The 112281-nt window shown below is 70.1% G+C and carries 108 protein-coding genes, 5 tRNA genes, 1 other RNA gene and 2 pseudogenes (2 of these 116 cut by a window edge); 57 read left to right on the plus strand and 59 right to left on the minus strand.

The annotated features are described in order from the left end of the window. The 4 genes from AB5G72_RS01585 to AB5G72_RS01600 all read right to left on the minus strand — a co-directional run. A protein-coding gene (locus AB5G72_RS01585) for a galactan 5-O-arabinofuranosyltransferase (RefSeq protein WP_440220786.1) crosses the window boundary here: on the minus strand, window positions 1–490 show its start. The gene continues 1457 nt to the left of window position 1, outside the view; 490 of the gene's 1947 nt are visible here — the first part of the coding sequence; the start codon lies at window positions 488–490; its stop codon lies off the left edge, out of view. Between the two features lie 2 nt (window positions 491–492). Beyond that, window positions 493–1254, minus strand: coding sequence for a decaprenylphospho-beta-D-erythro-pentofuranosid-2-ulose 2-reductase (locus AB5G72_RS01590; RefSeq protein ID WP_440220787.1), 762 nt, complete (start codon window positions 1252–1254; stop codon window positions 493–495). A gap of 464 nt (window positions 1255–1718) precedes the next feature. Further along, window positions 1719–3182: an FAD-binding oxidoreductase gene (locus tag AB5G72_RS01595; protein WP_154829372.1), complete on the minus strand. Its 1464-nt coding sequence runs from the start codon at window positions 3180–3182 to the stop codon at window positions 1719–1721. Between the two features lie 96 nt (window positions 3183–3278). Further along, window positions 3279–4673, minus strand: coding sequence for a lipase family protein (locus AB5G72_RS01600; protein ID WP_440220788.1), 1395 nt, complete (start codon window positions 4671–4673; stop codon window positions 3279–3281). Between the two features lie 103 nt (window positions 4674–4776). Here AB5G72_RS01600 and AB5G72_RS01605 point away from each other — a divergent pair, with 103 nt between their 5' ends. After that, window positions 4777–5547 (plus strand): ABC transporter permease, encoded by a 771-nt coding sequence (locus tag AB5G72_RS01605; RefSeq protein WP_440220789.1) that lies wholly within the window; start codon window positions 4777–4779, stop codon window positions 5545–5547. A gap of 90 nt (window positions 5548–5637) precedes the next feature. On the opposite strand, the gene AB5G72_RS01610 is transcribed toward AB5G72_RS01605, so the two are convergent. After that, window positions 5638–5820 (minus strand): hypothetical protein, encoded by a 183-nt coding sequence (locus tag AB5G72_RS01610; protein ID WP_067714780.1) that lies wholly within the window; start codon window positions 5818–5820, stop codon window positions 5638–5640. Between the two features lie 322 nt (window positions 5821–6142). Here AB5G72_RS01610 and AB5G72_RS01615 point away from each other — a divergent pair, with 322 nt between their 5' ends. From AB5G72_RS01615 to AB5G72_RS01630, 4 genes are read left to right on the plus strand one after another with little or no spacing between them, the layout of a single operon-like run. Continuing rightward, on the plus strand, window positions 6143–6667 hold the full coding sequence (locus AB5G72_RS01615) for a GtrA family protein (protein WP_313312580.1): 525 nt from the start codon (window positions 6143–6145) through the stop codon (window positions 6665–6667). 5 nt (window positions 6668–6672) lie between these two features. Then, window positions 6673–8733, plus strand: coding sequence for a DUF6541 family protein (locus AB5G72_RS01620; protein ID WP_440220790.1), 2061 nt, complete (start codon window positions 6673–6675; stop codon window positions 8731–8733). Window positions 8734–8758: 25 nt separating this feature from the next. Next, a complete protein-coding gene (locus tag AB5G72_RS01625; protein ID WP_440220791.1) occupies window positions 8759–10630 on the plus strand; it encodes a glycosyltransferase in 1872 nt (623 codons plus the stop codon). 32 nt (window positions 10631–10662) lie between these two features. Beyond that, a complete protein-coding gene (locus AB5G72_RS01630; RefSeq protein ID WP_276507517.1) occupies window positions 10663–10794 on the plus strand; it encodes a hypothetical protein in 132 nt (43 codons plus the stop codon). On the opposite strand, the pseudogene AB5G72_RS01635 reads toward AB5G72_RS01630, so the two are convergent. Next, a pseudogene (locus tag AB5G72_RS01635) lies at window positions 10791–11552 on the minus strand (IS1634 family transposase); the annotation flags it as partial. The gene AB5G72_RS01630 and the pseudogene AB5G72_RS01635 overlap by 4 nt on opposite strands. A gap of 119 nt (window positions 11553–11671) precedes the next feature. Between AB5G72_RS01635 and AB5G72_RS01640 the strand changes: the two are divergent. Continuing rightward, a complete protein-coding gene (locus AB5G72_RS01640; protein ID WP_440220792.1) occupies window positions 11672–12835 on the plus strand; it encodes a hypothetical protein in 1164 nt (387 codons plus the stop codon). Between the two features lie 33 nt (window positions 12836–12868). Here the strand turns inward: AB5G72_RS01640 and AB5G72_RS01645 are convergent, their stop codons facing one another. Both AB5G72_RS01645 and AB5G72_RS01650 read right to left on the minus strand, forming a co-directional pair. Next, the gene (locus tag AB5G72_RS01645) at window positions 12869–14068 is read right to left on the minus strand and encodes a TerC/Alx family metal homeostasis membrane protein (RefSeq protein ID WP_067714756.1); all 1200 of its coding nucleotides are present in this window, start codon (window positions 14066–14068) and stop codon (window positions 12869–12871) included. A 94-nt stretch (window positions 14069–14162) separates the two neighbouring features. Beyond that, window positions 14163–14636, minus strand: a complete 474-nt coding sequence (locus tag AB5G72_RS01650) for a DUF4442 domain-containing protein (protein ID WP_067714753.1) — start codon at window positions 14634–14636, stop codon at window positions 14163–14165. 149 nt (window positions 14637–14785) lie between these two features. Here AB5G72_RS01650 and AB5G72_RS01655 point away from each other — a divergent pair, with 149 nt between their 5' ends. Next, window positions 14786–14977, plus strand: coding sequence for a ferredoxin (locus tag AB5G72_RS01655; protein ID WP_007633389.1), 192 nt, complete (start codon window positions 14786–14788; stop codon window positions 14975–14977). Here the strand turns inward: AB5G72_RS01655 and AB5G72_RS01660 are convergent. The 4 genes from AB5G72_RS01660 to wzm form a co-directional block, all read right to left on the minus strand. Continuing rightward, complete coding sequence (locus tag AB5G72_RS01660) at window positions 14964–15569, minus strand: maleylpyruvate isomerase family mycothiol-dependent enzyme (protein ID WP_440220793.1); 606 nt, start codon at window positions 15567–15569, stop codon at window positions 14964–14966. The genes AB5G72_RS01655 and AB5G72_RS01660 overlap by 14 nt on opposite strands. Window positions 15570–15662: 93 nt before the next feature. Beyond that, window positions 15663–16784 carry a galactofuranosyltransferase GlfT1 gene (gene glfT1 / locus AB5G72_RS01665; protein WP_440220794.1) on the minus strand — a complete coding sequence of 374 codons (1122 nt, stop codon included), beginning with the start codon at window positions 16782–16784 and terminating at the stop codon, window positions 15663–15665. Continuing rightward, window positions 16774–17592: a galactan export ABC transporter ATP-binding subunit Wzt/RfbE gene (gene wzt, locus AB5G72_RS01670; RefSeq protein ID WP_067714748.1), complete on the minus strand. Its 819-nt coding sequence runs from the start codon at window positions 17590–17592 to the stop codon at window positions 16774–16776. The genes glfT1 and wzt overlap by 11 nt, the downstream gene beginning before the upstream one ends. Window positions 17593–17604: 12 nt before the next feature. Continuing rightward, window positions 17605–18492: a galactan export ABC transporter permease subunit Wzm/RfbD gene (wzm, locus tag AB5G72_RS01675; protein WP_132062167.1), complete on the minus strand. Its 888-nt coding sequence runs from the start codon at window positions 18490–18492 to the stop codon at window positions 17605–17607. 66 nt (window positions 18493–18558) lie between these two features. Between wzm and AB5G72_RS01680 the strand changes: the two genes are divergently transcribed. The 6 genes from AB5G72_RS01680 (at window position 18559) to AB5G72_RS01705 (ending at window position 24833) form a co-directional block, all read left to right on the plus strand. Continuing rightward, the gene (locus AB5G72_RS01680) at window positions 18559–19575 is read left to right on the plus strand and encodes an NADP-dependent oxidoreductase (RefSeq protein ID WP_440220795.1); all 1017 of its coding nucleotides are present in this window, start codon (window positions 18559–18561) and stop codon (window positions 19573–19575) included. 92 nt (window positions 19576–19667) lie between these two features. Further along, window positions 19668–21035 (plus strand): polysaccharide pyruvyl transferase family protein, encoded by a 1368-nt coding sequence (locus tag AB5G72_RS01685; RefSeq protein WP_440220796.1) that lies wholly within the window; start codon window positions 19668–19670, stop codon window positions 21033–21035. A gap of 103 nt (window positions 21036–21138) precedes the next feature. Further along, a complete protein-coding gene (locus AB5G72_RS01690) occupies window positions 21139–22497 on the plus strand; it encodes a TrkH family potassium uptake protein (protein WP_440221535.1) in 1359 nt (452 codons plus the stop codon). A 19-nt stretch (window positions 22498–22516) separates the two neighbouring features. Further along, window positions 22517–23155: a potassium channel family protein gene (locus tag AB5G72_RS01695; RefSeq protein WP_061229485.1), complete on the plus strand. Its 639-nt coding sequence runs from the start codon at window positions 22517–22519 to the stop codon at window positions 23153–23155. A gap of 141 nt (window positions 23156–23296) precedes the next feature. Further along, window positions 23297–24277 carry an NAD(P)H-dependent flavin oxidoreductase gene (locus AB5G72_RS01700; protein ID WP_070720092.1) on the plus strand — a complete coding sequence of 327 codons (981 nt, stop codon included), beginning with the start codon at window positions 23297–23299 and terminating at the stop codon, window positions 24275–24277. Between the two features lie 4 nt (window positions 24278–24281). Continuing rightward, window positions 24282–24833, plus strand: coding sequence for a PadR family transcriptional regulator (locus AB5G72_RS01705; RefSeq protein ID WP_070720094.1), 552 nt, complete (start codon window positions 24282–24284; stop codon window positions 24831–24833). Here AB5G72_RS01705 and AB5G72_RS01710 read toward each other — a convergent pair. Further along, the gene (locus AB5G72_RS01710; protein ID WP_154829342.1) at window positions 24820–25860 is read right to left on the minus strand and encodes an NAD(P)H-quinone oxidoreductase; all 1041 of its coding nucleotides are present in this window, start codon (window positions 25858–25860) and stop codon (window positions 24820–24822) included. The genes AB5G72_RS01705 and AB5G72_RS01710 overlap by 14 nt on opposite strands. A gap of 139 nt (window positions 25861–25999) precedes the next feature. Between AB5G72_RS01710 and AB5G72_RS01715 the strand changes: the two genes are divergently transcribed. The 9 genes from AB5G72_RS01715 to AB5G72_RS01755 all read left to right on the plus strand — a co-directional run bounded on the left by AB5G72_RS01715 (window position 26000) and on the right by AB5G72_RS01755 (window position 34354). Further along, window positions 26000–26085, plus strand: a tRNA-Ser gene (locus AB5G72_RS01715). Between the two features lie 275 nt (window positions 26086–26360). Next, window positions 26361–27389 (plus strand): tyrosine-type recombinase/integrase, encoded by a 1029-nt coding sequence (locus tag AB5G72_RS01720; RefSeq protein WP_440220797.1) that lies wholly within the window; start codon window positions 26361–26363, stop codon window positions 27387–27389. 172 nt (window positions 27390–27561) lie between these two features. After that, a complete protein-coding gene (locus AB5G72_RS01725; protein WP_440220629.1) occupies window positions 27562–27747 on the plus strand; it encodes a helix-turn-helix domain-containing protein in 186 nt (61 codons plus the stop codon). A gap of 169 nt (window positions 27748–27916) precedes the next feature. Further along, window positions 27917–28120: a hypothetical protein gene (locus AB5G72_RS01730; protein WP_440220798.1), complete on the plus strand. Its 204-nt coding sequence runs from the start codon at window positions 27917–27919 to the stop codon at window positions 28118–28120. A gap of 694 nt (window positions 28121–28814) precedes the next feature. Further along, window positions 28815–28979, plus strand: a complete 165-nt coding sequence (locus AB5G72_RS01735; RefSeq protein ID WP_440220799.1) for a helix-turn-helix domain-containing protein — start codon at window positions 28815–28817, stop codon at window positions 28977–28979. 1303 nt (window positions 28980–30282) lie between these two features. After that, window positions 30283–30522, plus strand: coding sequence for an FDXHR family putative zinc-binding protein (locus AB5G72_RS01740; RefSeq protein ID WP_440220800.1), 240 nt, complete (start codon window positions 30283–30285; stop codon window positions 30520–30522). A 1843-nt stretch (window positions 30523–32365) separates the two neighbouring features. Further along, complete coding sequence (locus tag AB5G72_RS01745) at window positions 32366–33184, plus strand: hypothetical protein (protein WP_440220801.1); 819 nt, start codon at window positions 32366–32368, stop codon at window positions 33182–33184. Between the two features lie 342 nt (window positions 33185–33526). Further along, window positions 33527–33895 carry a hypothetical protein gene (locus AB5G72_RS01750; protein ID WP_440220802.1) on the plus strand — a complete coding sequence of 123 codons (369 nt, stop codon included), beginning with the start codon at window positions 33527–33529 and terminating at the stop codon, window positions 33893–33895. A gap of 129 nt (window positions 33896–34024) precedes the next feature. Continuing rightward, the gene (locus tag AB5G72_RS01755; protein ID WP_440220803.1) at window positions 34025–34354 is read left to right on the plus strand and encodes a histone-like nucleoid-structuring protein Lsr2; all 330 of its coding nucleotides are present in this window, start codon (window positions 34025–34027) and stop codon (window positions 34352–34354) included. A gap of 940 nt (window positions 34355–35294) precedes the next feature. Here the strand turns inward: AB5G72_RS01755 and AB5G72_RS01760 are convergent. From AB5G72_RS01760 to AB5G72_RS01775, 4 genes are all read right to left on the minus strand, one after another. Further along, window positions 35295–35477, minus strand: a complete 183-nt coding sequence (locus tag AB5G72_RS01760) for a hypothetical protein (RefSeq protein WP_440220804.1) — start codon at window positions 35475–35477, stop codon at window positions 35295–35297. 345 nt (window positions 35478–35822) lie between these two features. After that, the gene (locus tag AB5G72_RS01765; RefSeq protein WP_440221536.1) at window positions 35823–36749 is read right to left on the minus strand and encodes an alpha/beta hydrolase family protein; all 927 of its coding nucleotides are present in this window, start codon (window positions 36747–36749) and stop codon (window positions 35823–35825) included. A 258-nt stretch (window positions 36750–37007) separates the two neighbouring features. Beyond that, window positions 37008–38744, minus strand: coding sequence for a bifunctional metallophosphatase/5'-nucleotidase (locus AB5G72_RS01770; RefSeq protein WP_440220805.1), 1737 nt, complete (start codon window positions 38742–38744; stop codon window positions 37008–37010). Between the two features lie 122 nt (window positions 38745–38866). Further along, complete coding sequence (locus tag AB5G72_RS01775; protein WP_119192058.1) at window positions 38867–39925, minus strand: pyridoxal phosphate-dependent aminotransferase; 1059 nt, start codon at window positions 39923–39925, stop codon at window positions 38867–38869. Between the two features lie 105 nt (window positions 39926–40030). Here AB5G72_RS01775 and AB5G72_RS01780 point away from each other — a divergent pair. Next, window positions 40031–40122, plus strand: a tRNA-Ser gene (locus AB5G72_RS01780). 47 nt (window positions 40123–40169) lie between these two features. After that, window positions 40170–40242 (plus strand) — tRNA-Arg (locus AB5G72_RS01785). Between the two features lie 59 nt (window positions 40243–40301). Here AB5G72_RS01785 and AB5G72_RS01790 read toward each other — a convergent pair. The 4 genes from AB5G72_RS01790 to AB5G72_RS01805 all read right to left on the minus strand — a co-directional run bounded on the left by AB5G72_RS01790 (window position 40302) and on the right by AB5G72_RS01805 (window position 43184). Further along, window positions 40302–41303, minus strand: coding sequence for an HAAS signaling domain-containing protein (locus tag AB5G72_RS01790; protein WP_440220806.1), 1002 nt, complete (start codon window positions 41301–41303; stop codon window positions 40302–40304). Continuing rightward, a complete protein-coding gene (locus AB5G72_RS01795) occupies window positions 41303–41647 on the minus strand; it encodes a PadR family transcriptional regulator (protein ID WP_069390443.1) in 345 nt (114 codons plus the stop codon). The genes AB5G72_RS01790 and AB5G72_RS01795 overlap by 1 nt, the downstream gene beginning before the upstream one ends. Window positions 41648–41871: 224 nt before the next feature. Then, window positions 41872–42762, minus strand: coding sequence for an oxygenase MpaB family protein (locus tag AB5G72_RS01800; protein WP_185951055.1), 891 nt, complete (start codon window positions 42760–42762; stop codon window positions 41872–41874). 77 nt (window positions 42763–42839) lie between these two features. Further along, a complete protein-coding gene (locus AB5G72_RS01805; RefSeq protein ID WP_440220807.1) occupies window positions 42840–43184 on the minus strand; it encodes a hypothetical protein in 345 nt (114 codons plus the stop codon). A gap of 253 nt (window positions 43185–43437) precedes the next feature. Here AB5G72_RS01805 and AB5G72_RS01810 point away from each other — a divergent pair, with 253 nt between their 5' ends. Next, entirely contained in the window at window positions 43438–44382 is a 945-nt protein-coding gene (locus AB5G72_RS01810) for a DMT family transporter (protein ID WP_440220808.1), read from the plus strand. On the opposite strand, the gene AB5G72_RS01815 is transcribed toward AB5G72_RS01810, so the two are convergent. Continuing rightward, the gene (locus tag AB5G72_RS01815; RefSeq protein ID WP_440220809.1) at window positions 44341–45033 is read right to left on the minus strand and encodes an NrtR DNA-binding winged helix domain-containing protein; all 693 of its coding nucleotides are present in this window, start codon (window positions 45031–45033) and stop codon (window positions 44341–44343) included. The two genes, AB5G72_RS01810 and AB5G72_RS01815, sit on opposite strands and share 42 nt — an antisense overlap. Before the next feature lie 70 nt (window positions 45034–45103). On the opposite strand from AB5G72_RS01815, the gene AB5G72_RS01820 reads away from it, so the two are divergent. Further along, window positions 45104–45952, plus strand: coding sequence for a T3SS (YopN, CesT) and YbjN peptide-binding chaperone 1 (locus AB5G72_RS01820; protein WP_440220810.1), 849 nt, complete (start codon window positions 45104–45106; stop codon window positions 45950–45952). Further along, window positions 45952–46923 (plus strand): ADP-ribosylglycohydrolase family protein, encoded by a 972-nt coding sequence (locus AB5G72_RS01825; protein WP_268093048.1) that lies wholly within the window; start codon window positions 45952–45954, stop codon window positions 46921–46923. The genes AB5G72_RS01820 and AB5G72_RS01825 overlap by 1 nt, the downstream gene beginning before the upstream one ends. Here AB5G72_RS01825 and AB5G72_RS01830 read toward each other — a convergent pair. Next, the gene (locus tag AB5G72_RS01830) at window positions 46891–47400 is read right to left on the minus strand and encodes a CopD family protein (RefSeq protein ID WP_067714703.1); all 510 of its coding nucleotides are present in this window, start codon (window positions 47398–47400) and stop codon (window positions 46891–46893) included. The genes AB5G72_RS01825 and AB5G72_RS01830 overlap by 33 nt on opposite strands. Window positions 47401–47540: 140 nt before the next feature. On the opposite strand from AB5G72_RS01830, the gene AB5G72_RS01835 reads away from it, so the two are divergent. Next, the gene (locus AB5G72_RS01835; RefSeq protein ID WP_440220811.1) at window positions 47541–49550 is read left to right on the plus strand and encodes a DUF2339 domain-containing protein; all 2010 of its coding nucleotides are present in this window, start codon (window positions 47541–47543) and stop codon (window positions 49548–49550) included. Here the strand turns inward: AB5G72_RS01835 and AB5G72_RS01840 are convergent. After that, the gene (locus AB5G72_RS01840) at window positions 49505–49966 is read right to left on the minus strand and encodes a hypothetical protein (RefSeq protein ID WP_154829319.1); all 462 of its coding nucleotides are present in this window, start codon (window positions 49964–49966) and stop codon (window positions 49505–49507) included. The two genes, AB5G72_RS01835 and AB5G72_RS01840, sit on opposite strands and share 46 nt — an antisense overlap. A 185-nt stretch (window positions 49967–50151) precedes the next feature. On the opposite strand from AB5G72_RS01840, the gene AB5G72_RS01845 reads away from it, so the two are divergent. Beyond that, window positions 50152–52593: a glycoside hydrolase family 65 protein gene (locus tag AB5G72_RS01845; RefSeq protein ID WP_440220812.1), complete on the plus strand. Its 2442-nt coding sequence runs from the start codon at window positions 50152–50154 to the stop codon at window positions 52591–52593. On the opposite strand, the gene AB5G72_RS01850 is transcribed toward AB5G72_RS01845, so the two are convergent. From AB5G72_RS01850 to AB5G72_RS01860, 3 genes are all read right to left on the minus strand, one after another. After that, complete coding sequence (locus AB5G72_RS01850; RefSeq protein WP_440220813.1) at window positions 52580–53122, minus strand: PGPGW domain-containing protein; 543 nt, start codon at window positions 53120–53122, stop codon at window positions 52580–52582. The genes AB5G72_RS01845 and AB5G72_RS01850 overlap by 14 nt on opposite strands. A gap of 102 nt (window positions 53123–53224) precedes the next feature. After that, window positions 53225–53947 (minus strand): VIT1/CCC1 transporter family protein, encoded by a 723-nt coding sequence (locus AB5G72_RS01855; protein ID WP_154829313.1) that lies wholly within the window; start codon window positions 53945–53947, stop codon window positions 53225–53227. A 92-nt stretch (window positions 53948–54039) separates the two neighbouring features. Beyond that, entirely contained in the window at window positions 54040–54669 is a 630-nt protein-coding gene (locus AB5G72_RS01860) for a hypothetical protein (RefSeq protein WP_440220814.1), read from the minus strand. Here AB5G72_RS01860 and AB5G72_RS01865 point away from each other — a divergent pair. From AB5G72_RS01865 to AB5G72_RS01875, 3 genes are all read left to right on the plus strand, one after another. Continuing rightward, window positions 54668–54814, plus strand: a complete 147-nt coding sequence (locus tag AB5G72_RS01865) for a hypothetical protein (RefSeq protein ID WP_167507185.1) — start codon at window positions 54668–54670, stop codon at window positions 54812–54814. The genes AB5G72_RS01860 and AB5G72_RS01865 overlap by 2 nt on opposite strands. 245 nt (window positions 54815–55059) lie before the next feature. Then, on the plus strand, window positions 55060–56202 hold the full coding sequence (locus AB5G72_RS01870) for a cytochrome P450 (RefSeq protein ID WP_440220815.1): 1143 nt from the start codon (window positions 55060–55062) through the stop codon (window positions 56200–56202). Between the two features lie 156 nt (window positions 56203–56358). Continuing rightward, window positions 56359–56970 (plus strand): putative glycolipid-binding domain-containing protein, encoded by a 612-nt coding sequence (locus AB5G72_RS01875; RefSeq protein ID WP_244294162.1) that lies wholly within the window; start codon window positions 56359–56361, stop codon window positions 56968–56970. 19 nt (window positions 56971–56989) lie between these two features. Here the strand turns inward: AB5G72_RS01875 and AB5G72_RS01880 are convergent, their stop codons facing one another. Then, entirely contained in the window at window positions 56990–57952 is a 963-nt protein-coding gene (locus tag AB5G72_RS01880) for a prephenate dehydrogenase (RefSeq protein ID WP_440220816.1), read from the minus strand. A 36-nt stretch (window positions 57953–57988) separates the two neighbouring features. On the opposite strand from AB5G72_RS01880, the gene AB5G72_RS01885 reads away from it, so the two are divergent. The 4 genes from AB5G72_RS01885 to AB5G72_RS01900 all read left to right on the plus strand — a co-directional run bounded on the left by AB5G72_RS01885 (window position 57989) and on the right by AB5G72_RS01900 (window position 59585). Beyond that, a complete protein-coding gene (locus AB5G72_RS01885) occupies window positions 57989–58516 on the plus strand; it encodes a tRNA adenosine deaminase-associated protein (RefSeq protein ID WP_069388832.1) in 528 nt (175 codons plus the stop codon). Between the two features lie 119 nt (window positions 58517–58635). Continuing rightward, window positions 58636–59073 (plus strand): nucleoside deaminase, encoded by a 438-nt coding sequence (locus AB5G72_RS01890; protein WP_271799238.1) that lies wholly within the window; start codon window positions 58636–58638, stop codon window positions 59071–59073. A gap of 143 nt (window positions 59074–59216) precedes the next feature. Further along, complete coding sequence (locus AB5G72_RS01895) at window positions 59217–59420, plus strand: CsbD family protein (RefSeq protein ID WP_120284924.1); 204 nt, start codon at window positions 59217–59219, stop codon at window positions 59418–59420. Window positions 59421–59494: 74 nt separating this feature from the next. Continuing rightward, window positions 59495–59585: transfer RNA gene (locus tag AB5G72_RS01900), tRNA-Ser, on the plus strand. 217 nt (window positions 59586–59802) lie between these two features. Here the strand turns inward: AB5G72_RS01900 and AB5G72_RS01905 are convergent. Then, window positions 59803–60408: a TetR/AcrR family transcriptional regulator gene (locus AB5G72_RS01905; RefSeq protein WP_120284922.1), complete on the minus strand. Its 606-nt coding sequence runs from the start codon at window positions 60406–60408 to the stop codon at window positions 59803–59805. Between the two features lie 137 nt (window positions 60409–60545). Here AB5G72_RS01905 and tgt point away from each other — a divergent pair, with 137 nt between their 5' ends. Next, window positions 60546–61823: a tRNA guanosine(34) transglycosylase Tgt gene (gene tgt, locus AB5G72_RS01910; protein ID WP_440220817.1), complete on the plus strand. Its 1278-nt coding sequence runs from the start codon at window positions 60546–60548 to the stop codon at window positions 61821–61823. Between the two features lie 72 nt (window positions 61824–61895). Here tgt and AB5G72_RS01915 read toward each other — a convergent pair whose 3' ends face one another. Beyond that, entirely contained in the window at window positions 61896–62591 is a 696-nt protein-coding gene (locus tag AB5G72_RS01915) for an SIMPL domain-containing protein (RefSeq protein ID WP_440220818.1), read from the minus strand. 123 nt (window positions 62592–62714) lie between these two features. Here AB5G72_RS01915 and AB5G72_RS01920 point away from each other — a divergent pair, with 123 nt between their 5' ends. Then, window positions 62715–63392: a hypothetical protein gene (locus AB5G72_RS01920; protein ID WP_132063732.1), complete on the plus strand. Its 678-nt coding sequence runs from the start codon at window positions 62715–62717 to the stop codon at window positions 63390–63392. Here AB5G72_RS01920 and AB5G72_RS01925 read toward each other — a convergent pair. The 3 genes from AB5G72_RS01925 to gluQRS all read right to left on the minus strand — a co-directional run bounded on the left by AB5G72_RS01925 (window position 63389) and on the right by gluQRS (window position 65707). Further along, the gene (locus AB5G72_RS01925) at window positions 63389–63757 is read right to left on the minus strand and encodes a CHY zinc finger protein (protein WP_440220819.1); all 369 of its coding nucleotides are present in this window, start codon (window positions 63755–63757) and stop codon (window positions 63389–63391) included. The genes AB5G72_RS01920 and AB5G72_RS01925 overlap by 4 nt on opposite strands. Then, a complete protein-coding gene (locus AB5G72_RS01930; RefSeq protein ID WP_096906215.1) occupies window positions 63754–64479 on the minus strand; it encodes a queuosine precursor transporter in 726 nt (241 codons plus the stop codon). Before AB5G72_RS01930 ends, AB5G72_RS01925 begins: the two co-directional genes overlap by 4 nt. A 304-nt stretch (window positions 64480–64783) precedes the next feature. Further along, window positions 64784–65707 carry a tRNA glutamyl-Q(34) synthetase GluQRS gene (gluQRS, locus tag AB5G72_RS01935; RefSeq protein ID WP_440220820.1) on the minus strand — a complete coding sequence of 308 codons (924 nt, stop codon included), beginning with the start codon at window positions 65705–65707 and terminating at the stop codon, window positions 64784–64786. Between the two features lie 163 nt (window positions 65708–65870). On the opposite strand from gluQRS, the gene AB5G72_RS01940 reads away from it, so the two are divergent. Beyond that, window positions 65871–66227, plus strand: a complete 357-nt coding sequence (locus AB5G72_RS01940; RefSeq protein ID WP_067714662.1) for a 4a-hydroxytetrahydrobiopterin dehydratase — start codon at window positions 65871–65873, stop codon at window positions 66225–66227. Window positions 66228–66411: 184 nt separating this feature from the next. Here the strand turns inward: AB5G72_RS01940 and nuoN are convergent, their stop codons facing one another. The 16 genes from nuoN to AB5G72_RS02020 form a co-directional block, all read right to left on the minus strand. Further along, the gene (gene nuoN / locus AB5G72_RS01945; protein ID WP_440220821.1) at window positions 66412–68028 is read right to left on the minus strand and encodes an NADH-quinone oxidoreductase subunit NuoN; all 1617 of its coding nucleotides are present in this window, start codon (window positions 68026–68028) and stop codon (window positions 66412–66414) included. After that, a complete protein-coding gene (locus AB5G72_RS01950; protein ID WP_440220822.1) occupies window positions 68025–69593 on the minus strand; it encodes an NADH-quinone oxidoreductase subunit M in 1569 nt (522 codons plus the stop codon). Before AB5G72_RS01950 ends, nuoN begins: the two co-directional genes overlap by 4 nt. Continuing rightward, a complete protein-coding gene (gene nuoL / locus AB5G72_RS01955) occupies window positions 69590–71581 on the minus strand; it encodes an NADH-quinone oxidoreductase subunit L (protein ID WP_440221537.1) in 1992 nt (663 codons plus the stop codon). Before nuoL ends, AB5G72_RS01950 begins: the two co-directional genes overlap by 4 nt. 26 nt (window positions 71582–71607) lie before the next feature. Continuing rightward, entirely contained in the window at window positions 71608–71907 is a 300-nt protein-coding gene (nuoK, locus tag AB5G72_RS01960; RefSeq protein ID WP_067714654.1) for an NADH-quinone oxidoreductase subunit NuoK, read from the minus strand. Continuing rightward, window positions 71904–72665, minus strand: a complete 762-nt coding sequence (locus tag AB5G72_RS01965; RefSeq protein ID WP_067714651.1) for an NADH-quinone oxidoreductase subunit J — start codon at window positions 72663–72665, stop codon at window positions 71904–71906. The genes nuoK and AB5G72_RS01965 overlap by 4 nt, the downstream gene beginning before the upstream one ends. Then, on the minus strand, window positions 72662–73291 hold the full coding sequence (nuoI, locus tag AB5G72_RS01970) for an NADH-quinone oxidoreductase subunit NuoI (protein ID WP_185951072.1): 630 nt from the start codon (window positions 73289–73291) through the stop codon (window positions 72662–72664). Before nuoI ends, AB5G72_RS01965 begins: the two co-directional genes overlap by 4 nt. Continuing rightward, window positions 73284–74663 (minus strand): NADH-quinone oxidoreductase subunit NuoH, encoded by a 1380-nt coding sequence (gene nuoH / locus AB5G72_RS01975; RefSeq protein ID WP_440220823.1) that lies wholly within the window; start codon window positions 74661–74663, stop codon window positions 73284–73286. Before nuoH ends, nuoI begins: the two co-directional genes overlap by 8 nt. Next, complete coding sequence (locus AB5G72_RS01980) at window positions 74660–77458, minus strand: NADH-quinone oxidoreductase subunit G (RefSeq protein ID WP_440220824.1); 2799 nt, start codon at window positions 77456–77458, stop codon at window positions 74660–74662. The genes nuoH and AB5G72_RS01980 overlap by 4 nt, the downstream gene beginning before the upstream one ends. Beyond that, complete coding sequence (gene nuoF, locus AB5G72_RS01985; RefSeq protein ID WP_440220825.1) at window positions 77455–78897, minus strand: NADH-quinone oxidoreductase subunit NuoF; 1443 nt, start codon at window positions 78895–78897, stop codon at window positions 77455–77457. Before nuoF ends, AB5G72_RS01980 begins: the two co-directional genes overlap by 4 nt. 1 nt (window position 78898) lies before the next feature. Beyond that, window positions 78899–79726 carry an NADH-quinone oxidoreductase subunit NuoE gene (nuoE, locus tag AB5G72_RS01990; RefSeq protein WP_440220826.1) on the minus strand — a complete coding sequence of 276 codons (828 nt, stop codon included), beginning with the start codon at window positions 79724–79726 and terminating at the stop codon, window positions 78899–78901. Continuing rightward, complete coding sequence (nuoD, locus tag AB5G72_RS01995) at window positions 79723–81066, minus strand: NADH dehydrogenase (quinone) subunit D (RefSeq protein ID WP_440220827.1); 1344 nt, start codon at window positions 81064–81066, stop codon at window positions 79723–79725. Before nuoD ends, nuoE begins: the two co-directional genes overlap by 4 nt. Further along, the gene (locus AB5G72_RS02000; RefSeq protein WP_440220828.1) at window positions 81063–81815 is read right to left on the minus strand and encodes an NADH-quinone oxidoreductase subunit C; all 753 of its coding nucleotides are present in this window, start codon (window positions 81813–81815) and stop codon (window positions 81063–81065) included. The genes nuoD and AB5G72_RS02000 overlap by 4 nt, the downstream gene beginning before the upstream one ends. Next, window positions 81812–82366: a NuoB/complex I 20 kDa subunit family protein gene (locus AB5G72_RS02005; protein ID WP_067714633.1), complete on the minus strand. Its 555-nt coding sequence runs from the start codon at window positions 82364–82366 to the stop codon at window positions 81812–81814. Before AB5G72_RS02005 ends, AB5G72_RS02000 begins: the two co-directional genes overlap by 4 nt. 27 nt (window positions 82367–82393) lie before the next feature. Beyond that, window positions 82394–82753 (minus strand): NADH-quinone oxidoreductase subunit A, encoded by a 360-nt coding sequence (locus AB5G72_RS02010; RefSeq protein ID WP_067714630.1) that lies wholly within the window; start codon window positions 82751–82753, stop codon window positions 82394–82396. A gap of 250 nt (window positions 82754–83003) precedes the next feature. Continuing rightward, a complete protein-coding gene (locus tag AB5G72_RS02015; protein WP_067714627.1) occupies window positions 83004–83423 on the minus strand; it encodes an Rv3143 family two-component system response regulator in 420 nt (139 codons plus the stop codon). Between the two features lie 212 nt (window positions 83424–83635). Then, window positions 83636–83723: transfer RNA gene (locus tag AB5G72_RS02020), tRNA-Ser, on the minus strand. Between the two features lie 118 nt (window positions 83724–83841). Here AB5G72_RS02020 and ffs point away from each other — a divergent pair. The 5 genes and pseudogenes from ffs to recR form a co-directional block, all read left to right on the plus strand. Beyond that, window positions 83842–83936: signal recognition particle sRNA small type (gene ffs, locus AB5G72_RS02025), an RNA gene on the plus strand. A gap of 59 nt (window positions 83937–83995) precedes the next feature. Further along, window positions 83996–85270 (plus strand): aminotransferase class I/II-fold pyridoxal phosphate-dependent enzyme, encoded by a 1275-nt coding sequence (locus tag AB5G72_RS02030; RefSeq protein ID WP_440220829.1) that lies wholly within the window; start codon window positions 83996–83998, stop codon window positions 85268–85270. A 526-nt stretch (window positions 85271–85796) separates the two neighbouring features. Continuing rightward, the gene (locus AB5G72_RS02035) at window positions 85797–88652 is read left to right on the plus strand and encodes a DNA polymerase III subunit gamma and tau (RefSeq protein ID WP_440220830.1); all 2856 of its coding nucleotides are present in this window, start codon (window positions 85797–85799) and stop codon (window positions 88650–88652) included. A gap of 148 nt (window positions 88653–88800) precedes the next feature. Further along, a complete protein-coding gene (locus AB5G72_RS02040) occupies window positions 88801–89136 on the plus strand; it encodes a YbaB/EbfC family nucleoid-associated protein (RefSeq protein WP_067714618.1) in 336 nt (111 codons plus the stop codon). Between the two features lie 112 nt (window positions 89137–89248). Continuing rightward, window positions 89249–89854, plus strand: a pseudogene (recR, locus tag AB5G72_RS02045) (recombination mediator RecR); the annotation flags it as partial. 189 nt (window positions 89855–90043) lie between these two features. Here the strand turns inward: recR and AB5G72_RS02050 are convergent. The 4 genes from AB5G72_RS02050 to AB5G72_RS02065 form a co-directional block, all read right to left on the minus strand. Next, window positions 90044–90973, minus strand: coding sequence for an amidohydrolase family protein (locus tag AB5G72_RS02050; RefSeq protein ID WP_440220831.1), 930 nt, complete (start codon window positions 90971–90973; stop codon window positions 90044–90046). A gap of 273 nt (window positions 90974–91246) precedes the next feature. After that, the gene (locus tag AB5G72_RS02055; RefSeq protein WP_440220832.1) at window positions 91247–92080 is read right to left on the minus strand and encodes a type 1 glutamine amidotransferase; all 834 of its coding nucleotides are present in this window, start codon (window positions 92078–92080) and stop codon (window positions 91247–91249) included. Continuing rightward, window positions 92077–93384 carry a MurT ligase domain-containing protein gene (locus AB5G72_RS02060; RefSeq protein WP_440220833.1) on the minus strand — a complete coding sequence of 436 codons (1308 nt, stop codon included), beginning with the start codon at window positions 93382–93384 and terminating at the stop codon, window positions 92077–92079. Before AB5G72_RS02060 ends, AB5G72_RS02055 begins: the two co-directional genes overlap by 4 nt. Window positions 93385–93428: 44 nt before the next feature. Further along, complete coding sequence (locus tag AB5G72_RS02065; RefSeq protein ID WP_396444330.1) at window positions 93429–93551, minus strand: hypothetical protein; 123 nt, start codon at window positions 93549–93551, stop codon at window positions 93429–93431. On the opposite strand from AB5G72_RS02065, the gene AB5G72_RS02070 reads away from it, so the two are divergent. From AB5G72_RS02070 to AB5G72_RS02080, 3 genes are all read left to right on the plus strand, one after another. Continuing rightward, the gene (locus AB5G72_RS02070; protein WP_132063747.1) at window positions 93550–94491 is read left to right on the plus strand and encodes an exonuclease domain-containing protein; all 942 of its coding nucleotides are present in this window, start codon (window positions 93550–93552) and stop codon (window positions 94489–94491) included. The genes AB5G72_RS02065 and AB5G72_RS02070 overlap by 2 nt on opposite strands. A 143-nt stretch (window positions 94492–94634) precedes the next feature. Next, the gene (locus AB5G72_RS02075) at window positions 94635–95996 is read left to right on the plus strand and encodes an aspartate aminotransferase family protein (protein WP_440220834.1); all 1362 of its coding nucleotides are present in this window, start codon (window positions 94635–94637) and stop codon (window positions 95994–95996) included. 7 nt (window positions 95997–96003) lie between these two features. Next, window positions 96004–96435, plus strand: a complete 432-nt coding sequence (locus AB5G72_RS02080) for a phage holin family protein (RefSeq protein ID WP_069389444.1) — start codon at window positions 96004–96006, stop codon at window positions 96433–96435. A 228-nt stretch (window positions 96436–96663) separates the two neighbouring features. On the opposite strand, the gene AB5G72_RS02085 is transcribed toward AB5G72_RS02080, so the two are convergent. From AB5G72_RS02085 to AB5G72_RS02105, 5 genes are all read right to left on the minus strand, one after another. Beyond that, window positions 96664–97764: a peptidoglycan recognition protein family protein gene (locus AB5G72_RS02085; RefSeq protein WP_440220835.1), complete on the minus strand. Its 1101-nt coding sequence runs from the start codon at window positions 97762–97764 to the stop codon at window positions 96664–96666. A gap of 390 nt (window positions 97765–98154) precedes the next feature. After that, complete coding sequence (leuA, locus tag AB5G72_RS02090) at window positions 98155–100014, minus strand: 2-isopropylmalate synthase (RefSeq protein WP_440220836.1); 1860 nt, start codon at window positions 100012–100014, stop codon at window positions 98155–98157. Between the two features lie 158 nt (window positions 100015–100172). Continuing rightward, window positions 100173–100604, minus strand: a complete 432-nt coding sequence (locus AB5G72_RS02095; RefSeq protein WP_325768342.1) for a GNAT family N-acetyltransferase — start codon at window positions 100602–100604, stop codon at window positions 100173–100175. A gap of 52 nt (window positions 100605–100656) precedes the next feature. Continuing rightward, the gene (locus tag AB5G72_RS02100; protein WP_440220838.1) at window positions 100657–101469 is read right to left on the minus strand and encodes a trypsin-like serine protease; all 813 of its coding nucleotides are present in this window, start codon (window positions 101467–101469) and stop codon (window positions 100657–100659) included. 103 nt (window positions 101470–101572) lie between these two features. Beyond that, the gene (locus tag AB5G72_RS02105; RefSeq protein ID WP_154829245.1) at window positions 101573–102466 is read right to left on the minus strand and encodes a DMT family transporter; all 894 of its coding nucleotides are present in this window, start codon (window positions 102464–102466) and stop codon (window positions 101573–101575) included. Between the two features lie 71 nt (window positions 102467–102537). On the opposite strand from AB5G72_RS02105, the gene AB5G72_RS02110 reads away from it, so the two are divergent. After that, entirely contained in the window at window positions 102538–103800 is a 1263-nt protein-coding gene (locus AB5G72_RS02110) for an aspartate kinase (RefSeq protein ID WP_067714585.1), read from the plus strand. A gap of 203 nt (window positions 103801–104003) precedes the next feature. On the opposite strand, the gene AB5G72_RS02115 is transcribed toward AB5G72_RS02110, so the two are convergent. Then, entirely contained in the window at window positions 104004–104894 is an 891-nt protein-coding gene (locus AB5G72_RS02115; protein WP_440220839.1) for an endonuclease domain-containing protein, read from the minus strand. A gap of 439 nt (window positions 104895–105333) precedes the next feature. On the opposite strand from AB5G72_RS02115, the gene AB5G72_RS02120 reads away from it, so the two are divergent. The 9 genes from AB5G72_RS02120 to AB5G72_RS02160 all read left to right on the plus strand — a co-directional run. Beyond that, window positions 105334–106368: an aspartate-semialdehyde dehydrogenase gene (locus AB5G72_RS02120; RefSeq protein WP_120284865.1), complete on the plus strand. Its 1035-nt coding sequence runs from the start codon at window positions 105334–105336 to the stop codon at window positions 106366–106368. A gap of 200 nt (window positions 106369–106568) precedes the next feature. After that, a complete protein-coding gene (locus tag AB5G72_RS02125) occupies window positions 106569–106796 on the plus strand; it encodes a hypothetical protein (RefSeq protein WP_154829243.1) in 228 nt (75 codons plus the stop codon). Next, the gene (locus tag AB5G72_RS02130; protein ID WP_440220840.1) at window positions 106789–107124 is read left to right on the plus strand and encodes a type II toxin-antitoxin system PemK/MazF family toxin; all 336 of its coding nucleotides are present in this window, start codon (window positions 106789–106791) and stop codon (window positions 107122–107124) included. The genes AB5G72_RS02125 and AB5G72_RS02130 overlap by 8 nt, the downstream gene beginning before the upstream one ends. 68 nt (window positions 107125–107192) lie before the next feature. Continuing rightward, window positions 107193–107864, plus strand: a complete 672-nt coding sequence (locus AB5G72_RS02135) for an enoyl-CoA hydratase/isomerase family protein (RefSeq protein WP_440220841.1) — start codon at window positions 107193–107195, stop codon at window positions 107862–107864. Between the two features lie 275 nt (window positions 107865–108139). After that, a complete protein-coding gene (locus tag AB5G72_RS02140; RefSeq protein ID WP_182634398.1) occupies window positions 108140–108418 on the plus strand; it encodes a BatC protein in 279 nt (92 codons plus the stop codon). Further along, window positions 108419–109648, plus strand: a complete 1230-nt coding sequence (locus AB5G72_RS02145; protein ID WP_440220842.1) for a cupin domain-containing protein — start codon at window positions 108419–108421, stop codon at window positions 109646–109648. 92 nt (window positions 109649–109740) lie between these two features. Further along, entirely contained in the window at window positions 109741–110547 is an 807-nt protein-coding gene (locus AB5G72_RS02150; protein WP_440220843.1) for a sucrase ferredoxin, read from the plus strand. Between the two features lie 61 nt (window positions 110548–110608). Continuing rightward, window positions 110609–111628 carry an AraC family transcriptional regulator gene (locus tag AB5G72_RS02155; protein ID WP_120284854.1) on the plus strand — a complete coding sequence of 340 codons (1020 nt, stop codon included), beginning with the start codon at window positions 110609–110611 and terminating at the stop codon, window positions 111626–111628. 98 nt (window positions 111629–111726) lie between these two features. Continuing rightward, on the plus strand, window positions 111727–112281 hold the 5' end (the start) of the coding sequence (locus tag AB5G72_RS02160) for a hypothetical protein (protein WP_440220845.1). 606 nt of this gene lie beyond the right edge of the window; 555 of the gene's 1161 nt are visible here — the first part of the coding sequence; the start codon lies at window positions 111727–111729; its stop codon lies off the right edge, out of view.

The raw sequence follows: 112281 nt of genomic DNA on the forward strand, positions 1-112281 counted from the left end.
CCCAGCCCTCGAGGCCGACGAGGTTGGCGAACCGCCCGCCCAGCCAGAACCAGCCGGACGGGTAGAACGAGGGCAGGTCGGCGTACGCCATGTCGGGCAGGCCGAGCGAGGTCGCCGAGCGACCGAGGAACTGGGTGCGGAACTCCTGGTCCACGCTCACGCCGTGCAGGTACAACCGCGATGCGGCGAGCGGGATCCCCAGCGTGGCGGCGACCAGCAACGCCGAGCCGGTGGGGGCCGCGAGCTTACCCAGACGGACCAGCGCGGACCGACCGCCCGGCTGCTCGCCGGCGCGTGCGGACAGTATCCCCAGCACCACCAGCGCGATGGCGGCGACCTGACCGACGACCGTCAGCGCCCGCAGGACGTTGGAGTTGCCGTAGGCGGGGAAGGAGACGAGGGAGAACCCGGCGAGGACGACCGCGGTGACGACGGCGGCCAGCAGCGTCGCCGCGCCGGCCAGGCCGAGCCCCCGGAGCGCCACCGGCATCCCTAGAAGGGGAGCTTGCGGAAGATGGGGCGGGGGACGTGCGTGAGCACGGCCATGACCCCGCCGAACGCGGCAGGTGCGAAGACCGCGCCCTTACCGGCTCCGGCGTTCTTCACCGCGATGCGGGCGACCTCGTCCTTGTTGATGGTCAGCGGCGCCTCCTTGACGTTCGCCGACATGCGCGTGCGGACCTGGCCGGGCCGGATGACCAGGACGTCCACCCCGTGCTCGGCCAGCGCGTACCCGAGGCCGGTGTAGAAGGAGTCCAGCCCCGCCTTGGTGGAGCCGTAGACGAAGTTGGAGCGGCGGGCACGGAGACCCGCGGCCGAACTCATGGCGATGATCCGGCCGTAACCCTGCGACTTCATCCGTTCGGCGAGCAACACGCCCACCGAGACCGCGCCGGTGTAGTTGATCTGGGCGATCTGGACGGCCTTGCGCTGGTCGGACCAGAGTTCCTCGTTCTCACCCAGCAGGCCGAACGCGACGATCGCCACGTCCACGTCCCCGCCGGCGAAGATCTGCTCGAACGCGGCCGGGTGGGACTCGGTCGCGGCGGCGTCGAAGTCGACCACCTCCACCGCGCTCGCACCGGCGGCGGTCATCTCCGCGCGCGCGTCGTCGACCCCCGGGTCTCCGGGTAGGCAGGCGAGGATCACGCGCATCGGGCCCTGCTGGAGGTACTCGGCGCAGATGGCCAGGCCGATCTCGGAGGTACCACCGAGGAGGAGCAGGGTCTGGGGGACGCCGACGGCATTGATCATGGGCAGGAGTCTACCGAGGGGGTCCGACGCTGCTGCGCCCCTCACGGGTGGCGGGTGGATCGGGGCGGGAGCGAGGCGGTGTGCGCCGCTGCGCGGTGGCCCGGTCCGGCCGGTCCCCGGCCGCCCGGATCAGTTGATTCGAGGTCGTCCGGGCCCGGCTCGGCGCGGTGCGCGTGGCCGTGGGCGGACCGAGGTGGGCGACGGGGCCGGTCTGCTCGGGGACCGTTCCCACACCGCCGAGGGCGGGGTGGTCACGATCAGGGCGACTGCGGCGACAGCGGCGCGAAGGATCATGGCGGGCTCCATCTCGGACGCCTCGGTAGACGCTCGTGGTCCGGGGACACCCTCCAGTGTGACGCCGGGCCGGGGTCGTGTGTAGCCCCCGCCGGAGGTCCCCCGGCGGAGGCGCGTCGCGGCCGTGGAGCCGGGCGGCGGCGGCGGGGAGGCCCCGCCCCGGTCGACCGTCAGATCAGCTCGAGGCGACGCCCCATGTCGGAGACGAACACGCCGTTCGGGTCGATCCCCCGGCGGGTGGCGATCCACGAATCGATCCGGGGGTACATCGCGTGGAAGCGCTCGGCCGGGACGCGGGAGTCCTTGGCCGTGTACAGGCGGCCGCCCATTGACATGACCTTGGCGTCGAGTTCGTTGACGAACGTGTTGAGACGGCTGTTGATCGGGAAGTCCACGCAGACGTTCCATCCCTCCATGGGGAAGGACAGCGGCGCCTCGTTTCCCGGCCCGAAGAGCTTGAAGACGTTGAGGAACGAGTAGTGCCCCGAGCGCTGGATGTCGCCGATGATCTCCTTGAAACCCTCGACCTCGCCGGGCGGGACGATGAACTGGTACTGCAGGAATCCCTTGGACCCGTAGGCCCGGTTCCACTCGGAGAACAGGTCGAGCATGTGGTAGAACGCCGGCAGTGTCTTGATCTGGTTCCGGGACGTGACCCCGAGCCGGTAGTACACCTCGCCGATGGGGCCGAAGGTGTACTTGTTCGCGAGCCCGTTGGGGAAGACGTCCGGGAAGGTGATGAGCGGCTTGGCGTCCATCGCCAGGGGATTCTTCGCCAGCTTGGGCGCGTATTCCTCGAGCTCGGCGAGGGTGGCCAGCGACCCGCGGGACACGGCGGCCCGGCCGAGCTTGGGGGGCGCGCTGATGGCGTCGAACCAGGCCGAGGAGTAGGTGTACTTCGACTCGGAACCGTCGGTGTGCAGGGCGATCGTCTCGTCGAGCGACCCGGTCTGATCGGTATCGGCCAGGAAGAAGGCGGTCTCGGTGCGGGTCATGGCGATCCACACCTTGAGGATCACGCCGGTCAGGCCGTTGCCGCCGACCGTGGCCCAGAACAGGGTGCCCTCCGGGTCGTCGGCGGTACCGCTCGGCTCCAGGGTCAGCACCCGGCCGTCGGCGACGAGCAGTTCCATGCGGGTGACGTGGTTGCCGAACGAGCCGGCCGAATGGTGGTTCTTACCGTGGATGTCATGACCGATCGCTCCGCCGACGGTGACCTGCCGGGTGCCCGGCAGCACCGGAACCCACAGGCCGAACGGTAGGGCCGCGCGCATGAGCTGGTCGAGGTTCACGCCCGCGTCCACCACGGCCAGCGCCTTCTCGGCGTTGAGCTCGTGGATGCGGTTGAAGTGGCTCATGTCCAGCACGAGACCACCGGAGTTCTGGGCGCTGTCGCCGTAGGAGCGACCGAGCCCGCGGGCCACCACGCCGCGGCGCAGGTGGGCGGGGCTCGACGCGTTGGCGTCGTTGACCGCCGCCACGGCCGCCGATATCTCCTCCACGGACCGTGGGGTGAGCACGTGGCTCATCGCGGGGGAGGTGCGCCCCCAGCCGGTGAGGCGCTTGAGTTCGGTGTCCAGGGAGACGGTGGTGGTGGAGGGCTGGCCGGGGAGGCTGTTCTGGGCGGTGCTCACAGCGTCGAGGGTACCGCTCGACGGCCCCCGACCCACCCTGTGACGGCCCCGGCGTGACGCCCGCAACGCACTCGGCGCGCCGGACCACCGGTGACGCTATCGGCAGCCGGCGGTGAACGGGACCCCGCGGGCGCGGTCGTCGACCCAGTCGAGCGCCGGGCCCACCGCGGTGTAGGCGGCCAGGATGTGTTCGCCCGGAACGGGCGTGTACTCGACGTCGGCGCCGGCCGCGCACCACTCGTCGGCCAGCTGCCGGGCCGTCCATTCGGGGACGAACGGGTCTCCGGGCCCCTGCGACGAGCCCGGGCCGGGCCCGATCGGGGCGGCGGCGTCCCCGTGCCACACCTGCACCGGGCCGGTCGGCACCTCGCGTGGGTCCGCGCCGTGGGCCGGGTCGGCGGTGCCCAGCCGGTTGCGGGCGAGCACCTCCGACACGGTCGGGTCGGTCCGCGGGTCGGTGTTGATCAGCGTCGCCAGCGGGACGGGGAACAGCCCCGACGCGGTGTTGGCGGCGGCACATGAGTCGCGGAGCCCGTGGGCGGCGACGTCTCCGGCGTCACTGAGCAGTGTGTACAGCTCGGGGTACTCGCGGGCGATCCCCAACACGGCTGCCCGGTAGAGCCCGGAGGCGAGGTTGCCGTCCATCGTGTCGAACAATTCCGAGTAGTCGGCGGGGACACCGCCCACGGACGATCCCACGAGCACACCGGTCAACTCGGGCGCGTAGACGGGTTGCAGCTGGGCGGCCCAGCCGGTGGCGATACCGCCGCCGGAGTAGCCGACCTGGACGACCCGCGAGTCCCGGAACATCGGGCCGGCGCCACCGGGTGGGACGAAGGCGCGGGCCGCACGGATCCCGTCGAGGACGGCCCGGCCGTTGGCCCGTCCGGCCGCATAGGCGGCCTTGGGTCCCTGGAAGTCGGTCACGACCAGCCCGTACCCGCGGTCGGCGAGGATCTGCAGGAACGGTGGCATCTCGATGTTCAGCTCGTGCGGCAGCGTGTGCGACGGCATGCACGTCAGGCCGAGGGAATCGATGGTGACGTTGAACGACACGAGCGGTCGCGGACCCGGCCCGGTCCAGGGGGTGGCCGGCTCGATGATGGTGGAGACGATCTGCTGCGCTCGGTCGTGCGACTCGAGACTCTGGACCAGCACCTGCCAGCCCCGGCCGAAGTTGCGGACGTTGTGCGGCGGGATCGTCACCGGCCTCGTGTCGAGGATCGTCCCGGGGGCGGTGGCGGGATCGACCTCGGGCGGTGCTGAGTACCAGGGATCCGGTGACGGGCTGGGCAGATACCGCTCCGGCGTGCGCTCGTGCGGGGGCGCCGGTCGGAACGCCGCCAGCGGATCGGGCAGCGCCGCGAGCGAGGACCCGGGCGCCGGCGCCGGCATCGCGGCGGTGGACGGGACCCCGGCCACCACGCAGGCCAGGGACACGACTGCCGCGGCGACTGCGCGGGCGGGACGGAGGGGACGCCGCGACCTCATGCGCGTACGGTATCGCGCCCCTCGGACATGGCCACGGGGCGGTCGGCACATCGACTCCGTCAGACCCTCCCGATCGGGACGGGCCGGTCGTAGGCTCGCCCACGTGGGGTCGACGATGATCGAGATCGGGCCGGCGTTGGCGGTGGCCGTCGTCCTGTTCGTGGTGATCGGCGCCACGGCGGCGTGGCTGGGCGGCACGGGGCAGGAGTGGGAGATCCCGTGGACGTCGATCCGCGCGGCCGTCCAGCTCGTGGGGCTCTCTCTGATCATCGGGTACGTGGCCGACCGGCTGTGGCTGGTGGCGGCATTCGCGGTGGTGATGGCGTCCGTCGCCTCGTGGGCCGCGGCCCGGAGGCTGGCGCAGCGCAGCGCGCCTCAGGCCGGTGCGGCGCGGGTGACCGTGCGTGATGCGCTGTGGTGCGCGGTGGCGGTGGCTCTGCCGGCGGCGGTGATCGTCCTGGGACTGCTCGCGGCCGGGGTGGTCCGCCCCAACGGACTGTCGGTCATCCCGGTGGTGGGGATCTTCCTGGGCAACGCCATGGCGGTGGCGGGCCTGTCCGGTCGCCGGGCGCACGACGAACTCGCCACCCGTCACGGGGAGGTGGAGGCCGCGCTGTCGCTCGGCTTCACCGACATCCCCGCGCGGATGATGGTGTGCCGCGAGGCGGCGGCGACGTCCCTGCAGCCCTCGCTGGACCAGACGCGCACCATCGGGTTGGTCACGATCCCCGGGGCGTTCGTCGGGATGGTGCTCGGCGGTGCCCGTCCGTGGGAGGCCGGTGTGATGCAACTGTTCGTCTCGACCGGGATCCTCGCGTGTGGCGCGATAGCCCTGGTGGTGTCCACCCGGCTCGTGGCCGCCGACCGGTTGTAGCCGGGAAACGCCTCGCGCGCGACGCCCCCGTGCCGGCCGGTGGGCCGGACGATGGGCGCCGCGCGCGAGAGCGGTGCGGTGGGCTCGCGCTCAGGCTGAGCCGCGGGTGGCCGGCGTCGACAGGACGACCCGACCGGTGGGCGTGTACGACGGCGAGACCGGGCGACGGTTCGGCGTCCGCAGCGGCGATGACGGCGGGATGGCCCGGCCGGTCGGCGTGTACGAGAACGCGGTCGGCGCGTTGTTCATGGCGGGGTTTCGGTACTGCGACATGGGGATTCCTCCTGGTCGGGAAGCGAGCTGCACAGCCGCCACGTCCACTGGTGACGAGACGACGGGCGCTGCTCGGATGCGTTGGGTGGAGGCGACGACGGCTACCCGGGAATGGCGCGGACCTGGTGGTGTGGGCGCCGGGTGAGATGGGGTGGCCGGAACGGATCGCTCCCGCGGAATCGAACGCAGTCGGCGGATGTGCCGTTCCCGGTTCGACCAGAAGCGGGCTGGTGTGCCCGCAGTGGAGAAAGAATTGCACGTCGCAGACCTGATCGCAAGAGGGGTGACGCTGTGCCCTCGGCCGGCGATCTACCCTGGTCGCGTGACGACATCCAGCGGCGGACCCATCCACGGCAGCCCGGCGGACCCGCCGGAGGACTCCGTCCTCGACTCCCTGCGGGGCGCCGTGGACCCCCTCGAGGCCCGCCACGAGTCCGACCCGGCCCGCCCGACCGACCTGAAGACGCAGGTCGTCCGGTTCTTCCTGACCGGCGTGCTGTCGGCGATCGTCGACTACGGGCTCCTCCAGCTGCTCAGGGTCCTCGGCCTGGACTACGGCACGGCCAAGGCGCTGTCCTTCGTCGCCGGCACGCTCACCGCCTACTCCTTCAACCGCCGGTGGACGTTCCAGGCCGAGCCGTCGCGCGCCCGGTTCATCGCCACGATGGGCCTCTACGCGCTGATGTTCGGCGTGCAGTGGGGCCTGTTCATGGTGCTGACACCGTGGTTCCTCGGTATGGACTGGAGCCCGTTCTGGGCCACGACCGTGGCCTACGTCATCGCCCAGGGCGTCGCCACGGTCACCAACTTCATCGTCCAACGGACCGTGATCTTCCGGGTGCGCTGAGCACCGTGACGGTCGCACTCGTCCTGCTCGCCGCGGTGGCGCTGGTGGTGTTGCCGGGGGCGGTGGTCTGCCTGGCCGCCGGCACCCGGTGGCGGGACGCGGTGGCGGCCGGGCCGGCGCTGACGCTCGCGGTGGTGGCGGTCGGCAGCGCGGTCACCGCCGCCGTGGACCTGCGCTGGGGCGTCGTCTCGGCCGGGGTGACGGCGCTTGCCGCGCTGGTCTGCGCCGTCGTCGTGGGTATCGCGTCCCGGGTCACCGATCGGGGGACGTGGCGGCGTGGCGAGGGGGAGTACGACGACGAACCCCGCCGCGGCGGGCCGGGCCCGGGGGTGGCGGACCTCGTCGTCGTCGTCCTCGCGGTGATCCCGGTCGCCCACATCCTCGTCGCCACCCGCGGTCTCACCGCCATTCCCCAGGGCTGGGACGCCATCTTCCACGGCGGCGCCACCCGGTTCATCGCCGAGACCGGGCGGGCCGGTCTGACCGACCTCGCGCCGGTGAGCCAGCCCGCCAACCCGCACTTCTTCTACCCGGACACCTATCACGCGTTCGCGTCGCTCCTGGTCGGGCTGCCCGGAGGCGGCCTGCCGGAGGCCCTGGGCGCCGTCTCCGCGGCGACCGGGGTGGTGTTCGTGCTGGGGGTCGCGGTCCTGGCGGCCCGCCTCTGCGGGGGGTCCCGACTCGCGGCGGTGGCGGCCGCGGCGGTCGCCGCGTCGGCGTGGACGTTCCCGTACCTCGCCCTGGCGCGCGGACCCGTACTGCCGTTCGCGCTGGGCGTCGCGGTGATCCCCGGACTGCTCCTGCTGGGTGAGCACCTCGCCGCCCGTCGGGCGCGGATGCCCGCGCACGCGCTGCTCCTGGGCGCCGGGATGGCCGGGGCGTGGTCGGTGCACCCGTCGGTGGCACTGGCCGCGGCGATCCCGCTCGCCGCGCAGGCCCTCGCCGGGCTGGCCGCCGCTCCGGGCCTGCGCCCGCGGCTGGCGGTGCTGGGCGCGTTCGTCCTGGCCGCCGTGCCCGCGGGGGCGTACGTCGGGTGGTCGGTGAGCATGGTGTCGTCCGGGACCACCCAGTCGCTCGCCGGGTTCTCGTGGCCACGGGAGGTGGGTGTGGCGCGGGCGGTCGCCGCGGTGCTCGACCTCGGTCCCACGGCGGTGGCCTCGGTGGGCATGGCCGTGGCGGTGATCGTGGGACTGGCGACGGCGGTCGCCGACCCGCGGCGGCGTCGCCCGCTCGCCGCCCCCGTCGCCGCGCTCCTCGTCTACGGGACCCTGTACGTCCTGGCCGCGGCCGTCCGGGGCGACTGGGTGCGGACGTTCACCGGCTTCTGGTGGGACGACTTCTACCGGTTCGCGTCGCTGCTCGTCCTGCCCTCGGCGGTGCTGGCCGGGGCCGGCGTGCGGGCGCTGGTTCCGCGCGGGTCGCTGCGCCGGCCGGCGGCCCGGGTCGGCGTGGCCGTGGCGGCGGCTCTGGCCCTGCTCACCGCCTCCGGGCACGCGGTGATGGCGCGGGACCTGACCGCCTGGGGGTACGCCGACGGGCCCGCGGTCACCGCCGACGAGCGGCTCGTGCTGGACGCGCTGGGGGAGAGGTACGACGGCGGGGTGGCCCTGAACGACCCGTTCGACGGCACCGCCTGGGTCTACGCGCTCCACGGGGTGCCGGTGGTGTTCGGGGCGCCGCTCGCCGACGACCCGGTCGCGCAGGTCGGCGCCGACCGCATGACGCTGTACACCTCGGTCAACCGCTACGGTTTCGACCCGACCGTCACCCGCGAGATGCAACTCCGGGACGTGCGCTGGGTGATCGTCGGGACGGAGTCCGTGGGCGGGCCGGGCCGGCCGGGTGGGTTCATCGGGCTGCATCTCAACCCGAACCTGCGGCTGGTGGAGGCCACTCCGGGCGCCCGTCTGTACGAGGTCCTGCCGGTGCCCGCGGACCACCAGCCGCTGCCCCCGCCACCCGGCATCCCCCCGGTGACGCCGCCGGGGCAGCCCCCGAACACCGACTCACCGGTCGTCGAGGCGGCGCCCCGCGGCCCGGGGGCTAGCCTGGACGGCACCGCCTAACCGACTCCCAGGAGCGCATCGCCCCATGGACGCCGCCACCGTGACAACCGCAGACGCCGACACCGGGACCGACCGGCCCGAGCGCGATCTGCTGCTCCAGCGCACCCTGTTCTCCGGCCCGCGCCGGTGGGTCAACGACGACCTGTACTCGCGGATCACGCGGGGCGTGGTGCGCCGCACACGCACCGAGCTGCACCTGGAGCCCGGCGCGATCGTCGACACCAACACCTACTTCGGCCGGTTCGAGGCGTCCTACTGGCAGCGCTGGACCGTCGTCACGGAGCTGACCGTACGGGTGTCGGTGGAGTCCGCCGGGCAGGTCGACGTGCTGGTGCGCGCCTCGGACATCGGCTCCCACGTGCGGACGGTGGAGGTGGTCCACCACCACGGCGACGGTATGGCGGTGTTGGACGTGCCGGTGGACGCGTTCACCGACGGTGGCGCGATGTGGCTGGAGGTGCACGCCGTCGACGCGCCGGCCACGGTGTCGGAGGTGGAATGGAGTACGACGACGACGAGGCCCGCCCGCCGCGCCGCCGTGGCCATCTGCACGTTCAACCGGGCGGATGACTGTGCGGCTACGGTCGACTCGCTGGCCTCGGATCCCCTCGTCGCGGACCTGATCGACGACCTCTATGTCACGGACCAGGGCACCGATCTGGTGGAGACCCGCGATCCGTTCCGGCACGCGGCGGAGGAGTTCGGCGACCGGCTGCACTACCTGCGCCAGCCCAACCTCGGCGGTGCCGGCGGCTTCAGCCGCGGGCTGTTCGAGGCCACCGCACCGGACGGCCCGGGGCCGGTGGACGTGCTGCTCATGGACGACGACGTCCGGGTGGAGCCCGAGACGGTGCTGCGGCTGTTCGCCTTCGCCGCCGTCACCCGTGAACCGATGCTCGTGGGTGCCCAGATGCTCTACCTGTTCAACCCCGACTACCTGCTGGTCTCGGCCGAACGGACGCAGCTCGACGAGCTCCGGGGCGGGTTGGACGCCGACGAGTTCGCGCTGCGTGACGAGTCGGTGGTGGAGAACCGGCAGGAGCGGCGGATCGACGCCGAGTACAACGCGTGGTGGTCCTGCCTCGTCCCCGGCGAGGCCGTGGAGCGGGTCGGGCTCCCCATGCCGTACTTCTTCCAGTGGGACGACATCGAGTACGGCCTGCGCTGCCGCCAGGCCGGGATGCCCACGTGCACCCTGCAGGGTGCGGCGGTGTGGCACGCGGACTTCTACTGGAAGGACGGCGACGACTTCGGCCAGTTCTTCTCCCTGCGCAACTCGCTGACCACGGCGGCGGTCCGGCAGGGGATCGAGCCGAAGGACATGGCCAGGAACCTCGCGCGGAGCGTCCTGCGCGCGGTGGCGGCCATGCAGTACGGGCTCGCCGCCACCCGCCTGCGCGGGATCGAGGCGTTCCTCGACGGGCCCGACGGCACCCACGGCGTCGGTGACGGCGGTCAGGCCGCGCTGGCCGCGATCCGCGCCGAGCGCGCGCGGTACCCGGAGACCGCCAAGCTCGGGGTGGAGGCCCTGCCCGCCGGGATCGGTGTCCAGCGCAAGGTGGGGATCCCGAGGGAGGACCGCGAGGACCAGGTGCTCGCCAAGCGGCTGCTCGTGCAGAAGTTGGGCCGGCAGCGCCGCGGCGTGGTGGCGATCCCCTACGAGGACGCGGCCTGGTGGCACGTCTCCCTGTTCGACGAGGTGTACGTGACCGACGCCTCGCAGACGGGGGTGCACCACCGCAAGGTGGACCCGGCGCGGGCCACCGAGCTGCAGAAGCGGCTGGTCGCACTGCTCTCCAGGTTCGTCCGGGAGGCCCCGGCAGCCCAGGAGCGGTGGCGTGCCGCGCAGGCCGAGCTCACCGCGCGGGAGAACTGGGCGCGGCTGTACGGACTCTGACCCGCCGTCCGCTCGCCGCCTAGGGTGGCTTGATGGTCGAGATCGTGCTGACGGTGGTGGGCGTGGCGCTCATCGTGGTGGTGTTGATGGACGTGTTCCACACGCTGATGCACCCCGGGGGCACCGGGTACCTGAGTCCCTGGCCTGAGTTCCACAACTTTTAGTGCCCCGCGTTGATGGCGTGGATGAGGTCTCGGGTGGTGTCGTCGATTGTGGGTTCGGCGATGAGTTCCTGGTCGCCGACGGTGACGACGATCGTTCGCAGTGGCTGAAGGGTTTGGACGATCTTTTTGATCGTTGTCCCGGTCTGGTGCTGGAGGAGGCGAGCTACGGCGAGGGCGGCAAAGACCACCGTCAGGTGCGCTTCGATCGAGTCACGCGTGCGGTGGAATACGGGACGTGCCTTCAAGTCCGACTTGGCCATGCGGAAGGACTGCTAGACCTTCCACAGGTCGTGATACGCCGCCACGACGGCATGGCCGTCCATCACGGCCGGGGCGATGTTGGTGACGTAGCCCTTGTATCCGGCGGATTGGCGGGCCCGCTCGATTGACGCCTCGTCGAGAGCGACGCTCTGGCCGGTGATCTTGACGAACCGCTGCTTCTTGAGCGGTTCCGACCGGTCAGCGACCCTTTGGGCGCAGTCGATCTGCGCGTTGAGCGTGCGCCGATCCCTCTGGGCGCGTTCCCACTTGTAGTGCCACACCACCCGCCGCTGCCGCCGATCGCGGCCTTGGCCCATCGGGCGGGTCAGCTCCACAACCTTACCGTCGTCGATGGCGTTGCCGCGGCGGCCGAAGTGATCCTCGAGCTCCTTTGGGGCCTTGGAAGTTCGGGAGCCGACGATGAACGACAGCCCGGCGTCCTCCAGAGCATTGATGTTGGCCCCCGAGAGCATGCCGGCATCGGCCACGACGACCATGTGTGCGTGTAACAGCGGTGGGTCGTGAGATTCCACAGGTGTGGCGTTCTCCACAGACGCCGCCCGGAAGGCGGCTTCCCGGCCCGGGAGCGACGGATCCGTGCGCCACAGTGACGGGTATGGAAATCCCAGATGCGTCCCGTGCCCGAGTCCTCGATGCGGGAGGACGCGGTGCGGAAACGGTGGCCGGCGACCCACCACCGCCGGGCAGAATCCGCAAGGGCGCGCAGGGCGCGCAGGGCGCGCAGGGCGCGCAGGGCGCGCAGGTCGCGCAGGTCGCGCAGGTCGCACGGGGCGTACGGGGCGCTCTGCCACCGGGCCCGCTGACCACGGCCGAACTCGCCGTCGCGGTACCGGATCCCGCTGACCGCGCGCGCTATCGGCGGATCTGGCACGGGATGTACCGGCGGGAGGACCAACGGGACGATCTCCGCATGCGCAGCGTCGCGCTGGCGCGGACCTGGCCCGGAGGGGTGCTGCGCGGGCGCAGCGCCGCCCTGCTGTGGGGCGACGACTCCGCGCCCGCGGACGCGCCACCCGAGATCTGGCTGCCGTCGACGCGCAGGTCGCGTCCGGGCAGGGTGTACCGCTACGATTCGATGCCCCCGTCCGCTGTCACGGAGATCGACGGGTTGCGTGTGACCACCCCGCTGCGGACCTGCCGGGACCTGGCCGGAGATCTGTCGTTCGAGGACGCGGTCGTCGCGGTGGAGCGGCTGTGCGGGATGCTGCCCGAACTGCCGGGCCAGTTGTCGGGCGCCGCCGGGCATCCCGCCGGGCGTGGTGCGAGGGCCTTCCGTGAGGTCGCCGGGGCGGCGGATCCGCTCTCGGGATCGGTCGCGTCGACCCGGGCCCGGCTCGAGTTGGCGGCGGCGGGGTGCGGGACGTTCGGGCACGGGCACACGGTCCGGCTGGGGCACTTCACGGTGGAGTTGCCGCTCGCCGATCCCTTCGACCGGTGCGTGGTGTTCACGCCCGGCGGGCGGGCCCCGTCGTTCGGGAGACCCGCCGAGCGCTACCGGGAGCACTTGCGTCGGGCCGGATGGACGGTGATCGTCGTCCGAGGACCCGTCTCTCCGGAGGGGGCCGCGGCGCCCGCTCCGTCCGCTGTGCCCGCTCCGTTTGCCGGGCCAGCCGCGCTCACGCCTCCGGGAGGTCGGGGGGAAGGGCACCGCGCGGCGGCGGTGCTGAGGTCGCGCTGGCCATCGACGGAGGTCCGGTCCCCGTTGCGCGAGGACGGCGCGGTGGATCCGCACGGCATGTGGTCCGGCAGCCCCTGGTGAGGAAGCCCCGGTGAGGCCCGGCCGCCGCCGACGTCAGCGGGTGTAGTCGGTCGCCTTCTCGTAGCGGCCCTGCTCGTCCCAGACCCTCCGCAGGAGCTGCTCAAGCTCCCACACGTCGCCCTCGCTGCCGAAGTACTTGCGCTCGATGTCCTTGAGCTTGTCCTCGTTCTCGACGATCTTCGCCCACAGCTTCGCCCGCTCGACCGGATCGTCGACGAAGTCCTTGTCGAGGTATTCGAGCGAGTGTCGCTTGAGGTTGCCGAGCACCGTGAGCGCCTTGCCGGCCGGGCTGAGCAGGGAGCCGAGGACCGTCACCACGAGCACACCAACGATGATGCCCAGCGAGAGGAACGTGGGGACCTCCACCACGTCCACGTGCTCGCCACCGTTGATGAACGGGAGGTTGTTCTCGTGCAGGGCGTGGAGGATGAGCTTGACGCCGATGAAGCCGAGGATCGCGGCCAGCCCGTACTTGAGGTAGACGAGCCGGTCGAGCAGGCCGTCGAGCAGGAAGTACAGCTGGCGCAGGCCGAGCAGCGAGAACGTGGTGGCGGTGAAGACGATGAAGACGTTCTGGGTGAGACCGAAGATCGCGGGGATCGAATCCAGCGCGAACATGATGTCGGTGCCGCCGATGGCGACCATGACGATCATCATCGGCGTCATGACGCGCTTGCCGTTCTCGATGGTGAACAGCTTGTCGTGGTCGTAGTGGTCGGTGGCCGGGATGAATCGCTTGGCCAGGCGCACCACCACGTTGTCGGCGTCGTCGTCCTCGTCGTCCTCGGCCAGCAGACGTCCGGCGGTGACGATGAGGAACAGGCCGAAGATGTAGAACAGGACGGCGAACTTGTTGAGCAGCGCGGCGCCCACGAAGATGAACGCGGTCCGCGCGATGATCGAGAACACGATGCCGAACAGCAGTGCCTTCTGCTGGCCCGCACGCGGCACCTTAAAACTGGTGAGCAGCAGAAGGAACACGAACAGGTTGTCCACCGAGAGCGCCTTCTCGGTGATGTACCCGGCGAAGTACTCCACGCCCATGTCTGTGCCGCCGAAGATCCACACCACGCCGCCGAAGATCAGGGCGATCCCCACGTAGAGCGCGGACCAGATGGCCGACTCCTTGAGGGTGGGGATGTGCTCCTTGCGCACGTGAAAGAAGTAGTCGAACAGCAACAGGGCGATGATGAGGCCGACTGACAACGACCATGCGAGCGGGGTGGCTCCCAACGGGGGTTCCTTTCCGGGGAGGGCCTGGGACCGGATTATCCTACCCGTGTCCGGCGGCGGGAGACCCCCGGCGGAGGTCTCTGACCGCTGCCCGTCAATCCCTGCGGCGGATCGACATCGTGTGCCGGGCCTCCACGACCGTCCCGCCGCGGGCGTCGGTGACCAGGGCCGTGTGGACGATGCTCGTCCGGGGCCGCGCGGTCAGCTGCTCACGGATGGAGTCGGCCTCCACGCGGGGGACCTCCACGACGCACCGCAGACGACCGCGTCCGGGGGTACGGAAGTCGATCGTCGCGGACTTGGTCCACACCTGGTAACCGGTGCCGAGCTGCCCGGACAGCAGCGCCCCGTAGAGCACGTCGGTGGCGGCGAACAGCGCGCCGCCGAACGCGGTGCCGTTGGTGTTGGCCGTCCACGGGGCCACGTGCATGTCGAGCTCCCCGCGGGTCCAGTCCGGCGCGACGTGGCGGATGCGGATCCCCGAGCCCAGCAGGGGTGGATAGAGCGAGGCCAGGACCGGGAACGCCCGGGGGCTCGAGGTGTATCGGTGCAGCAGCGTCTTGGGCACGGGGTGAGCTTAACTTACCGGCGGGTCAGTTCGGGGCGGCTGCGATCCGGTGACGAAAACACGAACTCCCTAGACAAAAAGCACCGATTTGTCTAACTTCAGGGGTCCGACCACGGAACCGATCGTGGCCGACGACGAGGAGGCACGTCATGAGGATCATCGTGGATCCGGACCGGTGCGAGGGCCAGGCGGTGTGCGTCGGGCTCGCCCCCGCGGTGTTCGAGCTGGGGGACGACGACGAGGTGGTGCGCGTCATCGTCGACGAGGTCCCCGAGGAGCACGAGAAGCGGGCACGGAAGGCCGTCGCGAAGTGCCCGATGGCTGCTCTCAGAGAGGCCTGACGGGCCACGCCCCCGGATCGCGTCCGGTCAGCGCCAGCGCCGTGTCCCGGGCGGGGACGTCCGGCCCCTCGTAGCCGGGCACCGGGGGATCGAAGAGTTCCGGGGCCGGGTTGTCGGCGAGATCCGCTCGGACGAACTCCAGCACGGCCCGGTCGAGCTCGTCGCCCCACCGCAGGTCGATCCGCTGGGAGACGGCGAGATCCCACGCGTGGACGGCGAGGTCGAACACCTGTTGCGCCAGGTAGTGCTTCGCGGGCGCCAGCCCGTAGGACAGGTGCACCTCGTCGTCGTCCGGCGTCCCCCGCCACGCCGCCGCCACCGGCGGGCGGATCGCGTGCCAGTCGGTGACCAGCTCCGGCCCGGTCGCCTCGTGGAGCCGACGCAGGCGGTCCTCCAGATCGTCGGCCACCTCGTCGACGGTGCCGCCGGCCAGCAACCCCGGCACCCACAATTGCTCGTCGACCACGTGGGCCAGCACCTCGTGCGCCCTCCAGTCGCTGCAGGGTGTGGTGGCGTCCCAGTCGGTGATGGCGGGCAGGACCTCGTCGTAGAGGTCGGCGGCGCGGGACTGCAGGGCGATCCAGTCGGTCATGGACCCATCCTGCCAAAATCCGCTACTCCACCTCCGGATCCGCGAGTCCAATCGGCATAGCGGATCCGGATTCGCGGTAGCGGATTTCGTGGGTCAGCCGCCGGGCTTGTCGAACCGCTCGCCCGCACCCATCCGCTGCAGGCGCAGCCACTCCCGGAAGCCGGCGGGATCGCGGCGCGAGACGAGGAAGTACCAGCCGAAGCGCAGGATCTCCTGGGGGATGAGTCGCCGATTGCCGGGCTGGGTGAGCACGTACCCGCGGTTGCGGTAGGTGAAGTGGCGTTTGACCGGGTCGTCGGGGAACTGGGTGTGCATCCGGCCGCGGAGGATCGGCTTGAACTCGTCCGAGCCCTGCGGGTGAAGGTAGGCGGCGGTCAGGCAGGTGCCGAAAGGCTGGCCGGAGCGGGCCAGGCGGCGGTGCATCTCCACCTCGTCGCCGCGGATGAACAGCCGCAGATCCGGAACGCCGACCCGGTCCAGGCAGTCGGCGGTGAACAGCGCGCCGTTGAACAGCGACGCGATGCCGGGCAGCAGGTCCTCGGCCGGTGCCGCGGGCCCGCCCGTCCCACCGGCCCCGCCCGTCCCGCTGGCCCCGCCGTCGGTGAACAGCTCGGAGCGGTGTCGTCGCCACACCAGGCCGCGCCGCAGCGGGAACGCCAGACGGTCGGGATCGTCGAGGTCGCACACCACCGGCGACACCTCGGCCAGCCCGTGGCGGTCCATGCAGCCCAGCAGGGTCGCCAGCACCTCGGGCCCCTCGGGGCGGCCGTCGTCGTCGGCGCACCACACCAGGCCCGCCCCGGTGGCCAGGGCGTGGAGCATCCCCAGTGCGAACCCGCCCGCGCCACCCAGGTTGTGCTTCGAGCCGATGTACGTGGCCTCGACCGGCTGGGCTTCGACCAGTTCTCGCACGGCCTGCTCGTCGGCATTGTCGATCACCACCAGGTGGTCGATCGGGCGGGTCTGGCCGCACACCACCTCGAGCGAGGCGCGCAGCTGCTCCAGCCGGCGGTGCGTGACCACCACGGCCACGACGCGCCGCCCGTCGCCGCCCCGCTGGGTTGCGCTGGCGGAATGCTCGCTTCCGGCGGGGTTGTGCTGCGTGTCGGGACCATTCTGGGCGCGCAGGTCCGAGCCCATCACCGCAGGGGCGTCCGACCCGGGCGAGTCGCCCGCACCGCCCGGGCGGCCCGCGCCCTGCCGCTCAGTCCTCATGGTGCATCCTGCCGATGTACTCGCCGATCGAGCGCCCGGCCTCGGGGCCCTCATAGGCGGTGACGATCTCCTCGATGCTGCCGCGCTGGCGGATCCGGCCGTGGTCGACCCACATGGCCGAGTCGCACAGCTGCGCGAGGAATTCGTTGGAGTGTGAGGCGAACACGAGGATGCCGGAGCGGGAGACCAGCTCGGCGAGCTTGACCCGCGCCTTCTTCATGAACTCCGCGTCCACGGCACCGATGCCCTCGTCGAGCAGCAGGATCTCGGGGTCGATGGAGGTCACCACCCCCATCGCCAGGCGGACGCGCATGCCGGTGGAGTAGGTGCGCAGTGGCATGTCGAGGTACTCGCCGAGCTCGGTGAAGTCGGCGATCTCCTCGACCTTCGCCTTCATCTGCTTGCGCGTCTGCCCGAGGAACAGCCCGCGGATGATGATGTTCTCGTAGCCCGAGATCTCCGGGTCCATGCCGACGCCCAGGTCGAAGACCGGCGCCACGCGACCGCGGATCCGGGCGGCCCCGCGGGTGGGCTCGTAGATGCCGGAGAGCAGGCGCAGCAGCGTGGACTTGCCGGCCCCGTTGTGGCCGACCAGCCCGATGCGGTCGCCCTCGCGGAGGGAGAGGGTGATGTCCTTGAGGGCCTCGACGACGACGACGTTGGACGCGTTACGGCCGATCGCGCCGCCGGCGGACCCCAGCACGGCCTTCTTGAGCGATCGCGACTTGGCGTCGAAGATCGGGAAGTCGACGCAGGCGTCCACGCAGTCGATGGACACGCCGCCGGGCGTGGGGACAGCGGAGCTCATGGGATATATCTCCTACACCCAGTACGGGACTCGGGAGCGGAACTGGCGCAGGGCCACGAACGCGAGGACCAGGCCGACGGCGGTGCAGCCCAGGACGATCCACCAGTGATAGGCGGCGGTGGGCTCCCCGAGCATGGGGGCGCGGACGATCTCGAGGTAGTGGTAGAGCGGGTTGAGCTCGGCGATCCGGGCCCGCTCGGCGATCTCCCCGCCCTGCTCGTAGAGCGTCTGCGTGGTCCAGACGATGGGGGTCATGTAGAACAGCAGCTGCACCATCGAGTCCAGCAGCGGCGCGATGTCGCGGAACCGGGTGGCGAGGATGCCGAACAGCATGGCCACCCAGACGCCGTTGATCATGAGCACCGCCAGTCCCAGGACGGACAGCAGCAGGTCCCAGCCCAGGGGGCGCGGGAAGACCAGCATGAGCACCACCCAGATCACCAGGTTGTGACACAGGAACAGGAACTGCCGCCAGACCAGGCGGTAGACGTGGACGCTCAACGCGCTGGGCAGCTGCTTGATGAGGCCCTCGTTGGCGATGAAGACCTCGGAGCCCTCCTTGATGCACCCGGAGATGAAGCCCCACATGATGAGGCCCACGGTGACGTGCGGGAGGAACTCGGCGAGCGGGATCTGGAAGAGGATCGAGTACAGCAGGCCGAGCGCGACGGCCATGACACCGGTTGCGATGGTGATCCACAGGGGTCCGAGCGTGGACCGCCGGTAGCGCTGTTTGATGTCCTGCCAGCCCAGGGACAACCACAGCTCGCGCTGGCTGAGCCCCTGCCGCAGGTCGGCGACGGCCCGGCGGAAGGTGTGGGAGTCGTTGACGATCTCGCCGCGCACGCGCTCGTCGGGGAGCGTCGCCGAGGTGGGATCGGGAAGGGACTGGTCCTGCACGATCGGGAAGCCTACTAGAGCGGCCGGCGGTGGCAGCCCCGCAGCGAGTGCGCGTAGACAGTAGAGATGACGACCAGTACGCAGATCCAGCTCGCCAGCCGCCCACGTGGATGGCCGACCCACGACAACTTCCGCACGGTCACCGTCGACCTGCCCGAGCTCGCCGAGGGCGAGGTGCGGGTGGCCAACGAGTACGTCTCCGTGGACCCCTACATGCGCGGCCGCATGAACGAGGGGCGCTCCTACATCCCGCCGTTCGAGCTCGACGAGACCATGACCGGTGCCGCGGTGGGGCGCGTCGTCGAGTCGCGGTCCGGCGCCCACCCCGTCGGTGCGGTGGTCCTGCACGACCTGGGGTGGCGCGACGTCGCGCAGGCCGACGGTCGGCAGTTCCGCGTGGTGGAGGAGATCGACGGCGTGCCGGTCTCGGCGTACCTGGGCATCCTCGGCACCACCGGGCTCACGGCGTACGTGGGACTCATGCACATCGGACGGTTCCGGGCGGGCGAGTCGGTGTTCGTCTCGGGTGCGGCGGGTTCCGTCGGCTCCGCGGTGGGCCAGATCGCCAGGCTCGAGGGCGCGTCCACGATCATCGGCTCGGCCGGCAGCGCGGAGAAGGTCGCCACGTGCACGGAGCGCTACGGCTTCGACGCCGCGATCAATTACAAGGACGGCTCGGTCCGTGAGCTCCTGCGGGGGCACTTCGGCGCCCGCGACGGTGAGGGTATCGACGTCTACTTCGACAACGTGGGCGGTGACCACCTCGAGGCCGCGCTCGACCTGATGAACGACGGGGGCCGACTGGCCCTGTGCGGCGCGATCAGTTCGTACAACGCCACCGAGCGTGCGCCGGGGCCGGACAACATGTGGCACGCCATCACCCGCGGCCTCACCCTGCAGGGCTTCACGATGAACAAGTACATGCACCTGTTCAAGGAGTTCGCGGAGAAGGTCGGCCCGTGGGTCGCCTCGGGCGAGATCGTGTTCGACGAGACCGTCGTCGACGGCATCGACAACTCGGTCGACGCTTTCCTCGATCTGATGAAGGGCGCGAACGTGGGCAAGATGCTCGTGCGGATCTGATCCCACCGATCTGACCCCCAGTCCGGTCCGGCGGCCGGCGGCGGTCTGACCCGGGCGGCGGGGCCCCACGGGGGTGCGGCAGGGTTGACGTCATGACGCCGACTCGCCGAGCCGCGCCCGCCGCCCGCCTGAGACGACGGGCCCGACGCCGGCTCGACGCCGTGCGCGCCACCGCGGACGCGCGGTGGGGCCGGCCGCGGGAGGGCCACCGGCCCGTGTACCTCGTCGCTCCGGCCGGTCACCCCAACCACGGCGACGAGCAGCTGTTGGCGGGGTGGCTGCGCTACCTGCGGCACGCACTGCCGGGGACGCCCGTCGTGGTGGACTGCCACACGCCCGGCCAGGCGGCGGTCCTGCACCATTCCGAGCACCCGGACGTGCTCTTCACCGACACCCTGTGGCGCCTGGCCTCCGAGCACACCGGCGCCGACGAGGCGATCGGGTTCTGTCGCGCCGCGGTGGGCGACCCCGGGCTGCGTCCGGCGCTGGCCACGGGCATCGACCTGCTGCGCAGCGCGTCTGTGGTCCACCTCATCGGCGGCGGCTTCGTCAACGACCTGTGGCCGCACCACCTGGGCGTGGTCGCGGCGGCGGGGGAGGCCGGCCGGGCGGCGGGCGCGCGCGTGGTGGCCACCGGTCAGGGGTTCGTGCCGTGCGGGGACGCCGGACGGTTGGCGGGGGCGTTGCGTGACTACGACCTGGTCACCGTCCGTGACGCCGACTCGTTCGAGCTCCTCGCGGGCACGGGGGTGCCGGTCCGCCACGTGGCCGACGACGGCTGGCTCGCCCTGTCGGCGGCGGGTGGCGTCGAGGCCGGCGACCACCCGGTCTACTCGTCCGACCCGGACGCGTGCCGCGACCTGGTGCTGTGCGCCCAGTCTGACCTGGTGGAGCCCGAGGTCCTCGCCGCCACCGTCGCGCGCCTCCTCGCCGCGTGGGCGGTGCCGGGCGAGCGGATCACCGTCGTCGAGTCGATCCCCGGTGGGGACCGGGTGGTGTGGGACAGGGTGTGTGCGCGCGCCGCGGCCGCGTCCGGTGCCGACGGTGGACGGGGCGGAGACAGCGACGACGACGAGGTGGGCCGCGCCCTGGCCGATCTGCGGTTGCCCCGCGCGCGTTTCGTGCCGTTCCAGGAACTGTGGGCCACGGGTCTGCCCGCCCGGCCGGGGCAGGTCTGGTTGACCACCCGTTTCCATCCGCATCTCTTCGCGGCGGCCCGCGGAGCCTCCGGGGTGGCGCTGCGGTCGGGGTCGGTCTATTACGAGGTCAAGCACGGTTCGCTGCTCGCTGCCGGGTCGCAGTGGACTTCGGTGCCGGCGGACGAGGACCCGCGCTCCGTCGTCTCCGGGGTGCCCGCGGCGGGCGGCATCGATCCGGCCGCCGTCGCCGCACTCGTGGAGGGCGCGGAGCGGTTGGCGCAGGAAATCTACGCGGGGGCTGCGGGCCGCACGCTGCGGTGATACGCAGCCGGTTCACCGGGCGCGAACCCCTACTGTTCATCGGTGGCGCCGAAGTCTACTGTCTGACCTCGTGACTGCGTATGGGCGGGTGTCACCGTCTGTGATGCGGCGGTGGGCGGGCTGGGCGACGTTGAGCCCGGTCCGGGTCGTCGCCCTGAGTTTCGCTGCGGCGATCGCGGTGGGGACCGGGTTGCTGCTGCTGCCCGCGGCGGTGGCGTCCAGGAGCGCCACCAGTGTGACCGAAGCGCTGTTCACCGCGACATCGGCGATGTGCTTGACCGGGTTGATCGTGGTGGACACCCCTGTGCACTGGTCGGGATTCGGTCAGGCGGTCATTCTGGGGCTGATCCAGGTCGGGGGCCTGGGGATCATGACCATGGCCTCGTTGGTGGGGCTGATGTTGGCGCACCGGATCGGGCTCAAGGCACGGTTGAACACCGCGGCCGAGGCCCGGTCGGCCGAACTCGGCGACGTGCGGGGCGTGGTCGTCGGCGTGGTCCGGATGAGTCTGCTGATCGAGGCGGTCACCGCGGCGGTGATGGCGGTTCGTTTCGCGGTCGGGTACGACGAATCGGTGCTGCGGTCGCTGTGGCTGGGCGTGTTCCATTCGGTCTCGGCGTTCAACGACGCCGGGTTCGCGCTGTACAGCGACAACGTGATCGGCTTCGCCACCGATCCGTGGATCTGTGTGCCGTTGATGGTGGCCGTGATCCTGGGCGGGTTGGGCTTCCCGGTCCTGTTCGAGGTGGGGCGGCGCATCCGCCGGTCCGGATCCGCGGCCCGGGAGCACCCGCGGTGGAGCCTGCACACCCGGCTGACCGTGCACGTCACGGCGATCCTGCTGTTGGCGGGGTTCGCGGCGGTCCTGGCGCTGGAGTGGACCCGCACGCTGCAATCGTTCGGTTTCGCCGACAAGGTCCTGGTGGCCGCGTTCCAGGGGACGATGCCCAGAACCGCCGGCTTCAACAGCGTCGACTACGCGCAGATGGACGAGGCGACCCTGCTCGTGACCGACGTGTTGATGTTCATCGGAGGCGGCAGCGGAGGCACTGCCGGCGGTATCAAGGTGACGACCTTCGCACTTCTGCTGTTCGTCATGGTCGCAGAGGTGCGGGGCGAGAAATCGGTCACGATCTTCGACCGCCGTGTGGACACCCGCGTCCAGCGCCAGGCGTTGGCCGTGGCACTCATCGGTATCGGATTGGTGACGGTCTCGACCATCGTGCTCCTGGCGGGGACGCCGTTCGGGCTCAATGAACTGTTGTTCGAGGTCACTTCCGCGTTCGCCACGGTGGGGCTGTCCACCGGCATCACCGCGCAGTTTCCCGAGTGGGGTCAGTGGATACTGATCGGACTGATGTACCTGGGCCGGATCGGCCCGATCACCATGGTCAGTGCCCTGGCCGCTCGCCAGCGCGGACGACGGTACGACCTTCCCGCAGAAAGGCCACTCATTGGCTAGGAAATCAGCGCCGGACGCCGTGGCAGTGCTCGGTCTGGGTCGGTTCGGCAAGTCGCTCGCCCTGGAGTTGATGTCCCAGGGCGCGGAGGTGTTGGGTGTCGACGCGAGCGATGCGGTCGTGCAGAAGATCGCCAACCGCCTCACGCACGCGGTGGTGGCCGACACCACGGACGAGGAGTCCCTACGTCAGTTGTCGGTGCACGAGTTCGATCGCGCGGTGGTGGGGATCGGCTCCGACCTCGAGGCCAGCCTGCTGACCGCCTCGGCCCTGATCAATATGGGCGTGGCGAACGTGTGGGCCAAGGCGATCAGCAACTCCCACGCCAAGATCCTCACGCAGATCGGTGTGCATCATGTCGTGCGGCCGGAACACGACATGGGCAAGCGGGTGGCCCACCTGGTCCGCGGCCGGATGATCGACTACATCGAGTTCGATGACGGATTCGCCATGGTCAAGACGACCGCCCCGGCGTTCGCGACGGGTCGCAGTCTCGGTGCGACCTCGATCCGCACGGACCACGGCGTGACCGTGGTGGCGATCAAGCGTCCCGGGGAGGGCTTCACCTACGCCGCCGCCGACACGATCCTGCACCCGGGGGACACCATCATCGTCTCCGGAAAGGTGCGCGACACCGAACGCTTCGCGGAGCTGTCCTAGACCGCGATTCCCGTCCGTGAGGTGTGGGTTCTGTCGCCGACGCGAGGCCGTCGACTCTTGTGCAACTAGTTGCATGAAAGTCGGCGCGACCGTACGGTCAGGGGAGAAGTCTGCTCCGCCCCGCTCTCGAAAGGACTGCTCATGGCCCTTCCCTCCGTGCTCGCCGGCCCGCTCACCGTCCCGGTGGTCGCCTCGCCGATGTTCATCTACTCCGGCCCCGAGCTGGTGGCCGCGCAGTGTCAGGCGGGGGTGATCGGGTCGTTCCCGGCGCTCAACGCGCGGCCGCAGTCGGCGCTGGCCGAGTGGATCGAGCAGGTCAGGGAGAGCAATGAGGCGTTCGCCGCCGCGAATCCCGACCGGTACGTCGCCCCGTTCGCGGTCAACCAGATCGTCCATCGCTCCAATGATCGGCTCGAGCAGGACCTGGCCACCGTTGTCGAGCACGAGGTGCCGATCGTCATCACCTCCCTCGGCGCGCGCGAGGAGGTCAACGAGGCCGTCCATTCGTACGGCGGCATCGTCCTGCATGACGTGATCAACGACCGGTTCGCCCGCAAGGCCGTCGAGAAGGGGGCGGACGGGCTCGTCGCGGTCGCCGCGGGCGCCGGGGGGCACGCCGGCACCCAGTCTCCGTTCGCGCTGATCAGCGAGATCCGCGAGTGGTTCGACGGCCCGCTGCTGCTGTCCGGGGCCATCGCCCACGGTCGCTCGATCCTCGCCGCGCAGGCGGCCGGTGCCGACCTCGCCTACGTGGGTTCGGCGTTCCTCGCGACCGAGGAGTCCCGCGCCACCGACGCCTACAAGCAGATGATCGTCGACAGCGGCGCCGGCGACATCGTCTACAGCAACCTCTTCACCGGTATCCACGGAAACTACCTGCGGGGCAGTATCGAGGCCGCCGGCCTGAACCCCGACGATCTGCCCGAGTCCGATCCCTCGGCCATGGACTTCGGCTCCGGGGGGACCACCGACTCCAAGGCGTGGCGCGACATCTGGGGCGCCGGTCAGGGCGTGGGCGCGGTGGACTCGGTCGGGCCCGTCCGCGAGCTGGTCGAGCGGCTGCGGTCCGAGTACGACGACGCGGTGGCGGCCCTCACCGCGGGTCTGCCCGCGACCCGCTGACCCGATGTCGCTGAAGTTCGCGATCCTCACCTCCCTCACCGAGCGGGAGGGCAGCGGCATCGAACTCGCCCGCCGGTTCGACAAGTCGATCGGGTACTTCTGGCCCGCGACCCACCAGCAGATCTATCGCGAGCTCGATCGGCTGGCGTCCGCGGGCCTCATCCGCGAGCTGCCGCAGCAGGGACCGCCGCGGCGGGGACAACCCAGGAGGTTCGCCGTCGCCGACACCGGCCGGGCCCTGCTGGTGGAGTGGATCGGGGAGGACGACGAGCCCGAACCGATGCGCTCGAGCCTCGCGGTCCGTGTCCGCGCGGCCGCGGCCACGGGCAGGGTGGACGACCTTCGGCGGGCCCTCGGGTACCACCGCCGCCAGCGGGTGGAGAACCTGCGGCGGTACCGGGAGATCGAGGAGCAGGACTTCGCGGACCGCGACCCCGTCGAGGTCCGGGGTGCGCTCCAGCACCAGGTGCTCAAGTTGGGCATCCAGGCGGAGCAGGCGTGGGTGGGCTGGTGCGACGAGACCCTCGACCTGCTGGATCGCCTCAGTCGACCGTGAGCAGGATCTTGCCGTGGCTCTCGCCCGACTCCAGCAGGGCCAGTGCGTCTGCGGCCCGGTCGAGCGGGATCTCGCGGGAGACCCGGGTGGTGACGTCCCCTGCTGCGACCATCGGCCACACCTGGTCGACGACCTCCCGGCAGATGCCGGTCTTGCCGCCGGGGCCGTCCGCGGGTCGGGCCCGGAGGTTGGTCGCGAGGATGCCGGCACGCTTGGGCAGCAACCGGCCCAGGTTGAGCTCACCCTTGACCCCGCCCTGGAGGCCGATGACGATGACGCGACCGTCCGGCGCCAGGGACGCGATGTTCTTCTCCAGGTACTTCGCGCCCATCACGTCCAGGATCAGGTCGACGCCGCGGCCGCGCTCGTCGTCGTCGGTCCAGTCCCTGACTCGTTCGACGAAGTCCTCGTCCCGGTAGTCGATCACCAGGTCCGCGCCCAGTTCGCGGCACATCTGCACCTTCTCCGGCCCGCCCGCGGTGGTGGCCACGCGGGCCCCGAGGGCGCGGCACACCTGGATCGCGTGCGAGCCGATGCCGCCGGCGCCGCCGTGGATCAGCACACGCGGGGCACCGAGGTCCGTGTCGCCCCATCGGGCCTGCGCGGCCAGGACGCCGCGGCCGAGCCCTCCCGTCATGGCCAGGTTCGACCACACGGTGCACGCCACCTCCGGGAGGGACGCGGCCTCGTGGAGCGAGACCCCGGCGGGGACCGGCATGACCTGACCGGCCGGGACGGCGACCTTCTCCGCGTACCCGCCGCCGGCCAGTAGCGCGCACACCTCGTCGCCCACCGCCAGGCCCTCCACGCCCTCGCCGACCGCGGCGATGCGGCCCGAGCACTCGAGGCCGAGGATCTCGGAGGCGCCGGGCGGCGGCGGGTAGTGGCCCCTGGACTGCAGCAGGTCGGCCCGGTTCACCGCGGAGGCCGCGACATCGATGAGTACCTCGCCGGCGGAGGCGACCGGGTCGTCGACCTCGGTCAGGCGCAGGGTGTCGGGGCCGTTGTCATATGCGATTGCCTTCATGTCCTCCGACGGTAGCCGGGATGAGACCCGAGGGCAGGCGGGCTGGGTGCGCACGCCGGCGGTCCACTACGATGAACGGCGTCGTCAACGCGGGTTCCACGTGGAACCACGCGGTCGTGCGTGTCGCGGCAGGCGGCGGGGAAGTGTGGCAGAGCGGCCGAATGCACTCGCCTTGAAAGCGAGCGTGCCTAAACAGCACCGGGGGTTCAAATCCCTCCACTTCCGCACTGGGGCGAAAATTGGAGAGCGGTTAACCTGGGAAAACAGGTCTCGTGTGCTGGTGGAGACGATGCTACTCTAAAGACACGTCGGGACACAAGACCCCCGATACATCCCTCACTAGGACAAGAAACAGACACGAAAGACGCGCCATGCCTCCCAGGTCACGCAAGCGCCGCCCATTCGGCAGAGTCCAGCGCCTCCCCTCCGGTCGCTACCGGGGCCGATACACGGGACCGGACGGCGGGCTACACAACGCGCCACGCACCTTTGAAACCGAGATGGACGCGGACGCTTGGCTGGTATCCGAACGCAGACTCATTGACCTAGACGCATGGACCCCACCGGCAGACCGAGAAGCGAAGAAACGCGCGGACGGGATCACGGTCACGGAGTTGTGTACCCGCACGATTGAGCGCCGCAACCTACGCCCCGGCAGTAGGGAACAGTACAAGTCTCTCGTGGCGAAACGCATTACCCCGTATATCGGTGACCTACCCGCACCGCTGACGACCCCCGACGATATAGCGGGCTGGGGCCGGTCCATGCTTGGCGACTTCCCCGACACCGCAGCACGCAACGCGGAGGCGTACAGGTTCCTCGCTGGTGTGTTCAAGGATGCGGTCAGGGACGGTCTCGTGGAGTCCACCCCGTGTGTGTCGCCCGAGTTGGGGAAGAAACCCCGTCCGGCACGAAAGCCCGTACTAGAGGTTTCCGAGTACGAAGCAATCGTGAAGGCGCTACCGAAGCACTACCAGCTGTACGCGGAGATTGCTGGTAACTGTGCTTTGCGACCTGGGGAGGCGGCAGGGCTACAGGTTGGCGACGTGAGGTTCATCGAAGCCGAGAAAGGCACACGCGCCACGATACGGGTAGCCCGCACAGTGACTCAGGTGAAGGGCTACGGGCTGGCGACGGGGCCGACTAAGACGGAGAGCGGTGACCGGACGGTAGCGGTCCCGAGTGATCTAGTTCCGCGTCTGGTGGCTCAGGTTGCGGAGCGTGCGAGGTTCGGCGTGGATGCCCCGTTGTTCGTCAATAAGGATGGGCGGCGGATTCGCCCGCAGTCGTTTAGGTCCACGTTTGGGACGGCGGCTGGGAAGGCTGGGAGACCGGATGTTGCCCCGCACCAGCTACGGCATTTCGGTGGGACGGTTGCGGCACGGGCTGGGGCGACCGTGCGGGAGATTATGGACCTTATGGGGCATTCGACGGCGGATCAGGCTATCGGTTATCAGCACACGGCGGCGGATAGGCCGGGGCAGATCGCGGACGGGGTGGGCAAGCTTCTGGGGTCTGTGGGGGAGTAGTTTCGCTGGTCAGGGGCGGTTCCGTTCGAGTACGGATACCCCTCACGATATGGTTCGTTTGTAGGTTTCCTTTCGGGCGTTGGTGGTTGCCTCGCTTGGGGAGTTTGTGCCGGGGTTTCCGGTGTCTGCCCTGTTTTGGGGTGCCCATATTACGTGTTGTGAGGTTTCGTTTATGTCTGTGTCGTCGTCTCGTCTGGTGTCGCTTGCTGATGCCGCAGAGCACTACAGCGTTTCAGTCAAGACCATTCGGCGTTGGATCGCGGATGGTCGGATCGAGGGTTACCGGGTCGGTCCCCGGCTTCTGCGTGTGCGTATGGATTCGCTGGATTCGGCTACCCGCCGTCTCGCTACCGCGTAGGCGGGGAATAGGGGGATCGTGGACCCCAGGCTACGGGTGAGAGCCTTGGGGAAAGTTTGCCCCAAGGCTCGGGCGGTGAAGGTATGGAAAATTTGCCAGACCTTGAACCGGGCGGCGCAAGGAATCGGTTGGCGAGGACACCGTTGAGGAAACTTTGCCTGAACGGGCGATGATCGCTGTGGAGTATGAGCGGGTGTTCGGGGAGCAGGCCGAGAAGCGCGTAGGTGGCAGGCCACGCAAGGGTGAAGAACCTGCGGAAATTTTGCCGGAGGTTTCGCCCGACGCGGGACGGCGCAAGGAATCGGTTGATGAGGCTGGCGACCTGTTCAATGTGTCGGGCCGCACTGTACGAGACGCCTACAAGGCCCCGTAGTGGTGTCGCATTCGCATTCTGAGAGCCTTTGAGCCTTTTCCTATACCCAAGTATGGGTAGGGCTGTTTCGACCCCTTAAATCGTGAGAGTGGAGACGGCATGAAGAGTTATGGCACTGGTCCGAGGTTTCGGAGTGAGCTGCGCACGGTATGGCCGGAGCAACGGGGCCGGGAAGCTGTGGAGAAGGTTCCCCAGGTGCTCCCACCTATCCACACATGCGAGGTACCCGAATCCATGTACGCCAAGCGGGAAAAGTTGGCATCGAAATGGGTTGGACTAACCCACGGGGCATATCTAGTCCCAGTGGCTAAAGCCCCGGCTAAGAGGCCACGAAAGGCCGCATGACAATCGCATAGTTTCCCGAGGTCGTCCCTGTTTCGGTATGCCGTAGAATCGAAAGCACGAGTGGTTTAGGGCATGGGAGCGACAAGACTTGTTAACCCCATGCCGTAGAGTTGTTTACGAGTAGACGACAAAGGTTTGTCCACCTATCCCGTAAGCTAGAGGCAGCGGCAATGTTAGAGGCAACTAGACGCCGTTTAGTAGACTCGAAGCATAGGCAGCACAAGAAGCCGACTAGATCGGCATGATAGAGTTTTTGTATCTGATAAGGGCAACGAAGCCCAACCCATACTAGGAACCCCCGCAGGCAATCGCTTGTGGGGGTTCCTGCATTTCTACGAGAGGAACACCCATGCTCACGATTAGCGAGGTCGCTGACCTCCTCCGAGTTTCAACCGTGACCGTCCGCGAGTTGATCGCCAACGGAACTATCAAGGCGATTCGGCTTAGCCCGAAGGTCACCCGCATTTCCCAGGCCGAGATTGATCGGATCACCGGGGCCGACACCACCAGCTAGACCGGCCACATTCCCCCGGCCACTCATAGGGGGAACCATTCATGAAGCCTCCGGCTGTCATGGTTCCCCCTCGCTAACGCTCACCCCCTCCCGACATTCGAGAAGAGAAATCTTTTCCATCGGCGCGTCAGCGACGATCCCCAGCCCTACGGAGCAGATAAAACCGTGGCGCAACTGGACCAACAGTAAACCCCTCCCTTCCCCGTCAATGCCGCGCCGCAGGCGCTATGAAACACACCGCACCGGCACAGACACCACCCCCAATGACGATCTTTTCAATCGCGCCTGGGAGGGGTGAGCGCGGAGCGCGAGGGGAACTTCCCGAAGGCCGCAGGCCGCGAGGGGTTCCCCTATTGGGAAACACAAGCCGGACAGCATCAACACCTACCGCACAGAAAGGGAAATCAGTGGCTATTGAAATCAAGACCCATTGGAGTCACAAACTCCAGAAGCGAGTTCACAGGATCGGCGTTGAAGGGACAGCGCACAGTTTCCTGGCGAATGACGACGACCTTGTAGACCTTATTCGACTAGCACAGGGAGTGCTCAACCATGACGACAAGCGACGGGATTCCTAATCCAACTCGGATGCCGGGAGGGTACAACCTCATGTCACGAAAACTATTCGAGCGACTATCAAAAGGTGACAAAACACCGAAGTGGCAAATGGCAGCCCTTCACTGTTGGGCAAATATGGATCGGCGGGGACACTGCCCCATGCCAGCCGGTGAGTTATCGCGGTTCCTGGGGCAGAAGTCGCACGCTGAAACGCGGCGGATTGTTCAAGAGGCTGTAGACCGTGGCTGGTTGGCTCACGGTTCTAATGATCGGTGCATGATCGCTCCGTTTGGGGTTGAGTTCAAGGCCGGGAACTATCGCAGTCGGAAGATTTGCGAACATCACTAGGTTTCGTAGTTCTATTTACGCTGGTCAGAGTATGTTTTTATCCTTGTTTGATCCTATATAGAGAGTATGAGAGGAAAAATAAGGATGCCAAGGTCAGGGCATGTTTTTCATGGGAGATTTTCCCATAGACCGTGGGAAATTTTCCCAAGCTCCGGTTTCGTGCCGGACCCATAGACCGGGGTGGTTCCGTCCCTCATACCCCTGGGACGGGCCACCCCTCTTTACTTGGCGTGCTTGATTCTAAGCCCCTAAGAGGCTGGACCCACACAAACCCCTACCGGAGTCCTGCAAAGCCGCCAGAACACGCACCCGACACCATTACGACCCCTTGTAGGTCGATCAACCGAACCCCCGCCCCGAAAAGGTGGGGGTATCGCCATATCTGAGAGGTTTCATCATGGATGATTTCAACCCTGCCAATCCCCATAGTTGCCGGTGTGGCAGGCGATGGACTGGCCTTAATACGGCGCACTGCGTTTCGTGTCACGCGACGTTCACAAGTGTGAGCGGATTCGACAAGCACCGAAAAGACGGCGAGTGCGTACACCCCGCCGACGTTGGTCTCATCCTTGCTTCTCGTGATTACACGTGTTGGGCACGCCCCTACGCCACTAGCGCAAAATCTGACAGCGCTTAGCCGGCTAACCCCTACCGGATATACCCCGAGGGGCTGAAAGCCTGTCAAATCCTCCCACCGTCACCAGTAATGGCCCTTCCCGAGAGGACTCCCGATGAGTCGAATCCGAACCCCCGAAATCGACCCGGCAACCGTTTACACCGACGCCGCCGAGATTGCCGAAATCGCCGGAGAGTTCCGCGAGTTCATGCGCCGAATGCACCGTGACGGACGGACTACCCGAACGGAGCACCGAGAAGCGTTAACCATTCTCGCAGACCTTGAAACTGTTGTGGATGGTCTGACTGGTCACGCCGGGGCAATTCTAGACCACCGCGGATAGCCGCCGTATTCGCTTTCTAAGCGTTTCAAACGCCGAACCCTAACCCTCGTATACCCCTCACCCTGTAAGGCCGTTAGAAACGATTCTAGCGGCCTTTAATCATGCCTAGGAGACTAATGCACCCCTCATGGCTGAAAACGGACACCACACAAGCCCATTCCTGGGGCAGAGAGGCAACCCAATGTCACACGACCCGTTCCGATTCCTTGCCCCAGACGGCAGGCGAAACGACCTTGACGAGCACGACCACACCGAATCGAAACGCCCCACCATCAAAGACTGCACACACTTCAAAGCAAGTGTGAGTAATGGGCGAATGCGCTTAATCGGTTTCGGCAAATACCAGTCGCTGGAAATGCGGCTCACACACGAGCAGGCAACCGCCCTCAACATATTCCTAAACCGTCGCCTCTTGGAGGACTGGTGAGAACCCTCAGAGCCGAAAAAGTACAAGCATCCGATAAAAGCGTCGAACTCTTAGCTCACGACGAACACGACGAACAGTTCAAACTGGTGTTCAATCCGCGAGTAGCAATCACATTCGCAAACTCACTCGGAGTCGCAGCACAAGACGCAGGCGACGAAACGCCCCTAACAGTCGAACGGGAAATCAGACCCACAAGCCGAATCACATTACACCGGACCAAGAACCGGAACGCACGCCTGGAATGGGTAGCCCGAGGATTCCGACACCGGCTGGTCATTGACAGGACTCGCATTCGTGAAATCGCAGACCAACTACACGATTTCGCTGACAGATTGGACGAAACCGCATGAAGATCACAACGACCACGGCTAGGTGGTTTGTTTCCCCGTCACGGGGCGGCATCTGTTTAACAATCAACGGATGCGAATACCTAATGAGTCTTGACGAGACCGACAAGCTTGCGGAATGTCTTGATGAAGCCGCCATGTTCGCTAAAGCGCAGAAAACTCAGCCGGTGTGAGCCTACTTCACGGCGCATCCGCTATAGCGCCTCAAAGGCATTACCGGGATGATTCCGCAGCACGACTTGTAAAGGATTCTGTGACACCATACCGCGCTTACCACGCACGCCTAGACCGCGCAGCCTGGGAAGTCTACCGGCAAACAAACATCACACCGGTAAATCCACCCGCCAAAGGCGACCTAACCAACTGGCGCGCCTACATTCCACGAGCACGCGCAGACTGGAAAGAAGCCCTACAAGACCGGCTGGACCAACTCGCAAACACTCCCACCGAGAACATTCCCAAGGTCGCTGACCCAATCATGGGAGCAGCACACACCCACGGGCTACTCAGAGCCACCGGGCTATCAGTCGCAGCAGCACGAATAGCGACCTTCTGTGACCCCGGAACAGCAACACCCGAGACCATTCGGGAACTATTCCATACCCACCGGCACGCACCCACAGCGGCAATCGTCAACTTGGTTCACGGCGACTACGCGGGCGCTACAGCATCAGCAGCCGGATTCGATTACGACACGAGACGAATAGCACTTCTACGCCTATTCGCAAACCCTATTGAGGAGACCGCATGACCACTCACATCACGACCATTGAAGCCGCCTACACGAAGGCAGCCGACACCCTCGGAATCAGCCCGGAATGGGACAAGGCCCTCACCGCCACGATGAAGCGCCGGGATGCCGCCGTGGCCCTGTTCGACCTCAAGCCCCGTGATGCAGCCGCCGAGCTGGCAGCCGCACCCAATCCCCGCACTTGGGACAGCATCATTACCGAAGTCGCCACCCATAACGCGCGAGTGGCAGAAGCACAGGCAGCCATTCGCGGACGACTCCTCACCACCGCACAGGCACAGCTCGACGCACAGCTCAAAGCATTCCTGCCCCAGTACGCAGGCCAGGCTTACGAGCGTGTCAGTGGAGTCCTCGCAAGCATCACTGACACAGCCGCACACGTCGCCAGCCTCAACGCTGAGACCGCCGTACGAAACGGTTACGGCGACGCACTCACCCAACTGCACCAGCTCGCCATGACGGTCCGCACCCACACCGCCATTGGCGCAACCGTGGCACCAGCCGGGAAGGTAGCCCAGGCAGCACGAGCACTCGCACTCATCACTAATCCCGGTCGCATTGACCCGATCAAAAAGACCCCCGCGAGCCGCTGGAACCAGGGCGGCGAAACCCGATCAAACCCGGCAGACCTCGCCCGCCGAGACGAAGCACGACGACTCATGACCGACTGGCACCGAGACGAAACCGACACCCTCCGGAAGCTCGCCCGAGGGGAATACGCCGGGTTCCAGTTGTCCGCAGCCACGAGCGACGACTACGCCCACCGGGTCACTCAGTTCGAGAACGCAGACCGCATCGAGGTCGTAGCCGACTGACAGTAAGGGCGACCTAACTTAGGGTGACCTATCCGCACAAACATTCGAGGTGGGGGGGTTGGTCCCCTGGGGGTCCGCTCCCCCCCTCGGTCGGCAATGGGGCTGGTCTCATGCGTGGGTCTGCATATGTGGGTGTTACTTGGGTTTGGGGGAGCGTCCGCAGGCTTACTTTCACCGGGTTTCCGTCCCTGACCTGCAAGTTTAGAGCACCGCGGCTCATTTGGGCAAGTGGTTGTCAGGTGCGATGTTTCGATATAGTTTAGTAAGGGGTTTCTTATGGGTAGACCACGGAAAACAGTAGGCGACCGACTAGTAGAGCGTCTGTGTCAAAACGTCGCGGACGTGCTAACCAATGGTGATGTGAAGGCGGTCCAGTTTGCCCCTGCGGAAGCGGAGCGCCTGGAGCTTGTACGCCGGGTCGCTGACGACCTGAACGCTCTGGAGCAGGCTTGGTTTAAGGATCGTGATGCGGGCCGGTTCACAACGATGGGATCGCGCGGTCAGCAGGTAGCGAATCCTCTTATTGGGGAGGTTCGTGCTACTCGGGCGCAGTTGGACAAGCTGGTGACCGGCATCAAGGTTGATATGTCTGGGGGCGGGTCTATGTCTCCGTCTGAGATTGGTCGTCATGCGGCGAATAAGCGCCACAATCCGTCACCGGCTGAGATTATGGCCCAGGCTCAACAGCGGTGGGAGAAGAAGGCACGCTAGAAGGGTCGTTCCCGCTGTAGGGGACGGGCTGTGAGGCGTTTTCAGCCGTCCGGAGGGGTAGAGGTAGGGCCGGACATTCCAAGCCCTTAGAATCGCTTCCCCAGAGGCGCTTTCAGGTACCATGAGCGCATGGCAGAACAACGAATAGAAATCGTCCGATACACAGACGACCTCACCGGCGACGAACTCGCAGAAGACGACCACGAACGAATCCGGTTCACGTTCGACGGTAAAGCCCGTGTGATCGACCTTAGTGCCGAGAATGCACGGGCATTCCGCGACGACCTTGCCCGGTGGATGGATGCGAGCCGCCCGGAGGGTCGGAAGCGTGCCACAGTCTCTAGGCCCAAACGGGACACCGCCACTATTCGGGCATGGGCGCAAGACAACGGTTATGACGTGTCGGATCGTGGCCGGATTCCTGCCCATGTGGAGGATGCGTTTCATTCCGCTCACTGATTGATTGATGCCGCCCCGGTGCCCGTGAGTGGGTTACCGGGGCGGCTCTTTTTTTGTGGCGTGGATAAGGTTTACTGACCCGGCTACTGCTGACCGGGTTGATGCTCTGTTGAAGAGCGAGATTCCGGCAGCGCAAGCTACGGCGGGCAGGCCACCGGAAGGTAATGGGAGTGCCACTCCCATTAGGGATCACACTGCCGATTCGATCCTCGCCCGCCTTAAGCGTGACGACCCCGACACCGCCCAAAAAGTAATCACCGGAGACAGCTACGGAACCCTTTCCAAACGGAAAGCCTGAGTCGATCACCGGCACGGACGGTAAGAATTACACCCGCAAACCATCCCGCCCATACTTGACCCCAGGAATCGTCTCCCAGGCCCTCACAGGCAGCACCGCCCAGCGGGAAACACTATCCAGTGACCCCACCCTTAAAGACCAACCCAAGGAATCCCAGAGGGATATAGCCTTTGCTGACCCCTCCCCACGGTTTCCCACGAACCATGCCCCGTTATCGCGTCACGGCACGACAAGTAGCCCTCCCACATTTCGTGAAACGGCTAGTCGTGATCCCTCCCACGTCTGCGCAGACCCGAGGGAGGAACGCCCCCACCGGTTTGGGGGATTGAGAACACCGGGAGCAACTGAGTTGCGGCGAGTTGCCCTGAAACGCCGGAGACGAGACGCGGATACCGGAACGGCCCGGATCGTCAGCAAAACCCCCGAAACACGCCGGGGGAGATGCTCACAACCCGGTACTTGACTTGGAGGACTCGCTCAGTGTATGGGCGTAGGCGACAGTGCTCGAACTGTCCAGAGCGTCAGCGAGGTCACGAGACGCCATAGCAAGCGCCAGACCTAGCGCAGGATCACGGGACATGACTCCGAGGGCGGTACGCGCCAGGAACGCGGACACGACACGCGCACGACCCTCTAGCGCGCTCATGATGCGTCCTGGGTGACGGGGTGACCCTCTGCCCTCAACGACGCCCGCAGGCGCTCAGCAGCACGACGGAGGTTGTCCGCCATGACGGGATCAACGTCAGCGAGTACGTCGGCGCAGCGGTTCAGGTCGCAGGCTGTGAGGTCGGCTTCATCCGCGAGCTTGAACACGTGGCCGGTCATGCTCCCACCGCCCAGGCGACAACAGGCCCCCACACGGGGACGGCGATGACGAGCACGGCGGATAGTTCGACCGCGATGGGATGGACCCGGCGACGACGGGCGGATAGAGTAGGCGCAATGGCCATGACAGGTGCCTCTGTTCTGGTCTAGACCCTCGCAGACGTTCCAGCGTCTACGGGGGTCGCTTTGTCTCAGCGCACCCACCCCGATAAGACACGGGGCAGACATTAGCGCCAAGGGGCTACGGTTTATAGCCTCTGACCAGCACAGATAGTGCTATCTAGTTAATCCCTCCACTTCCGCCCAGGTCCGATCCGCGCGGGCCCGAGTCGAGGCAGGGCCGGCTCAGGCGGTCGTCTCCTGCAGGTCCGCTGCCGCGACGTAGCGGATGATCTCGAGCACCCGCGGGTACGAGCGGGACTTTCCCGAGACGATCGAGACGTGGTCCTCACCCTCGAGCAGGACCAGTTTGGCGCGTCCTCCCCGGCGGGTGACCTCGTCGACATAGCGACGGGAGTTCTCCGCCGAGACTGTCGCGTCCCGGTTGCCGTGGATCGCGACGACCGGTGTGCCGGTGTCGATGTTCTGGATGGGGTCCACCGACGCGTACCGCCACGGGAACTCGGAGGGCGTCCCGCCGATCGCCGTGACGATCCTGTCGTCCCCGTGGTTCGCTGCATAGACCATGTCCAGTGGCCCGGCGATCGAGATCACGCGCGTGGGCCGGAACGCGGGCTCGGCGCCCACCTCGTCGTCCTCGAGCAGGTGGCGGGTGCCGCCCCACACGGCGAGTTGCGCGCCCGCGCTGTGGCCCACCACCACTTCGTCATCGGTCGTGATCTGGGGGAAGCGCCGGTCCACCTCGACCACGTGGTCGAGCGCGTCCGCGATGTCCCGGAAGGTGACGGGCCAGCCGCCGCCGGACCCGACCCGGCGGTACTCCACGTTGTAGACCGCCATCCCGCGGCTCGCCAACTCGCGTGCCAGGGGATCGAAGATGTCCGCACCCAGCTGGTTCTGCCACGCCCCTCCGTGGATGAGGACCGCGAGGGGGACGGTGTCGACCCCCTGGGCCCCGGACGGCAGGTACAGGTCCGCCCAGTTCTGTTCGGGATCGGCGTCGGAATCCCGGGTCGGGTACTCGAAGCGCTGGACCGTGACCTCGTCCAGTCGGACGGTTCCCGCAAAAGTCGGGTCCACCTGCGGAACGGCGGTCGTCGTCATGCAGCCGACCAGGGTGAGTGCGCCGCCCACCAGGGCCGCGCCACGCATGAGGACGTGCCCCGGTCCCACGACGGGTCTTCGCGACGACATGGCCACCACTTCCTCAGGAGTCGATAAGGCGGAGTACCTTTTTTCTCCTTGGGTGGGCACGGTGCACAGGGGCGGGGGCGTCCGGAATCGCGGAGAGTGAAGCTGATCTTACTCTTTGATAGGCCCGCGGCGCTGAGAGGTGCCCCCCCCGTGTCGGCCCCCGGCGGGCCGTGCCGAGCACGACACGCGGCCAGCCGGTGCGACTGTCGGGTCGTGTCAGCCGACGACGCTGATCCGGCCGGTCTCGGGGGCGCTCAGCGGGCCCTCCTCGGCCACGTAGCGACGCAGTGCGTCGAGATCGGTCACCCCGGCCTCGCGGCGGTCGCCGCGTTCGGCCAGGACCGAGCCGTCCCACTCGGGGGAGGAGAGGAACTCGTTCACCACGACGGTGTACTCGCGCCGGGGGTCGACGGGCTCGTCGTCGACCACGATCTCCGACACCCGGGCTCCGGGCGGGCGGCGGAGGTCGACGGTATAGCGCACGTTCGACGAGACCGCGGGGCCGTTGCGGCCGATGTCGTCGGCGAAGTGGTCGAAGGCCGCGCGGAGTTCCTCCCCGGTCACGGTGACCAGGTAGAGGCGATCCCCGTAGGGCTGCACGGTGTGCAGGTCGGCGTAGTCGAGGGGCCCGGCGGGGAGGTCGGTGCGCAGGGAGTCCGGGTTGGACAGGGCCAGCTCGGCGCCCCGACCCCGGGCGGCGTGAAGCTGGCCGTCCGCGATGAGATCCGCCAGTGGTGACTCGCCGTTCGCATCCATGGCCCGCTCGATGGTCTCGTCGGCGGTGCCGATGACCTCGCGGGCTTGCGGTGCCGCAGCGGCCTGGGCCTGGCGTACGAGCTCCTCGGTCCCGGCGTCGGGTTCTATGTCGAGGTTGACCGTCTGGTTGAACACCGACGTCTGGGGCCGGATCACGTCGCCAGTGGCGGGGTCGACCGCCAGGTCGACGACGGTGACGGACCGGCCGTGGGACGCGGGGGCCACGACGACGCGCTCGTCGTTGTCCGAGTCGAAGGCACGGCAGGTGGCCGGGCCGCCGGAGGCTCCCACGATCAGGGCGTCCACGGCGGGGTTGAGCTGCTTGACCAGGTCCAACTCGGTGAGCTCGTCGGGGCAGGCCGCCGGATCGAGATTGTCGTGGACGGCGTCGGACTGGACCATGGCGACGATCGCCTCCACGCCCAGGAACCGCAGTGACTCCACGGTCTCGTCGATCGCGCGGAGGGGGTCGGTCAACTGCGTGGTCGTCTCCGGGACGGACGTCGACGGGGAAGTCACCGCCACGACCCCCACCCGGACGTCACCGACTCGGTGGATCGCGAAGGGGAAGGTGGGGGCCGAATCGGGCGACGGGATGGCGTTGGATGCCAGGAACGGGAACGCCGCCCCACGGAACGGCGGGAGCGGGGGATCGACGCGGCAATCCCGCTCGGTCGCGCACCCCGGCCTGACCAGGGATCGGACGTGGTCGGCGCCCTTCTCGAGTTCGCGTCGTCCCACGCCGGCCCCGTCCACACCGAGCCGGTTGAAGTACTCGATGGTCGCTCGGTCACCCAGCAACGCGGCCTCGGGGGCGGTCCCGCCGATCGAGTCGCCGGTGGCGAACAGCAGTGAATCCTCGGCCTGGTCGCGCAACTTTCCGACCGTGGCCGCGAGGTGTGGCCCGCCACCGGCGGGGCGGACGTTGCCCGAGCCGTCACGGAGCTCGCCCTGGAACCCCACGGGCCGGGACAGCGCACCGGAGAACTCCCCGATCCCCAGGATGCGGACCGACCGGGTCTCCGCCGCCGGGCTCCAGGGACTGCTGGTCTGCGCGTCGGCACGCGGAGGGGAGGCGAGGGTTGCGACGAGGACCACGGCCGCGAACAGCGCGAAAGCGACCGGCCCGACGCGGCCCGTTATGGACGTGTGGATAGCTGCGGAGTTCACCTCGTGCCATGAACTCTTCTGCTGCACATCGTCTCCTAGGGGGGCGGGGGCTCGCACGTTCCGCGATCCGGGGATCGCGAGATCGTGACCTGCTCTCCCAAACCCGGCCCATGCTGCCCTCGCGATGTCACGGGACCCCGCCGGAAGCATTACGTTCTGGTCACGAAATGCCGGGCGGCAGTGAGGAATCGGTCGTTTTCCTCGGGATCCCCGATGGACACCCGCACTCCGTCGCCGGCGAAACACCGGGTGACGACCAGGTGCTCGCGGCAGTGGGCGTCGAAATCAGCCGCGGCGTCCCCGAGGGGTAGCCAGACGAAGTTCGCCTGGGTGTCCGGGACCGCGTGCCCCATGTCGAGCAGGGAAGCCCGTACGCGGGAGCGCTCGGCGACGACCGCGTCGGTGCGGGCCCGCAGTTCGTCCCCGGCCTCGAGGCAGGCGATTCCGGCGGCCTGCGCCAGGGAGCTCACCGAGAACGGGACGACCATCTTCGCCACCGGTACCACCAGTTCGGCGGGTCCGACGAGGTAGCCGACGCGGAGGCCGGCCAGACCGTAGGCCTTGGAGAAGGTGCGCAGCGAGACCACGTTGGGCCGCGACATCGCCTCGGCGACGCCGTCCACCGGGTCCTCGGATCGCATGTACTCGTAGTAGGCCTCGTCCAGCGCCACGGTGACCCGTTCGGGGACGCGGTCGAGAAAAGCGAGGAGTTCGGCGCGGGTCACCGCCGGGCCGGTCGGGTTGTTGGGCGTGCAGACGAAGATCAGCCGGGTCCGGTCGGTGACGGTGGCGACGATCGCGTCGAGGTCCAGCGACCCGTCGTCCCGGTTGGGGACCGCGATCGGGACCGCGTGGGCGATGCGGGCGATGATCGGGTACGCCTCGAAGGAGCGCCAGCCGAAGACCACCTCGTCGCCCGGTGCACACACCGCCTGGACCAGTTGCTGGCACAGGGCGACCGAGCCGCAGCCGGCGGTGACGTTCCCGGTGGGCACGTCGAGGAAGTCCGCGAGCCGGCCGACGAGCGCGCCGGCGGTGATGTCCGGGTAGCGATTGGCGCCCGCCGCGGCCTCGGCGATGGCCGCCGCCACGCTCGGCAGCGGGCCCGCGGTGGTCTCGTTGGACGCGAGTTTGACCGCGCCCGGCACGGAGGCGCCCGGAATGTAGGCGGGGATGGCGTCGAGGTCGCTGCGCACGTCGGGGGACATGACTACAGGGTAGGACCACCCCCTGCGGGCCCGGTGTCCGGCCGTTTTGCGCACCGGCCCGGCCTGTGTGTACTGTAATTCCTCGTTGGCTCAGCAGAGCCTCCAGGAGGCGTGCCAGAGCGGCCGAATGGGACTCACTGCTAATGAGTTGTCCTCCTCAAAGGGGACCGGAGGTTCAAATCCTCTCGCCTCCGCCATGCCGGGGATCCGGGTGACCGGATAGCTGGCACGACAGAAGAATATTGCGCCCGTAGCTCAATGGATAGAGCACTTGACTACGGATCAAGAGGTTAGGGGTTCGAGTCCCTTCGGGCGCACAGAAGGAACGCCCCCGTCCACGCGGACGGGGGCGTTCGCCATTTCCGGCCTGCGGTGTTCACGCGGCGTTCGCGGCCCCCCGCCGGTATGCGCGCAGGGTCTCGATCTGATCCCAGGCCACGATCACCCAGATCGTGGCGATGATGCTCCAGCGGATCGCGGTGGTCGCCGTGCCGCCGTCGTCCGCGACGAGGCCGGGGTGGATCACCGAGTCGTGGCTCAGCACCAGGACCGTGAGGAAGACACCGAAGACAACGTCGACCACCACGTCGATGCCGAGCCGCGCCGGTGACCTGCCCGGCCTCACCAGGCGCCACACCTGGACGAGCGCCAGCGCTCCGATCAGCAGCACGTACCCCGTGAACCACCTGGTGGGGATGGCGGGGTTCACGAGCGGCTCGCCGCCGTTGAGATGGCCGATGTACAGGAACGTCGACGGGACGAACGGCACCGCGGCCAGGACGGCCAGCAACACCAGCGACACGACCGCGTCCGCGCGGGACTCGGCCCCGCCCCTGTGGCCGTCCAGGTGTGCCGGGTCCCAGGTGGGGGTCAGGGACAACGGACTGCGTTCGCCCTCCGGGGTCGTCCGCTCGATGATCACCACCACGAGCGTCCAGGCCGCGAAGGCCCAGAGCAGGGCGGCGGCGACGGAGCTGACGAGTTGGCCGATGAGACCGCCGAGCTCCGGCTCGGCGGTGGTGGAGACGTAGAGGATGCCGCCGGCCAGGGCGGCGATGACGCCCACGACGGGCAGGAGCCACCGCAGTACCCGGGCCCAGACCGGGTAGACGTCCGGGCCCACGAGGTACTGGCGGGCGCCGGCATAGCGGTGTGCGAGTTCGGCCGGGTCGCCCAGTCGCGCCAGGACGGCGCGCTCGGCGGAAGCGCGGTCGGCGGTCCCGCCCGGCGGGGTCCCGATGGCGTCGTTCCCGGCGTCGGGTTCGGCGGCGACCATGTCGGCGATGGTCGCGGCGATCTCCGAGGAGATGTCGTCGCGCTGGTCCTCGGGGAGGTGGCGGACCACCTCGGAGATGTAGCGATCGGTCAGTGTGGACATCACGCGTCCGCCTTCCGCAGATCGGTGTAGCCGGCACCCAATGCCAGCCACTCGGCGTGCAGGCGCTCGGCGGTCTCGGTGCCGAGCGCGGTGGTCTCGTAGTACTTGCGGGGCCTGGGCTCCTCGGTTCGCCACGTCGAGGTGAGCAAGCCCTGTCCCTCGAGGCGGCGCAGCAACGGGTAGAGGGTGTTGGCCTCGGTGGCGATTCCCGCCTCGGCCAGCGTGGTGAGCAGGGCGTACCCGTACCTGGGCGTCCGGCAGGCCAGCAGACTCGCCAGGACGACCGACCCGCGCCGGAGCTCCTGCAGGTGGGTGCCCAGTGCCGCGTCCGCGTCGTCGCCCATGCGGCACACGTTAGTGTGTGGCACACACTATGTAAATGGCGCACAGCCTCGGCGCGGGCCCTCTCGCTCCACCCGCCGCACCGCGACACTCCGCCATCGACCGGCCCTGACCGGCCCTGACCTGCGGTGCCCTGAAGACGGTGTGCAGGGCACCGCAGGTCGGGAGGCCGCGGCCCGGCGCACTGCCGGGTTGCGGGACTGCGTGGGGTCTCGCGGTCGACGCGTCAGGAAGCCGGCGAGGCTTTGGTTTTCTTGACCCGCACCCGCTGGTAGGGGGCAGCGACGGACTCGCCGATCGCCTGCGCGATGAGGTCCTCGGCGGTCCGGTTCTTCCGCGCGAGTGTGGCGACGAGCTTGGTGAACCGGGCCCCGCGGGCGAACTCCTTGGCGCTGCGGTCCTCCACGGCGAAGAACAGCTTGGCCTGGTCGGGGAGTAGCGACAGCACGCCGTTGAGGATCTGGCGGGTGACCCACCTGGCCACCGGGCCCTTCACGTCCGGGTGTCGGAGCGAGTGGCCGGCCATCGCGGCGAAGATGGTCAACGCCTTGGTGTCGAGGCCCTCGGTGACGTACTGGTCGACCGCTGCGAAGGTCTCGAGGTGCGGGCCGGGGACGTGCAGTTTGTCCGCGCCGATGTGCGACTCCATCACCAGGCGGTCCGCGTCCGCGGCGCTCAGGCCGGGGCCGAACTCCTGGTAGCCCCGGACGGCCGACCAGATGTACGTCCACCACGTCCACCGCATCCATTCCGGCTGCTTGGCCTCCTCCACCTCTCCGGTCTCCGGGTTGGTCCAGGTCGCCATCTCGTGGAGGTGGTCGACGCGCTTGGCCGCCGCGTCCGCGTGGGCGGTGTCGGCGAAGACCGAGTCCCGCAGGTAGGCGGCCGTGCGGTCGAACCGGGCGGCCATCTCGTCGGCGCCCTCGCTGGTCAGCGAGACCCGATCGAAGTGGGTCATCATGCCCGGTTCGAGCATCTGGAGGAAGAGCGCGTTCTTCGCGCCGAGCCCCGAGGCCGGGTCCGAGAACACCCGCCAGGAGATGCTGTCGGGGCCGTAGTAGCCGTCGTCGGAGCGAGGGGCGTCGGAGAGCCGCAGGGGCACGCGGGTGTCGGTCATGGAGTCACCTTCGGGTTAGGTGGATCGGGGAGTGTCGGTCGGTGAGCGCCCGACCAACACCGTCGATAATAAGTCCTTCATACTTCGTGCCGACGCAGACGGTGAGGAAGGTCCGCGACCGCGCGCCGCGAAACGGCTGTCTCGAGGGGGCCTCGCCCGACGACCACCGCCCAGAGGGCGCACCCGGCCGTCCCCCCGAGAGTCATCGGCCAGAACGGGTCCAGGGCGCGGAGGTCGTCCATCGGGTCGAACTGTCGGCCCTCGGCGCGCGAGATGGCGATCCACGCCGCCCAGACGAGGAGATGTGCGGTGTACGCGGTCAGGGGCATCGCGCCCAGCACCCGCTCCGGCCAGAACAGCCACCGCAGCCGCGTCCCGCCGATCAGCGTGCACACCCCGATGACCGCGAGCGCGAATCCCATGGACCCGACCGCCTCTCCCACGCCCGACGAGTGGGGCCCGTCCCGGAGTCGCGACAGAAACCACAGTCCGACCTCTGACCGCGCGCCGTCGTCGCTCGAGGAGGCGGTGGCGGCCCCACGGACACCCGGCTCGAGGCCGGGACGGTGATCGTCGACGCGGAGGGGTGAGCGCGGAGGGGTGAACGGCCACGGGCCGGGGGTGGGACGCGAGAGTACGACGACGACGAGGTCGGCCGCTTCGTAGGCTGTGCCGATGTCTCAGCCCGCGGGAGAGGCGCTCCGCCGCAACGCCGGCCATCTGGCGTCGGCGGCCCTGGTGCTCATGTGGAGCTCGGGCTATGTCGGCGCGGAACTCGGGATCCGGGCCGACGGGACCCCGCTGCAGCTGCTGGGCTGGCGGTTCTCGATCCTCGGCGTGCTGTTGGTGACCGTCTGCCTCGTGCTGGGGGTGCGGTTGAACGATCGCGCGGCGTGGACGCGGCAGGCGGTGTTGGGCCTGTTCAGTCAGGCGTTCTTCCTGTTCATGATCTTCGAGGGGGTCTCCCGGGGCGTCGACGGCGGTACCGCGGCGCTCATCGCCGCGCTCCAGCCACTGCTGGTGGCGACGGTGGCGGGCAGGGTCCTCGGCGAGCGCACGACGGCCGGCATGTGGGTCGGCATGGTGCTGGGGATGGCGGGCGTCGTGGTGGTGGTCTCCGGCGGTCTCGACGCGGGCGCCGCCCCGTGGTGGGCGTACCTGTTCCCGGCGGCGGGCATGCTCAGTCTGGCCACGGGCACGGTTCTCACGCAGCGTCTGCGGCCCACCGAGACGCTGCTGCAGTCGATCACCATGCAGTCCGTCGTCGCGGGGGTCACCCTGATGTCCGCGGCTCTGGTGGCCGGCCAGGCGGCGCCCGTGGCCGAACCCGACTTCTGGGCGGCGGTGGCCTGGCTGGTGTTCCTGTCCACCCTGTGTGGGTACGTCCTCTTCGTCTTTGTCACCCGCACCCGCGGCGCCACCGTCGCGAGCGTGCTGCTCTACCTCACCCCGCCCACGACCATGGTCTGGGTGTGGCTCATGTTCGGTGTCCCGATCACCCTCCCGTCCGTGGTCGGCATGGCGATCAGTGCGGTCGGCGTGACCCTGGTGCTGCGGTCGCGGGCGGCGCGGGACGCCTCAGCGCGCGCGCCGGAAGAGCGCGGCCGGGCGACCGCGTAGGGCCGTGGACAGCGCCACCTCACCGTCGTCGTCCACGACGGGTTCCAGGTGCGGTCGCATCCGGCGCGCGAAGTTGTCCTTGTGCAGCTCCTCGCCGATCACGGCCTCGTGCACGCGACGCAGTTGGAGCAGCGTGAACGGTTCGGCCAGGAAGCCGTCGGGATCGGGGCCCACGTCGACGTAGCGCAGGCGGATCTCGTAACGCTCGCGGACGTCGCGGATCGCGGCGTCGACGATCGCGTCGTGGTCGAACAGCAGTGAGGCGATGCCGTCGAGTCGGCCGTCCGCGGTGACCCTCGTGAGTTCGCCGTTCGCTCCGGCCAGCACGGCCTCGGGCAGGGGGAGCGCGTGGGCGGCGGAGACGGCCCAGGTCCGCTCGTCGCGCTCCGGGTCGTCGAAGAGCCGCAGTAGGCGCGGACGGATGGTCTCGTGTGGCTCGATCCGGACCTTCTCGCGGAGTACGTGGTCCGCGGTCTCGGCGACGGTCGTCCGCTCGCGCAGGAACGCGCCCGGGAGCGCGCGACCGTCCGGATTCCGGCGTGATTGCGTGAATACCCGCAGCTCGGGGTCGGTGCCGCCGGCCCCTGTCACGGTGAGGATCGCCAGGTCCACGGCCACGGCGGGCCGGGGGAACTTATCGAGATCGGACACGACCTTCACTTTAGCGCGATTGGCGTGCTAATGTTTAGCGCGCCTGGAGTGCTAAAGGAGTGGAGGGGTCATGGGAAGTCGACGAGACGACGGCATGGACGGGGTCGGCGGCGAGGCCACCGAGTGCGCCTGGGGCGTGTTCCTGGACACGCTGATCCTGCGGATCGGTGCTGTCGGGGACGGTGACGCGCTGGCGCTGGTGGCCCCGACCGGGCCGGAGGGATGGAGCCAACAGCTCGTCGTCCGGTCGGACCGTGGTCGGGGATTCATGTGGGTCACCCGCGGGATCGCCGGCAGCACGGCGGCCGAGGAGGTCGTGGCCAGCGCCGGCGCCGACGGGGCGTTCGCACTGGCGGACGCGATCGTCCGCGTGGCGCGCGAGGACCTGCGGTTGCCGCACCCCCAGCTGTTCACGGCCCGCGCGAGCGGACGCGGAGCAGCCGAGTTGGCGGAGTCCCTGGGGCTCGCGGACGCGGACGCGCCGGGTGGGCCGGACGGCCGTACGGACGGTGGGGTCCGCGGCGGTCCGGACGCGCTGCGTCCGGTGGTGGTGGAGGCCGTGGGGAGGATGTTCGGGCAGGAGCCGGGCGTCGACGACGACGGCGACGTGTATTTCACCGTCGCCGGCACCACGGTATTCGTCATCTTCAGCCCCGACGGCGGGCTGGTCCAGGCCTGGGCGCTCGTGGTCCGCGGGGTGTACAGCCGTCGCAACACCGCGGTCGAGGTGGACCTGCTCAACAGCAAGGGGATGTGGAGCACCTGGTACCTCAGCGGGCGCGACGTGTTCCAGCGGATCACCCTCCCCGCGCGCCCGCTCTCGGCGGACAACATCGAGGGCATGCTCCGCGCGTTCGCGAAGGACCTCGAACAGAACCGGGATGAGCTGGCGTACCGGCTCGGAGGGAAGGTGGCGTGATGACGGGCAGTGGAGACCGGGGGTGGGACGACCGGGTCGCCGGGGTGATGCTCGGTACCGCCGTGGGGGACGCCCTCGGCGCCGGATACGAGTACGGCTCCGCGCCGCTCGGTCCCGAGGGGCCGCAGATGATCGGCGGCGGACTGGGCGGGTTCGCGCCCGGACAGTGGACCGACGACACGTCCATGGCGTGGTGCGTGCTCGACGTGGCCGCCAGGGGTGGGGGCCTGCTCACGGACGAGGCGCTCTCGGAGGTCACCCGCAACTTCGGGCGGTGGTACGACTCCGGCCCGCCGGACATCGGCAACCAGACCGCCGCGGTCCTGCGGGCCGCGGGGCCCGCGCCGACGGCCGCCGCCGCGCGGGAGGCGGCCGAGGAGCACTTCAGGCGGAGTCACCACTCCGCGGGCAACGGTTCCCTCATGCGCACCGCACCCGTCGCCCTGGCCCACCTCGGCGACACCGGGGCGATCGTCCGGGCAGCCACGGCCGTGAGCGACCTGACCCACTCCGACCCGCGCACCGCCCAGGCGTGCGTCCTGTGGTCGTCGGCCATCGACCGCGCCGTGCGGGAGCAGGTTCTGGACCTCCGCGGCGGACTGGCGCACCTCGACGGGCCGGACCGGGAGTACTGGGAGGCCTGCATCGACGAGGCCGAACAGGGGCCGCCCGAACGGTTCCGCCGCAACGGCTGGGTGGTGGCCGCGCTGCAGGCCGCGTGGTCGGCGATCCACCACACGCCGATCCCCGCCGCCTATCCCGGGCGGCACCTCGCCGACACACTGGTCACGGCGATCGGGATCGGAGGCGACACCGATACGGTCGCCGCCATCGCCGGGGGCCTGCTGGGCGCGCGCTGGGGTGCGTCGGCCGTGCCGGCGCAGTGGCGGGACATCTGCCACGGCTACCCGGGTATCGGGTCACGCGAACTCGAGCGGCTATCGATCGACGCCTGCCTTCCACGCGCGTAGTTGCTCGGCCGCTGCCAGGAGCGCTTTCGCGAACTCCTCGGTCTGGTCTGGATCCATATTCTCGGGCGGATCCTGGATATGAACCCGTCCCTCCCGGCCCCGCGCGCTGACGGACCAGCGTGTGGCCCCCGGGGATCGGGGGTCGCTCGGGGACCAGATCCTGCGAGGCCCCAGGCGGTACCTGTGGTAGGCCGCCAATGCCTCAGCCCGGGTCTGGCCCGGTTCCTGCCGGAAGACGCGGATGAACGTGCCCTCGAGGACCCCGCCGGCCAGACCGCACCGGGGGCAGGACAGTGTTCCCTTGAGGGAGATCGGCTCCCACGCAGTGACCGCGCTGGTATCGACGTCCACGACCTCGCCACACCACGCTGTGGTCTCCTCGGTCTCGGCCGACTGGTGGTGCCAAGAGAGGGTGCCGCCCTCGGAGATGAAGTGCATCGGGGTTCCGCCCTCGACGCCGATGATGTTCTCACTCATGCCTGCTCCGTCCGGGCCCGTAGCTCATTCTGATCTATCGGCCCGGCGGGCGGAGTCGTTAGTCCGGGACGGCGCTCCGTGTCGAGGTGTCAGGGGAGAGGGGCATGGACGCTGGCAACGGAGCGGTAGATGATTCAGGGGTGAACCCCCAGCAGTCCGACCTGCAGCGCGCCCTCGCCGACCTCGACGCCCGTCTCGGACGCATCACCGCAGAGGTCGGGGAGGTCCGGGCCGGGTTGTCGGCACTCGCCCGACAGTCCGGTCCGGCGGTGGGCGGACAGTCGCCGGGGGAGTCGCCGGCGGAGTCGCCGTGGCGTGCGGGCGCGCCGCCTCAGGGGACGCCGCACCCGGTGACGCCGGCCCCGTCTGGCGCCCCGGCCCCGGCTGGCGCTCCCTCGCAGCCTGTGCCCGCCCCGGCACGTCCGGGCGGGCCCTGGCGGCCACCCGGACAGGACGACCCCGCGGGGCGGTACGGGCCGCCGCCCGCGCACCCCGACCGGCCGGCGCAGCTGTCCGACCGGCCGTGGCAACAGGCCGACCGGCCGTGGCGGCAACCGTGGGACGCGGCGCCGCGCCAGTCGCCGCGGCGGAGGCCGCGTATCACGGCCGCCACCGTCATCGCCGCGATCGGCGGGTCGGTCATGCTCGCCGGCATCGCGTTCCTACTGGTCGTGGCCATCCAGGCGGGGTTGTTCCCGCCGCTCGCGCGGGTCGTCGCCGCCGCGGTCCTGGCGGTGGTGCTCGTCGGCCTCGGCCTGCGACTGCAGTCCCGCCACGAGCCCACGGCCGACACCCCGGTCAACCCCGGCGCACTGGCCCTGGTCGGCACGGGCCTGGCAGCGGCGATGCTCGACGTCATCGCCAGCACCACGCTCTACCTGTGGATCCCCGTCCCGGCCGCGTACATGTTCGTGGGCGGGCTCGCCCTCGGAGGGATGGCACTGGCGGGGCGCTGGTCCTCCGGGCTGCTGGCCTGCCTGGTCTCGGCCGGCACGATGCTCCTGGCGCCCCTCATCTCCACCGGTGTCGAGCTGCCGATCTTCGTCGCGATCGTCGGCATCGCCACCGCGGTACTCGCCGCCGAACTCGGGGCGGCCGTCCGCGTCGTGTGGTCCGTCCTACCGGGGTTCCTGCTGGCCGGCTACCTCTCGCAGGCCGCACTCCACAGCCGCGGCGAACAGATCGCGCTCATCGCGACCGCGCTCGTCTTTGCCGCCGTGGGCGTCGGGGTGGCCTGGTACGACACCGCCCACCGCCGCCCGGCACTCGCCAATGCCGCCCTCGTCGTCGTCCCCACCGCCCTGCCCCTCGCCCTCCTGCCGGCCACCCACCTCCTCCGGCCCGGCTGGCCCGTCGGACTGGCCCTCGCCGCCGCCTACCTCGCCGTCGCGGTTCTCGCCGGCCGCACCGGCCGCGACAGGTCGCACGTGCTGCTCGCCGCGGTCACGGGGTTCGTCGGGAGCGCGCTGCTGCTGCTGACGTGGGTCGAACTTGGAGGGCGCGAGCTCACCGGCTTCGCGCTGACCCTGAGCGCCCTGGCCTACGTCGTGGCCGCCGGCCTGTGGGTACGACGCTGGGTGGACCTGGTGGCCGTGGCCGCCTCCGTGATCGCCGTGCTCGTCTACGCGGCCGTCAACCGACCGCACCTCGCACTGAGCGACCGGCTCGCGGTCCGCGAGTTCACCTACTGGGACGTGGTCTCCTCGTTCGCCATCACGGCGCTGGCGGTCGCCGTGACGTGGTGGGCGCGCCGCCGCCTGCCCCGTGAGGCGACGCGCGTGATGATGGTGGGCGCCGTCGTGGCCCTGGCGGCCTTCTCGGTGATGGTGGTCGCGGCCGGCGTCGTGATCGGCGACCTCACCGGGGTGGCCCGGAACGGGTTCCTCGCCGCACACCTGGTGGTGACGGTGCTGTGGATCTGCTGCGCGGCCTGGCTCGTCCTCACCGCGAACCCGCGCATCGCCGACGCACGTCGACTCGGGTTCGTCCTGGGCTCCCTCGCGCTGGCGAAGCTGCTCCTGCTCGACCTGGCCACCCTGCCGGGACTGTTCCGCGTGCTGTCGTTCATCGCCGTCGGCGCGGTGATGCTCGCGGTGGCCGTCCGCTACCGCAAGGAGACCGAGCCGTCGGGCAGCGGATCGCCGACGTAGACGCGAAAGGCGCGCGGCTGCGCACCGGACATCAGTACCTCGACCTCCGGGTGGTCGACCTCATCCGGGTCGTCGGAGGGCATGCTCCAGACCACCTCGTCGGCGTCGGTCAGCTCGCGCAGAGCCATCCGAGTGGCCCGGACCCAGCGCACGTGTTTCAACGCCGGCTCGTCACGCAACACGTCATCCGCGAGGTCCTCGCGGTTACGCAGGTCGACCATGAGGCGCTCGCCGTCCGGCGCCTCGTAGGCGGTGCAGACGTGGTTGATCAGAACGGACAACGGCCACGAGGGCCCGGAACCGAGCAGATCGATGATGATCATGCGCGCATCGCCGACCTGACAGGCCGTCGGTGTGGTGAGGACCTGGAGTCGGTCGGCGACGTCCTCGGTGATCTCGATGAGCTGAACGGTCATGATGAACCCCTGTCGGACGGAGACGGTCGACAAAAGGGATCGCGGCGCGGCCCCGAACCGTCCCGACTGTGACGTAGATCATATCGTAGACCCGCGCGGGGCGGGTCTCGGCGGGATGACGATCTCGCCGAGCCGTCCGGCCGGACCGCCGCCGAGGAGCCGACGGACTGGTTAGGGTCGGGCGTGTGACCACCTCACAGACCGGACGTGCAGCCTCCCCGGGCGGGCAGGACGACGCCTTCTCGCTGTCCTACGACGGGTTCGACCCCGGTGAGGAGGGCCTGCGCGAGACCCTCACCTCGACCGGCAACGGGTACATGTCCACCCGCGGCGCCGCCGAATGGGAGGAGAACGACGGGGTCCACTACCCGGGCACCTACGTGCACGGCCTCTACAACCGCGCGACCACCATGCTCGGCGGCGTGCCGGTGCACAACGAGGACCTGGTCAACCTCCCCAACTGGCTGCCGCTCAAGCTGCGCATCGGCGGCGCCGAGGTACTACGGCTCTCGGAGGTGCAGATCCTCGAGTACCGCCACCGGGTGGACCTGCGCTCGGCGTTGATGACCCGCCAGATCCGCTTCCGTGACCGGGAGGGACGGGAGACCGAGCTGGTGAGCCGACGGTTCGCGTCGATGGCCAGCATGCACCACGCCTACCTCGAGTGGACGATCACGCCGCTGAACTGGTCCGGCCAGGCGGAGATCGTGAGCGCGCTCGACGGGCGCGTCACCAACGACGGAGTGCCCCGCTACCGGCAACTCGAGAGCGATCACCTCCGGCCGGGCAGCACGGTGTTCCCGCAGCCCGAGGTGATGGCGCTCAAGGTGCGCACCCGGCAGTCCGAGGTGAACGTCGGCGTCGCGGCACGCACCCTCGTCTCGACCGGCGGCCGGGAACGCGAGGTGCCCCGCTCCGACTTCCGGACGGCGGACTACATCCAGCAGACCCTCCACGTGGAACTGGAGCGCGACGTCCCCACGACGATCGAGAAATCGGTCGCCCTGTTCACCTCCCGTGACCCGGCCACGGGGGACACGCTCCTGCGCGCGTCCCGGTCGGCGTCGCGCTCGCGACCGTTCGACGCGGCGTACTCGCACCACCGCGAGTCGTGGGAGAGGCTGTGGCAGGCGTGTGACCTGCACGTGTTCGGCGACGACGAGGCCCAGCACCTGCTGCGGGTGCACATCAGCCACATCCTGCAGACGTGCTCGCACAACACCTCCGACCTCGACGCCGGCGTGCCCGCCCGCGGGATCAACGGTGAGGCCTATCGGGGCCACGTGTTCTGGGACGAGCTGTTCGTCTTCCCGTTCCTGACCTTCCGGCTCCCGGCCGTGACCCGCAGCCTGCTCATGTACCGCTACCGGAGGCAGTCCGAGGCGCGGGTGGCGGCGGCGTCGGCCGGCTACGAGGGGTTCATGTTCCCGTGGCAGAGCGGATCGCTCGGCACGGAGCAGACCCAGGAACTCCACCTCAACCCGATGTCCGGGCGTTGGGACATCGACCTGTCGCACAACCAACGCCACGTCAGCGCCGCGATCTTCTACAACGTCTGGCAGTACGTCACCCTCACCGAGGACACGATGTTCCTCGAGTTCCGGGGCGCGGAGATGATGCTCGGCATCGCGCGGTTCTGGTCATCCATCGCGCACTACTCACCCGAGCGGCAGCGCTACGAGATCCACGGCGTGATGGGGCCCGACGAGTACCACGAGAAGTACCCGGGCGCGTCCGAGGGCGGAGTGCGCAACAACGCCTACACCAACGTCTTCGTGGCGTGGATCTGCGACATCGCCGCCCACCTGCTCGACCTGCTGCCGGCGCCCCAGGCGGGTGCCGTCCGCGCCCGGCTCGAACTGCGCGACGAGGAGATCGCCCGGTGGAAGGACATGAGCCGAAAGATGTTCGTCCCGTTCCACGACGGGATCATCAGCCAGTTCGAGGGCTACGAGGAGCTGGAGGAGCTGGACTGGGAGGGATACCGGGCCAGGTACGGCAACATCCAGCGGCTCGACCGGATCCTCAAGGCCGAGGGCGACACCCCGGACCGGTACAAGCTGGCCAAGCAGGCCGACGCGGTGATGCTGTTCTTCCTCTTCAGTGACGACGAGCTGCGACGGGTGTTCGGGCGTCTCGGGTACGAGTTCCCCGACGACGCCGCGCGGCGCACCATCGAGTACTACGACCGCCGCACCTCCCACGGGTCGACCCTGTCGTACATCACCCACGCGGGCGTCCTCGCACGCTTCGACCCGGACAGTTCCTGGGAACGGTTCAAGGTCGCGCTGGGCAGCGACGTGCACGACATTCAGGGCGGCACCACCCGCGAGGGCATTCACATGGGGGTCATGTCCGGCACGGTCGACCTCGTGCAGCGCTTCTACGCCGGGATGCGGGTCGAGGGCGGGATGCTGCAGTTCGACCCGAATCTGCCCGGCGGGATCGACGGGGTCTCGTTCAACATGACCTACCTGCGATCGCCGCTCACGGTGACGGTGATGCGGGACGAGGTGGTGATACGTCACCGCGACGGCGTGATCGACGCGACCCCGGTGTGCGTGTGCGTGCGGGGCGAGCAGCGGATGGTCGAGGTGGGCGGCGAGGAGAGGTTCAGCCTGGAGTGACGCCCGGATCGGCGCGGCGCGCCGCCGCGTGGGCGTGCCGCCGCGCGGCCCGCGCCCGGCGCCGCTCCTCGCGGCGCTGGTGGTCGTGCACCACCTCCGCCTCGTGGTCGTACGGGCTGCCGCGGAACCGACGCAGTGCGTAGACGAGCAGCGCCAGCCCGACGAGGCCCGAGAAGATGAGGGTGCCGCCGGTGCCCCAGCCGCCGATCAGCCAGAGGTCGGCCGACAGCGGCCACCAGGTCGGCACCGTCGAGCCGATCCCCCAGAAGATCCCCAGGCCGATCAGCCAGGCCATGCCGAGCAGTGACCCGGCGATCTTGGGCCACGACTGGACCCCGCGGGAGGCGCCCTCCATGGCGACGCGCTTGATCGACAGCAGTCGCCGGTCGAACCACTCGTACTGCCGCGAGAGCACTACCGTCCCGGCGAACAGCATGAGGAGCCCGGGACCCGGGAGGAACAGTGCGGCGATGCCGAGAACGATGAGCGTCCACCCGATGATCTCGAGCGCGAGGCGTCTCACCGCCACGTAGCCGAGTCTCTTCACCGGACCATGGTTACAGAGTCCGCGCCTCCGAGGCAGGCGATCCCCCCCGCGTCCCGGGCCCGAACGGCGGAGGCGCCCCTCGGCTCAGGCCACACTGGTCCCGAGCAGCAGGCCGATCCCGTAGGTCACCGTCATGGCCGCGACGCCCCCGATCACGAGCCGGCGCACGGCCGGGCGGGGATCCGCGTCCCCGAGTCGGGCGGAGACGTACCCGGCGAGGATCAACCCCACCACCGTGAGGACGCCGATCAACGGAACCCTCAGCGTGGCCGGGGCGAGGACGGCGAGCAGGGGGATGACGGCACCGAGCGCGAACGAGATGGCGGACGAGATCGAGGCGGTGACCGGGTTGGTCAACGACTCGGCGTCGATACCCAGTTCTGCATCGAGGTGGGCCGCCAGGGGATCGTCGGCGTGCAACTCCTCCGCCACCCGCCGGGCGGTCTCCTCGCTGAGCCCCTTGGCCGTATACAGGCCCACGAGCTCGTCGAACTCCGCTTCGGGTGCCTCCTCGAGCTCGCGGGTCTCCTTCTCGATGAGCGCCTTCTCGGTGTCGCGTTGCGTGCTCACGGACACGTACTCGCCGATGGCCATCGAGCTCGCGCCCGCGACCAGCCCCGCCATGCCGGCGACGAGGATTGCCGGGCGATCCGTGGTGGCGGCGGCGACGCCCAGGACGAGGCCCGCGGTCGAGAGCAGCCCGTCATTGGCACCCAGGACCGCGGCGCGCAGCCAGTTCAGTCTGCCGCCGACCGATGAATCGTGGGGTTCCACCGTGCTGTGTGGTGCCGGACCGGGGACGCTCATGCCCCTACGGTAGGACTCCCAGGAGTCGCCGACAAGCCTCGAAAGGCTATCCTTACCAGCATTTTTCCTGCTGCGCTGGACGGACCGCCGGCTCAGGCGGGGACCGCGGAGCGGAACTCCTGAGCGGCCCGGGCGCCGGCGTCGAGGTCGACCTCGGGCCAGCCGTCGGGGGCGTGGAGCACCGCGCCGAGCTCGACGGCGGTGAGGGCGGACCCGGCGGTGAGCAGTGCCTCCACGGCATCGGGGTCGGGGGCGTCGAGCAGGGTGTCGTCGGCCAGCTCGTCGACGATGTCGCGCAGGGCGGCCCGCGTCACCGGGAACAGTTCGGGGTCGAAGCCGTCGTCGGTGGGCTGGTCCAGTCGCCACCACCGTGACCCGTCCCACCCGTACAGGAAGCCCAGGCACGCGTCGTGGGTGCGGGCGTGTTCGACGCCGCGGCGCCACCAGCCCGGGGCGTCACCCACCAGGTCGGTGCCGGCCTCCCCGGCGTTGCCGCTGCCCTCGGTGAGCGAGAACTCGTGGTGCCAGCCGGCGAGGAGTGCGCGCCCCGGCCCCGGCCGTAGCAACGCCATCCACATCCCCTCGTCCCCCGACCAGTGCAGGGCGCCGGCGGCGGGCACGTGGTGGTCGAGGCCCACCGCCGCGCGGACGGCGGCGTCCACGGCGAGGAGGGAGGCGATGTCGTCGGGCGTCGAGTCCAGGTCCACGGGGAGCACGGCCATGTGGACCACGCTAGACCTGATCGACGACGAGGAGGTGGCGATACCGGTGAACGTCCGGCCACCCGCGGGTGACGCAGGGGTGCGCCGGCGGGCGCCGGGCATCACCGATCCCGCTGCGGCGGGGGCGTGCCGACTCGTACGGTGAGCGCATGCGCAGCGAGGCGACACACGGTCACGCGGGCCCCGGCCCGGCACACGGTCACGCGGGCCCCGGCCCGACCACGCAGGCTGGGATCGGGCGGGACGGGCTCCCGCCCGGCCCCCGGCTCCCGCGGATCCTGCAGGCGGTGCTCGCCCTGTCGGCTCCCGCCGTCGTCTTCCCGGCGGCGGCCCGGCGCTACGGGGTGCCGTTCACGCTCGATCTCATGCCCCGGACGCAAGGTCGTCGCGGTGTCCGAGCCCGCGCAGATCAAGGACGTGTTCGCCGGCTCGCCGTCGGTCTTCCACGCCGGCAAGGGCAACGACCTGCTCCGTCCCCTCCTGGGCGAGCACTCCCTCCTCCTCCAAGACGGTGACGAGCACGCGCGCGCCCGGCGGCTGCTCGCGCCGGCGTTCGGGCGGCGTGAGATCGACGGCTACCGCACGCTCGTCGAGGAGGTCACGCGCGAACAGTTGGACCACTGGCCGCGGTCGGGTCGCGTCCGCGCGCACGTGCTGCTCAACCAGCTGACGCTCGAGGTGATCCTGCGGGTGGTCTTCGGGGTGACGGACTCTGCGCGCCTGGACCGGATGCGGCCGATCGTCGCCCGGGCGGTCGATGCCGGCCCGGTGGTGATGATCGGCCTGGGGATCCCCGCGCTGCGCCGGCGGTGGCCGTGGAGCCGGGAGGTGCGGGACCTCGAGACCATCCACGAGTTCCTCGGTGAGGAGATCTCCGCGGCCCGCCTGGACCCGGCCCTGTCCGAGCGGCGGGACCTCCTGGCGTTGCTGGTCCGCGCCTCGGCGGCCGACGCGCAGGGACTGTCGGATCAGGAGCTGCGTGACCAGCTCATGACCCTCGTGGCGGCCGGGCACGAGACCACGGCCACGGCGATGGCGTGGTCGATGCTGGAACTGGCCCGCCACCCGCGCGTCCAGGACCGGTGTGTGGCCGAGATCGCCGAGGGCGGGTCGGAGTACCTCGACGCCGTGCTCAAGGAGGTCCTTCGGTTGCATCCGGTGGTGCCGATGGTGATGCGGGAGCTGCAGGAGCCGGCCACCGTCGGCGGGCGGACCTATCCCCGAGGGGTGACGATCTCGCCGTCGATCGTCCTGGCCCACCGCTCCGCGGCCACCTACGCCGGGCCCCGTGACTTCGACCCGGGGAGGTTCCTCGGCGAGGTGCCCACGCCGACCGAGTGGCTGCCGTTCGGCGGTGGCGCGCGCCGCTGCATCGGGGCGTCGTTCGCGATGATGGAGGGCCAGGTCATCCTGCGGCAGGTGCTGGAGCGGTATCGCCTGGAGCCGGTGGGCAGCGGTCGCGAGTGGCCGCGGTCCCGCAACGTCACCCTGTACCCGTGGCGCCGTGCGCGGGTGGACCTGCGGCGGCGCTGAGCCCGGCTTACGGGTCGGCGCCCGCAGCCATCCCGGGCCCTCAGTTCCTCCTCAGGGCCGTCCGGGGGCCGGATCCGCCTGTGTGACGGGTGGTGGGCAGGAGGTTGACGGGACTCAGATGTGCGTTTTGGTGGAGATTTTCCTACCGTGGAGGCTGTGAACGCTTCAGAGACGTCCTCGCGGCAGCCCGAAGCGCACCGCGCCTCGGTCACCCGTATGTACACGTGGATATCCGAGAACGGCAGACTGATCGAGCAGGTCAGGGTCGTCCCCAAGGGTGATTCCACCCGCGCCCGCGGTCGGATCGTCGCCGCCGCCGGCCCGGACAACCCCGCCTTCACCGTGGAGTACGAGGCTCAACTCGGCGCCGACACGACCCTGCGCCGGGTGTGGCTGACCCTCACCACGGAGGAGCACGAGCGCACGATCGACCTGGTCTGCGACGACGAGGGGGCCTGGCTGCTCGAGGACTCCTCCGGGACCCGCTCCCGCGTGGGCGGCGACGGCGTGGTGGACGTGGACATCACCTACAGCGTGTTCTTCGCCAGCGTCATGATCCGTCGCCTGGGTCTGCACGCGCAGCCGGGTTCCGAGGACGTGCGGGTGTTGTCGGTGGATTCCATGACGCTCGACGTCACCGAGGACACGGTCACCCTCTCCAGCGACGACGAGCAGGTCCACGGCATCACCGCCACGGCGTCGACCAGCGCGACGGTCGACGCCGACGGCGTGATCATCGATGTGCCGGGGCTCAGCCGCCGGGCCTGAACGGCCGGCCGCCGGGCCTCTACGGCCTGTCGGCGAGCCTGACCGCCCTGCCCGCGGCGCCCGCCTCGCGGAGCGCCTCGAGCCACCCGGCCGCACCCGGCGTGACCTCTGCCGGTCGGGCGCCCCCGCCGGTGCGATCGGCCTGTGCGTCCTCGTAGGCGCGCCGTGCGCGGTGGCCGTCGTCGACGAGCGGCCCCAGCGTTCCCCGCTCGGCCAGCGACGCCCGCGCGGCCCCGAGGTCGGCGAGGCACTCGTCCAACACGTCCAGCAGCGCGTCCCGGTTGGGTTCGCAGATCGCGCGCACCAGATCGGGCGCGGTCCCGGCGACGCGCGTGCCGTCGCGGAACGACCCTGCCGCCAACGAGAGCGCGAGGTCACCGCCCCGACCGCCCGCCAGCGCGAGCGCCTCGGCCAGCACGTGCCCCAGGTGGGAGATCCGGGCGACGGCCGCGTCGTGGTCGGCGGAGGTCGCCGAGACCACCCGTGCGCCGGTGTCCAGCGCGAGTCGCGCCACCCGTCCCCAGGTGTCGGGGTCGGCGTCGTCGTCGGCCGCGACGAGCCACGTGGCACCGCGGAACAAGTCGGGGTCGCCTGCGTCCCAGCCGGAGTGGGCGGTGCCGGCCATGGGGTGCCCGCCGACGAACCGCGCCTCCAGTCCGTGCCGCCGCACCGCGTCCAGGACGGGGCCCTTGACGCTGATCACGTCGGTGAGGGCGACCGTGGGTGCGTGCTCGGCCACCGCGCCCAGGACCGCCTCGAGGGCGGGGAGGGGGACGCCGACGACGACGAGGGCATCGGTCTCCGCGGCCCGGCGGAGTGTGGTGGGCAGATCCGTGGTGACGTCGAAACCGGCGGCGGTGGCGGCCTCGGCGCCGGCGGGGGAGCGGTTCCAGCCGAAGGCCCGCTCCGGGCCGAGAGCCCGCAGGAGCGAGCCGCCGATCAGGCCGACCCCGAGCACGCACACGTCCGCCGTCACCGTCACCTGACAAGGTTCTCACAGCAGACTACGGTTGAGCCCATGCCCAGCAGCTCCGACCGACTCTCCCGCGACTCCGACGACGACTCGGTCACCGGCATCGCACTCGGGGTGGTCCAGGACGGCGGTTCCTGGCAGGTCACCCGTCTGGACGACGCCGCCCTCACCAGTCTCGACGACGCCGCCCGGCAGGTCCGGTCGCTGCGCGCGGAGGGGCCGTCGTTCGGGTTGGTCGACGTGGACCACGAGTTCTTCGTGATCCTGCGCCCGGGCCCGTCCGGGATGCGGCTCATGCTCTCGGACGCGACCGCGTCGCTGGACTACGACCTCGCCGCGGATGTGCTCGACGAGCTCAACGTGGACGTGCCCGACATGACCGACGAGGAGCTCGAGCAGACCGACCCGTGGGGCGAGGGCGACATGGCGATCCTCGACGACATGGGCCTGCCCGCCGGGGTGTTGGAGATCATCGTCTCCGAGACCGACCTGTACGCCGACGAACAGCTGCAGTCCGTGGCCGAGCGGATGGGCTTCGGCGACGAGTTCGAGCGGCACCAGCCCGACTCGTGAGCCACTGGTCGTGACGGCGCGGTGTCCGTGATCGCGGTGTGTCCGTGAACCGCGCCGGTTCGGTGCCCCCGGGGTCAGCGCACCCCGAACACCGGGGCTCCGCGCGGGTGGCCGACGAGATGCTGGTGAGGCGCGCTCTGGCCGTGGCGGGCGGTACCCCGGCCGAGGACGTGCCCGTCGGCGCGCTGGTGCTGGGCCCCGACGGTCGGGAGTTGGCCGCCGCCACCAATCGGCGGGAGGCCGACGGTGACCCGTTCGCGCACGCCGAGGTGATCGCGCTCCGCGAGGCCGCGCGGGTCCTGGGCGACGGTTGGCGGCTGGAGGACTGCACTCTCGTGGTGACCCTGGAGCCCTGCACGATGTGCGCGGGGGCGGCGGTCGCGGCGCGGGTCGGCCGCATCGTCTTCGGAGCCTGGGAGCCGCGCACCGGGGCGTGTGGGTCGCTGTGGGACGTCGTCCGCGACCGACGTCTGGTGCACCGTCCAGAGGTGCGGGGTGGTGTGCTCGAGGACGAGTGTGCGGCCGTCCTGGAGGGTTTCTTCCGCGCTCGTCGATGACGGCGGCTGTGCCGGGGTCCGCGGCGGGGCGCCCGTCGGTGACCCGATCGTGACCCGCTCGCGGTGGAGGCCGGCCCGGCATCTCCGTACCGTGGGCCGTGAGAGGTGCCGGACCCCGGCGCCGCGATCGAGAGGAGCACCACATGGGAGTGGGAGACAAGTTCTCGAATAAGGCCGAGGAGCTGGGCGGCCGCGCCAAGGAGTCGGCCGGCGCCGCGACGGGAAACCGTGACCTGCAGGCCGAGGGCCAGGCCGACCAGGGCGAGGCCGGCATCAAGCAGGGTGCCGAGAAGCTCAAGGACAAGGCCAACGAGGCCGCGAGCAAGCTCACCGGCAACGACAAGTGAGTTGCCGCAGCTGACTTCTCGCCTCTGGCCTGGCGATTTTCGTCCGGGGCCACTGGTGAAGTAGCCTAATCGGCGGTGGCGTGTCCGAGCGGCCGAAGGTGCAGCACTCGAAATGCTGTGTTGGGTAACCCCCAACCGTGGGTTCAAATCCCACCGCCACCGCCACGGGGAGAGCCCCGGATCTCGAGAGAGGTCCGGGGCTCTCGCCATTCCACCCCCTCGCCCGTGGCAGCCGTTCCCGCGCCTGGCCGCCCCCTCGGCAGCCGCCCCCGCGCCAGCCGCCCCTGACGATGGCGTCTCGCCTGCCCCGCGGTGGGTGCGAGACGCCATGGCGACGGGCGGCTGTGTGTGGGGCAGGAGCGGGCGCAGGCGAGCCCCGCTCTCAGGGGTGGCCGGAGGAGTCCTCGACGAAGTCCGGCAGTGTCACGACCGAGTTCAGGGTCGACAGCGCCGCATCGATCACGGTGTCCTGCGGCAGACCCGACTCCTCGCCCAGCAGGGCCAACTCCTCGGTGCCGGCCAGCCACGCCCGCGTGAGAGCGAGTGCCAGGGGGTCCGGGTCGTGCACCCCGAGGCTGTCGAGGATCCGCAGACTGATCGTGCGGTGCATGCCGTCGACGACCTTCTCCAGCACCGGATCCACCGCGCGGCCCGAACGCAGGACCGCCACGTAGTTGTCGCGCCGCCGCTGGATGTAACGCACCAGTGCCGTGATGATCGCGCGTGTGCTGTCCTCGGCGTGCGCGCCCACCGGGATCTCGGTCAGCGACAGCACGTGGTCGGCCGCCGCCCGCACGACCGCCGTGAGGTAGTCCAGCTTGGTGGGGAAGTAATGGAAGAGCAGGCTGCGGGACACCCCGGCCCGCTCGGCCACGTCGTCCAGCGAGAGGGCGTGGAAAGGCACGGTCTCCAGCAAACGGATCCCCAACACGATCAGCTGTGATCGGCGTTCGTGCTTGGAGAGCCTACGGCCACCTGATGTGGTCATCGCCCCACCTCGTCGTCGTACTCCTCGGGCGCGCACGTCGCGCCCCCCGACGCCGACGACTACGCCCCCCGTGCCGACGTACCTCTCCATCTTAGGGTCACGTCCGCAATCCGCGACCGCCATGCCACGATGGAGTGATGCCGGACAACGACACGCCCACCACCCGCGCGACCACCTTCGACGTGGGCGAGCGGATGGTCCTCGACGGGACGGCCGGCGGGCGGACGGGCGTCATCCGCACCCCGCACGGCGACATCGCCACCCCGGCGTTCATCCCTGTCGGCACCAAGGCCACCGTCAAGACGCTGACCCCCGAGCAGGTCCGCTCCACCGGCGCCCAGGCCGTCCTGGCGAACGCCTACCACCTGTATCTGCAGCCCGGGCACGAGGTCGTCGACGCCGCCGGCGGGCTGGGGGAGTTCATGCGCTGGCCCGGGCCCACCTACACCGACTCGGGCGGCTTCCAGGTGATGAGCCTGGGGGTGGGGTTCAAGAAGGTCATCGAGATGTCGGCCGGTGCCAAGCCCGACGACAAGGCCACCAACAAGGGGCAGGGGCGGCTGGCGAAGGTCGACGAGGACGGTGTCACCTTCACCTCGCACCTCGACGGCTCGCGGCACCGCTTCTCGCCCGAGGTGTCCATGCGGATCCAGCACTCGCTGGGCGCCGACATCCTGTTCGCGTTCGACGAGCTCACCACGCTGATGAACACGCGGAAGTACCAGGAGAGTTCGGTGGAGCGGACCCGGCGGTGGGCGCAGCGCTGCCTCGACGAGCACGAGCGGCTGTCGCAGGAGCGGGGGCACCGGCCGGGGCAGTCACTGTGGGGCGTGATCCAGGGTGCGCAGTTCGAGGATCTGCGGCGGCAGGCCGTGCGCGGGCTCGTGGAGATGAGCGAGCGCGCCGAGGCCGAGGGGCGACGAGGCTTCGGGGGCTACGGGATCGGCGGCGCGCTGGAGAAGGAGAACCTCGGAACGATCGTCGGCTGGTGCACCGAGGAACTGCCCGAGGACCGGCCGCGGCACCTGCTGGGGATCAGCGAGCCCGACGACATCTTCACCGCCGTGGAAAACGGTGCCGACACCTTCGACTGCGTCGCGCCCACCCGGCTGGCCCGCCACGGTGGGATCTACACGCTCGACGGGCGGGTCAACATCACCCGCGCCCAGTTCCGCCACGACCACACCCCGCTCGACCCGGAGGGCGCCTCGCCGGTGTCGCGGGAGTACTCGCGCGCCTACCTCCACCACCTGTTCAAGGCGAAGGAGTTCCTAGGCCAGACCCTGCTGACCCTGCACAACCTGGCGTTTGTGGTGCGGCTGGTCGACGAGGTGCGCGCGGCGATGGCGGCCGGGCCCGACGAGTACGTCGCCTACAAGGAACAGTTCCTGGGGCGGTACTACTCGGGACGCTGATCCCTGGCCGCCCTGGCCGCCCTGGCCGCGCGGCCAGGGCGCCCGGCCGCCCGTATCCGGCGGCGGGATCAGCTAGTTGATCTCGTAGGTCACGGAGACGGACACAGTGAGGTCCTGGCTACCGGCCTCGATCGGCGTCGAAGCTGCGCCGTCTGCCAACGACCTCGAGATCGGAAACGGAGTCGCTTCGGTCTTCGGTACCTCGGTGATCGACTGCACCGCCCCCAACTCCGCCCCGGCCGCCTCGGCGATCTGTTGGGCCTGTTCTTCAGCTCGCGTGACCGCCTGCGCCCGGGCCTGGGCCCTGAGGTCGCTGTCGTCGTCAATGGAGAACGTCAACTGCTGAACCCGGATCGCGTCGCCGGCGGCGCCCGCCGCTGCATCGATGAGATCGCCACTCCTGTCGACGTCGCGCAAGGTCGCCGTCACCTGGTTCGTGACGATGTATCCGTCGATGCTGCCGCTGGGCAGGAAATTGGGCTGCACCGACAGGTTCTTGGTGGCGATGTCCTCCTCTTCGACGCCCTGGGCCTTGATGGTCTCGATAAGGGATCGGGCGCGTTCCGCGTTGCCGGTCAGCGCTGTGCTGGCGTCAGATGCCCGGGTCTCGACGCCGAGCACGATGGTGACGGTATCGGGAGAACCGGTGACGATGCCGGTTCCCTGCGTGCTGATGACCCGCGGATCCTCACTCTGACCCGAGCAACCCGCCAGGAGCAGTGCGGCGGTGAGGAGTGTGAGTGCGGCGGGTACGCGGGGTGAGGCCATACGTCACTATGACGCAGGAACCGACATAGGCGGGCCTACGCGTCGGTCTTGGTCGACCAGCGGATGAGCTCCGCACGACCGAGGCGACTCGTAGGTGTCGGTGCTGCGTGCGACGCTGCGCGCATGACGAACCAGACCAGAAACGATCACCCCCACGACGACCTCGAGAGGCGCTCGCCGTTGGGCGTCCTCCTGCACAGTCCGGTACGCGATAGCTCAGAAAAGAGTGAGACGTGGCAGACCGCCGCGTTCAACCTCGCGGAGAAGGCGCTACGAAAGGCGCTGGCCGGGGATGACGCCGCGGTTCGGCGACTGATCAGCAGAATGGCGGATCTGGAGTTCGACGAGCTCATGGTTAGGTGGCCACAGCTGGTGGCCGCCGACCAGATTCTCTCCGGGGTGCTCGAGCAAGGTGTAGAAGAGTTCGAGGAGGAGAAGGATCTGTACGAGGCGGCGTACTTCGACGAAGACGACGAACTGATCGCCGAACTAGAGGAGGAGGAGCCCCGGGTCTCGGTGGCGACTGGGATCTACAGAGCCGCGTACGGGGCGGACCCAGTGGCATTCGCGACGCTCCGGGCATCGATCCTCGACGTGCTCTCCGACCCGTGGAGACAGCGACGCGGCGGGGTCCACAACGACGGGTTACAACGGGTGGCTGACAGGTTGCCGGAGGGGGCCAGAGCTCGGGACCTGCCCCGAGAACGCATCGAGAACGAACTCGCGGGCGTGATCCGGGCTCACCTGGTCCTGGCAGCACGCATGGTCGAGGAGTTTCGCGCGCCGTTGAACTCGACCTAGGACTCGAAGTAGAGCGGGTAGTGCAGCGAGCAGCCCGGGTTGAACGCCGTGCCGCAGGCCGGGCAGGCGTCGACGGCCTGGTACTCGGCGATGGTCAGCGTGCTCCAACATACGCCGCAGAGCAGGGCATCGGTGTCGAACTCGTCCCGCGGCCACACCGACAGCGCATGGTCGGTGGCGTCGGCGTGGCAGCGGAAACAGGGATAGAACTCGCCGCAACAGTGGAAGCGGATCGCGATGACGTCCAACGGGCCGTGGTAGTGGACGCACCTGGTCTGGTCGTCGACCGTCGCCCCCAGCACCGCCACCGCGGCAGGTCGAGCGGCATCGCGCCCGTCGTCTGCGTCCCGGTCAGCGGAAGTCATACCGCCGAGTGTGACAGGGCGGAACCCGACAGGGCGGCCTGATAGCTGGGCTCGCGCTTCTTGATCCACGCGATCACCACGTAGGTCACCGGCAGCAGGACCGCCTCGACGAGGGTCTTCCAGACGAAACCGATGACGACGTAGTTCCAGTAGTCGCCCGAGCCGAGCACCATGCCCAGCGCCGGGGCCGCGATCGTGCAGAACACCAGCGTGTCGGCGAGCTGGCCGACCACGGTCGACCCCAGGAGCCGCGCCCACAGGCTCCGCTCACCGGTGCGGCGCTTCATCCACACCAGGACGTAGGAGTTGAGCAGCTCGCCGACGACGTACCCGGCCAGGCCGGCGAGGAAGAACTGCGGGATGACCCCGGCGACGGCCTCGAACGCATCCTGGTTCTCGTAGAAGTCGGCCGGCGGCAACTGCACGGTCAGGCTGAAGCTCAACGCGGCCAGCGCCAGCACGGCGAAACCGGAGAGCACGACGCGGCGCATCGCCTTGAAGCCGTACACCTCACTGATCACGTCGCCGAGCACGTAGGCCAGCGGGAAGAGCAGGAAGGCGCCGTCGGTGACGAGCCCGTCCATCGAGAGGAACCCGAGTTCGAAGCTCAGGTCGGGGAAGAGGAGGACGCCCTTGGTGCCGGTGACGTTGCTGATGAGCATCACGCCGACGAACAGGGCGATGAGATAGCCGTAGTACGGGCTGGCGACGGTGGCGAACACGGCGCGGCCGGGGAGACCGGCGGAGGCGGCGGACGCGGTGGAAGGGGTACTGGGCGCCGGCTCGGGAGTGTTCCCGTCCGGCCGCCCAGTCCCCAGCTGGTCGGAATTCTGCGAGGAAGTGGTCACGAACGACGATTATCCGCTCCGCCCGCCGCGATGCCGAATCCCTGCCTGTCGAATAGGTCGCGTCGCGCCGCGTCACCGTTGATCGACAAGTCGCTTCCGCACGCGTTGTGCGAGTGGGTCTGCGCGGAACGCTCTTGTCGATGAGGCGGGAGGGCCGGGCTGGGCGCGCGTCGGCCGATCAGGCCACCACCCAGGGGCCGGCCCGCAAGGACTCGGTGGTCACCACTCCATGCAGCGCCTCGATCGAGTCCGCGCCCTCCGGCCCACCGAGGGAGGCCACGATACTGGCGACCGCGGCCCTCGTCGTCGTCCCCTCCTGCGCCAGATCGGCCAGGGTCACCGCGCCGTCCCGCTTGGCCAGACGCTCACCGGCGGCGTTGACCGCGAGCGGCACGTGCACGTACTCCGGGTGCGGCAGGCCCAGTAGGTCGGCCAGATGGGCCTGGCGGGGAGTGGAGGAGAGCAGGTCCTCGCCGCGCACGACCTGGTCGACGCCCTGCTCGGCATCATCGACGACGACGGCGAGGTTGTACGCCCACACGCCGTCCCCGCGGCGCAGCACCACGTCGTCGACGACGCCCGTGTACGGCCCGTGGACGCCGTCGGTGATCGTCAGCTCCGCGACCGTCGCGCGCAGTCGCAGCGCAGGCACCCGCCCCGGGCCGAGTGCCTCCCGGCGACGCTCCCGTTCCGCCTCCGACAGGTCACGGCACGTGCCGGGGTACGACCCGGGCGGGGAGTGCGGTGCGCGCGGGGCCTCGGCGATCTCGCGGCGCGAGCAGTAGCACTCGTAGACCAGGCCCTGGTCGGACAGCTGGTTCGCCGCCGCGGCGTAGGCGTGCGACCGCTCGGACTCCCACATGATCTCGCCGTCCCAGTCGAGGCCGATCGCCGCCAGGTCCGCCAGCTGACGCTCGGCCACCCCGGGGCGCGCTCGGGCGGCGTCGAGATCGTCGACGCGCATCCGGAACGCCCGGCCCGAATCGCGGGCCAGCACCCACGCCGCCACCGCCGTGCGCAGATTGCCCAGGTGCAGGTCGCCCGACGGGCTGGGCGCGTACCGGCCGGCGCCGGGGGGCAGAGGACTGGCGGGGGCTTCCACGCTGAACAGAGTAGGCCGCGCCACCAGGAAGGGCCGACGCGGCGGGAAGCGCCGGGCGCAGCGGAGATTTCCCGCGCCCCGGCGGGAAGCAGCGGGCGCGGCGATGAGTTCCCGCGCCCCGACGGGAGTGCCGGGTGCGCTGCGAGGTGCCAGACTGGACAGCATGAGCGCAGACGCCGACAACGCCCGCCCCGCCGCCGACGACAACACCCGCCTGACCGAGGAGCAGATCGCCGAAGGTCTCGCCGACCTGCCCGGCTGGGCCTTCTCGGAGGGGTCGCTGACCTACACGGCCGTGTGCGAGACCCCGCAGGCCGCGATCAACCTCGTCGCCGCGATCGGGCAGGCCGCCAATTCGCAGGACCACCACCCCGACTTGCTGTGGAGCTACGACGAGGTCACCCTTGATCTCCGCAGCCACGACGTCGACGGGGTGACCCAGCGCGACCTCCGACTGGCTCGGTCGGTCTCCGCGCTGTCCGGGGAGTTCGACGCCACCCCGCTGGGCCTGGGGGAGTAGGGGGCGCGGCGGGATCCGGGGGCGCGGCGGGCGGCAGGCAGTGGGCGGCAGTCGTCGAGAAGAGTGTTTCGTGCACTGCTACTCGACCGATGCGGGTGAAAGACTCTTGTCGACGCGGTGACTGATGGCCGGTTGGCTGTCTACCCGCGAACTCCGCCAACTCGGACTCCTACTCCGCGAACTCCTACCCCGCGAACGCGGCCGCCGCGGTGGCCAGGTCGAGCAGTGGCTGCGGCACGATCCCCAGCAGGATCGTCACCACGACCGCGACGCCGACGACCGCGTACGTGACGGGCCTGCGCGCGAACGCCACCTCGCCGGCGCCTGCAGAGCCGAAACGCTCGTTTCCGGAGTCCACCTCGCCCGCATCGCAGAAGAACATCACCACGATCACGCGGACGTAGAACGAGGCCGCGATCGCGCTCGTGAGCACGCCGATCACCACGAGGCTCACCGCGCCGCCGGCAACGGCTGCGGAGAACACCGCGAACTTGGCGATGAACCCGCTGGTCAGCGGGATGCCCGCGAGTGCGAGCAGCAGCAGTGCGAACGCGCCCGACACCAGTGGCTGACGTCGGCCGAGCCCGGCCCAGGCCTGCAGGTCGGTGATCTCGGCGCCGTCGGGCGCGCGGACCAGCCCGGCCACCGCGAACACGCCGACGGTGCTCACCGCGTACGCCGCGAGGTAGAACAGCACGGCGGAGGTACCGGCCGCCGGAGGGCCGAGCACCCCGGTGAGCAGGAATCCGGCGTGCGCGACGGAGGAGTAGGCCAGCAGGCGTTTGACGTCGTTCTGCGTGACTCCGACGACCGTGCCGACGATCATCGTCAACGCCGCGATCACCCAGAGCACGGGCGCCCAGTCGTCCTCGAGGCGGGGGACGGCGGTGTGGAAGAACCGCAGGATCGCACCGAACGCGGCGAGTTTGGTCCCGGCGGCCATGAACGCCGTGATCGAGGTGGGCGCGCCCTGGTAGACATCGGGGGTCCAGGTGTGGAACGGCACGGCCCCGACCTTGAACAGCAGGCCCACCGACATCATCGCCACGCCGATCAGCGCCAGCGAGCTGCCGCCCTCGGCGGCGACCACTGCTGCGATGCCGCCGAATTCGACGGTTCCGGCGTACCCGTAGATCAGCGCGGCGCCGTAGGCGAAGATCGCCGAGGAGAAGGACCCCAGCAGGAAGTACTTCACCGCGGCCTCCTGGGAGAGGAGCCGCCGCCGGCGAGCCATGCCACACATCACATACAGCGGCAGGGACAGCACCTCTAGCGCGATGAACAGGGTGATGAGGTCGTTGGCCGCGGGGAACAACATGAGCCCGCCCGTGGCGAACAGTGCGAGCGGGAAGACCTCGGTCTGGGAGACGCCCGCGCGCTCGGCCTCGCGTTCGGCGTCGCCGCCCGGGGCCAGGGCGGCCTGCGGGGCGAAGCCCGCGAGCACCGGGCGGCGGGCAGTGGCCGCCGCGCCCACCGAACCCGACGAGGCCCCGGCCGCCGCGCCCACCCGGGAGCGTTCCCCGATGAGCACCCCCGCCCCGATCGCCACGAGGGCCGTCGCCCCCTGCAGGAACAGCGTCGGCCCGTCGACGGCTACGGCGCCGCCAGCCGTCACCAGCCGCGTCCCGGCGAGCAGAACCACCGTCACCAGCGCCGCGACGAGCCCGCCGAGGTACAGCACCAGCTGCGCGGCATAGCGGCGTCGGGCGGGGGCGAACGCCTCGACGAGCACCGAGACGATCGCCGTCCCGAGCACCACGAGCAGCGGCAGGAGCGAGGAGTAGGCGATGTCCGGGGTCATCGGGTGGCACCTTCCACGTGGGCGACGGTCTCGGCGACCGCCGGGTCGATCACGTCGAGCGCCGGCTGCGGGTAGAAGCCCAGCACGATCAGCACCACGACCAGCGGGGCCAGCACCACGCGCTCGCGGGTCGTCAGGTCGGGCGTGGACCGCAACCCCGGCGCGAGGGGCCCGCCCATCACCCGCTGGTAGGTCCACAGGATATAGACGGCCGCCAGGACGAACGTCGCCGTCGCCAGTACGGCGGCGACGGGGTAGACCTCGAACGTGCCGACGAACACCAGGAACTCGCTGATGAACGGGGCCAGCCCGGGCAGTGACAGCGTCGCGAGCCCGGCGATGAGGAACACCCCGGCGAGCACGGGCGCGGCCTGCTGCACCCCGCCGTAGTAGCCGATCTCGCGGATCCGGTGCCGCCGGACGAGGAACCCGGCCACGAGGAACAGCGCGGCCGTGGCGATGCCGTGGTTGACCATGTACAGCGCCGACCCGGCCGCCGACTGCTCGGTCGCGGCGAACACACCCAGCACGATGAACCCGAAGTGGGAGATCGACGCGTAGGCGATGAGCCGCAGGAGGTCGGTCTGGGCGATGGCCATGATGCCGCCGTAGACGATGCTGATCACCGCGAGCGTCACCATCACGGGCGCCGCGGTCGCCGCGGCCTCGGGGAACAGCGGCAGGCTGTAGCGCAGCATCGCGAAGGTGCCGACCTTGTCCACCACGGCCATCATGAGCACCGCGGAGGCGGGCGTCGCGGCGACGGCGGCCCCGGGAAGCCAGGTGTGGAACGGCCACAGCGGGGCCTTGATCGCGAAGGCCAGCGTGAACCCGGCGAACAGCAGGAGCATCGCGCCGGGCGGTATCTGCAGTCGCCCGTCGGCGACGGCGTCGGTGATGAGGCGGTAGTCGAAGGTGCCGCGGCCGTCGGGCCCGAGTCCGGCCCGGTCTGTGTACATGTAGAGCCCGAGCACCGCGGCCAGCATGACGAGCCCGCCGAGCAGGTTGTAGAGGAGGAACCGCACGGCCGCCTGCGCCCGGTCCGCGCCGCTGTCCCCGAACGCGCCTGTTCCGAATCCCCCGATGAGAAAGTACAGCGGGATGAGCATGGCCTCGAACGCGACGTAGAACAGCAACACGTCCAGGCTCGTGAAGGCCACCAGCGCGAGCCCCTGCGTGGCCAGCATCAACGCGGGGTAGGACTGTGCGCGCCGGCCGTCCCAGGTGGCGCCGCTGGAGTCGTCGGTGTCACGCCATCCGGCGAGCAGCAGCAGCGGCATGAGTGCGGCGGTGAGCAGCACCAGCACGAGCGCCACGCCGTCGAGCCCGAGCGTGTACGTCGCCCCGAACGCGGGGATCCACGGCCGCGACTCGACGAACTGGTGGGTGTCGCCGCCCGGCTCGAATCCGACCGCCAGCGCGACGGCCAGCCCCAGGACGACCAGGGACGTGACCAGGGCGAGGGGCCTCGCCGCGCGGCGCGCGCTCGCGGGGAGGACGACGACGACGAGTGCGCCGACCAGGGGCGTGAGCCATAACGCGGTGAGCAGTCCGGGGCCGGTCACAGGACGCCACCACCCAACATCGCGGCGATCACCAGAACCGCGCCGATCAGCATGTACAGCGCGTAGGAGCGGGTGAGTCCGGATTGCAGGAGTCTCGTCCGGGCGGACAGTGCGCCGAGGGTGGTGCCGACGCCCGTCGTCGCCCCGGCCACCACCCGCCGGTTTATCACCTCGATGCCCGCGACCAGGGCCTGGCCGGGTCGCATGAACACCGCCTCGTTGAGGTCGTCGGCATACAGGTCGCGGCGCGCGGCCCGCGTGAGCGCGGAGCCGGCGGGGGCGGTGGTCGGGACCTCACTACGGGTGTAGCGGTGCACGGCGAGGGCGATGCCGACGGCCACCACGACCAGGGAGGCGGCGGTGACCAACCACACCGGTAGGACGTGCTCCGGATGGTGCTCGCCGACGACCGGTGCCAGCCAGTCCTGCAGCCGCCCGCCGAGCGACAGCAGCAGACCCGAGAGCACCGAGCCCACGGCGATCGCGATCATCGGCGCCGTCATGATCGCCGGCGACTCGTGGGGGTGGGCGTCGTCGGCCCAGCGCTGCGGGCCGAAGAACGTCAGGATCATCACGCGGGTCATGTAGAAGGCGGTGAGGCCCGCGCCGAGCAGGGCCACGGCCCCCAGGAGGTAGCCGACCGCCGATCCTGAGCCGAACGCGCCCCCACCCGCAGCAGACCCGCTGCCCACGTCGAACGCCGCGGAGATGATGCCCTCCTTGGAGTAGAACCCGGCGAACGGAGGGACGCCGATGATGGCCAGGTAGCCGAGTCCGAAGGTGACAAAGGTGACCGGCATGACCGCGCGTAGGGCGCCGTAGCGTCGCATGTCGACCTCGTCGTTCATCCCGTGCATCACCGAGCCGGCGCCGAGGAACAGTCCGGCCTTGAAGAAACCGTGGGTGAGCAGGTGCATGATCGCCAGCGCGTATCCGGCGGGCCCGAAGCCGGCGGCCATGACCATGTACCCGACCTGGCTCATGGTGGAGGCGGCGAGGACCTTCTTGATGTCGTCCTTGGCGCAGCCGATGACCGCACCGAACAGCAGCGTCACGGCGCCGACCGCGATCACCGCGGCGCGCGCGGTCGGGGTCGCGTCGTAGATCGGGTTGGACCGGGTGATGAGGTAGACGCCCGCGGTGACCATGGTCGCGGCGTGGATGAGGGCGGACACCGGGGTGGGGCCCTCCATCGCGTCGCCGAGCCAGGACTGCAGCGGCACCTGGGCGGACTTGGCGCACGCGCCCAGCAGCAACAGCAGCCCGAGCGCGGTGACCAGCCCCGAGCTCACCGCCCCGCCGTCGGCCCCCGCCGCCCCGCCGCCGATCGCCGAGAACACGCCCTCGTAGGACAGCGTGCCCAGCTGGGTGACCATGACCATCAGCGCCACACCCAGACCGATGTCGCCGACGCGGTTGACGACGAACGCCTTCTTCGCCGCGGTGGCAGCGGACGGCTTGTGCTGCCAGAACCCGATGAGCAGGTAGGAGACCAGGCCGACACCCTCCCAGCCCAGGTAGAGGCCGAGGAAGTTGTCGGCCAGCACCAGCAGCAGCATCGCCGCGAGAAACAGGTTGAGGTAGGCGAAGAACTTGCGCCGCGCCGGGTCGGCCGCCATGTAGCCGATGGAGTACACGTGGATGAGCAGGCCGACGCCGGTGACGAGCAGGACGAACACCATGGACAGCTCGTCCAGGCGCAGGCCGAAGTCCATCTGGAACTCGCCGACCGAGACCCACTCGAACAGGGTCTGTCCGGAGGCACGGTCGGCGGCGTCACGGCCGGTCATGGCGACGAGCTGCCACACCGCCACGGCGAAGGAGGCCAGCGCGGTCGCGCACCCGAGCAGGTGGCCCCACCCGTCCGCGCGGCGACCGAGCAGCAGCAGGACCGCCGCGCCGAACAGCGGCAGTGCGGGGATGAGCCAGAGCGCGGACCCGGCGACGGCGGGGGCGAGGGCGGCTGCGGTCGTTGTCGTCGTCGTCATCACGGTCGTCGTCATCGTCGTCCCCCCTAGTACCTGAGCAGGTTGGCGTCGTCGACGGACGCCGATCGGCGGGAACGGTAGATGGCCATGATGATCGCGAGGCCGATCACGACCTCGGCGGCGGCCACGACCATGATGAAGAACGCGAAGAGTTGGCCGGTGACGTCGCCGTGCATCCGAGCGAACGCCACCAGGGCGAGGTTGGTGGCGTTGAGCATGAGCTCGATGCACATGAACAGGACGATGGCGTTGCGCCGCAGCAGGAACCCGGCCGCGCCGATGGTGAACAGCACGGCCGAGAGGTACAGGTAGTACTCGGGGTTCACCGTCGGCCCCCTTCGCCGGGTCCGCCGCTGCCGAGTTCGTCGGGACCGTCCGCGCGATCGGCCGCATGGCGCCGCAGCACCTCGCTCACCGAGTCGGGGGCGTCGGACCCGTCGGGCAGTCGGGCGGGCATGTCGGCGGAGTTGCGGCGCGCGTACACGCCGGAGCTGGGCAGCGGGGTCACGCGGGCGGAGTCGTCGGCCTGCCAGTCGAGGAAACGCTGCTGCGACATCTCCCGCTGGGTGAGGCGCCCGGTGAAGCGCTCGCGGTGCGCCAGGACCATCGCGCCGAGGGTGGCGATGATGAGCAGCACCCCGGTGAGCTCGAACGCCCACACGTGCCGGGAGAACAGCAGCTCCGCCAGCGCGGGGACGTCCGAGTATCCGGGGGCGAACCCGGCGAACGGCGGCAGTTGCGCCCGCGCCAGCCCGGTGGCCAGCAGGATGCCGAACCCCAGGCCGGCGACGATGGCCGCCACCCGGTGCCCCCGGATCCGCTCGACCAGCGAGTCCGAGGACTCCACCCCGATCAGCATCACCACGAACAGGAACAGCATCATCACGGCGCCGGTGTAGACGACGATCTGGCCCACGCCCAGGAACACCGCCCCCTGCGCGATGTACAGCACCGCGAGCGAGACCATGGTCGCCGCCAGACACAGCGCCGAGTAGACCGCCTTGGTCGCCGAGACCACCCCGAGCGCCCCGGCCACGGCGATGATGGCCAGCACCCAGAACAGGACGGACTCCCCGGTGGTCACGAGGCCCCCTTCCCGCGGCGCGCGCGCGAGCCGGCAGCGGTCGCCCCGCGCGCCTCGGCGTCACCGGGCTCGTACGGCTCACCCTGTTCGGGTGCGGAGCCGGTGATCTCTCCGCGGTAGTAGTCGAAGTGGTCGGCGCCCGGGTACATGTCGTGCGGGGCGGGGACCATCCCGGCGAGCATCGGTCCGAGCAGGTCGTGCTTCTCGTAGATGAGGTCGGCGCGGTTGTCGTCGACCATCTCGTAGTCGTTCGTCATGGTCAGCGCCCGGGTGGGGCACGCCTCCACGCACAGGCCGCAGCCGATGCAGCGCAGGTAGTTGATCTGGTAGATCCGCCCGTAGCGTTCGCCGGGGGAGAAGCGTTCCTCGGCGGTGTTGTCGGCGCCCTCGACGTAGATCGCGTCCGCCGGGCACGCCCATGCGCACAGCTCGCAGCCGATGCACTTCTCCAGCCCGTCGGCGTAGCGGTTGAGTTGGTGTCGCCCGTGGTAGCGGGGCGCGGTGGGGACCTTCTCCTCCGGGTACTGCTCGGTGTGCGCCTTGCGGAACATCGTGGAGAACGTCACCCCGAACCCGGCGAGCGGTTCGAGGAACCTGGGAACCCGGGACCGTGACTGCCTAGGCATGGCGGGACTCCTGACTGGGGGGCGTGTCTGCAGATGTGGTTCGGCCCAGCGCGACGCGCTGGTGGGGGAGCGGAGGGACGGGAAACCCTCCGGCCGTGGGGTCGAAGCGCGCGCCCCGCGTGACGGACGCGGGTGGGGAGTCGCCGCGGGTGGGCGTGGCCCGGCCGCCGCGCCGGTAGCGGGACCGATGGACGACGACGATGACCGCCACCGCCACCAGGCCCGCGACCACCATGGCGGGCGTGAGGAGCTCGGACCCGGGGCCCACGATCACCCGGATGGTCGCCACCGCCATGACCCAGGCCAGCGAGACGGGGATGAGCACCTTCCAGCCGAAGGCCATGAACTGGTCGTAGCGCAGTCGCGGGAGGGTGGCCCGCAGCCACATGAACAGGAACATGAACGCCCACACCTTGGCCACGAACCACAGCAGCGCCCACCAGCCGGAGTCCGCGCCGTCGATCAGCGAGAACGGCAGGGGGGCCTGCCAGCCGCCGAGGAACAGGGTGGCCGCCAGCGCGGAGACGGTGGTCATGTTGACGTACTCGGCCAGCATGAACATCGCGAAACGCAGCGAGGAGTACTCGGTGTGGAACCCGCCCACCAGCTCTCCCTCGGCCTCGGGCAGATCGAAGGGGGCGCGGTTGGTCTCGCCGACCATCGAGATGACGTAGATGACGAACGAGGGCAGCAGCAGGAACACGAACCACACCTGCGACTGGGCGGCGACGATCCCCGACGTCGACATGGTGCCGGCGAAGAGGAACACCCCGACGAACGACAGCGCCATCGCGATCTCGTAGCTGATCACCTGAGCGGTGGAGCGCAGGCCGCCGAGCAGTGGGTAGGTCGAGCCGGAGGACCAGCCCGCCAGCACGATCCCGTACACGCCGATCGAGGTGACGGCGAGGACGTAGAGCACTCCCACGTGCAGGTCCGTGAGCTGCAGCGGCGTGGAGTGGCCGAAGACGGAGACCACGGGCCCGAAGGGGATCACCGCGAACGCCATGAACGCCGGGATCACCGCGATGACCGGTGCCAGCAGGAAGATCGGCTTGTCGACCCCGGCCGGGATGAATCCCTCCTTGAGGGCGATCTTCACGCCGTCGGCCAAGCTCTGCAGGATCCCACCGGGGCCGACGCGGTTGGGGCCGATGCGCATCTGCATCCACGCAAGGATCTTGCGCTCCAGGTAGATGGCCGCGAGCACGGTCACCACGAGGAACACGAAGACCGCGAGGACCTTGGCCAACACCAGCCACCACGGGTCCGTACCGAAGGCCGTGAGGTCGGCGCCGGTGGTCGACGAGGCCCCGGCGACGAGGACGGCGGGTCCGTTCACCGCGACTCCGCTCACCGCGACCCCGGTCATGACGCCACCTCCCCGGCCGCGATGGACACCACGTCGCCCGCGCCGGCGGCGAGAGTCGCGTTCACGGCGGACCCTGGCGAGTTCTGCGGCACCCAGACCACGCGGTCGGGCATCTCGGTGACGGCCAGCGGCAGGGTGATCGCCCCGCGGTCGGTGGAGACGGTCACCGGGTCGTCGTCGGCGGCTCCGAGTTCGCGGGCGGTCGTCGGCGACAGGCGGGCGACGGGGCGGCGGGCGGTGCCGGCGAGGTGCGGTTCCCCGTCCTGCATGCGACCGTCGTCGAGCAGCATCCGCCACGTGGCCAGGACCGCCTGCCCGGCGCCGGGCTCCGGACCCGCAGCCGCCCGCGCAGATGTCCCCGCTGAGGCCCTCCCATCCGCAGCCGCTCCTGACGATGGCGTCTCGCCAGCGCTCCGGTCGGTGCGAGACGCCCTGCCGGGGTGCGGCTGCGGATCCGCGTGGGCGGATGCGGGGCGGAGTGCGTGGCCGACGGCCTGCATCTCGCGGCGCACCGATTCCACGTCCGCCAAGCCGAACCAGGCACCGGTCTCCTCCGCCAGGGCATTGAGGACCCTGTGGTCCGGCAGAGCGTCGGTGCCGGTCAGGGCGGCAGCGAAGGGGCGGGTCCGGCCCTCCCAGTTCACAAACATGCCCGCCTTCTCGGCGACTGCTGCGACCGGCAGGACGACGTCGACGCGGTCGGTGATCTCACTGCGGCGCAGTTCGAGACTCACGACGAAGCCGGCGGCGTCGATCGCGGCCAGCGCGGCGCGCGGGTCGGGCAGGTCGGCGGCCTCGACGCCGCCGATGAGCAGGGCCCCGAGCTCGCCGGAGCCGGCCGCGGCCAGCTGCTCGGCGGTGCTCCGGCCGGGCGTCGCGGGCAGATCGTCGCAGCGCCACAGCTCGGCGAGGGTCCTCCGGGCGTCGTCATCTGAGACGGGAGCGCCGCCGGGCAGCAGTCCCGGCAGGCACCCGGTCTCGAGCGCCCCGCGCTCACCCGCGCGCCGGGGAATCCACGCCAGCCGTGCGCCGGTGGCATCCGCGAGCGCAGAGGCGGCGGCCAGCCCGCCGGGCACCGCGCCGAGCCGCTCGCCGACGAGGATGACCGCGCCGGGCTCGCGCAGCAGAGTGGGCAGAGCGCCGCGGGTGGGGTCGGTCGCGGGGTCGTACCCGGCGGCGTCGGAGGTCGGTTCGCCGGCGGGAGCCGCGCCGCCGGAGTCCGTGCCGCCGGGGTCCGTGCCGCCGGGGTCGGAGGGGACGACGGCGAGGGCGCTGAGCACCTCGGGCTCCGCCCCGGGGACGGTCGGCAGCAGAGCGCCGCGGGTCTTGCGGATGGCAGGGGTGGCGAAGGGCGCGATCGAGAAGACCTTCAGCCCGTGGTCGCGCGCGGCCCGCCGCAGGCGGAGGAACACGATCGGCGACTCCTCCTCCGGGTCGAAGCCCACGAGAAGCACGGCGGGTGCGGTCTCGAGGTCGGCGTAGGTCACGGCCCCGCCGTCCTGGCCCGGCCCGCCGTCCTGGCCCGGCCCGCCGTCCTGGCCCGGCCCGCTGTCCTGACCCGGACCGCCGCCGGATCCCTGCTCCGACCCGCCGCCCGGGCCGCGCCTGGCGACCCGGTCGGCCAGGAAGTCCGCTTCCTCGGCCGAATGGGGGCGGGCGCGGAAGTCGACGTCGTTCGTACCGAGCACCGTGCGGGCGAACTTGGCGTAGGCGTAGGCGTCCTCGGCGGTGAGCCGCCCCCCGGTGAGGACCCCGGCCCGTCCGCGGGCGGCGGCCAACCCCTGGGCAGCGGTCGCCAGGGCGGTGGACCACGGGACCGGGACCAGCCCGCCGCCCTCGCCGCGGACCATGGGGGTGGTGATGCGGTCGCGCTGGGTGGCGTAGGTGAACGCCCACCGGCCCTTGTCGCAGTTCCACTCCTCGTTGACCTCGGGGTCGTCGCCGGCGAGGCGGCGCAGGACCTTCCCGCGACGGTGGTCGGTGCGCTGCCCGCAACCGCTGGCGCAGTGCTCGCAGACCGCCGGGCTGGAGACCAGGTCGAAGGGGCGGGCGCGGAAGCGGTACTGCGCGCCGGTCAGGGCGCCCACCGGGCAGATCTGGACAGTGTTCCCCGAGAAGTAGGACTCGAACGGCTCGTCGCCGTACACCCCGACCTGCTGCCGGGCGCCGCGCTCGAAGAGGTCGATGAACGGGTCCCCGGCGATCTGCTCGGAGAAGCGGGTGCACCGGGCGCACATGACGCAGCGTTCGCGGTCGAGCAGCACCTGCGACGAGATGGCGATCGGCTTGGGGAACGTGCGCTTGACCTCGGTGAACCTCGACCGCCCGTGGCCGCTGGACAGGGCCTGGTTCTGCAGCGGGCACTCGCCGCCCTTGTCGCAGACCGGGCAGTCGAGCGGGTGGTTGATGAGCAACAGTTCCATCACCCCGCGCTGGGCCTTGTCGGCCATCTCGGAGGTGAATTGCGTGCGCACCTGCATGTCCTGGGTGACCGGGGTGGTGCACGAGGTGACGGGCTTGGGCGCGCCCTCGACCTCGACGATGCACTGGCGGCACGCCCCGGCCGGCTCGAGCAGCGGGTGATCGCAGAAGCGGGGGATCTGCACGCCCAACCGCTCGGCGGCGCGGATGATGAGCGTGCCGGGCGGCACAGAGACCGCGCGGCCGTCGACGGTGAGCGTGACGAGATCGTCCGTGCGCTCTGACTTGGCGCGCTCTGACTTGGCGCGGCCATGGTCCGGCTCCTGGTCGGGACCGCGGGCGTCGCGGGGGACACCTGACCGGGCGGAGGTCATCGGGCCACCTCCTCGGGTCGTGTGGGATCCGGTCGTGTGGGATCCGGTCGAGTGGCCGGCCGTACGGGCGGTCGCCGGGAGCCCGCACCCGCACGGTCGGTCCGGTCGAAGAGGGTGGAGCGGCTGTGGTCGAACGGGCAGCCACCCGGGATGTGCGCGAGGTACTCGTCGCGGAAGAGCGCGATCGACGAGATGATCGGGGTCGCGGCGGCGTCGCCGAGGGCGCAGAACGACTTGCCGGCGACGTTGTCGGAGATGTCTAGCAGTCGGTCCAGATCGTCGGCGGTGGCGGTGCCGTCCTCGAGTCGGTGCATGATCTGCTCGAGCCAGTACGTGCCCTCGCGGCAGGGGGTGCACTTGCCGCACGACTCGTGGGCGTAGAACTCCGTCCACCGCAGCACCGCCCGCACGACGCAGGTGGTGTCATCGAAGATCTGCAGTGCCTTGGTGCCGAGCATGGTGCCCTCGGCGGCGCACCCCTCGTAGTCGAGTGGCATGTCGAGCTGGGCGTCGGTGAGCAGCGGGGTCGAGGAGCCGCCCGGGGTCCAGAACTTCAGGGTGTGGCCCTGGCGGATCCCGCCGGCCAGGTCGAGTAGCTCGCGCAGCGTGATGCCCAGCGGTGCCTCGTACTGGCCGGGCCGGGTGACGTGCCCCGACAGTGAGTACAGGGTGAAGCCGGGGGACTTCTCCGAGCCCATCGAGCGGAACCACTCGGGCCCGTGCTGGAGGATCGACGGCACGCTGGCGATGGACTCGACGTTGTTCACCACCGTCGGACAGGCGTAGAGGCCCGCGACGGCGGGGAACGGCGGCCGCAGTCTGGGTTGGCCGCGGCGTCCCTCGAGCGAGTCGAGCAGGGCGGTCTCCTCTCCGCAGATGTAGGCGCCCGCCCCGGCGTGGACGATCAGATCGAGGTCGACGCCGCTTCCGAGGATGTCGCGGCCGAGGTACCCGGCCTCGTATGCCTCGGCGACCGCTACCTGCAGGCGGCGCAGGACGGGCACCACCTCACCGCGCAGGTAGATGAACGCGTGCGAGGCGCGGATGGCGTACGCGGCGATGATGATGCCCTCGATGAGCACGTGCGGGGTGGCCAGCATGAGCGGCATGTCCTTGCAGGTGCCGGGCTCGGACTCGTCGGCGTTGACCACCAGGTAGTGGGGTTTGGCGGCCGCGGAGGCCTGCGTGCCCGGGCCGGAGTCGGAGCCGTCGGCCGACTCGCCGGTCTCCTGCGGGATGAAGCCCCACTTGCGGCCGGTGGGGAACCCGGCGCCGCCACGGCCGCGCAGGCCGGCGTCGAGGACGGTGGAGATGACCTCGTCCGGTCCGGTGGCCAGGGCGTTGCGCAGGCCCGTGTAGCCGTCGTGGTCCAGGTAGGTCTCGAGCGTCCAGCTGTTGGGGGCGTCCCAGTAGCGGCTGAGGTACGGTGCGAGCGGCATGTCAGGCCTCCTCGTCCGGTGTGGTGGACGTCGATTCGGTGGCCGGCTCGGTGGAGGGCAGCTCAGTGGACTCGTCCGGCCCCGCGGGGGCGCGCATGTCGTGCTCGCGGGCGATCCGCAGGCCCACCAGAGTCGCGTCGCCGGGGGCGCCGTTGTTCGCGCCGGGGCGGGTGTCGGGGAAGCCGGCGAGGAGGCGGGAGGTCTCGCGGAACGTGCACAACGGAGCGCCCCGGGTCGGGGTCACCGTCCGGCCAGCCTGCAGGTCGTCCACGACCTGCCGGGCGGAGGCGGGGGTCTGGTCGTCGAAGAACTCCCAGTTGACCATCATCACCGGGGCGTAGTCGCAGGCCGCGTTGCACTCGATGCGCTCGAGTGTCACCCGGCCGTCGTCGGTGGTGCCGGGCCCGTCGAGCCCCAGGTGGTCACGCAGGTCGGCGTAGATCTCGTCGCCGCCCATCACCGCGCACAGGGTGTTGGTGCACACCCCGACCAGGAAGTCGCCCGTGGGCGTGCGCCGGTACATCGAGTAGAACGTGGCGACGGCCATGACCTCGGCGGAGGTGAGTCCGACGGCGAGGGCACAGAACTCGATGCCGGCGGGCGTGAGGTGCCCGTCCTCGGCCTGGACGAGGTGGAGGAGTGGCAGCAACGCCGACCGGGCCTGCGGATAGCGGGCGATGATCACCTCGGCGTCGGCCCGCAGTCTCGCCAGGACGTCGTCGGGGTAGCGCCGGCGGGCGTCGGGCCGGACGATCGCCCCCGGCTCGTCGGGCTGCTGCCCGAACTGCAGGAAAACCGGTTCGCGACTCGTCGACTCCGTGCTGCTCATCGGTCCACCCCTCCCATCACGGGGTCGATGCTGGCGACCGCGGCGATGACGTCGGAAAGCATCCCGCCCTCGCACATCGCTGCCACGGCCTGCAGGTTGGTGAACGAGGGGTCGCGGTAGTGCACCCGGTACGGGCGGGTCCCGCCGTCGGAGACCATGTGCACCCCCAGCTCGCCGCGGGGGGACTCCACCGGCACGTACACCTGACCCGGCGGGACCGGAAAGCCCTCGGTGACCAGCTTGAAGTGGTGGATCAGCGCCTCCATGGAGCTGTCCATGATCTTGCGGATGTGCTCGGAGGAGTTGCCGAGCCCGTCTGGTCCCACCTTGAGCTGGGCGGGCCAGGCGATCTTGGGGTCGTCGACCATCACGGGTCCCGGTTCGAGCCGGTCCAGGCACTGCTCGACGATCTTCAGTGACTCCTTCATCTCCTCGACACGGATGACGAACCGGTCGTAGCAGTCGCTCGCCGAGCCGGTGATGACGTCGAACTCGTAGTCCTCGTATCCGCAGTACGGGTCGGACCGGCGCACGTCGTGGGGCAGTCCTGTGGCCCGCAGGACCGGGCCGGTCACGCCGAGGGCCATGCACCCGGTGAGATCGAGGTAGCCGACGTCCTGCAGCCGCATCTTCCAGATGGGGTTCTCGCGCAGCAGGAGTTCCATCTCGCGGATCCGCCCGGGCATCACCTCGAGCAGTTCGCGCACCTTGGGCACCGCGTCGTCGGGCAGGTCCTGGACCACGCCGCCGGGCCGGACGTAGGCGTGGTTCATCCGCAGGCCAGAGATGACCTCGAAGATGTCCAACACCAGCTCGCGCTCGCGGAACCCGAAGAGCATCGGGGTGCTCGCCCCCAATTCCAGGGCACCGGTCGCCAGGGCCACCATGTGCGAGGAGATGCGGTTGAGCTCCATGAGCATCACCCGGATGACCGACGCCCTCGGCGGGATCCGGTCGGAGATCCCGAGTAGCTTCTCCACGCCCAGGCAGAAGGCGACCTCGTTGGAGAACGGCGCCAGGTAGTCCATGCGGGTGACGAAGGTGACGCCCTGGGTCCAGTAGCGGTATTCCAGGTTCTTCTCGATGCCGGTGTGCAGGTAACCGATCCCGCACTGGGCCTTGGTGACGGTCTCGCCCTCGATCTCCAGGATCAGCCGCAGCACCCCGTGCGTGGACGGGTGCTGCGGGCCCATGTTCACCACGATGCGGTCGTCGTCGGCGTTGCGCGCCGCCTCACTGATCGCGTCCCAGTCCTGCCCGGAGGCGGTGAGGATCGTGTCGGAGTCCGCGGCGCGGTCGGCACGGGCCGAGCGCCTCGCGCGGGTGCGATCGGCGGTCATGAGTACGCCCTCCGCTGATCCGGCGGCGGGATGGTCGCGCCCTTGTACTGGACCGGGATCCCGCCCAGCGGGTAGTCCTTGCGCTGCGGATGGCCCTCCCAGTCGTCCGGCATCTCGATCCGCGTCAGCGACGGATGGCCGTCGAAGATGACGCCGAAGAAGTCGTACGTCTCCCGCTCGTGCCAGTCCGTCGTGGGATACACGCGGGTCAGCGTGGGGATGTGCGGATCCGCGTCCGGGGCCGACGTCTCGAGCATGACGCGACGGTTGTGGGTGATGGACTGCAGCGGATACACCACGTGCAGCTCCCGGTCCGTGGCGTCGGGGTAGTGCACCCCGCTGGCGCCCAACGACATCTCGAAGCGCAGGTCCGGGGCGTCCCTGAGGGTCAGGGCCACCGCCGGTAGGTGCTGCCGCTCCACGTGCAGGGTGAGCTGCCCGCAATGGACCACGACCCTCTCGACGGCCTCCTGAAAACTCGGCCCACCCCGCTGGTGCAGGGCCGCGGTGAGCGCGCGGATGACCTCGTCGTCGTCGTCCTCATAGGGCGGTGGGGTACCGCCGGGCATCTCCTTGGGGCGCACGAGGCCCCCGAACCCGGTGGTGTCCCCGGAGCCGCGGACGCCGAACATGCCGTGGCGCACGCCGACGGTGTCCGGGCCAGGGCTGTCCGTGCGGTCGGGTGCGTTCGGTGCGTCGGGGGCCCGGTCGCGGTCCGCGGCGCCGGAGTCCGGGCGACTATCGGTCATCGGAACATCCCCTCGACGGGGATGAGCGGACGCTGGTCGAGCGCGGCCTGCTCCGCGGCACGGATCGCCTCGGCCCGGTTCGCGCCCAGCGGCATGTTCTGGATCTTGTCGTGCAGCGTGATGATCGCGTGCATGAGCATCTCCGGCCGCGGCGGACATCCGGGCAGGTAGATGTCGACGGGCACGATGTGGTCGACGCCCTGCACGATCGCGTAGTTGTTGAACATCCCGCCCGACGACGCGCACACGCCCATCGACAGGACCCACTTGGGCTCGGCCATCTGGTCGTACACCTGCCGCAGGACCGGCGCCATCTTCTGCGAGACCCGCCCCGCGACGATCATGAGATCGGCCTGTCGGGGGGACGCGCGGAAGACCTCCGTGCCGAATCGGGCCAGGTCGTAGCGGCCGCCGCTCGTGGACATCATCTCGATCGCGCAGCACGCCAGACCGAACGTCGCCGGCCACAGCGAGCCCTTGCGCATGTAGCCCGCCAGCTGCTCGACCGTGGTCAGCAGGAAGCCGGCCGGCACCTTCTCCTCGAGTCCCATCTCGGCGCTCCTCTCCGACTCTCCGGGTCAGTCCCAGCTCAGTCCGCCGCGGCGCCACTCGTAGGCGTAGGCGACGGAGACGTTGAACACGAACAGGGCCATCGCGGCCAGCCCGAACACGCCGAGTTGGTCGAAGTGGACGGCCCACGGATAGAGGAAGAGGATCTCGATGCCGAAGATGATGAACAGCATCGCGGTGAGGTAGTACTTCACCGGGAAGCGGCCGCCGCCCGCCGGCTGCGGCGTGGGCTGGATGCCGCACTCGTAGGCCTCGAGCTTGGCGCGGTTGAACCGACTGGGCCCCGCGAAGGAGGACACGCCCGAGGAGAAGACGGCGAAGGCGACGGCCAGGGCCCCGAGTACCAGGATGGGCACGTATTCGTTCACGTCGGCGTCACTCCTCGCGCTTGTGATGAGAAGCCGCCTGTGGGCGGGCCTCTACTGCAACCGCAGGGGGTTCGAGCGACCGGCGCTGATGGGGTCCGGTCGTCCGTCTCCCCGGCGGGCCGTTCACTGTGCGGCCCACTACTGTGACTCTACTCACACTGTGTTGGCGAAAGTCGGGGGTTCGGACAGACGGCGTGTCGGCCGGGTTCTCCGGGCGCGGGGGACAGTGCGCGCGGCCGCGAGGCCGGTGTCAGGCGGGGGCGAGGAGCCCGTTGACCGCGTCGCGCAGGCGCAGCGGGTCGATCGGGTGGGGGACCGACGCGTCCGCGCGGGACCAGTCGGCGAGCCAGCGGTCGTCCGCCCGGCCGATGAGAACGAGCACCGGCGGGCAGCGGTCGAGCTCGTCCCGCAGCTGCTTGGCCAGGCCGAGTCCGCCGGTGGGCGTCGCCTCGCCGTCGAGGATCGCCAGGTCGACCCCGCCGGCGTCGAGGTGCTCGAGGGCGACCGGGGCCGTGGCGACCTCGAGGTACGTCAGCCGGGGCAGGTCCGGGTGCGGGCGGGTGCCGAGGGCGGACATCACGCGGCTGCGGGTGGCTGCGTCGTGGCTGTAGACGAGCACCCGCAGGGCGACGTCGTCGTCAACGGTCCGGCCGCCCGTGGTCTCGGTCACGATCGCGAGCCTACCGAGCGTGGGTGGTCGCGGGTGGCGGGTTGCGCTGCGGAGTCGGCTTGCGCTGCCGGAATGGACCCTAGAGGGCGCGCACCTGGGCGTTCGGTGTGCAAAGGGGGCGCGCAAGCCGGAGAGGGGCGGGGCGGCAGGGTCAACCGGGGCCGAAATGAGCGACGCGGCCCGGGCTCGAGAGCTCCGGGCCGCGTCTGCGGCGGAGGATAGGGGATTTGAACCCCTGAGGGGCTATAAACCCCAACCCGCGTTCCAGGCGAGCGCCATAGGCCACTAGGCGAATCCTCCGTGGAGGAGAATACCCAGGACGCGCAAGCAGAGGCAAACCGCGGGGCCGAGCGGCCTCGGATCGCGGCCCGGGAGGCGGGTGGGGTGCGGCGCGGGAGGCGGGGCGGTTAGACTCGTCCGTGGACCCCGCGCGGCGTCCATCCTGTGAACTCCCCCAGGGCCGGAAGGCAGCAAGGGTCAGCGGGCTCTGGCGGGTGCGCGGGGTCCCCTTATGTCTTGGGACATGTCTTAGGGCACCAACACCGAAGTTGTCGATCCCGCCGGAGGCCACAGTGGCACTGTCCGATCTCCCCGCCGACGAACTCGCCCGACTCGAGTCGCAACTGGCCGCCGAGTACGACGCGCTGGCCGACAAGGGCCTGGCCCTCGACCTCACCCGCGGAAAGCCCTCGCCCGAACAGCTGGACCTGTCCGAGCGGCTGCTGTCGCTGCCGGGGGAGGGTGACCACACGGCGGGTAAGACGGACGTCCGCAACTACGGCGGCGGCGCGGGCCTGCCGGAACTGCGGTCGATCATCGCCGAGTTGCTCGGGGTCGAGACCGACCGCGTGATCGCCCAGGACAACGCGAGCCTGTCGATCATGTACGACCTGCTGACGTTCTCCATGCTCTTCGGCACGCCCGACTCCCAGCGTGCGTGGAAGGACGAGCCGGTCCTGCGCTGGCTGTGCCCCGTGCCCGGTTACGACCGCCACTTCAACATCACCGAGGCGCTGGGGATCGAGATGATCCCGGTGCCGCTGGGGCCGACCGGTCCGGATATGGACGAGGTCGAGCGTCTCGTGTCGAACGACCCGTCCATCAAGGGCATGTGGTGCGTCCCGATCTTCGCCAACCCGACCGGCGCGGTGTACGACGACCACACCGTGTCCCGGCTCGCGCGCATGGCGACCGCCGCCCCGGACTTCCGGATCGTCTGGGACAACGCCTACGTCGTCCACACGCTCACCGAGGATTTCCCCAAGGTCCCGGACGTGGACACGCTGGCCGCCGAGGCGGGTCACCCCAACCGCTTCTGGCAAGTGTGCTCGACTTCCAAGATCACCTTCGCCGGCGCGGGTGTGTCGTTCTTCTCCGCCTCGCGGGCCAATCTCGACTGGTACCTCGGCCACACCTCCGTGCGCTCCATCGGGCCGAACAAGGTCAACCAGCTCGCGCACGCCCGCTTTTTCGGCGATGCCGACGGGGTGCGCGACCACATGCTCCGCCACCGCGAGGTCATCGCGCCGAAGTTCGAGGCCGCCGCCGCGGCCCTGGCCCACCGGCTCGGCGAGTACGACGTGGCCGGCTGGACCTGTCCCGAGGGCGGGTACTTCATCGACCTCGAGGTGGTCGACGGCACCGCCACCGAGACCGTCCGCCTGGCCAAGGAGGCCGGGGTGGCCCTCACGCCGGCCGGGTCCGCGTACCCCTACGGCAAGGATCCCGACGACCGTCACATCCGTCTGGCGCCCACGCTCCCGCCGCTGGCCGAGGTCGAGACCGCCATGGATGTCGTGGGCCTGTGCGCTCTTCTCGCGGCCTGCCGGGGGGCGCTCGCCGACTGAGCGATCGCTCGGCTCGGGCGGCGTGTAACAACTGCGTCATCTGCGTTAACGGCGGCCATTAACGGGCCGCGCTCCCGATCTCGCCTCTTCGTCCCCGGGAATCGTCAGGTGACCAGCACGTCTGCCCGTCCGTGATCTCCGCCACATTCCCAAAGTGTGAATGTGTAAGTCCGTAGCTTAGGTAACCCTTCCACCTGCATGAATGTAAATCGCCGGGCCTGTTGAGCAAGTGTCAATGCAAGTGCGGTCTTGTCCGGGCCGGGCCCGTCTGGTTGTATCGGAGTTGTCCGAGCTAGAGGGATGCGGACACCGGAGACAGCTGAGGGGCTGTGAGGGGCCGGTGTCCGATATCGGTTCGGGAACCGTGCTGCGGGGGTCTGAGGGGGCCCGATCCGCGCGCGAGGGACGTCGGGAGGGGCTGCGTATGACGCGGCCCCTCCGGTCATTTCGGTCCATCCCGGATCACGCGTGATCGTCGTCGGAAGCGGAAGTCCTCGTCGTCGTACCCCCTGGGTACCCTCTAGGCGTGGCTCTCTATCGGAAGTACCGCCCCGCCTCCTTCGCCGAGGTCGTGGGCCAGGAGCACGTCACCGAACCGCTCTCGGTGGCGTTGTCCTCCGGTCGTATCAACCACGCCTACCTCTTCTCCGGCCCGCGCGGCTGCGGCAAGACCTCGTCCGCCCGCATCCTCGCCCGCTCGCTCAACTGCGTGCAGGGGCCCACCGCCGACCCGTGCGGCGAATGCGATTCGTGCGTGGCGCTGGCGCCCGGTGGCCACGGGACCCTCGACGTCACCGAGCTCGACGCGGCCAGCCACGGCGGCGTCGATGACACGCGTGACCTGCGCGAGCGGGCGTTCTTCGCGCCGGCGTCCTCGCGGTACCGGGTGCTCATCATCGACGAGGCCCACATGGTCACCAACGCGGGCTTCAACGCGCTGCTGAAGATCGTGGAGGAGCCGCCGGAGCACCTCATCTTCATCTTCGCCACCACCGAGCCGGAGAAGGTGTTGCCCACCATCCGCTCGCGCACACACCACTACCCCTTCCGGCTGCTCACGCCCACGTCGATGCGCGGGCTGCTCGAGCGGATCTGCGAGCAGGAGGGTGTGCAGGTCGAGCCGACCGTGTTCCCGCTGGTCATCCGGTCCGGTGGGGGATCGCCGCGCGACACGCTCAGCGTCCTGGACCAGCTGATGGCCGGCGCCGGTGACGAGGGCATCACCTACCCGCGCGCGGTGAGCCTGCTGGGGGCGACCGAGGTCGCGCTCATCGACGACACGGTGGATTCGCTGGCCGCCAGCGACGGGGCCACGCTGTTCCGGACCGTCGACAAGGTGGTCGAGGCCGGGCACGACCCGCGTCGGTTCGCCGCCGATCTGCTGCAGCGGCTGCGCGACCTCATCATGGTGCAATCCGTGCCGCAGGCGATCGAGCGTGGGCTCGTCGACGCGCCGGTCGAGCAGGCCGAGACCATGCGGCGTCAGGCCGAGAACATCGGGCCCGCCACCCTCGCACGCTGCGCCGACATGGTGCACGAGGGGATGGGGTCGATGCGCGGGGCCACCTCGCCCCGGCTGTTGTTGGAGATCCTCTGCGCCAAGCTGCTCCTGCCCTCGGCGGACGACTCCATGATCGCGCTGCTGCAGCGTGTCGAGTCGCTCGAGTCGGGCGCCGTGCGGCCGGCCGCCGCGGCGGGTGCCGTCGGTGGCGGTGGATCCGCGCCGGGAGGGGCGCCTCGGGGCGACGACGACGAGTCCCGCCCCGACTCCGCCGGCGGGCCGGGGCCGCAGGCTGCCGGCCAGGCCGAGGGGCGGCCCAAGTTCGTGCGCCGGTCGCAGCAGCAGGCCGCGCCCGCTGCCGAGCAGCCGACGCCGCAGACTCCCGCGCCGGCGGGCCAGGGTGCGACCCCGGCTGCGGCCCCGGCTCCGGCGGCAGCTGCGCCTTCAACTCCGCCTCCGCCTCCGACTCCGACGCCGGCACCGACTTCGGCACCGACTCCGCCGCCGGCATCGACTCCGACGCCGCCTCCGACGCCAGCGCCGACACACGCCGCCGCCGAGTCCGCGCCGAGTCGAACCGCTGCGCCGACTGAGCCCTCAGCGCCGGCTGGAACCGAAGCGCCGACTGGGCCCGCAGCGCCGACTGGGACCACAGCGCCGAACCAGCCCGCCGTGGCAGACGACCCCGCCGCCCCGGCCGTGCCCGCCGGGTCCGTCGCGGAGCAGATTGCGACGAACCGGACTCCCGGGTCGGAGTCCTCGCAGCACGCTCAGTCGCGGCAGTCGGCGCAGTCCCCGCAAGCGGCCCAGCCGCCGACCTCCGAGCAGCAGCCCGTGGGTGACGTCCTGCCCGGGCCGGCATCCGAGCCTGCCGCTCGTCCCGACGCCGCGAACGCTGCACCGGCAGCACCCGCCGCAGGTCCCGATGCGGGTACCGAGGCGCCAACTGCCCGAGCGGGCGCTCCGGATCCTGCGCGGGCAACCGCGGCCGGCGCCGACTCGACTCCTGCCGCCGCGTCGGCCCCACCCGCACCCGCACCCGCACCCGCGCCGGCGCAGACCGACGATCCGTGGCGCGAACAGCCCGCGACCGCGACCGAGCCGTCCACACCCGAGCCGTCCGCGCCCGTGCCGCCAGCATCGGTTCCGGAGCAGGCGTCGTCCGGGCCGGACCCGGAGCCGCAGCCCGAGGCGGCGTCCGCGCCCGCGGCTGCCGCGCCCGGGATCGAGGCCGAGGACATCCGCCGGGCCTGGCCCGCCATCCGCGACGCCGTCCGCACCCGCACCCGCACGGTGGAGGTCATGCTCGCCGGCGCGACGGTCGCCGGGGTGGACGGCCGGGTGATCCATCTGGTGCACGACTACGCGCCGCTGGCCAAGCGTCTCTCGCAGCCACACAACGCCACCGCGATCACCGACTCGATCACCGAGGTCGTGGGCGGCGACTGGACCATCCGCTGCACGTCGGGCTCCGCGTCCGCGGCAGCCGGGGACGCCGCGGCAGCCGGGGACGCCGCGGCTCCCGCCGATGCGTCTCCTCCAGCACCCGGACGGGGATCCGCCGCGGGCCCTACTGACGCCCCCGGCGCGCCCCAGCAGGGCGAGCCGCGGGGCTGGGAGCGTCGCCTGCGCGGTGCGGACGCGGGGCAGGGCCAGGGCGGCGGTCGCTCGGGCGGCGGGTACGACGACATCCCGCCGCCGCCCGAGGAGCCGGAGCCGGAACCGGGCGAGCCCAACAGCCCGCCCCCGCAGCCGGTCAGCGAGGAGGAGATGGTGGACGAGGCCCGCAGTGGCCCCCAGAACCTCGACCACCGGACCGGTGAGGACATCGCGTTGGCCCTGCTCAAGGAGCACCTCGGGGCCCGCCCGCTCGAGCGCTGACCCACCCGGACCGCCGCGCGCCGGGGCACGGTGTCCTACCGGACGGTTACGCTGGGAACCGACCGACCGGGGCCGCCCCGGCAGGTTCAGGCCTGAACACCAGCCATGAACTCAGCACTGCCCCGCACACCGCCGAAAGGACCCCGCCATGCAGCCCGGACCCGACATGAACGCCCTGCTCCAGCAGGCACAGCAGATGCAGGCCCAGCTCGCCGAGGCGCAGCAGGAGATCGCCGCGAGCACCGTCGACGGTCAGGCGGGCGGCGGACTCGTCACCGTCTCCATGCGTGGCACCGGTGAGGTCACCGGCGTCACGATCGACCCGAAGGTCGTCGACCCCGAGGACATCGAGACGCTGCAGGACCTCCTCGTCGGCGCGTTCGGCGACGCCCACACCAAGGTGCAGGAGCTCGCCGAGTCCCGTCTCGGCCCGCTGGCCTCCGGTGGCGGCCTCGGCGACATGATGGGCGGACTGGGAATGTGAGCCCGCGGGGCCCGGCACGTTCCGGGCCCCGCCACCGGGTTCCGACCCGTAATCGGACCCGCCACCCGGCGACGCAGCCGTCGTCGGGACAGCAAGAGCACAGGAAAGCGCGATGTACGAGGGACCGGTCCAGAACCTGATCGACGAGTTCGGCAAGCTGCCGGGCATCGGTCCGAAGTCTGCGCAACGCCTGGCCTTCCACCTGCTGCAGGCCGAGCCCGACTCCGTCGAACGCCTCCGCTCCGCGCTGCAGGCCGTGGTCGAGGGCGTCACCTACTGCGAGGTCTGCGGGACCGTCGCGGCGGCCGAGCGTTGCCGTATCTGCTCGGACCCGCGCCGCGACCCCACGCTCATCTGCGTGGTCGAGGAACCCAAGGACATCGAGGCCATCGAGCGCACCCGGGAGTTCCGCGGGCTCTACCACGTGCTCGGCGGGGCGCTCGACCCCATCAACGGCATCGGACCCAACGAGCTGCGCATCGCCGGCCTGATGCGGCGGGTCGGCGGGGAGGCCGAGGGCGAGGAGATCGCCGAGATCATCATCGCGACCGATCCCAACACCACCGGCGAGGCCACCAGCACCTACCTGGCCCGCCTGCTGCGGCCGTTCCCCGACCTCGTGGTGAGCCGCCTGGCGTCCGGGCTGCCGATGGGCGCCGACCTGGAATTCGCCGACGAGCTCACCCTCGGCAGCGCGCTGTCGGGGCGCCGCATCCTCTCGGGCGGGCCCGCCCAGGCCCCGCGATCGGGCGGCGTGCTGCGCCCCGAGCAGATCGACCCCGCGCAGCCCGCCGTACCCGCGCCGAACTCGGCGCCCGCCCAGGACACCCCGCCTGCCCCGGACGCGTGGGCCCCGGCCCCGGCTGACCCCGCACCGAGCCCGGAGATCGGCTACCCGGGCGCGGAGTCAGAGCCCGAACAGCCTCGCGGCGTTTCCGTGCCACACCGCCCGTAGCCAGTCGTCGCCCATCCCGAGCCCGGCCAGGGCCTCGAGCTGGTGCGCGTACGGGTACGGGATGTTCGGGAAGTCCGTCCCCAACAGAACCTTGTGGCCCAGATCGGCCAGGCGACCGCGCTCGTCCTCTGGAAACGGCATGGTCTCCTCGACGAAGTCCGTGAACGCCATCGTGGTGTCGAGGTAAACGTTCTCGAACCGCTCGGCCAGGTCGAGAAACTCCGAGTACTCGCCCATGCCCATGTGGGCGACGACCAGCGGCAGCTCCGGGAACCGCTCGAGCACCGCAGCCACCGGCTCGGGTCCGGTGAACTTGCCCGCCACGGGCCCGGACCCGCAGTGGATGACGGTCGGCACCTGCGCCTCGGACAACACACCCCACACCGGCTCCAACAGCGGGTCACGGGGGTCGTACTCGCCCACCTGGATGTGCGACTTGAACACCCGTGCCCCGGCGTCGACGGCATCCCGGACGTAGTCGCTCGCCGCCGGTTCGGGGTAGAAGGTCGCCGTGTGCAGGCAGTCCGGGTGCCGGGAGGCGAACTCCGCGGCCCACGCGTTGAGCCAGGCGCCCATCTCGGGCTTGTGCGGGTACAGCATGGACGAGAACGCCAGTACCCCGTACGAGCGCAGCCGCTCGACCCGCTCGTCCTCGGCCTCCCGGTACGTGATAGGCCAGGGGCGCCCGATCTTGGGGCCGGCGGCGTCGAAGTAGTTCCACACCTTGTCCATGACCCGCGTCGGCATGAAATGGGTGTGGACGTCGATGATCCCCGGCAGCCCCAGCGGCTCCCACAACGCGCGGACCTGCGCTGCCTCGACGGCGGGATCGGGCGGGGACACGGTCCCGGTGAGGGTGGCGGCGCCGTGGTGTTCACACATGTCACCGAGGGTATGTCAGAGGCGCCGACCCGCCGGTCGTTCGGGCGTCCACGACCATCGCCACCCCCCGACGCTGACGATTCAGCGTCTCAGATGAGCCACCGCCGCCGATGCCCACGAATCGACCTATCGTTTCGCGATCCACCGAGGGGCCTCGCGCGCTGGATCGCAGACGGGTCGGTGGATCGCGAACTGGTCGGTAGATCTTGGACCGGCGCGTCGGGGCCGGCGCGTCGGGGGCCAGCGAGCGGCCCGGCGGATCGGAGGGGCGGCTCAGCGCCGGGCGGCGGCGATCCGTTCGCGGCGCAGCTGCTCGACCGCGGGGACCTCGACCGGCGGCAGCGAGTCCACACCCAGCGCGCGGCACAGCAGGAGGTCGGCCAGCTCGGGATTGCGGGCCAGCGCCGGCCCGTGCATGTAGGTGGCGATGATCGACCCCTGCACCACGCCCTCGACCAGCCCGCCGGCGGGGACCTGCTGGCCGGCCGGGACGCCGTTGCCGACCCCGGAGGTCACGCGGCCCAGCGGGGCGGCGTCCGGGCCCAGGACGGTGGCGCCCATGTGGTTCTCGAAGCCCGTCAGCGGCTGCGTCAGGCCCGCGACCTGCGGCGTCACCACCAACTCGCCGATCGAGCGGGAGGCCTGCGGCGTCGTGGTGACGTCCAGCAGGCCGAGGCCGGGCGCACGGGATCCGTCGGAGACCACGAACCACTCGCCGAACACCTGCATCCCGGCACAGATCGCCAGGACCGGCGCGCCGCGCTCCACCGCCCGCTGCAGCCCCGGCGACGCGGACAGGTGCCGGGACGCGAGCTTCTGCGCCGCGTCCTCGCCGCCGCCCACGGTGTAGAGGTCGCACGAGTCGGGGACCTCGTCCTCCAGGGTGATGCGCACGATCTCGGCGTCGTATCCGCGCCACCTCAGGCGCTGGCGCAGGACCAAAGAGTTGCCGTCGTCGCCGTAGGTACCCATGACGTCCGGCAGGACCAGGCCGATCCGCACGGTCGACTCGGTGGGCCGGGCCGAGTCCGCGGCGACGGTGTCCAGCGGTGAGGCCGAGGCGCCGGCGTCGCGGCCCCCGGCGTTGCGCGGGTCCTGTGTAGTCATGACTGGGTCCCTCCCGTCTGAGCCTTTCCCGTCGCGGCGATCGCCCGCCCCAGATCGCGGAACGCGGTGTAATTGGCCAGCACCTCCACGCGCCCGGGTGGGCAGCGGCGGATCGCGGTCAGCGGGTCCGGCTCCAGCTGGTGCTCGACCCCGGCGTAACTCAGCCGTACCGACAGGTCGGCGGCGCGCTCACCCGCGGCGTACACGGGCACGCCCTCGAAGCTCTCGAAGCGCACGTCCCACAACCACGACAGGTCCACGCCGTCGGCGACCTGCCCGTTGACCGCGATAACCAGGCCGTCGGCGGAGGTGTCGATCATGCCGAGCGCCTCCTGCCAGCCGGCCGGGTTCTTGGCCAGCAGCAGGTGGGCGGCCCGCCCGTCCACGTCGACGGTCGAGTAGCGCCCGGCCACGTCGTCGACCTGCTCCACCGCCCGGACGGCGGCGGCGGGGTCGGCGCCCATCGCCACGGCGGCGGCGACGGCCTGCGCGGCGTTGCCCCGGTTGGCCCGCCCCGGGATGGCCAGACTCATGGGGGCGCTGAACCCGTCGGGCCCGTGGATCGCCTCGTCGTCGACCCACCAGTCCGGTTCGGGCCGCTCGAACGTCCGGCCGTCGGGCAGCGTGCCCTCGGACCGCCACCGCACGGCCCCGGTGGAGTCCACTGTCCGCGAGATGGGTTCGCCGGTGCGCGGGCAGCTCACCGAGTCGCCCGCCCACGCGGACCCGGCGGCCACCCAGACCACGGACGGGTTGTCGTACGCCACGGAGGTGATCATCACGTCGTCGCAGTTCGCCACCACCGTCGCCTGCGGCTGCGCGGCCACCCCGGCCCGCAGCCGGCGCTCGATGGCGTTGATCTCCCCGACCCGGTCCAGCTGGTCGCGGCTGAGATTGAGCAGCACGATCGCCTCGGGCGCCGTGTTTTCCGCGACCGCGGGGGTGTGGAGCTCGTCGACCTCGATGGCGGCCAAACCGGCCACCCGGTCGGCCCCGAGGGCGGACACGATCCCGGCGTCCATGTTGTCGCCGTTCGCGTTCGAGGCGACCCGGCCCACCGTCGACAGGGCGGAGGCGACCATCCTCGTCGTCGTCGACTTGCCGTTGGTCCCCGTGACCAGCACGGTCCGCCGGCCCGCCGCGAGCTGGCGCATGAGGCCCGGATCGAGCTTGAGCGCCACCAGGCCGCCGATCATCCCGCCCGACCCGCGCCCCGACACCCGGGACGCCCAGGTCGCCAGCCGGGAGACGGCCACGGCCACCCGGCCGCGGGGGGTGAGTGCGGTGATCGCGGGGGAACTCATGCCGCAGAGTCTAGGCAGCGCGGCGTCCGGGCAGCGCGGCCGCCTCAGAACCGCACCGCACCGCCCAGTGCGTGGCGGCCGCTCGCGGTGTCCATCGCGGTGTGAACGCCGTGACCTGCGACGGTGACGGCCGGGATGTCGGAGGGGTCTGGGACGATGGTGGGCATGGCAGGTTGGGTGGTGGTGGACGTCGAGACGTCGGGGATGACGCCGGCGGTCGACCGTGTGTTGTCGGTGGCCGCGGTGGTGATCGACGACGACGGCGAGGTGGTCGAGGAGTTCACGACCCTGCTCAATCCGGGCGTCGACCCGGGGCCGGTCCACGTGCACGGCCTCACCCCGGCACTCCTCGCGGGCAAACCACGCTTCCCGGACGTGGCCGCCGAGTTGGACCGGGTGCTCGACGGGAGGACGGTCGTCGCCCACAACGCCGCCTTCGACGCGTCGTTCCTCGCGGCCGAGGCCCGCCGGGCAGGACTCCCGGCGCCGCTCGAGCGGTTCCTGTGCACGCTGGACTTCGCCGGTCGGCTGCACCTGTCCACCGCCGACCTCAAACTCTCGACGCTCGCCGCGCACTTCGGGGTGGAGCAGCGGGCCGCGCACGACGCCCACGATGACGCCCTCGTGTTGGCCGGGGTGTTCGCCGGACTGCTCGAGGTGGCCCGGGGCAAGGACGTGCAGCCGAAGCTGCGCGAGCTCGACGCGATGGTGGCGCATCCCGAGACCGGCTACCTGGTGTCCACGGTGTGGGCGGAGGCCCTCGCCGCCCCCAGGCTGTGGCGGCCGGCCGGGCGGCTGAAGCGCGGCGGCGGGCTGGTGCAGGGCATGGAGGTGGTCTTCACCCAGGACGTGGACCGCGATCCGGAGGAGATCGCCGGCCTCGTCGTCGACTCCGGTCTCTACGTCGCCGACCGCATCTCGTCCCGCACGTCCCTCGCAGTGTGCGATGCACCGGGTGCCGTGCGGGGTCGGACCGCGTTCGCCCGCAAGAAGGGGCTCGAGCTGGTGCCGTACGCGCGGTTCGAGGAGATGCTCGCCGCCGTCGCCCCCGGGCGGCCCGTCGCCGGGGCCCAGGCCGTGGACAGTGCGCAGGGGGCGCTCTTCTGACCCCGCGCTCCGTGCTGCTCGGCGCCCGCGTTCCGCGCCTCCAGACCCCCGCGTTCCGCATCGTGGGGCGCTGGCCCGAGGCGGCGCGGCGGAACTGACATGATGGGCGACGGCCACCGTCGTCGACCACAGGAGTACCGCAAGTGCCCGCACCCCAGAACGCCGCCGCCCGTGAGGTCTACGAGAAGGAACGCGCCCACGTCCTGACCCCGTGGTCGGCCTGGGGTTCGAGCGACCCGATGGTCGTCACCGCGGCCGAGGGCTGCCACCTCACCGACGGGGACGGCAACCGGCTGCTCGACTTCACCTCGCAGCTGGTCAACACCAACATCGGCCATCAGCACCCGGTGGTCGTCAAGGCCATCCAGGACCAGGCCGCCGAGCTGTGCACCATCAACCCGGCGCACGCCAACGCCGCCCGCGCCGAGGCCGCCCGCCTCGTCGCCGAGGTCGCGCCCGCCGGGATGAACCGCGTGTTCTTCACCAACGCCGGCACCGAGGCCGTCGAGCACGCCGTCCGCATGGCCCGCCGCCACACCGGCCGCCACAAGACCCTGTCGGCGTTCCGCAGCTACCACGGCGCCACCACCACCTCGATGAACCTCACCGGTGACACCCGCCGCTGGGCCAACGACATGGGCAACACCGGCGCCGTGCACTTCCACGCCCCGTTCCTGTACCGCTCGCAGTTCTACGCCGAGAACGACAAGCAGGAATGCGACCGGGCGCTCGAGCACCTCGACTCGCTCATCGGCCTCGAGGGCCCCGACCACTTCGCCGCCCTCATCATCGAGTCGGTGCCCGGCACGGTCGGCATCATGGTGCCGCCCGCCGACTACCTGCGCGGTGTGCGCGAGATCTGCGACAAGTACGGGATCGTCATGATCTGCGACGAGGTCATGTCCGGCTTCGGCCGCACCGGCGAGTGGCTCGCCCTGGACCACTTCCGCTCCGGCGACGACGACTGGGCGCCCGATCTCGTCACCTTCGCCAAGGGCTCGAACTCGGGTTACGTCCCGCTCGGCGGCGTCATCCTGCACGACCGCATCGCCGCCTCCTTCGAGACCACGCCCTACACCGGCGGGTTGACCTACGCCGGGCACCCGCTGGCCTGCGCCTCCGTGGTCGCGACGATCAACCTCATGCGCGACGAGAAGATCGTCGAGAACGCGAAGATGATCGGCGAGGACGTCATCGGCCCGCGCCTGCGCGAGCTCGCCGAAAAGCACCCGTCGATCGGCGAGGTCCGCGGCCTCGGCGTGTTCTGGGCGGTGGAGATGGTGGCCGACCGCGAGACGCGCGAGCCCCTCGCCCCTTACGGTGGATCATCGGAGGCCATGGCCCGCACGTTCGGTAAGGCAAAGTCCGACGGCCTGCTGTTGTTCATGAACTACAACCGATTCCACGTGGTGCCGCCGTGCATCATCACCCCGGACGAGGCCAACGAGGGCCTCGACATCTTCGACCGCGCACTCGACGTGGCCGACGAGTACGTGAGGAGCTGACCATTCGATGGCGCTGATATTGCGGCTGATCGTCAACGCCGTCGCCCTGTGGGTGGCGACGCTGATCGTGCCGGGCATCACGCTGCACGAGATCTCCGGGGCCGCAGCCTCTGGCGCCGGCGACATCGAGAACGAGGTGAACGTCCCCACCATCACGGCGCTGCTCGTCGTCGCGGTGGTGTTCACGCTGGTCAACGCGGTGATCAAACCGATCGTTCAGTTGCTGTCGCTGCCGCTGACGATCCTCACCCTGGGCCTGTTCCTGCTGGTGGTCAACGCGCTGATGCTCATGCTCACCGGCTGGATCACCACGACGTTCCAGCCCTTCGGGGCCGAGTACGTGGTCAGCGGGTTCTGGGCGGCGTTCTTCGGCGCGATCGTGATCGGCCTGGTCAACTGGGTGCTCGGCATGCTGGTCCCCAGCCGCGCCCGCGACTGAGCGGCGGCGGCCCGGCCCGGCCCGGCCCAGCGCCGGCCGCCCGGGCGGGCACCCGCCGGGCCGGCACCCGCCCGCGACCGAGCGGCGGCGGCTGAGCGGCGCCCGGGCGGGCACCCGCCCGCCGAGCAGAGGAATTCGCGCACCCGCTACTCGGGCGATGCAGTAGAAATCCTCTGCTCGGCGGCGACGGCTACGCCGCGAGGGGCGGGCGGCCCCGCCCCGTTCAGGTCAGGAGCCGAACACCGCCGAGGAGACGGCGGTCGGGGCCCAACCCCGCGCTGCCTGGTCGCGGATGAACTGCATCTGCGGGTAGAACGAGTTGCCCGGGCAGGCGGTCCCGCCCCAGTCGCGGTGGCCCGACACGGCCATCATCGGTCGCGTGGCCCCACCCTGCGGGTTGCGGTAGTTGATCCCCGCACGCGGGTTGATGCCGGTGGCGTTGCACAGGGCCCGGACGCAGTCGATCGCCGCGCCCACCGCGCGTGAGGTTGGCGGTGCACCGGTGAAGTCACCGAGCAGGCTGATGCCGATGTTGCCGTTGTTGAAGCCCCCCACGTGGCCACCGGTGACGATCGGGGGTGCGATCCCGGCGACCGGCGGGAACTGGAAGACGGGGTTTCCGACGGGCGTTCCGCCGCGGCCCTGGTAGATCCGGCCCTCGGGGTCGATGAGCAGGTGGTACCCGACGTCGCCCCAGCCCAGGGTGTTGGCGTGATAGTTGTAGATCGCCCGCACACTGGCCGCACGGTCCGGCCCGACCGGGGAGGCGGTGTGGTGGATCGTGATGGACTGCGCGGGGAAGTAGGAGGGCGCCCAGCGGAAGCCCGCGACATCGCCCGCACCCCATGCCGCGCGCGGGATGACCGGTAGGCCCGCCAGGCCGACGCTGCCGAGGCTGTAGTTGCGGGGGGTGCCGCGGCCGTCGTCGAACACGGTCGCCTCCGCGCCCGCGGGCGCATCGACCTCGTACCCCACGGCACCATCGGGCGCGGAGACGAGCTCGGAGGCGGGCGTGCTACCGGCGTCCGGGGCGGAGTCCATGCCCTCGAGCGGGAGCCAGTCGCCGACCGAGCCGTCGGGGAAGGCGAAGCGGATCCGGCCGACGATCTCCTCGGCACTGGGGAACGTCACACCGACGTAGCCGAGAGGGCCGTTGGGCTGGATCATCCCGCTGCCGGTCGAGACCGACTGCATGAGGTCCTGGGCCACGCCGAGCGAGCCGGTGGTGAAGGGATTGGCCCCGGCGACGGGACCTCGGACGGTGGAGGCGACGGCGGCGCCCACGCCGACGGATGCGGCTGTGAGAAATCCACGGCGTGTCACGGACATACGGACTCCAGACTGAGGTTTGCGAAGGGCCGACCCATACCTATCGGCGCGGCCCGCCGCTACATTACGCGCTTGACGTGACCGAATCGAGACCCTCGTTACCGGAGGGATACCCGAGGGTGATGTGACTGATGTGGCGGCGTCCGCCCGGACGATGAGACCAAACGGCTTGTGCCGCCCCACGATTCGGGCGGCCACGACGCGCGACGAGAAGACCGTTCCGCACACAGTCTCTCGGGCGATGTGCGCGGAACGGTCTTGTCAATGTCCGTGGGGCGAGCTCACCCCGGGCGGCGGGCTCACCCGCGCGGCGAGCCCACCCCGCCCGCGCGGCGGGCCCACCCGGCGCGCCGGCCCAGCCGACGCGCCGGCCCAGCCGACGTCAGCCGGTCAGGGAGCCCAGGTGCGGGCGCCCTCGACCGAACCGACGGCCTCGGCGCCTTCGGCCTCGTCGGCGTAGGCGCGGTTGACGGCGGAGACCACGGCGCGCAGGGAGGCGGTGGTGATGGAACCGGCCCGTCCGACACCCCAGAAGACCCGGTTACCGAACTGCACCTCGACGTACGCGGCCGCGGTGGCGTCATCCCCGGACGTCATCGCGTGCTCCGAGTAGTCGAGGATGCGTACCTCGTCGTCGAACATCTCGTTCAGGGCGGCGACGAACGCGGCGAGGGGTCCGTTCCCGGACCCCGACAGCTCACGGGTCTCGCCCTTCCACTTGATGACGGCCTCGATGGCGTCCTCGCCGTCGTCGGTCTCGGCGGGCACGAGGTGCTGCGACATGCGCTCCATGGGCGAGACGCGGTCCAGGTACTCCATCGAGAAGATGTCCCACATCGCCTTGGGGGTGACCTCGCCGCCCTCGGAGTCGGTGACGTTCTGGACGAGCTGCGAGAACTCCATCTGCAGGCGCCGCGGCAGCTGCAGGCCGTAGTCGCTCTTCATGATGTAGGCGACGCCGCCCTTGCCGGACTGCGAGTTCACGCGGATGACGGCCTCGTAGGTGCGGCCTTCGTCCTTGGGGTCGACGGGCAGGTAGGGGACCTCCCACGTGATGTCGGTGATGTCCTCGCCGCGGGTGTCGGCCTCGGCCTGCAGGGCGTCGAAGCCCTTGTTGATGGCGTCCTGGTGCGAGCCGGAGAACGCGGTGAAGACCAGGTCGCCGCCGTAGGGGTGGCGCTCGGGCACGCGCAGCTGGTTGGCGTACTCGACGGTGCGACGGATCTCGTCCATGTCGGAGAAGTTGATCTGCGGGTCGACGCCGCGGGTGAGCAGGTTCATGCCCAGCGTCACCAGGCAGACGTTGCCGGTGCGCTCGCCGTTGCCGAACAGGCAGCCCTCGATGCGGTCGGCACCGGCCTGGTAGCCCAGCTCGGCGGCGGCGACGCCGGTGCCGCGGTCGTTGTGCGGGTGCAGCGACAGGATGGTCGACTCGCGGTTCGCCAGGTTGCGGTGCATCCACTCGATCTGGTCGGCGTACACGTTGGGCGTGGCCATCTCGACGGTCGCCGGCAGGTTGAGGATGATCGGGTTCTCGGGGGTGGCGCCGACGACCTCGGTGACGGCGTCGCAGATCTCCTTGGAGAACGCCAGTTCGGTGCCGGTGAAGGACTCGGGCGAGTACTCCCAGCGCCAGTTGGTGTCGGGGTAGTCCTTGGCGATCGTGGTGACCAGCTCGGCGGCGTCGGTGGCGATCTTCTTGATGGCGTCGCGGTCCTTGCGGAAGACCACCTTGCGCTGCAGGATCGACGTCGAGTTGTAGAAGTGCACGATCACGTCGGACGCGCCCTCGCACGCCTCGAACGTGCGGCGGATGAGGTCCTCGCGGCACTGGACCAGCACCTGGATGGTGACGTCCTCGGGGATCGCGTCGTCCTCGATGATCTCGCGGACGAAGTCGTAATCCGTCTGCGAGGCGGACGGGAAGCCGACCTCGATCTCCTTGTAGCCCATGCGGACGAGCAGGTCGAACATGCGGCGCTTGCGCGCGGGGCTCATGGGATCGATCAGGGCCTGGTTGCCGTCGCGCAGGTCCACGGCGCACCACTGGGGGGCGTGGGTGATGATCTTGTCCGGCCAGGTGCGGTCGGGCAGGGAGACGTCCTCGACCTCCTCGGCGAACGGCCGGTACCGGTGCGCGGGCATCGAGGAGCCGCGCTGTTTGTTCCACGACGGCTGGTCGGGGCGGCCGGGCTTGGAGGGGGGAGTCAGGGTCGACGACGACGAGACGAAGGCATCAGCGGGATTCATTGCAGTGGCTCAACTTCCTAGGGGGGCGATCGGCAGGGATCGGACCGGCGCGACGAGATCCCGCGACGGGGAGCCGGTCCGCCTCAGCGGGCCCCGCCGCGGCACCCAAGAAGGAGCACGCGCTGCATGCGGGCCATCATACACATCTGCGCGGGACGTCACGGAATCGGAATGACGAACGTCGAGGCCTCGGTCGTGGTCCCTTCGGGCGGTGACGGCGGCGGGTCCTGCGTGAGGTCGTCGGGCACCTGCATGGATCCCCAGACCTTGCTGCAGCCGGCCTCCTCGGCCACCTCCACCGCCTTCTCGACCAGTCGGTGGGCGATGCCCATGCCGCGCAGGTCCTCGCGGACCCGGATCCCGTAGACGAACAGGTCGGGGCTGGCGCCGAGGTGCCCGGTCTCCACCGCGACGAGCATCGCGACCGGCACCTCGTCCTGCAGCGCCAGCACGAGCAGGTTGGAACCTCGGTCGAGGAAGTCCGTGGTCCATTCCGCGGTGGGCGGGGTGCTGAGCAGGTCACCCGCGGACAGCACGAGGTCAACATCCGCGCGCGCGGCGCGGCGGATGACGAGCTCCGGCGGGGTCATCTGTCCAGTGTGGCAAAAATCGAGGGGGTTCGGCATCGCCGACTGCCCTGGGTCATCGGTTGGCGATCATCCAGTCGATCCAGCCGTTCTGGGCGGGGATCGATTCGTACCGGGCCGGGTTGGTGCCGTCGGGCTGCCGGCGGTCGTGGTCGGAGCCGGAGTGGACGCCCACCAGTCGGTCGCCCTGGAAGACGGGTCCGCCGGAGTCGCCGTACCCGTATCCGCCCTGAATGGTGTGGGAGCGGCCGATGCGTGAACCGGCTCGGGGCTCCATCCGGTCGAGGCGGGTGAGGCCCGTGCGGAGTTCGGGGGAGCGCAGGCCGCGGGGGGTGGTCTCGCCGAATCCGTGGAAGCGCAGGACCTCGCCGGGGGCGGGGTCGACGCCGGCGCGCTGCACGGACGGGGACGGCGCGGGGTGGCGGAGCTTGAGGAGCATGAAGTCCCCGGCGGGGGCCTTGTAGGCGGCGGCCGGGGTGTGGCGACCGAGGCTGCCGGTGTCGAGAGACCCGAATGCGCCGACGATGGGCGGGCTGGCCAGGGAGGCGGTCGCGGTGAAGCCGCCGGGAACGGTGGCGAGGTTGCCGAATCCGAGGGTGTACACGTCGGGGTTCGTCGGCCCGCAGTGGGCGGCGGTGGCCACCCAGCGCGGGTGGATGACGACGCCGGTACACGGGGCGCCGAGGACGCCGTCGAAGACGGTGATCTGCACGGCCCACGGGGCGGGGCCGGAGGGGGCGCCGTTCACTACCGCGCCGGCCGTGGGTGCCGCGACCGCGAACGACGCGGCCACCGTCCCGGCGATGGCGGCGACCGCGGCGACCAACCGGCCGGGCCGGGTGGGGCCACTGTGACGTGTGAGGCGCATGAATCTCAGCTTAGGCGATGGTGGGGAGTTCTCGGGCTGCTCGACATGGGTCCTCATGGTGAGGACGTCGCGGCGTGCACCGGGGGCGTTACTCGGAGGCGCGTCACTCCGAGGCGCGGCGGTTCGGCGCGCGGTGGTCGGGGATCGGCGGAGCCGTGTCGACCTCCTTGTGCGCGAGCCGCACCGTCGCGAGCACCATCACGGTGAGGGTGGCGCCCAGGAGCATCAGCGCGGCGCCGTCGACTGAGAACCACTCGCCCAGCACCACCACGCCCAGGCCGAGCGAGACGACCGGGGTGGTGACCGTGGAGGCGGGCACGGCCTGGTGCACCGCGCCGGCGGAGAACGACATCTGCTGCAGCGTCAGCGCGGCGACGGCGGCCACCCCCAGTCCGTACACCTCGCCGGTCGTGGCCACGGTGAACAGTCCGCCGTCGTGGAACCGCTCGGTGACGCCCTTCGTCAGCAGTGCGACGTAGGCGAACGCGGTGCCGCCGGCCACGCCCAGCAGGAGGGCACGGTTGCCGTTGGAGCGGCGGTTGCGGGAGACACCGAGGAGGGCGACGACGACGAGGAGTCCGCCCGCGCACGCGAGTGCCCACTGCCACCAGGGCGGGTGGGCGTCTCCTCCGGTGGGCCGTCCGTAGATGACGAGCACCATCACGCATCCCGTCAGGACGTACCCCCAGAAGAGTTCGGTCTTGGTGACCCGCCGTCCGGTGACCCAGGCACCGAGGGGGAGGGCGAACGTCAGTGAGAGAACGGTGATCGTCTGGACGAGGATGAGCGATCCGAACGCGAGCGCGAGGCCCTGGAACGCGAATCCGGCGAGGCTGATGACCATGCCGGTCCACCAGTACCGGCTCGCGAGCACGTTGAAATGACCCTCGTGTCGACCCTTCGCGCGCTGGGGGGATCGGTGCCGCATGACGGTTCCGAAGGCCTGGCTGAGGGCGGACGCGAGGGCGAGAATCACTGCCGCCCAGATTTCACTCATCCCTGATGAGTAAACACCTCCCGTAAAGTAGGTCTGCGGTAAGCCGATCAACACCGGAAGGGTGTGACCGCGTGGCACTCGTAGTGCAGAAGTACGGCGGCTCCTCCGTGGAGTCCGCAGAACGAATCCGTCGGGTGGCGGAACGGATCGTGGAGACCAAGAAGGCGGGCAACGACGTCGTGGTCGTGGCCTCGGCGATGGGCGACACGACCGACGAGCTACTCGATCTGGCCGATCAGGTCTGTCCCTCGCCTCCGCAGCGCGAGATGGACATGCTGTTGACCTCGGGGGAGCGCATCTCCAACGCGCTGCTCGCGATGGCCATCAGTTCGTTCGGGATGGAGGCCTATTCCTTCACCGGATCCCAGGCCGGGATCATCACCACGACCAGGCACGGCAACAGCCGCATCATCGACATCACCCCGGGGCGCGTCCGTGAGGCACTGGACGAGGGCAAGATCGCCCTCGTCGCGGGCTTCCAGGGCGTGTCGCGCGAGACCCGCGACGTCACGACCCTGGGTCGCGGCGGGTCCGACACCACCGCGGTCGCCATGGCCTCGGCCCTGGGTGCGGACGTGTGCGAGATCTACTCGGACGTGGACGGCATCTACACCGCCGACCCGCGGATCGTGCCCGATGCCCGCAAGCTCGACACCATCTCGTACGAGGAGATGCTGGAGATGGCGGCCGTCGGGTCCAAGATCCTCAACCTGCGCAGTGTGGAGTTCGCCCGCCGCTACCACGTGCCGCTGCGCGTCCGCTCTTCGTATTCGACCAACCCGGGCACGCTCGTGGCCGGAAAAGTGGAGGACATCCCCGTGGAAGACGCAGTCCTGACCGGAGTCGCTCACGACGCCTCGGAGGCCAAGATCACGGTCGTCGGCATCCCCGACCAGCCGGGGTACGCGGCCAAGATCTTCCGCGTGGTGGCCGACGCCGAGATCAACATCGACATGGTCCTGCAGAACGTCTCCAAGGCTGAGGGCAAGACCGACATCACCTTCACCTGCCCCCGCGAGGTGGGTGCTAAGGCCGTTGAGGTCCTCTCGCAGGCCAAGGACGATCTGGGTATCGACCAGGTGCTCTACGACGACAACGTCGGCAAGGTCTCCCTCGTCGGCGCCGGCATGAAGTCGCACCCGGGCGTCACCGCGACGTTCTGCGAGTCGCTGTCCGAGGCCGGCATCAACATCGAGCTCATCTCGACCTCCGAGATCCGCATCTCGGCGCTGGTCCGCGAGGACGAGTTGCCCGACAGTGTCCGCGCGCTGCACAAGGCGTTCGAGCTGGGCGGTGACGAGGAGGCACAGGTCTACGCCGGCACCGGCCGCTGACCTGACCCCTCCGCCGGCCCGCCCCAAGCCAGGCCGGCCCGGCGCCCCGCGCACCCGGCGCACCCGGCGCCCCCGCGCACCCGGCGCCCGCGCACCCGGCGCCCCGCCGAGCAGAGGAATTCGCCTGTATCGCCCGAGTGGCTCAGTGCGAAATCCTCTGCTCGGCGCTCGCGCGGCGCGGCGGGTCGTCCCAATCGGCCGGTTCAGCCGCGAAGCCTCCCGTAGCCGCGGCGGTGGAGGGCTGCACGCACGTGGGCCAGGATCTCGCCGGGAGTGCGGACGAGCGAGGTCGCGGTTACCACCTCGATGTACCAGCCGGCCGCCCGAAGCCGGTTCCGTCGGATCTCGTCCTTGGCCTGCTGCTCTTTCGTGCGATGGCCCCCGCCGTCGTACTCCACCGCCACCTTCAACTCCGGCCAGGCGATGTCCAGGCGATACCTGAACTCGGGCACCCGGTGCTGCAGAACGAATCCGGTCAGGCCGTTCTCGAGTAGGAACAGCCGTGTCCGGGTCTCCCAGGGCGACTCGGCATCTGTGTCGACCTCCGCGAGCCTCTCAAGAACAGTCCGGCGACCGCGGACGCCCCGCATGTCCTCCACCAGGGCCGGTAGGCGGCTGATCGGTAGGACGCCCATGGTGGTGGAGGCGTCGAGCGCGCAGATGGCCTCGACGCGCGGTTCGCGACGAGCGATGTCGAACAAGACCCACTCGGGGCTGGCGATGCGGATGTCGGGGGAACGTCCCGATGTCAGCACGTGGATGTGCTCGGGCGGGATCCGGTACTGCCAGCCCGCCAGCCCGGGCCGTTCGATCCGCCGGCCCGGCGCCACCACATCGTCCGCGAACTCGCGCGGCGGGAAGTCGTGCCCATAGAGCGTGGCTGCGATCCACCCGGTCAACGTTGCGTCCGGGTAGAGCGTCATGAGCGCTTCGGCCCGCGCCCAGGCGTCGACGTGCACGTGGTCCCGGACCCACAGTCCGTGGTGCAGGCGGGTGTAACCGCGGTTCGTGACGCGGCTTCCGGTCAGGTGCCGCAGGTCGCGGGTGCGGATGGGGGCTGTGCGGATGGGGGCGGTGCGGGATTCTGCGCTCACGGACCGTGACTCTGCCAAGCGGACGTTGACTGGCAGGGGCGCAGAGCAGGGATCCGCGTCGACCTGTGGATGGGGCCGAGGGGTGTGGATAGCGATGCCACGGCCTCTGGCCCAGCACGTCGACCCCCTCGGCGAGCACCGCGGTCCTCGCCGAGAAGAGGAATTCGCGCAACGCCACTCGGCCGATACAGGCGAATTCCTCCGGACGGCGAGGCCGGGGGGCGAGCGACCGGATGGCGGGGCGTGCCCCGCCGCCCGCGCTCCGCTCCCGGCCTCGCCTTGCGTGGTGTCTGTGCCCGAAGCGCGGCCGGGTGTGACGCACGCCGCTGTCGGAGCTGGGCGACCCCGGTAGGATGGGGTACTGCCGGTCGGTCGAGCGCAGGGCGGAGAACCCGTCCGCGGCGGGCCGGGACCAACCTGTCAGGAGTTGACCTTTTCGATGACCACTGTCGCCGTAGTCGGAGCCACGGGCCAGGTGGGGCGCGTCATGCGTGCCCTGCTCGAGGAGCGGGACTTCCCGGCTGACAAGGTCCGTTTCTTCGCGTCCGCCCGGTCCGCCGGGACCACGCTGCCGTTCCGCGGCGAGGACATCGTCGTCGAGGACACCGCCAACACGCCCGACGAGGAGCTGGAGGGGATCGATATCGCCCTGTTCTCGGCCGGAGGCACGATGTCTAAGGAGCAGGCCCCTCGGTTCGCTGCGGCCGGCGCCGTCGTCGTCGACAATTCCAGCGCGTGGCGCAAGGACCCCGACGTCCCGCTCGTCGTCTCCGAGGTGAACCCCGGCGCGGCGAAGAACCCGCCCAAGGGCATCATCGCCAACCCCAACTGCACCACGATGGCGGCGATGCCGGTGCTCAAGGCGCTGCACGACGCGGCGGGCCTCAAGCGCCTGGTCGTGTCGACGTACCAGGCGGTCTCCGGTTCCGGGCTCGCCGGCGTGGACACGCTGAACGATCAGATCACCGGCAACGTCGGTGCGGGCCACGAGTTGGTGCACGACGGCTCGGCGCTGAAGGTCGATGACCACGGCCCGTACGTCGCGCCGATCGCGTTCAACGTGCTGCCGCTCGCGGGTGGGCTCGTCGATGACGGGTCCGAGGAGACGGACGAGGAGCAGAAGCTGCGCAATGAGTCGCGCAAGATCCTCGACCTGCCGGAGCTGCGGGTGGCCGGCACCTGCGTGCGCGTGCCGGTGTTCACCGGTCACACGCTGAGCATCAACGCGGAGTTCGACAAGGACATCACGCCGGAGCAGGCGCGCGAGCTGTTGTCGAAGGCGCCGGGCGTCAAGGTCGTCGACGTGCCGACCCCGCTGGACGCGGCCGGCATCGACGAGTCGCTGGTGGGCCGCATCCGCCAGGACCAGTCGATCGAGGGCAACAAGGGCCTCAACCTCATGGTGGCGGGCGACAACCTCCGCAAGGGTGCGGCGCTCAACACCATCCAGATCGCGGAACTGCTGGTCAAGTAGCGCAACTGCTGGTCGAGTGGCCAGTCGCGGGTTGAACCGGTCGGGAGTGCAGCCGGTCGGGAGTACGACGACGACGAGGCCCCGCAGTCGCACCCAGACGAGAGCCGCCGCCCGGTCACGCAGACCGGGCGGCGGCTTTCTGCTCAGGGCTCACGAGGAGTTCGCTATCTCGGCGGTATGACCGTGAGTATACTTTCGGTATGTCCCACACGACGATCAAGGTGAGTCGCGACCTCCGGGATCTTCTGAAGAGGCAGGCCGCCGAGGAGCACCGCACGCTGGGCGATCATCTGGCGTATCTCGCCTCACTCGCCGATAAGCAACGGCGGCTCGAGCGCCTGCGTGCGGAGATAGACGCGACATCGCCTGAGGATCTGGCGTCCTACCGCGAGGAGTCCGAGTGGTGGGAGCGGGCGCAGGATGCCTGACCCGACTCCCGGGGAGGTCGTATGGGTTGTCCTCGATCCCGTGGTGGGTCGTGAGCAGAGCGGTCGCCGGCCCGCGGTGGTGGTCTCGTCGCGCGCGCACATCTCCCTCGCCGATACTCTCGTGATGGTGGTGCCGGTGACGTCGGTGGATCGCGGATGGTCGAACCACGTCCTGCTCCGCGGAGGCGTGTTCGACCGCGACTCCTGGGCGATGACCGAGCAGGTGCGCACCCTTTCGCGCCAGCGTGTTGTCGGCCATGCCGGCCAGGTGGATGCGGGGACCCTGGCAGACATTCGCCGGTGGATCCAGGATTTCCTAGACGAGTAGCGGTCGACCGCCGAACCCCGACCCCGACCCACCCACACCCCACAACCCACCACCCGAGAGGACCACCCATGACCCCGACCCTGACCCACCATGAGGAAGTCGCCGTCCTCACGCTCGGCGACGACGAGAACCGCTTCTCCCCGGACCGGCTCGACGCGATCAACGCCCACCTCGATGAGGTCGAGAAGTCCGCGAAGGGGCTCGTCACCGTGGGGTCGGGCAAGTTCTACTCCAATGGCCTCGACCTCGACTGGCTCATGGCCAACTCGGACCGCCTGGACTGGTACGTCGGCCGGATCCAGGAGCTGTTCTCGCGCGTCCTGACGTTCTCCCTGCCGACGGTCGCCGCGGTCAACGGGCACGCGTTCGGCGGCGGCGCGATGCTCGCGATGGCCCACGACTACCGGGTGATGCGCGACGACCGTGGCTATTTCTGCTTCCCCGAGGTGGACATCAACATCCCGTTCACTCCCGGCATGGCGGCGCTGATCCAGGCCAAGACGACCCCGCAGACCGCCATGACCGCGATGAGCACGGGCCACCGTTACCCCGGGGCCGAGGCGGAGGAGGCGGGCCTCGTCGACGCGACCGCTGCGGAGTCCGAAATCGTCGCCGCGGCGCTCGGGCGCCTCCAGCCGATCCTCGGCAAGGACCGCACCACTCTCGGCGCCATCAAGACCACGATGTTCGCCTCCGTCACCGAGGCGCTGGGCCGGGGCCCCGGCGGCGTCAGCCTCTGACGCCCACCCGTCCCTGGTGGATCGCCAGCTCGGGGTAGCGCGGGGATAGTTCGACACCGGCAACGACAACGACGACGACGACGAGGACCGCCGCCGCGGGGAAACGATGCGGTCGCCCGGTCACGCCGAACCGGCGGCGGCTTCGGTCGTATCGAGGCCGGTCCAGTGCCATAGTGGAACTGCACGCCCCTCGTGTCCCGGCCTGCTGCTGGAACACGTGGCCAGATCGCACGACTCCCTGCAGGTTCACGCCTGCACCGACGAGAGGAACGCAGATGGCTATCAACGACGACGACATCACCACGTCCGGCGCTCAGGGCGAGGGCATCGCCGACGGCGGTTCCAATCCCGGCGGCCACGACGGTGGCGCCGACGGGTCCGCCCACCACATGAAGGGCGAGGGCGAGGGCCTGGCTGACGGCGGTTCGAACCCGGACGGTCACGACGGCGGCGCGGACGGTTCCGCCGATGGCGCCGCGAACACCGGCGAAGGGGTGGCCGACGGCGGTTCCAACCCGGATGGTGCCGACGGCGGCGCTGACGGCACGCAGTAATTGCGGGCTCTTCATCGGTGCGTCGCGTGCGGTTCGGATGAGTTCGCGGCTCAGGTGTGGGGGCAGCGGCCCCTGCTGACCCGGGCGGCCGAGCTGCCACGCGACTACTCCGACCTGCTCTCGCCCGCGATGGTCGACGAGATCATCGCCGAACGCGGGGTGCGCACGCCGTTCGTGCGCATGGCGCGGGAGGGCACGCTCGTCGACCGGGCGTGCTTCACCCGCTCCGCGGGGTTCGGGGCGCAGATCGCCGATCAGCTCGACCCCGACGGCGTGCTCACGCAGTACGCCGCCGGGGCGACGCTCGTGCTGCAGGGACTGCACCGGTTCTGGCCGCCCATCATCGACTTCGTCCGGGGCATGACCTCGGACATCGGCCACCCGGTGCAGACCAACGCGTACATCACCCCGCCCGCGAATCGCGGGTTCGATCCGCACTACGACGTCCACGACGTCTTTGTGCTCCAGGTGTCCGGCACCAAGCGGTGGCGGGTGCACGAGCCCGTCCACCACTATCCGCTTGCGGATCAGCCGTGGACCGATCACCGCGAGGCGATCGCCGAACGGGCGAAGGACGAGCCGGTCATCGACACCGTGCTCGAGCCGGGGGACTGTCTCTACCTGCCGCGCGGCTGGGTCCACTCGGCCGAGGCGCAGGGCGATACGTCCATCCACCTCACCGTGGGCGTGGCGCCACTCACCGGGCACGACGTCGCCACGGCGATGATCGAGGCACTGGCCTCGGAGGAGGAGCTGCGCGCGTCGTTGCCGTTCGGGCTCGCCCCTGTCGATGCCGCGAGCGCCGAGCCCCACGCCCGCGAGGTCCTCGACGTGCTGGCCCGGTTGATCGCCGAGAAGCAGGAGCAGCTCAGCGCTCTCGCCGGCGACGCGCTCGCCGAGAAGTACCTCGACCTCACGCGCCCCGCCGCGATCCGCCCGCTGGCCACCCTCGATGCCGTGGCCGCCCTCGACGCCGACACCCGGCTGCAGCTGCGCGAGGGACTCCACGCACGGGTGGACTGCACCGACGCCGACGCCGGCAATCCCGGCACGGTGGTGTTGAGGCTGCCCACCAAGTCGGTGACCTTCCCGGCGGTATGCGCTTCCGCCCTGCGCGCTGTCCTCGAGGGCGCTCCCGTGAGTGCCGGTTCGCTGCCTGGCCTCGATGCCGACGACGGCCTGGTGGTTCTCCGGCGGTTGCTGCGGGAGGGCGTGGTGGTGGCGCTGTGAGCAGGCCTGCGGACTGGGAACCGTGCAGTGATTCGTCACTGCGCCGCGGCGATCCTCTGGACGGGTCGGGCTCCCGGGGATTGCGATGGCTGATGGTCGAGCTGGCCGGCCCTTGGGGGTATTCGGCGCTGCTCGACTCGCCGAGTCTCCTTCCGCCTGAGCTGGGTCGCGAGATCGCCGGGCGCGCCCAGGAGGCCGATGTCCGGGTTGCCGCGATCCGCAGGCCGGGTCGTCGTCGTCATACAGAGGAGCAACGCTGGCGGTGGGCGCTCGCCGACGCCCGGCCCGGGCACGAGTCGCTGCGGTGGGGCGAGGTCGACGGCCCGGTCGGGTACGCCGAGATCCCTCTCGACGGTTCCGCTGGCACCCCGTCAGCGGAGCCCCTGGTCGCGGTGTGCGCGCACGGCAAGCACGATCAGTGCTGCGCGGTGCGGGGGCGCAGCGCGGCGGCGCGGATCGCCGAGCGATACCCGGAGGCGACCTGGGAGTGCTCCCACCTGGGCGGCGACCGCTTCGCCGCGACGATGCTCGTCCTGCCGCACGGATTGTTCTACGGCCGCGTCGACCAGGCGGAGGATCCGGCCGACATCGTCACCCGCTACACCGAGGGCCGCGTCGACGAGCGGTACCTGCGCGGACGCAGTAGCCATTCGGCGGCCGTGCAGAGCGCCCAGCACCACGCCCGCGCGGTGGTGCCCGACGACCGCATCGACGCCTTCGCCCCGGTGCGCGTGGTCGAACGGGACGAGCACGTCGAGGTGACGCTCGAGGGCCCGCACGGTCCGGTCGAGGTGTGGCTGCGCGAAACCTACTCGGAGCCGATCTTCACGATGTGCCGGGCCCACGCCCCCGGGCCGGTCCGGCAGTGGGAGCTGATCGAGGTCAGGGGCGGCGGGTAGGGCCGGACGTCGGGGCGAGGTGGAGCGCGGATCTCCGCACAGGAGAGGACAGGCGACGTCGATGCAGCCGTTGATCCGCGCCGCGAGCCTGCGCGGGTTCGCTGAGCTCGTCACCGAACTCGGCGGGGATCCGGATCGGCTGCTCGCGCGGTTCGGCATCGAGCCAGAGACGTTGGCGGACGAGGACGGGCTGCTGTCGATCACCGACCACGACCGGATGCTCGATGTGGCGGCAGCCCACCTGCGCTGCCCGGACCTCGGTCTGCGGCTGGCCGAACGGCAGGACGTGACGATTCTCGGCCCCATCGCGCGCGCGATCGGATCGTCGCAGACCCCCGCGGAGGCACTGGAGTGCGCGGCTCGGTTCATGTTCGTGCACAGCCCCGCGCTGAGGATCGAGGTCGCCGACGACCCGTGGGGCCGGCGCGGCGTGATCGCCCTGACGTACCGCAAGGAACTGACCGAGTCGCCGTACTCGCCGCAGGCCGCCGAGTTGGGGCTGGGGGTGTTCTACCGGGTGGCCGTGCATCTGGTCGGGCAGTCCACCGGGTTGCGGTCGGTGGAGGTGCCGCACGGACCACTCTCGCCGGTCGGCCGGTATCTGGGCTTCTTCGGCGTCGACGTGAAGTTCGACCGGCCCGCGGCCGCGCTGTGTGTCGACCGTCGGATGTTGGATGCCACGTTCGCCTCCGCAGATGAGGATCTCCGTCGCGCGGCCCTCGATCACCTGACGGGCTCGTACTCCGACCCGTCGGACTCGGTGGCTCACCAGGTGCGCCGCCTCGTGGGGGAGCGCCTTCCCGGCCGCGTCCCCACGCTCGCCGAGGTGGCCGGGGCGCTCCTGCTCCACCCGCGGACGCTGCAACGTCGCCTCGCCGCCGTCGACACCACCTACGGCCGGGTCGTCGACGACCTGCGTCGGGATCGCGCGCACCGGTTCATCACGACCAGCGACCTGTCCTTCACCCAGATCGCCGACCTGGTCGGTTTCGCCGAGCAGGCCACGCTCAGCCACGCGGCGCGCCGGTGGTTCGGTATGTCCCCCGGGGAGCTGAGGCGGACCACCAACCTGTCGCCCTGACACAAGTTTCCCGCCGCCGGACACCGGATGCTGGTGTCGACCGCGGGAACGACCGGCGCCCCCCGGGCGGCCACCCCATCGGCGAGGAGGAGCGAACGATGCTGCGCGAAGATCCACCGCGTTCGGACCAGGTGTCCGGACCCATGCTCGAGCAGATCGGCGCGCGGCCGATCCCCGAATTCGACGGCGTCCACGACGTGTGGCCGCGGGGCGAGCGGCTGAGGGCGGTGCGCTCGGCGGCCGCCGAGTACAAGAAGCGGTTCGTGCAGCAGGGGCAGGCGCGGGCGGTGCGGTCAGTCGACGTGGCCGGGGCGCCGTACCCGGTCAAGTACGCCTTCGACAACGCGGTGTCGGTGCCCAGCCTGCCGTTGGTCACCATGATCAACCGCATGGTGGTGGTCCAGTACGACGACTGGAACGGTCGGCCCCGCACCCTGGTGTTCGAGCCGACCGTCCCCGCCGGTTCCGCCAAGGCGCCGTTCTACGCCAATCTGGAGAGGCTGGTCGACGCCGTCCCCGGCGGCCGCCTGGCCAGCAAGGCGATTCTCAAGTACTTCAACGAGCCCGGCGAGGCCCTGGCCAAGGTGGGGCTGCGGCCGGAGGACGTGGACTTCCTCACGTTCGACCACCTGCACGTGCAGGACCCCCGGATG

This window comes from Dietzia sp. MNB45, from assembly GCF_051994785.1.
GTDB classification, from domain to species: Bacteria; Actinomycetota; Actinomycetes; order Mycobacteriales; family Mycobacteriaceae; genus Dietzia; species Dietzia kunjamensis.

Excerpts from the sequence above, each read along its gene's own strand:
- AB5G72_RS01895 (WP_120284924.1), top strand. The coding sequence starts at position 59,217 with ATGGGAGTGGGAGACAAGTTCTCGAATAAGGCCGAGGAGCTGGGCGGC.
- AB5G72_RS02150 (WP_440220843.1), top strand. The coding sequence starts at position 109,741 with ATGGTCGAGCTGGCCGGCCCTTGGGGGTATTCGGCGCTGCTCGACTCG.
- AB5G72_RS01625 (WP_440220791.1), top strand. The coding sequence starts at position 8,759 with ATGGACGCCGCCACCGTGACAACCGCAGACGCCGACACCGGGACCGAC.
- AB5G72_RS01940 (WP_067714662.1), top strand. The coding sequence starts at position 65,871 with ATGAGCGCAGACGCCGACAACGCCCGCCCCGCCGCCGACGACAACACC.
- AB5G72_RS02125 (WP_154829243.1), top strand. The coding sequence starts at position 106,569 with ATGTCCCACACGACGATCAAGGTGAGTCGCGACCTCCGGGATCTTCTG.
- AB5G72_RS02155 (WP_120284854.1), top strand. The coding sequence starts at position 110,609 with ATGCAGCCGTTGATCCGCGCCGCGAGCCTGCGCGGGTTCGCTGAGCTC.
- nuoL (WP_440221537.1), bottom strand. The coding sequence starts at position 71,581 with ATGACGACGACGACAACGACCGCAGCCGCCCTCGCCCCCGCCGTCGCC.
- nuoN (WP_440220821.1), bottom strand. The coding sequence starts at position 68,028 with ATGACCCCGGACATCGCCTACTCCTCGCTCCTGCCGCTGCTCGTGGTG.
- AB5G72_RS01730 (WP_440220798.1), top strand. The coding sequence starts at position 27,917 with ATGATCGCTGTGGAGTATGAGCGGGTGTTCGGGGAGCAGGCCGAGAAG.
- AB5G72_RS01680 (WP_440220795.1), top strand. The coding sequence starts at position 18,559 with ATGACGACCAGTACGCAGATCCAGCTCGCCAGCCGCCCACGTGGATGG.
- AB5G72_RS01775 (WP_119192058.1), bottom strand. The coding sequence starts at position 39,925 with ATGTCCCCCGACGTGCGCAGCGACCTCGACGCCATCCCCGCCTACATT.
- AB5G72_RS02055 (WP_440220832.1), bottom strand. The coding sequence starts at position 92,080 with ATGACTACACAGGACCCGCGCAACGCCGGGGGCCGCGACGCCGGCGCC.
- AB5G72_RS01685 (WP_440220796.1), top strand. The coding sequence starts at position 19,668 with ATGACGCCGACTCGCCGAGCCGCGCCCGCCGCCCGCCTGAGACGACGG.
- AB5G72_RS01920 (WP_132063732.1), top strand. The coding sequence starts at position 62,715 with ATGACGAACCAGACCAGAAACGATCACCCCCACGACGACCTCGAGAGG.
- AB5G72_RS01740 (WP_440220800.1), top strand. The coding sequence starts at position 30,283 with ATGGATGATTTCAACCCTGCCAATCCCCATAGTTGCCGGTGTGGCAGG.
- AB5G72_RS01860 (WP_440220814.1), bottom strand. The coding sequence starts at position 54,669 with ATGGCCGTGCTCCCCGTGGACCTGGACTCGACGCCCGACGACATCGCC.
- tgt (WP_440220817.1), top strand. The coding sequence starts at position 60,546 with ATGCCGGACAACGACACGCCCACCACCCGCGCGACCACCTTCGACGTG.
- AB5G72_RS01855 (WP_154829313.1), bottom strand. The coding sequence starts at position 53,947 with ATGAGCGTCCCCGGTCCGGCACCACACAGCACGGTGGAACCCCACGAT.
- AB5G72_RS01720 (WP_440220797.1), top strand. The coding sequence starts at position 26,361 with ATGGACGCGGACGCTTGGCTGGTATCCGAACGCAGACTCATTGACCTA.
- AB5G72_RS01890 (WP_271799238.1), top strand. The coding sequence starts at position 58,636 with ATGCTGGTGAGGCGCGCTCTGGCCGTGGCGGGCGGTACCCCGGCCGAG.
- AB5G72_RS01865 (WP_167507185.1), top strand. The coding sequence starts at position 54,668 with ATGTGGACCACGCTAGACCTGATCGACGACGAGGAGGTGGCGATACCG.
- AB5G72_RS01600 (WP_440220788.1), bottom strand. The coding sequence starts at position 4,673 with ATGAGGTCGCGGCGTCCCCTCCGTCCCGCCCGCGCAGTCGCCGCGGCA.
- leuA (WP_440220836.1), bottom strand. The coding sequence starts at position 100,014 with ATGAATCCCGCTGATGCCTTCGTCTCGTCGTCGTCGACCCTGACTCCC.
- AB5G72_RS01980 (WP_440220824.1), bottom strand. The coding sequence starts at position 77,458 with ATGACCTCCGCCCGGTCAGGTGTCCCCCGCGACGCCCGCGGTCCCGAC.
- AB5G72_RS01765 (WP_440221536.1), bottom strand. The coding sequence starts at position 36,749 with ATGCGTGGCGCGGCCCTGGTGGGCGGCGCACTCACCCTGGTCGGCTGC.
- AB5G72_RS01640 (WP_440220792.1), top strand. The coding sequence starts at position 11,672 with ATGGAAATCCCAGATGCGTCCCGTGCCCGAGTCCTCGATGCGGGAGGA.
- AB5G72_RS01925 (WP_440220819.1), bottom strand. The coding sequence starts at position 63,757 with ATGACTTCCGCTGACCGGGACGCAGACGACGGGCGCGATGCCGCTCGA.
- AB5G72_RS01825 (WP_268093048.1), top strand. The coding sequence starts at position 45,952 with ATGACGGGCAGTGGAGACCGGGGGTGGGACGACCGGGTCGCCGGGGTG.
- AB5G72_RS02100 (WP_440220838.1), bottom strand. The coding sequence starts at position 101,469 with ATGCGCCTCACACGTCACAGTGGCCCCACCCGGCCCGGCCGGTTGGTC.
- AB5G72_RS01610 (WP_067714780.1), bottom strand. The coding sequence starts at position 5,820 with ATGTCGCAGTACCGAAACCCCGCCATGAACAACGCGCCGACCGCGTTC.
- AB5G72_RS01915 (WP_440220818.1), bottom strand. The coding sequence starts at position 62,591 with ATGGCCTCACCCCGCGTACCCGCCGCACTCACACTCCTCACCGCCGCA.
- wzt (WP_067714748.1), bottom strand. The coding sequence starts at position 17,592 with ATGAGCTCCGCTGTCCCCACGCCCGGCGGCGTGTCCATCGACTGCGTG.
- AB5G72_RS02000 (WP_440220828.1), bottom strand. The coding sequence starts at position 81,815 with ATGACCGATAGTCGCCCGGACTCCGGCGCCGCGGACCGCGACCGGGCC.
- nuoD (WP_440220827.1), bottom strand. The coding sequence starts at position 81,066 with ATGACCGCCGATCGCACCCGCGCGAGGCGCTCGGCCCGTGCCGACCGC.
- AB5G72_RS02005 (WP_067714633.1), bottom strand. The coding sequence starts at position 82,366 with ATGGGACTCGAGGAGAAGGTGCCGGCCGGCTTCCTGCTGACCACGGTC.
- nuoF (WP_440220825.1), bottom strand. The coding sequence starts at position 78,897 with ATGCCGCTCGCACCGTACCTCAGCCGCTACTGGGACGCCCCCAACAGC.
- AB5G72_RS01745 (WP_440220801.1), top strand. The coding sequence starts at position 32,366 with ATGACCACTCACATCACGACCATTGAAGCCGCCTACACGAAGGCAGCC.
- nuoI (WP_185951072.1), bottom strand. The coding sequence starts at position 73,291 with ATGCCTAGGCAGTCACGGTCCCGGGTTCCCAGGTTCCTCGAACCGCTC.
- AB5G72_RS02080 (WP_069389444.1), top strand. The coding sequence starts at position 96,004 with ATGGCGCTGATATTGCGGCTGATCGTCAACGCCGTCGCCCTGTGGGTG.
- AB5G72_RS02070 (WP_132063747.1), top strand. The coding sequence starts at position 93,550 with ATGGCAGGTTGGGTGGTGGTGGACGTCGAGACGTCGGGGATGACGCCG.
- AB5G72_RS02060 (WP_440220833.1), bottom strand. The coding sequence starts at position 93,384 with ATGAGTTCCCCCGCGATCACCGCACTCACCCCCCGCGGCCGGGTGGCC.
- AB5G72_RS02140 (WP_182634398.1), top strand. The coding sequence starts at position 108,140 with ATGGCTATCAACGACGACGACATCACCACGTCCGGCGCTCAGGGCGAG.
- AB5G72_RS01830 (WP_067714703.1), bottom strand. The coding sequence starts at position 47,400 with ATGAGTGAGAACATCATCGGCGTCGAGGGCGGAACCCCGATGCACTTC.
- AB5G72_RS02105 (WP_154829245.1), bottom strand. The coding sequence starts at position 102,466 with ATGAGTGAAATCTGGGCGGCAGTGATTCTCGCCCTCGCGTCCGCCCTC.
- AB5G72_RS01700 (WP_070720092.1), top strand. The coding sequence starts at position 23,297 with ATGGCCCTTCCCTCCGTGCTCGCCGGCCCGCTCACCGTCCCGGTGGTC.
- nuoH (WP_440220823.1), bottom strand. The coding sequence starts at position 74,663 with ATGACCGGGGTCGCGGTGAGCGGAGTCGCGGTGAACGGACCCGCCGTC.
- AB5G72_RS01820 (WP_440220810.1), top strand. The coding sequence starts at position 45,104 with ATGGGAAGTCGACGAGACGACGGCATGGACGGGGTCGGCGGCGAGGCC.
- nuoE (WP_440220826.1), bottom strand. The coding sequence starts at position 79,726 with ATGAGCAGCACGGAGTCGACGAGTCGCGAACCGGTTTTCCTGCAGTTC.
- AB5G72_RS02130 (WP_440220840.1), top strand. The coding sequence starts at position 106,789 with ATGCCTGACCCGACTCCCGGGGAGGTCGTATGGGTTGTCCTCGATCCC.
- AB5G72_RS01735 (WP_440220799.1), top strand. The coding sequence starts at position 28,815 with ATGCTCACGATTAGCGAGGTCGCTGACCTCCTCCGAGTTTCAACCGTG.
- AB5G72_RS01655 (WP_007633389.1), top strand. The coding sequence starts at position 14,786 with ATGAGGATCATCGTGGATCCGGACCGGTGCGAGGGCCAGGCGGTGTGC.
- AB5G72_RS01755 (WP_440220803.1), top strand. The coding sequence starts at position 34,025 with ATGGCAGAACAACGAATAGAAATCGTCCGATACACAGACGACCTCACC.
- AB5G72_RS01885 (WP_069388832.1), top strand. The coding sequence starts at position 57,989 with ATGCCCAGCAGCTCCGACCGACTCTCCCGCGACTCCGACGACGACTCG.
- AB5G72_RS01795 (WP_069390443.1), bottom strand. The coding sequence starts at position 41,647 with ATGGGCGACGACGCGGACGCGGCACTGGGCACCCACCTGCAGGAGCTC.
- AB5G72_RS01840 (WP_154829319.1), bottom strand. The coding sequence starts at position 49,966 with ATGACCGTTCAGCTCATCGAGATCACCGAGGACGTCGCCGACCGACTC.
- AB5G72_RS01805 (WP_440220807.1), bottom strand. The coding sequence starts at position 43,184 with ATGGGATTCGCGCTCGCGGTCATCGGGGTGTGCACGCTGATCGGCGGG.
- AB5G72_RS01705 (WP_070720094.1), top strand. The coding sequence starts at position 24,282 with ATGTCGCTGAAGTTCGCGATCCTCACCTCCCTCACCGAGCGGGAGGGC.
- AB5G72_RS01710 (WP_154829342.1), bottom strand. The coding sequence starts at position 25,860 with ATGAAGGCAATCGCATATGACAACGGCCCCGACACCCTGCGCCTGACC.
- AB5G72_RS02085 (WP_440220835.1), bottom strand. The coding sequence starts at position 97,764 with ATGTCCGTGACACGCCGTGGATTTCTCACAGCCGCATCCGTCGGCGTG.
- AB5G72_RS01725 (WP_440220629.1), top strand. The coding sequence starts at position 27,562 with ATGTCTGTGTCGTCGTCTCGTCTGGTGTCGCTTGCTGATGCCGCAGAG.
- glfT1 (WP_440220794.1), bottom strand. The coding sequence starts at position 16,784 with ATGAGGACTGAGCGGCAGGGCGCGGGCCGCCCGGGCGGTGCGGGCGAC.
- AB5G72_RS01660 (WP_440220793.1), bottom strand. The coding sequence starts at position 15,569 with ATGACCGACTGGATCGCCCTGCAGTCCCGCGCCGCCGACCTCTACGAC.
- AB5G72_RS01790 (WP_440220806.1), bottom strand. The coding sequence starts at position 41,303 with ATGTCCACACTGACCGATCGCTACATCTCCGAGGTGGTCCGCCACCTC.
- AB5G72_RS01905 (WP_120284922.1), bottom strand. The coding sequence starts at position 60,408 with ATGACCACATCAGGTGGCCGTAGGCTCTCCAAGCACGAACGCCGATCA.
- AB5G72_RS01590 (WP_440220787.1), bottom strand. The coding sequence starts at position 1,254 with ATGATCAATGCCGTCGGCGTCCCCCAGACCCTGCTCCTCCTCGGTGGT.
- AB5G72_RS02040 (WP_067714618.1), top strand. The coding sequence starts at position 88,801 with ATGCAGCCCGGACCCGACATGAACGCCCTGCTCCAGCAGGCACAGCAG.
- AB5G72_RS02135 (WP_440220841.1), top strand. The coding sequence starts at position 107,193 with ATGACCCCGACCCTGACCCACCATGAGGAAGTCGCCGTCCTCACGCTC.
- AB5G72_RS02065 (WP_396444330.1), bottom strand. The coding sequence starts at position 93,551 with ATGCCCACCATCGTCCCAGACCCCTCCGACATCCCGGCCGTCACCGTC.
- AB5G72_RS01810 (WP_440220808.1), top strand. The coding sequence starts at position 43,438 with ATGTCTCAGCCCGCGGGAGAGGCGCTCCGCCGCAACGCCGGCCATCTG.
- AB5G72_RS01800 (WP_185951055.1), bottom strand. The coding sequence starts at position 42,762 with ATGACCGACACCCGCGTGCCCCTGCGGCTCTCCGACGCCCCTCGCTCC.
- AB5G72_RS01760 (WP_440220804.1), bottom strand. The coding sequence starts at position 35,477 with ATGACCGGCCACGTGTTCAAGCTCGCGGATGAAGCCGACCTCACAGCC.
- AB5G72_RS02050 (WP_440220831.1), bottom strand. The coding sequence starts at position 90,973 with ATGTGTGAACACCACGGCGCCGCCACCCTCACCGGGACCGTGTCCCCG.
- AB5G72_RS02120 (WP_120284865.1), top strand. The coding sequence starts at position 105,334 with ATGACCACTGTCGCCGTAGTCGGAGCCACGGGCCAGGTGGGGCGCGTC.
- AB5G72_RS02095 (WP_325768342.1), bottom strand. The coding sequence starts at position 100,604 with ATGACCCCGCCGGAGCTCGTCATCCGCCGCGCCGCGCGCGCGGATGTT.
- AB5G72_RS01690 (WP_440221535.1), top strand. The coding sequence starts at position 21,139 with ATGCGGCGGTGGGCGGGCTGGGCGACGTTGAGCCCGGTCCGGGTCGTC.
- AB5G72_RS01630 (WP_276507517.1), top strand. The coding sequence starts at position 10,663 with ATGGTCGAGATCGTGCTGACGGTGGTGGGCGTGGCGCTCATCGTGGTG.